At 44.4% G+C, this 115,343-nt stretch carries 104 protein-coding genes, 2 pseudogenes and 1 riboswitch (2 of these 107 cut by a window edge); of the genes and pseudogenes, 88 read left to right on the top strand and 18 right to left on the bottom strand.

The window, feature by feature from the left end:
- The 5 genes from BTO30_RS01335 to BTO30_RS01315 form a co-directional block, all read left to right on the top strand.
- On the top strand, positions 1 to 324 hold the 3' portion of the coding sequence (locus BTO30_RS01335) for a DsrE/DsrF/DrsH-like family protein (RefSeq protein ID WP_075396903.1). The gene continues 72 nt to the left of window position 1, outside the view; the window shows 324 of its 396 coding nt (coding positions 73–396); its start codon lies off the left edge, out of view; it ends in the stop codon at positions 322 to 324.
- Between the two features lie 48 nt (positions 325 to 372).
- Positions 373 to 1,500 (top strand): MBL fold metallo-hydrolase, encoded by a 1,128-nt coding sequence (locus tag BTO30_RS01330; RefSeq protein ID WP_075396902.1) that lies wholly within the window; start codon positions 373 to 375, stop codon positions 1,498 to 1,500.
- Positions 1,501 to 1,543: 43 nt separating this feature from the next.
- Positions 1,544 to 1,771, top strand: coding sequence for a sulfurtransferase TusA family protein (locus BTO30_RS01325; RefSeq protein ID WP_075397057.1), 228 nt, complete (start codon positions 1,544 to 1,546; stop codon positions 1,769 to 1,771).
- 60 nt (positions 1,772 to 1,831) lie between these two features.
- Positions 1,832 to 2,608, top strand: coding sequence for a sulfite exporter TauE/SafE family protein (locus BTO30_RS01320; protein ID WP_075396901.1), 777 nt, complete (start codon positions 1,832 to 1,834; stop codon positions 2,606 to 2,608).
- Positions 2,609 to 2,886: 278 nt separating this feature from the next.
- Positions 2,887 to 4,254, top strand: coding sequence for an aspartate kinase (locus tag BTO30_RS01315; protein WP_075396900.1), 1,368 nt, complete (start codon positions 2,887 to 2,889; stop codon positions 4,252 to 4,254).
- Positions 4,255 to 4,474: 220 nt separating this feature from the next.
- Here BTO30_RS01315 and BTO30_RS17160 read toward each other — a convergent pair whose 3' ends face one another.
- A complete protein-coding gene (locus BTO30_RS17160) occupies positions 4,475 to 4,636 on the bottom strand; it encodes a hypothetical protein (protein ID WP_158023553.1) in 162 nt (53 codons plus the stop codon).
- A gap of 215 nt (positions 4,637 to 4,851) precedes the next feature.
- Positions 4,852 to 5,023: riboswitch (cobalamin riboswitch) on the top strand.
- A 140-nt stretch (positions 5,024 to 5,163) separates the two neighbouring features.
- On the opposite strand from BTO30_RS17160, the pseudogene BTO30_RS01310 reads away from it, so the two are divergent.
- The 6 genes and pseudogenes from BTO30_RS01310 to BTO30_RS01285 form a co-directional block, all read left to right on the top strand.
- Positions 5,164 to 6,477 (top strand): annotated as a pseudogene (locus BTO30_RS01310) (ribonucleotide reductase N-terminal alpha domain-containing protein); the annotation flags it as partial.
- A gap of 124 nt (positions 6,478 to 6,601) precedes the next feature.
- Positions 6,602 to 7,117, top strand: coding sequence for a GIY-YIG nuclease family protein (locus tag BTO30_RS01305; protein WP_075396899.1), 516 nt, complete (start codon positions 6,602 to 6,604; stop codon positions 7,115 to 7,117).
- 190 nt (positions 7,118 to 7,307) lie between these two features.
- Positions 7,308 to 8,219: pseudogene (locus tag BTO30_RS01300) on the top strand (ribonucleoside-diphosphate reductase subunit alpha); the annotation flags it as partial.
- A 12-nt stretch (positions 8,220 to 8,231) separates the two neighbouring features.
- Positions 8,232 to 9,272: a ribonucleotide-diphosphate reductase subunit beta gene (locus BTO30_RS01295; protein ID WP_075396898.1), complete on the top strand. Its 1,041-nt coding sequence runs from the start codon at positions 8,232 to 8,234 to the stop codon at positions 9,270 to 9,272.
- 346 nt (positions 9,273 to 9,618) lie between these two features.
- A complete protein-coding gene (locus BTO30_RS01290) occupies positions 9,619 to 13,464 on the top strand; it encodes a metallophosphoesterase (protein ID WP_083632234.1) in 3,846 nt (1,281 codons plus the stop codon).
- A 371-nt stretch (positions 13,465 to 13,835) separates the two neighbouring features.
- Positions 13,836 to 14,714: a CvfB family protein gene (locus tag BTO30_RS01285; RefSeq protein WP_075396897.1), complete on the top strand. Its 879-nt coding sequence runs from the start codon at positions 13,836 to 13,838 to the stop codon at positions 14,712 to 14,714.
- A 76-nt stretch (positions 14,715 to 14,790) separates the two neighbouring features.
- On the opposite strand, the gene uraA is transcribed toward BTO30_RS01285, so the two are convergent.
- Both uraA and BTO30_RS01275 read right to left on the bottom strand, forming a co-directional pair.
- Positions 14,791 to 16,059: a uracil permease gene (gene uraA, locus BTO30_RS01280; protein WP_075396896.1), complete on the bottom strand. Its 1,269-nt coding sequence runs from the start codon at positions 16,057 to 16,059 to the stop codon at positions 14,791 to 14,793.
- A gap of 226 nt (positions 16,060 to 16,285) precedes the next feature.
- The gene (locus tag BTO30_RS01275; RefSeq protein ID WP_083632233.1) at positions 16,286 to 17,536 is read right to left on the bottom strand and encodes a trypsin-like peptidase domain-containing protein; all 1,251 of its coding nucleotides are present in this window, start codon (positions 17,534 to 17,536) and stop codon (positions 16,286 to 16,288) included.
- Between the two features lie 468 nt (positions 17,537 to 18,004).
- Between BTO30_RS01275 and serC the strand changes: the two genes are divergently transcribed.
- From serC to BTO30_RS01260, 3 genes are all read left to right on the top strand, one after another.
- Complete coding sequence (gene serC, locus BTO30_RS01270; RefSeq protein WP_075396894.1) at positions 18,005 to 19,102, top strand: 3-phosphoserine/phosphohydroxythreonine transaminase; 1,098 nt, start codon at positions 18,005 to 18,007, stop codon at positions 19,100 to 19,102.
- A 22-nt stretch (positions 19,103 to 19,124) separates the two neighbouring features.
- Positions 19,125 to 20,285: a phosphoglycerate dehydrogenase gene (locus BTO30_RS01265; protein ID WP_075397056.1), complete on the top strand. Its 1,161-nt coding sequence runs from the start codon at positions 19,125 to 19,127 to the stop codon at positions 20,283 to 20,285.
- Positions 20,286 to 20,435: 150 nt separating this feature from the next.
- The gene (locus BTO30_RS01260; protein WP_075396893.1) at positions 20,436 to 23,840 is read left to right on the top strand and encodes a S8 family peptidase; all 3,405 of its coding nucleotides are present in this window, start codon (positions 20,436 to 20,438) and stop codon (positions 23,838 to 23,840) included.
- Positions 23,841 to 23,879: 39 nt separating this feature from the next.
- Here the strand turns inward: BTO30_RS01260 and BTO30_RS16795 are convergent, their stop codons facing one another.
- From BTO30_RS16795 to BTO30_RS01245, 3 genes are all read right to left on the bottom strand, one after another.
- Positions 23,880 to 25,571, bottom strand: coding sequence for a M14 family metallopeptidase (locus BTO30_RS16795; RefSeq protein ID WP_083632231.1), 1,692 nt, complete (start codon positions 25,569 to 25,571; stop codon positions 23,880 to 23,882).
- 223 nt (positions 25,572 to 25,794) lie between these two features.
- The gene (locus BTO30_RS01250; RefSeq protein WP_075396892.1) at positions 25,795 to 27,045 is read right to left on the bottom strand and encodes an efflux RND transporter periplasmic adaptor subunit; all 1,251 of its coding nucleotides are present in this window, start codon (positions 27,043 to 27,045) and stop codon (positions 25,795 to 25,797) included.
- An 18-nt stretch (positions 27,046 to 27,063) separates the two neighbouring features.
- Positions 27,064 to 27,726, bottom strand: coding sequence for a hypothetical protein (locus tag BTO30_RS01245; protein ID WP_075396891.1), 663 nt, complete (start codon positions 27,724 to 27,726; stop codon positions 27,064 to 27,066).
- A 228-nt stretch (positions 27,727 to 27,954) separates the two neighbouring features.
- Here BTO30_RS01245 and BTO30_RS01240 point away from each other — a divergent pair, with 228 nt between their 5' ends.
- From BTO30_RS01240 to BTO30_RS01230, 3 genes are all read left to right on the top strand, one after another.
- Positions 27,955 to 28,509 carry a 3D domain-containing protein gene (locus tag BTO30_RS01240; protein ID WP_075396890.1) on the top strand — a complete coding sequence of 185 codons (555 nt, stop codon included), beginning with the start codon at positions 27,955 to 27,957 and terminating at the stop codon, positions 28,507 to 28,509.
- A 326-nt stretch (positions 28,510 to 28,835) separates the two neighbouring features.
- Entirely contained in the window at positions 28,836 to 29,567 is a 732-nt protein-coding gene (locus BTO30_RS01235; RefSeq protein WP_075396889.1) for a LysM peptidoglycan-binding and 3D domain-containing protein, read from the top strand.
- A gap of 108 nt (positions 29,568 to 29,675) precedes the next feature.
- The gene (locus tag BTO30_RS01230) at positions 29,676 to 30,326 is read left to right on the top strand and encodes a serine/threonine protein kinase (protein ID WP_083632230.1); all 651 of its coding nucleotides are present in this window, start codon (positions 29,676 to 29,678) and stop codon (positions 30,324 to 30,326) included.
- Between the two features lie 37 nt (positions 30,327 to 30,363).
- Here the strand turns inward: BTO30_RS01230 and BTO30_RS01225 are convergent, their stop codons facing one another.
- From BTO30_RS01225 to BTO30_RS01215, 3 genes are all read right to left on the bottom strand, one after another.
- Positions 30,364 to 31,491, bottom strand: coding sequence for a M20 peptidase aminoacylase family protein (locus tag BTO30_RS01225; protein WP_075396887.1), 1,128 nt, complete (start codon positions 31,489 to 31,491; stop codon positions 30,364 to 30,366).
- 81 nt (positions 31,492 to 31,572) lie between these two features.
- On the bottom strand, positions 31,573 to 32,715 hold the full coding sequence (locus BTO30_RS01220; RefSeq protein WP_075396886.1) for an MFS transporter: 1,143 nt from the start codon (positions 32,713 to 32,715) through the stop codon (positions 31,573 to 31,575).
- A 109-nt stretch (positions 32,716 to 32,824) separates the two neighbouring features.
- On the bottom strand, positions 32,825 to 33,235 hold the full coding sequence (locus tag BTO30_RS01215; RefSeq protein ID WP_075396885.1) for a helix-turn-helix domain-containing protein: 411 nt from the start codon (positions 33,233 to 33,235) through the stop codon (positions 32,825 to 32,827).
- Between the two features lie 183 nt (positions 33,236 to 33,418).
- On the opposite strand from BTO30_RS01215, the gene BTO30_RS01210 reads away from it, so the two are divergent.
- From BTO30_RS01210 to BTO30_RS01200, 3 genes are all read left to right on the top strand, one after another.
- On the top strand, positions 33,419 to 33,841 hold the full coding sequence (locus BTO30_RS01210; RefSeq protein ID WP_143331887.1) for a hypothetical protein: 423 nt from the start codon (positions 33,419 to 33,421) through the stop codon (positions 33,839 to 33,841).
- A gap of 78 nt (positions 33,842 to 33,919) precedes the next feature.
- Positions 33,920 to 35,911 carry a penicillin-binding transpeptidase domain-containing protein gene (locus BTO30_RS01205; RefSeq protein ID WP_075396883.1) on the top strand — a complete coding sequence of 664 codons (1,992 nt, stop codon included), beginning with the start codon at positions 33,920 to 33,922 and terminating at the stop codon, positions 35,909 to 35,911.
- 168 nt (positions 35,912 to 36,079) lie between these two features.
- A complete protein-coding gene (locus BTO30_RS01200; RefSeq protein ID WP_083632228.1) occupies positions 36,080 to 37,354 on the top strand; it encodes a C40 family peptidase in 1,275 nt (424 codons plus the stop codon).
- Positions 37,355 to 37,678: 324 nt separating this feature from the next.
- On the opposite strand, the gene BTO30_RS01195 is transcribed toward BTO30_RS01200, so the two are convergent.
- Entirely contained in the window at positions 37,679 to 38,581 is a 903-nt protein-coding gene (locus BTO30_RS01195; RefSeq protein WP_075396881.1) for an accessory Sec system S-layer assembly protein, read from the bottom strand.
- Between the two features lie 5 nt (positions 38,582 to 38,586).
- Entirely contained in the window at positions 38,587 to 40,938 is a 2,352-nt protein-coding gene (gene secA2, locus BTO30_RS01190) for an accessory Sec system translocase SecA2 (protein WP_075396880.1), read from the bottom strand.
- Between the two features lie 257 nt (positions 40,939 to 41,195).
- Here secA2 and BTO30_RS01185 point away from each other — a divergent pair, with 257 nt between their 5' ends.
- Entirely contained in the window at positions 41,196 to 42,248 is a 1,053-nt protein-coding gene (locus BTO30_RS01185; RefSeq protein ID WP_075396879.1) for a glycosyltransferase family 4 protein, read from the top strand.
- A 58-nt stretch (positions 42,249 to 42,306) separates the two neighbouring features.
- Here BTO30_RS01185 and BTO30_RS01180 read toward each other — a convergent pair whose 3' ends face one another.
- A complete protein-coding gene (locus BTO30_RS01180) occupies positions 42,307 to 43,362 on the bottom strand; it encodes an LCP family protein (protein WP_075396878.1) in 1,056 nt (351 codons plus the stop codon).
- A gap of 96 nt (positions 43,363 to 43,458) precedes the next feature.
- Positions 43,459 to 44,097, bottom strand: coding sequence for a YigZ family protein (locus tag BTO30_RS01175; RefSeq protein ID WP_075396877.1), 639 nt, complete (start codon positions 44,095 to 44,097; stop codon positions 43,459 to 43,461).
- Positions 44,098 to 44,412: 315 nt separating this feature from the next.
- On the opposite strand from BTO30_RS01175, the gene BTO30_RS01170 reads away from it, so the two are divergent.
- From BTO30_RS01170 to BTO30_RS01145, 7 genes are all read left to right on the top strand, one after another.
- Positions 44,413 to 45,579 (top strand): sensor histidine kinase, encoded by a 1,167-nt coding sequence (locus tag BTO30_RS01170; protein WP_075396876.1) that lies wholly within the window; start codon positions 44,413 to 44,415, stop codon positions 45,577 to 45,579.
- A 14-nt stretch (positions 45,580 to 45,593) separates the two neighbouring features.
- Positions 45,594 to 46,274 carry a response regulator gene (locus BTO30_RS01165; RefSeq protein WP_075396875.1) on the top strand — a complete coding sequence of 227 codons (681 nt, stop codon included), beginning with the start codon at positions 45,594 to 45,596 and terminating at the stop codon, positions 46,272 to 46,274.
- Between the two features lie 126 nt (positions 46,275 to 46,400).
- Positions 46,401 to 46,559 (top strand): hypothetical protein, encoded by a 159-nt coding sequence (locus tag BTO30_RS16970; RefSeq protein ID WP_169829337.1) that lies wholly within the window; start codon positions 46,401 to 46,403, stop codon positions 46,557 to 46,559.
- Between the two features lie 88 nt (positions 46,560 to 46,647).
- Positions 46,648 to 47,253: a YybH family protein gene (locus tag BTO30_RS01160; protein WP_075396874.1), complete on the top strand. Its 606-nt coding sequence runs from the start codon at positions 46,648 to 46,650 to the stop codon at positions 47,251 to 47,253.
- Positions 47,254 to 47,285: 32 nt separating this feature from the next.
- On the top strand, positions 47,286 to 47,750 hold the full coding sequence (locus BTO30_RS01155) for an S-ribosylhomocysteine lyase (protein ID WP_075396873.1): 465 nt from the start codon (positions 47,286 to 47,288) through the stop codon (positions 47,748 to 47,750).
- Between the two features lie 76 nt (positions 47,751 to 47,826).
- Complete coding sequence (locus BTO30_RS01150) at positions 47,827 to 48,024, top strand: hypothetical protein (protein ID WP_075396872.1); 198 nt, start codon at positions 47,827 to 47,829, stop codon at positions 48,022 to 48,024.
- A complete protein-coding gene (locus BTO30_RS01145; RefSeq protein ID WP_075396871.1) occupies positions 48,024 to 48,596 on the top strand; it encodes a 2-oxo acid dehydrogenase subunit E2 in 573 nt (190 codons plus the stop codon). The genes BTO30_RS01150 and BTO30_RS01145 overlap by 1 nt, the downstream gene beginning before the upstream one ends.
- Before the next feature lie 224 nt (positions 48,597 to 48,820).
- Here BTO30_RS01145 and BTO30_RS01140 read toward each other — a convergent pair whose 3' ends face one another.
- Positions 48,821 to 49,723: an EamA family transporter gene (locus BTO30_RS01140; RefSeq protein ID WP_075396870.1), complete on the bottom strand. Its 903-nt coding sequence runs from the start codon at positions 49,721 to 49,723 to the stop codon at positions 48,821 to 48,823.
- A gap of 202 nt (positions 49,724 to 49,925) precedes the next feature.
- On the opposite strand from BTO30_RS01140, the gene BTO30_RS01135 reads away from it, so the two are divergent.
- The 26 genes from BTO30_RS01135 (at position 49,926) to pseI (ending at position 75,495) form a co-directional block, all read left to right on the top strand.
- The gene (locus tag BTO30_RS01135; protein WP_075396869.1) at positions 49,926 to 50,780 is read left to right on the top strand and encodes a DegV family protein; all 855 of its coding nucleotides are present in this window, start codon (positions 49,926 to 49,928) and stop codon (positions 50,778 to 50,780) included.
- A 69-nt stretch (positions 50,781 to 50,849) separates the two neighbouring features.
- Positions 50,850 to 52,169, top strand: coding sequence for an ATP-dependent helicase ComFA (locus tag BTO30_RS01130; protein ID WP_245796275.1), 1,320 nt, complete (start codon positions 50,850 to 50,852; stop codon positions 52,167 to 52,169).
- On the top strand, positions 52,166 to 52,828 hold the full coding sequence (locus BTO30_RS01125) for a ComFC family protein (RefSeq protein ID WP_075396867.1): 663 nt from the start codon (positions 52,166 to 52,168) through the stop codon (positions 52,826 to 52,828). The genes BTO30_RS01130 and BTO30_RS01125 overlap by 4 nt, the downstream gene beginning before the upstream one ends.
- A 58-nt stretch (positions 52,829 to 52,886) precedes the next feature.
- Positions 52,887 to 53,300: a TIGR03826 family flagellar region protein gene (locus BTO30_RS01120; protein WP_075396866.1), complete on the top strand. Its 414-nt coding sequence runs from the start codon at positions 52,887 to 52,889 to the stop codon at positions 53,298 to 53,300.
- Positions 53,301 to 53,444: 144 nt separating this feature from the next.
- A complete protein-coding gene (gene flgM / locus BTO30_RS01115) occupies positions 53,445 to 53,714 on the top strand; it encodes a flagellar biosynthesis anti-sigma factor FlgM (RefSeq protein ID WP_075397054.1) in 270 nt (89 codons plus the stop codon).
- Between the two features lie 69 nt (positions 53,715 to 53,783).
- The gene (locus BTO30_RS01110; protein WP_075396865.1) at positions 53,784 to 55,961 is read left to right on the top strand and encodes a hypothetical protein; all 2,178 of its coding nucleotides are present in this window, start codon (positions 53,784 to 53,786) and stop codon (positions 55,959 to 55,961) included.
- Positions 55,958 to 56,242: an EscU/YscU/HrcU family type III secretion system export apparatus switch protein gene (locus BTO30_RS01105; protein ID WP_075396864.1), complete on the top strand. Its 285-nt coding sequence runs from the start codon at positions 55,958 to 55,960 to the stop codon at positions 56,240 to 56,242. Before BTO30_RS01110 ends, BTO30_RS01105 begins: the two co-directional genes overlap by 4 nt.
- A 44-nt stretch (positions 56,243 to 56,286) precedes the next feature.
- Positions 56,287 to 56,727: a flagellar export chaperone FliS gene (gene fliS / locus BTO30_RS01100; RefSeq protein ID WP_245796274.1), complete on the top strand. Its 441-nt coding sequence runs from the start codon at positions 56,287 to 56,289 to the stop codon at positions 56,725 to 56,727.
- A 3-nt stretch (positions 56,728 to 56,730) separates the two neighbouring features.
- Positions 56,731 to 58,491, top strand: a complete 1,761-nt coding sequence (locus BTO30_RS17800) for a flagellin N-terminal helical domain-containing protein (RefSeq protein ID WP_075396862.1) — start codon at positions 56,731 to 56,733, stop codon at positions 58,489 to 58,491.
- A gap of 19 nt (positions 58,492 to 58,510) precedes the next feature.
- Positions 58,511 to 58,948, top strand: a complete 438-nt coding sequence (locus BTO30_RS01090; protein WP_075396861.1) for a YaaR family protein — start codon at positions 58,511 to 58,513, stop codon at positions 58,946 to 58,948.
- Between the two features lie 14 nt (positions 58,949 to 58,962).
- The gene (locus BTO30_RS01085; protein WP_075396860.1) at positions 58,963 to 59,400 is read left to right on the top strand and encodes a flagellar protein FlgN; all 438 of its coding nucleotides are present in this window, start codon (positions 58,963 to 58,965) and stop codon (positions 59,398 to 59,400) included.
- Positions 59,401 to 59,412: 12 nt separating this feature from the next.
- On the top strand, positions 59,413 to 61,149 hold the full coding sequence (gene flgK / locus BTO30_RS01080; RefSeq protein ID WP_075396859.1) for a flagellar hook-associated protein FlgK: 1,737 nt from the start codon (positions 59,413 to 59,415) through the stop codon (positions 61,147 to 61,149).
- Between the two features lie 16 nt (positions 61,150 to 61,165).
- Entirely contained in the window at positions 61,166 to 62,050 is an 885-nt protein-coding gene (gene flgL, locus BTO30_RS01075; RefSeq protein ID WP_075396858.1) for a flagellar hook-associated protein FlgL, read from the top strand.
- A 15-nt stretch (positions 62,051 to 62,065) separates the two neighbouring features.
- A complete protein-coding gene (locus tag BTO30_RS01070) occupies positions 62,066 to 62,626 on the top strand; it encodes a DUF6470 family protein (protein ID WP_075396857.1) in 561 nt (186 codons plus the stop codon).
- A gap of 13 nt (positions 62,627 to 62,639) precedes the next feature.
- Entirely contained in the window at positions 62,640 to 63,083 is a 444-nt protein-coding gene (gene fliW, locus BTO30_RS01065) for a flagellar assembly protein FliW (RefSeq protein ID WP_075396856.1), read from the top strand.
- 4 nt (positions 63,084 to 63,087) lie between these two features.
- A complete protein-coding gene (gene csrA, locus BTO30_RS01060) occupies positions 63,088 to 63,312 on the top strand; it encodes a carbon storage regulator CsrA (RefSeq protein WP_075396855.1) in 225 nt (74 codons plus the stop codon).
- A gap of 295 nt (positions 63,313 to 63,607) precedes the next feature.
- Positions 63,608 to 65,482 carry a flagellin N-terminal helical domain-containing protein gene (locus BTO30_RS17795; protein ID WP_075396854.1) on the top strand — a complete coding sequence of 625 codons (1,875 nt, stop codon included), beginning with the start codon at positions 63,608 to 63,610 and terminating at the stop codon, positions 65,480 to 65,482.
- 89 nt (positions 65,483 to 65,571) lie between these two features.
- Complete coding sequence (locus tag BTO30_RS01050; RefSeq protein WP_075396853.1) at positions 65,572 to 67,305, top strand: flagellinolysin; 1,734 nt, start codon at positions 65,572 to 65,574, stop codon at positions 67,303 to 67,305.
- A 132-nt stretch (positions 67,306 to 67,437) separates the two neighbouring features.
- A complete protein-coding gene (locus BTO30_RS01045) occupies positions 67,438 to 68,040 on the top strand; it encodes a DUF8042 domain-containing protein (protein ID WP_075396852.1) in 603 nt (200 codons plus the stop codon).
- The gene (locus BTO30_RS01040; RefSeq protein ID WP_075396851.1) at positions 68,027 to 69,901 is read left to right on the top strand and encodes a motility associated factor glycosyltransferase family protein; all 1,875 of its coding nucleotides are present in this window, start codon (positions 68,027 to 68,029) and stop codon (positions 69,899 to 69,901) included. Before BTO30_RS01045 ends, BTO30_RS01040 begins: the two co-directional genes overlap by 14 nt.
- Positions 69,902 to 69,914: 13 nt before the next feature.
- Positions 69,915 to 70,880 carry a UDP-N-acetylglucosamine 4,6-dehydratase (inverting) gene (pseB, locus tag BTO30_RS01035; protein ID WP_075396850.1) on the top strand — a complete coding sequence of 322 codons (966 nt, stop codon included), beginning with the start codon at positions 69,915 to 69,917 and terminating at the stop codon, positions 70,878 to 70,880.
- 35 nt (positions 70,881 to 70,915) lie between these two features.
- The gene (gene pseC, locus BTO30_RS01030; protein ID WP_075396849.1) at positions 70,916 to 72,073 is read left to right on the top strand and encodes a UDP-4-amino-4,6-dideoxy-N-acetyl-beta-L-altrosamine transaminase; all 1,158 of its coding nucleotides are present in this window, start codon (positions 70,916 to 70,918) and stop codon (positions 72,071 to 72,073) included.
- Positions 72,070 to 72,801 (top strand): cytidylyltransferase domain-containing protein, encoded by a 732-nt coding sequence (locus BTO30_RS01025; RefSeq protein ID WP_075396848.1) that lies wholly within the window; start codon positions 72,070 to 72,072, stop codon positions 72,799 to 72,801. Before pseC ends, BTO30_RS01025 begins: the two co-directional genes overlap by 4 nt.
- Positions 72,802 to 72,809: 8 nt before the next feature.
- Positions 72,810 to 73,892: a UDP-2,4-diacetamido-2,4,6-trideoxy-beta-L-altropyranose hydrolase gene (gene pseG / locus BTO30_RS01020; RefSeq protein WP_075396847.1), complete on the top strand. Its 1,083-nt coding sequence runs from the start codon at positions 72,810 to 72,812 to the stop codon at positions 73,890 to 73,892.
- Positions 73,889 to 74,446 carry a UDP-4-amino-4,6-dideoxy-N-acetyl-beta-L-altrosamine N-acetyltransferase gene (gene pseH / locus BTO30_RS01015; protein WP_075396846.1) on the top strand — a complete coding sequence of 186 codons (558 nt, stop codon included), beginning with the start codon at positions 73,889 to 73,891 and terminating at the stop codon, positions 74,444 to 74,446. The genes pseG and pseH overlap by 4 nt, the downstream gene beginning before the upstream one ends.
- Positions 74,443 to 75,495, top strand: coding sequence for a pseudaminic acid synthase (gene pseI, locus BTO30_RS01010; RefSeq protein ID WP_075396845.1), 1,053 nt, complete (start codon positions 74,443 to 74,445; stop codon positions 75,493 to 75,495). The genes pseH and pseI overlap by 4 nt, the downstream gene beginning before the upstream one ends.
- A 58-nt stretch (positions 75,496 to 75,553) precedes the next feature.
- On the opposite strand, the gene BTO30_RS01005 is transcribed toward pseI, so the two are convergent.
- Positions 75,554 to 76,165, bottom strand: a complete 612-nt coding sequence (locus BTO30_RS01005; protein ID WP_075396844.1) for a pseudaminic acid biosynthesis-associated methylase — start codon at positions 76,163 to 76,165, stop codon at positions 75,554 to 75,556.
- A gap of 237 nt (positions 76,166 to 76,402) precedes the next feature.
- Here BTO30_RS01005 and BTO30_RS01000 point away from each other — a divergent pair, with 237 nt between their 5' ends.
- Complete coding sequence (locus BTO30_RS01000; protein WP_075396843.1) at positions 76,403 to 77,293, top strand: methyltransferase domain-containing protein; 891 nt, start codon at positions 76,403 to 76,405, stop codon at positions 77,291 to 77,293.
- Positions 77,294 to 77,740: 447 nt separating this feature from the next.
- Here BTO30_RS01000 and BTO30_RS00995 read toward each other — a convergent pair whose 3' ends face one another.
- On the bottom strand, positions 77,741 to 78,202 hold the full coding sequence (locus BTO30_RS00995; RefSeq protein WP_075396842.1) for a low molecular weight protein-tyrosine-phosphatase: 462 nt from the start codon (positions 78,200 to 78,202) through the stop codon (positions 77,741 to 77,743).
- Positions 78,203 to 78,301: 99 nt separating this feature from the next.
- Positions 78,302 to 79,765 carry a sodium/proline symporter PutP gene (putP, locus tag BTO30_RS00990; protein WP_075397053.1) on the bottom strand — a complete coding sequence of 488 codons (1,464 nt, stop codon included), beginning with the start codon at positions 79,763 to 79,765 and terminating at the stop codon, positions 78,302 to 78,304.
- Positions 79,766 to 79,953: 188 nt separating this feature from the next.
- Here putP and recQ point away from each other — a divergent pair, with 188 nt between their 5' ends.
- From recQ to BTO30_RS00830, 32 genes are all read left to right on the top strand, one after another.
- Positions 79,954 to 82,086, top strand: coding sequence for a DNA helicase RecQ (recQ, locus tag BTO30_RS00985; RefSeq protein WP_075396841.1), 2,133 nt, complete (start codon positions 79,954 to 79,956; stop codon positions 82,084 to 82,086).
- 12 nt (positions 82,087 to 82,098) lie between these two features.
- A complete protein-coding gene (locus BTO30_RS00980; RefSeq protein WP_075396840.1) occupies positions 82,099 to 83,034 on the top strand; it encodes a PD-(D/E)XK nuclease family protein in 936 nt (311 codons plus the stop codon).
- 73 nt (positions 83,035 to 83,107) lie between these two features.
- Complete coding sequence (locus BTO30_RS00975; RefSeq protein WP_075396839.1) at positions 83,108 to 83,545, top strand: MarR family winged helix-turn-helix transcriptional regulator; 438 nt, start codon at positions 83,108 to 83,110, stop codon at positions 83,543 to 83,545.
- A gap of 12 nt (positions 83,546 to 83,557) precedes the next feature.
- The gene (locus BTO30_RS00970) at positions 83,558 to 84,529 is read left to right on the top strand and encodes a ring-cleaving dioxygenase (RefSeq protein WP_075396838.1); all 972 of its coding nucleotides are present in this window, start codon (positions 83,558 to 83,560) and stop codon (positions 84,527 to 84,529) included.
- Between the two features lie 174 nt (positions 84,530 to 84,703).
- Positions 84,704 to 85,057, top strand: coding sequence for a flagellar protein FlaG (gene flaG, locus BTO30_RS00965; RefSeq protein ID WP_075396837.1), 354 nt, complete (start codon positions 84,704 to 84,706; stop codon positions 85,055 to 85,057).
- A gap of 14 nt (positions 85,058 to 85,071) precedes the next feature.
- Entirely contained in the window at positions 85,072 to 86,877 is a 1,806-nt protein-coding gene (gene fliD, locus BTO30_RS00960; RefSeq protein WP_083632226.1) for a flagellar filament capping protein FliD, read from the top strand.
- 21 nt (positions 86,878 to 86,898) lie between these two features.
- The gene (gene fliS, locus BTO30_RS00955; RefSeq protein WP_075396836.1) at positions 86,899 to 87,297 is read left to right on the top strand and encodes a flagellar export chaperone FliS; all 399 of its coding nucleotides are present in this window, start codon (positions 86,899 to 86,901) and stop codon (positions 87,295 to 87,297) included.
- Positions 87,234 to 87,641 (top strand): flagellar protein FliT, encoded by a 408-nt coding sequence (gene fliT / locus BTO30_RS00950; protein WP_158023551.1) that lies wholly within the window; start codon positions 87,234 to 87,236, stop codon positions 87,639 to 87,641. Before fliS (BTO30_RS00955) ends, fliT begins: the two co-directional genes overlap by 64 nt.
- Positions 87,642 to 87,791: 150 nt before the next feature.
- Positions 87,792 to 88,346 carry a ribosome hibernation-promoting factor, HPF/YfiA family gene (gene hpf, locus BTO30_RS00945; protein WP_075396834.1) on the top strand — a complete coding sequence of 185 codons (555 nt, stop codon included), beginning with the start codon at positions 87,792 to 87,794 and terminating at the stop codon, positions 88,344 to 88,346.
- 97 nt (positions 88,347 to 88,443) lie between these two features.
- Positions 88,444 to 89,496 carry an SEC-C metal-binding domain-containing protein gene (locus tag BTO30_RS00940; protein ID WP_075396833.1) on the top strand — a complete coding sequence of 351 codons (1,053 nt, stop codon included), beginning with the start codon at positions 88,444 to 88,446 and terminating at the stop codon, positions 89,494 to 89,496.
- Between the two features lie 95 nt (positions 89,497 to 89,591).
- Complete coding sequence (secA, locus tag BTO30_RS00935; protein WP_075396832.1) at positions 89,592 to 92,102, top strand: preprotein translocase subunit SecA; 2,511 nt, start codon at positions 89,592 to 89,594, stop codon at positions 92,100 to 92,102.
- An 88-nt stretch (positions 92,103 to 92,190) separates the two neighbouring features.
- A protein-coding gene (gene prfB / locus BTO30_RS00930) for a peptide chain release factor 2 (protein ID WP_143331885.1) occupies positions 92,191 to 93,289 on the top strand; the annotation gives its coding sequence in 2 pieces (ribosomal slippage) (positions 92,191 to 92,262 and positions 92,264 to 93,289; 1,098 coding nt in all).
- A 182-nt stretch (positions 93,290 to 93,471) separates the two neighbouring features.
- The gene (gene cccB / locus BTO30_RS00925; RefSeq protein WP_075397050.1) at positions 93,472 to 93,849 is read left to right on the top strand and encodes a cytochrome c551; all 378 of its coding nucleotides are present in this window, start codon (positions 93,472 to 93,474) and stop codon (positions 93,847 to 93,849) included.
- A 94-nt stretch (positions 93,850 to 93,943) separates the two neighbouring features.
- Positions 93,944 to 95,419, top strand: coding sequence for a spore germination protein (locus BTO30_RS00920; protein ID WP_245796272.1), 1,476 nt, complete (start codon positions 93,944 to 93,946; stop codon positions 95,417 to 95,419).
- Positions 95,404 to 96,504, top strand: a complete 1,101-nt coding sequence (locus BTO30_RS00915; protein ID WP_075396831.1) for a GerAB/ArcD/ProY family transporter — start codon at positions 95,404 to 95,406, stop codon at positions 96,502 to 96,504. Before BTO30_RS00920 ends, BTO30_RS00915 begins: the two co-directional genes overlap by 16 nt.
- Positions 96,501 to 97,631 (top strand): Ger(x)C family spore germination protein, encoded by a 1,131-nt coding sequence (locus BTO30_RS00910; protein ID WP_075396830.1) that lies wholly within the window; start codon positions 96,501 to 96,503, stop codon positions 97,629 to 97,631. Before BTO30_RS00915 ends, BTO30_RS00910 begins: the two co-directional genes overlap by 4 nt.
- A 196-nt stretch (positions 97,632 to 97,827) precedes the next feature.
- Positions 97,828 to 98,514 carry a cell division ATP-binding protein FtsE gene (gene ftsE, locus BTO30_RS00905; protein WP_075396829.1) on the top strand — a complete coding sequence of 229 codons (687 nt, stop codon included), beginning with the start codon at positions 97,828 to 97,830 and terminating at the stop codon, positions 98,512 to 98,514.
- Positions 98,504 to 99,388: a permease-like cell division protein FtsX gene (gene ftsX / locus BTO30_RS00900; RefSeq protein ID WP_075396828.1), complete on the top strand. Its 885-nt coding sequence runs from the start codon at positions 98,504 to 98,506 to the stop codon at positions 99,386 to 99,388. The genes ftsE and ftsX overlap by 11 nt, the downstream gene beginning before the upstream one ends.
- A gap of 53 nt (positions 99,389 to 99,441) precedes the next feature.
- On the top strand, positions 99,442 to 100,710 hold the full coding sequence (locus BTO30_RS00895; protein WP_083632224.1) for a murein hydrolase activator EnvC family protein: 1,269 nt from the start codon (positions 99,442 to 99,444) through the stop codon (positions 100,708 to 100,710).
- 333 nt (positions 100,711 to 101,043) lie between these two features.
- Entirely contained in the window at positions 101,044 to 101,157 is a 114-nt protein-coding gene (locus BTO30_RS16965; protein ID WP_143331884.1) for a YjcZ family sporulation protein, read from the top strand.
- Positions 101,158 to 101,263: 106 nt separating this feature from the next.
- Positions 101,264 to 101,833, top strand: coding sequence for a hypothetical protein (locus tag BTO30_RS00885; RefSeq protein WP_143331883.1), 570 nt, complete (start codon positions 101,264 to 101,266; stop codon positions 101,831 to 101,833).
- Positions 101,830 to 102,372: a redoxin domain-containing protein gene (locus BTO30_RS00880; protein ID WP_075396825.1), complete on the top strand. Its 543-nt coding sequence runs from the start codon at positions 101,830 to 101,832 to the stop codon at positions 102,370 to 102,372. Before BTO30_RS00885 ends, BTO30_RS00880 begins: the two co-directional genes overlap by 4 nt.
- Positions 102,373 to 102,447: 75 nt before the next feature.
- Complete coding sequence (locus BTO30_RS00875; RefSeq protein WP_075396824.1) at positions 102,448 to 103,578, top strand: trans-sulfuration enzyme family protein; 1,131 nt, start codon at positions 102,448 to 102,450, stop codon at positions 103,576 to 103,578.
- An 89-nt stretch (positions 103,579 to 103,667) separates the two neighbouring features.
- A complete protein-coding gene (locus BTO30_RS00870) occupies positions 103,668 to 104,861 on the top strand; it encodes a PDZ domain-containing protein (RefSeq protein WP_075396823.1) in 1,194 nt (397 codons plus the stop codon).
- Between the two features lie 139 nt (positions 104,862 to 105,000).
- The gene (yhfH, locus tag BTO30_RS00865; RefSeq protein ID WP_075396822.1) at positions 105,001 to 105,129 is read left to right on the top strand and encodes a protein YhfH; all 129 of its coding nucleotides are present in this window, start codon (positions 105,001 to 105,003) and stop codon (positions 105,127 to 105,129) included.
- A 137-nt stretch (positions 105,130 to 105,266) separates the two neighbouring features.
- Positions 105,267 to 105,905 carry a YfbR-like 5'-deoxynucleotidase gene (locus BTO30_RS00860; RefSeq protein WP_075396821.1) on the top strand — a complete coding sequence of 213 codons (639 nt, stop codon included), beginning with the start codon at positions 105,267 to 105,269 and terminating at the stop codon, positions 105,903 to 105,905.
- A gap of 63 nt (positions 105,906 to 105,968) precedes the next feature.
- Complete coding sequence (locus tag BTO30_RS00855) at positions 105,969 to 106,205, top strand: CsbA family protein (protein ID WP_075396820.1); 237 nt, start codon at positions 105,969 to 105,971, stop codon at positions 106,203 to 106,205.
- A gap of 102 nt (positions 106,206 to 106,307) precedes the next feature.
- Positions 106,308 to 107,696 (top strand): rhodanese-like domain-containing protein, encoded by a 1,389-nt coding sequence (locus tag BTO30_RS00850; protein ID WP_075396819.1) that lies wholly within the window; start codon positions 106,308 to 106,310, stop codon positions 107,694 to 107,696.
- 180 nt (positions 107,697 to 107,876) lie between these two features.
- On the top strand, positions 107,877 to 109,853 hold the full coding sequence (gene uvrB / locus BTO30_RS00845) for an excinuclease ABC subunit UvrB (RefSeq protein ID WP_075396818.1): 1,977 nt from the start codon (positions 107,877 to 107,879) through the stop codon (positions 109,851 to 109,853).
- 11 nt (positions 109,854 to 109,864) lie between these two features.
- Positions 109,865 to 112,717: an excinuclease ABC subunit UvrA gene (uvrA, locus tag BTO30_RS00840; RefSeq protein ID WP_075396817.1), complete on the top strand. Its 2,853-nt coding sequence runs from the start codon at positions 109,865 to 109,867 to the stop codon at positions 112,715 to 112,717.
- Between the two features lie 67 nt (positions 112,718 to 112,784).
- Positions 112,785 to 113,963, top strand: coding sequence for a DUF4097 family beta strand repeat-containing protein (locus tag BTO30_RS00835; RefSeq protein WP_075396816.1), 1,179 nt, complete (start codon positions 112,785 to 112,787; stop codon positions 113,961 to 113,963).
- A 27-nt stretch (positions 113,964 to 113,990) separates the two neighbouring features.
- Entirely contained in the window at positions 113,991 to 114,338 is a 348-nt protein-coding gene (locus BTO30_RS00830) for a phage holin family protein (protein ID WP_075396815.1), read from the top strand.
- Between the two features lie 51 nt (positions 114,339 to 114,389).
- On the opposite strand, the gene BTO30_RS00825 is transcribed toward BTO30_RS00830, so the two are convergent.
- Entirely contained in the window at positions 114,390 to 114,920 is a 531-nt protein-coding gene (locus BTO30_RS00825) for an N-acetylmuramoyl-L-alanine amidase (RefSeq protein WP_075396814.1), read from the bottom strand.
- A 130-nt stretch (positions 114,921 to 115,050) separates the two neighbouring features.
- Here BTO30_RS00825 and hprK point away from each other — a divergent pair, with 130 nt between their 5' ends.
- Positions 115,051 to 115,343, top strand: the 5' portion of a protein-coding gene (gene hprK / locus BTO30_RS00820; protein ID WP_075396813.1) for an HPr(Ser) kinase/phosphatase. The gene runs 646 nt beyond the window's last position; only the first 293 of its 939 coding nucleotides appear in the window; it begins with the start codon at positions 115,051 to 115,053; its stop codon lies off the right edge, out of view.

Genomic DNA, 115,343 nt, shown 5'->3' with positions numbered 1-115,343 from the left:
ACCGCAGCGGCGGCAACTGATCAAGAAGTAGCTATTTTCTTTACATTTGAAGGACTTAACCTCATTCATAAAGAAGCATACCAGCAGCTGCCGATGCCGGCAGGGAAAGAGCATTTTGCTGAAGGATTTAAAAAAGCCAATGTCCCTTCTATTCCGGAACTTGTGGGAATGGCTCAGGAAATGGGCGTTACTTTTATCGGCTGCCAGATGACAATGGATGTTATGGGATTAGAAAAAGATGCTTTTGTTGATGGAATTGAAGTCGGCGGAGCAGTTACTTTTCTGGAATTCGCAAAAGATGCTGATGTGACATTAACATTCTAATAGAAGAAAAATTTTTAAAGTTTAATATACTGTAGGGGGTAAATGAGAATGCCAGTAACTCCAATGACAACGAAAGAAGTCGCGAAAAAGGTCATCAATAAAGAATCGTTCTTTATTTTAGATGTCCGGAATGAAGATGCTTTTCAGGACTGGAAAGTGGAAGGGGAAAATGTTCAATACCTAAACATTCCTTACTTTGATCTATTGGATGGAGTCGAGGAAATTTTACCGCAGCTCCCTCAAGATAAAGAAGTATTAGTTATATGTGCAAAAGAAGGTTCATCCATCATGGTCGCTGAGATGCTATCAGAGGAAGGACTAACTGTATCTTATCTTCAAGGCGGCATGAAAGCATGGAGTGAACATTTAGAGCCGGTTAAAGTCGGCGATTTAAAAGACGGTGGCGAACTGTATCAGTTTGTCCGCATCGGAAAAGGATGCCTTTCTTATATGGTGGTATCAAATGGAGAAGCCGCCCTTATTGACGCTACGCGTATGACAGACGTGTACATGGACTTTGCGAAGGAAATTAGTGCGACGATTACGCATGTATTTGATACGCATCTTCATGCAGATCATATTTCAGGCGGAAGACAGATTGCCGAAGCGGTCAATGCCACGTACTGGCTGCCGCCAAAAGACGCAGCGGAAGTAGTCTTTCAATATGAACCGTTAGAAGAAGGTAATGATGTCATGATCGGCAATACGACGATCCAGATTCAGCCTTTATATTCTCCGGGCCATACGATTGGATCAACTTCTTTTATTATAGATGATACGTATTTACTTTCCGGAGACATCCTCTTTATTGACTCCATCGGAAGACCTGACCTTGCAGGATTGGCAGAGGATTGGGTCGGCGATTTGAGAGAAACACTATACAAACGCTATAAAGCATTATCGGATGAGCTCATTGTACTTCCGGCTCACTTTATGATCATGGAAGAGCTGAATGAAGACGGCAGTGTATCAGAAAAATTAGGCACGCTGTCTGAAAAAAATCATGGCTTGAATATAGAAGATGAAGCCGTGTTCAGAGAAATGGTCACCGGCAATCTGCCGCCGCAGCCAAATGCTTATCAGGAAATCCGTGAGACGAATATGGGGAAAATCACCCCGGACGATGAAAAGCAGCGTGAAATGGAAATCGGTCCAAACCGCTGTGCGGTACGATAAGACGATTGAAAATAGGTTTTAACATAAAAGAGGAGAGATGATGATGAATTCAGATAAAGTATTAGATGCCAAAGGGCTTGCCTGCCCGATGCCGATTGTCAAAACGAAAAAAGCAATGAATGAACTGGAATCCGGGCAGGTGCTGGAAATCCATGCGACGGATAAGGGAGCGAAAGCGGACTTGACTGCCTGGGCAAAATCAGGAGGACATGACCTGGTGAACCATGCAGAAGAAGGCGATGTTCTTAAATTCTGGATCAAAAAAGGATGATAAGGAAATGAAAGGGTATCGACTTGATACCCTTTCTCCTTTTGGAAGGGGGAGGAACGGATGGATTTTGCTTTTATTGTCACCATTTTCTTGATCGGTTTTATTGGCTCGTTTATTTCCGGGATGGTCGGAATCGGCGGGTCCATCATTAAATATCCCATGCTTTTATATATCCCGCCTATGCTCGGATTGGCGGCGTTCAGTGCCCATGAAGTATCCGGAATCAGCGCCATTCAAGTCTTTTTCGCCACAATTGCCGGGGTATGGGCGTACCGAAAAGGCGGCTACTTGAATAAAACCCTCATTATCTATATGGGATCAAGTATTTTAATTGGAAGCTTCATAGGCGGCTATGGGTCTGGCATGATGTCCGAGGGAGGCGTCAACCTTGTTTACGGTATACTTGCGACAATTGCGGCTGTGCTGATGTTTATCCCGAAAAAAGGAATCGATGATATTCCGTTTGACCAGGTCGCATTTAATAAATGGCTGGCGGCCGGATTGGCATTTATTGTCGGTATTGCAGCCGGCATAGTAGGTGCAGCAGGAGCCTTTATTTTGGTTCCAATTATGCTGGTCGTCTTGAAAATCCCGACAAGAATGACGATTGCCACCTCGCTTGCGATTACGTTTATTTCGTCCATTGGCGCCGCCATTGGAAAAATAACGACCGATCAGGTGCTTTACGGCCCGGCAGCGATCATGATCATCGCCAGTTTAATTGCCTCTCCTTTAGGAGCAAAAGCTGGAAAGAAAGTGAATACAAAAATACTGCAGGTTCTGTTGGCGTTATTGATTCTGGGAACAGCCATTAAAATATGGATGGACATTCTCTAAAACGGCCTTAGCCAATAGGAGACCCCAAAATGAATGATTTAAAGAAGCGGGGTAGGTATACGGGAAGGAAGCAGGTGAATGTATTATTCTTTGCTCCATGCGGAAATAGATACAGCTGAAAATACAGGGTTCTTTCCCTTCATTTTCAGCTGTTTTCTATGAAAATTAATTCTGATTATTTCTTCTTTTTTCGGTCGAAGGGTGGTATAATTTTTCAGATAAAGCGGCATTTCCGCAAACATTCAGCTTAGAATGTAAACAAGCAAGGAGTGGCAAATATGATCGTATGTAAATTTGGCGGTACGTCGGTTGCGAGCGCAGAACAAATTAAAAAAGTGGCCGCAATCGTTAAAGATGAACCGAAACGAAAAGCGGTTGTCGTATCGGCACCGGGTAAACGCTTCGGTGATGATATAAAAGTAACGGATTTATTAATCGCGCTTGCTCATGCATCATTACAGGATCAGGATGCGGAGAAAGAACTGAAAGCAGTAGTGGACCGCTATGCGGATATCGCGCAAGGTCTTGGGCTGGACAACACAATCGTCAACGTTATTGAAGAAGATTTACGCGGACGGCTGCAGGAAAACCGCGATAACCCACCGCTGTTTTTGGACCAGTTGAAGGCGAGCGGCGAAGATAATAATGCGAAGTTAATCGCGGCGTATTTTACAAGCATCGGTCTGGATGCGGAATACGTAAATCCGAAAGATGCCGGCTTAATTGTCAGCGACGAGCCGGGCCGCGCCCGCGCGCTTCCGGAAGCGTACGATAATTTGGCGAAATTGCGTGAAAACGGCAAAATCGTTGTCTTCCCGGGCTTTTTTGGCTACACAAAAGAAGGGATCATAATGACATTTGCCCGCGGCGGTTCCGATATTACCGGTTCTATTTTGGCTGCGGCCATGAAAGCGGAGCTGTATGAAAACTTTACGGATGTTGATTCTGTTTTTGCGGCGAATCCGAAAGTCGTTGATAATCCAGCAGAAATTAAGCGGATGACATACCGCGAAATGCGCGAATTGTCGTATGCCGGCTTCTCTGTTTTCCATGACGAAGCATTAATGCCGGCATTCCAGCATTCTGTACCGGTTTGCATTAAAAATACAAACAATCCATCTGCACCGGGGACGATGATCGTGGCAGAGCGTGAATATTCAAAGAGCCCGGTCATTGGCATTGCAGCGGATGACGGTTTTTCGACTCTTTATGTAAGCAAATACTTGATGAACCGCGAGATTGGTTTTGGCCGCCGTCTTCTGCAAATTTTGGAAGAGGAAGAAGTGTCGTACGAGCATACACCATCTGGCATCGATGATTTGTCCGTGATCGTACGCAGCCATCAGCTGACACCGGAAAAAGAGGAACGTATTTTGGAGCGCTTCCGAAAAGAACTGGATGTTGATAACGCGCACGTTGAGCACGGATTTGCGATGGTTGTTCTTGTCGGTGAAGGAATGCATAATACACTTGGCCTTTCCGCGCGTGCAACAGCGGCGATTTCCCGTGTTGGTGCCAACATTGAAATGATCAACCAAGGTTCATCTGAAGTCAGCCTTGTGTTTGGCATTCAAGCAAAAGATACAGACAATGTGCTGCGCGAGCTTTACAAAGAATTTTTCAGCAAAAGCGCTGTTCTGCAATAAAAAGCAGGGGATGGCTCAACAGCTCATTGAGACATCCCCATCTTCATTTCTATAGCCGGATTTTCTGATTATGGGCCGGTTTTTTTGCTCTTTTGCACGGATTTTCCATGAATTCAGCCTGCATGAAGCAGAATCCGGTCTTCCACCCGCACAACCCTATTTTGTCAACTGAGACAGTTCAAAATAAAAAGCCCCTGATTTTCATCAAGGACCTGTTTCGTTAATCTTTTAATTTATCAAGGATACTTTTTCCTGACATGCGTGTTCTGTGTGAATCGCTGTATGATTTACGCAGACTGCGTGTACCTACGCGTTCCTTTACTTTCGGGTAAACGATTGGAGCGATAATAGCACCGTACTTGATCAGCTTTTTCAAATTCATTCCTCGTCATCTCCGTTCTAAGTTCTTCGTAGTCATTTCTATACCCGCTTTTGATTAAATCAAACATTAAGCATAGTATACCACATCTTTTTAAAATTTTTCCAATGCCAGGGCGTTAAAGCGAGAAATGACGGTAAAGAAATCGAATTGCATTTTCTAGCTGTACATCGTGAATACAATATGTTACGATTTGTAAGGATTAAAACACAATATATAGTATGCGATGAAAAACAGGTACCAGAAATGGTTTAAAAGGGAATCCGGTGAGATACCGGAGCTGTCCCCGCAACTGTAAGTGCAGACGAATGCCAGGCCACTGTGGAAAACGGGAAGGCGGCAGGAGGATGACGCACGAGCCAGGAGACCTGCCCGTTTTTCGGAAAGCGGCACTTTCTTCGGGGGTTGAGAGGTGGAAGCGGCGGATTCCGTCTGTTTCCTCATTTTTACCCGTTCAGAGCGATGACTCAACCGAAGAGGCTTGAGTCATCGCTCTTTTTATTGCGCCCACACACAAAGGAGGAATCATCATGACCATCACCACCATTTCAGAAATCGACCAGATCGTACATAACCTCATAAGCGAATTCGGCCAGGAAAAAGTCGGCCCGCTTCTCCGCGTCAGCGAACGCTGGACAGCGAAACGCCCGGATGCTGATATTTCCGCCTGGTCGAAGGCGATGACGCTTGAGGCGCTTAGCTTCATGGAAGAAGAAGAACCGTATTGGACATTCGTCGCTGCCCGTATTTATTTGCAGGATGTGTACCGCGATCAGGCTCAAAAGCGCAATACAACGGCAGAAGGAGTTTACAGCCGTTTCGCGGATCAGATCCAAATGCTGACAGAGAAAGGGTTATACGATCCACGCTTAACCATTGCTTACACAACAAAAGAACTGGAAGAAATCGGCCGATTGATCCAGCCGGAACGCGATCAATACTTTACATATATCGGCTTGAAAATGTTAATGGACCGCTACGTGGCACGTGATTTCGACAAAACACCGGCTGAACTTCCTCAGGAGCGCTGGCTTGTGATCGCGATGACGCTTATGCAAAATGAGTCGGAAAACCGCCTTGAAAAAATTGCCGAATCATACTGGGCGATGAGCAATTTGTATATGACAGTCGCCACACCGACATTGTCGAATGCCGGTAAACCGTACGGACAGCTGTCGAGCTGTTTTATCGACACAGTAGACGATAGTTTGCAGGGCATTTACGACAGCAACACCGATGTTGCGACATTGTCGAAATATGGCGGCGGCATTGGCGTCTACATGGGAAAAGTGCGCAGCCGCGGTTCGTCGATTCGCGGGTTTAAAGGGGCTTCCAGCGGCGTCCTGCCGTGGATTAAACAGCTGAACAACACAGCGGTCAGCGTCGATCAGCTCGGCCAGCGGCAAGGAGCGGTTGCGGTGTATTTAGATGTTTGGCATAAAGATATCTTCGCTTTTTTAGATTTGAAACTAAATAACGGTGATGAGCGTTTGCGTGCGCACGATATTTTCACAGGTGTTTCTCTGCCGGATGTATTTATGGAACAGGTAGATGCGCGCGGCGAGTGGCATTTGTTTGACCCGCATGAAGTGCGTACGGTCATGGGTTTCTCGCTTGAGGATTATTATGATGAAAAACGCGGCGCCGGTTCATTCCGTGAAAAATATGAGCAATGCGTGCAAAATGAACATCTTTCCCGTGAAACGGTGCCGGCGATCGACATTATGAAACGCATTATGAGAAGCCAGCTTGAAACAGGCGTTCCGTTTATGTTTTACCGTGATGAAGTAAACCGCCGCAATCCGAATAAACATGAAGGGATGATTTATTCTAGTAATTTGTGTTAATGGCAGCACCTTCATACAGTGATGTATGTCGAAAACCTTGTTAAACGGGGAAACTCTCACTTTGTGAGACAATCCCGTAGGAAAGAACTGCTTTCAATCAAAGTATATTGTATAAGGACTGATGTACTTTGAGAGGAATTTATGTAATAAAAACAATGTAAACAAAAAAGTTTACATTGGAAAATCAATAAACTTATATGATAGGCTTTGTGTCCATAAATCAACTCTTAGGTCGAACATTCATGACAATTCGCATTTGCAAAGAGCATTTAATAAACACAGAGAAGCTTCTTTCGAATTCTTTGTACTTATTGATGATGATGCTTTGACAGATGAAGAATTAATCGTTTTGGAAAAATTAATGATATTACTTTTTCAATCAAGTGATGAAAACTATGGCTATAACAAAACACAGGGTGGTCAAGGCGGCTGTCTTGGTTACAATCATAGCGATGAAGCTAAAATAATAATAAGCATGAATAATGCTAAAAACAAATCGGTTATGATTGACAATGTTATTTATAGAAGCATATCAGAAGCTATAAGAGTTTTGGATCTAAAAGTCGATCATCGTACAGTTTCTCGAAGATGTCAAAATCCAAGAGAAAAGTGGAATAACTATCATTTTATTGATTGAAGGCAGGGACCGCCTCTAACGACTATCGAAAACACGTTAATAGACGGAAGTGAGTAGAGTAGGGTACAAGCGATTGGTATCCGAAAAGCAAGGGGTCTCTTAAAAAGAGATCATGATATAGTCTCATCTCTATGGTGACATAGAGCAGCGAAAGCGGTGTAAGCGTAGCGAACTTATGCGAAGATAAATGACCGAAATTTTCCAAAACATGAGCGCGACGGAATTTGAGTCCATTCAGCTTGAAGACGATGTGATTGTGACACGCAAGAAGCCGGGTGATTTTGTAGTCTGTAACTTATCATCCATTAATTTAGGTAAAGCGGTGCCGGCGGATGTGCTGGACCGTTTAATCCGCATTCAAGTGCGCATGCTTGATAATGTCATTGATTTAAACATGATTCCGGTTCCCCAGGCAGAACGCACGAACAGCCGTTACCGCGGGATCGGGCTTGGCACGTTCGGATGGCATCATCTTTTAGCTTTGAAAGGCATTCGCTGGGAAGCTGATGAAGCAGTTAAATATGCGGATTCATTATATGAAAACATTGCCCGCTTAACGATTGAAGCATCAATGGAGCTGGCAAAAGAAAAAGGAGCGTATCCGCTGTTTTCCGGTTCGGATTGGGAAACAGGCGCCTATTTTGAGGCGCGCGGCTATGAAGGGCCGGAGTGGAATGAACTGCGCTCGGCTGTTCAAGAAAATGGTATTCGAAATGGCTACTTAATGGCGGTAGCCCCGAATTCGTCCACATCGATTATTGCGGGAAGCACAGCAAGCATCGATCCGATATTCCAGAAAAGCTACTCGGAAGAAAAGAAAGATTACAAAATTCCGGTGACGGTGCCTGATTTGAATTCGGAGACAACTTGGTTCTACAAGTCTGCGTATTTTATCGATCAGCAGTGGACGATTCGCCAGAACGCAGCGCGCCAGCGTCATATTGACCAGGGAGTATCCTTGAATTTGTACGTTCAAAATACAATTAAAGCGAAGGAATTGCTAGATTTGCATTTAGCTGCGTGGGAAAACGGATTGAAGACAACGTATTATGTACGTTCGACGTCGGTTGAACTGCTGGAATGTGAATCTTGCTCAAGCTAAGGAGAGATTAGATTGACGATTATTGAAAAGCGTAAACTAATGGATAAAACAGCCCCGAACCGGTCTACGGCGATTGTAAACGGGAAGTCATCGAATGTACTGAACTGGGACGACGTCAAGTTTGATTGGGCATATCCGAAATATAAACGGATGCTTGGGAATTTCTGGACGCCGTTTGAAATTAATATGAGCAATGATGTGAAGCAATTTCCAAGTTTAACAGAAGCCGAACGGGAAGCGTTTTTGAAAACAATCGGGCTGCTTGCATTGCTCGACAGCATTCAAACGGACTATGCGGGCAAAGTCGCGGATTATTTAACGGATTCCAGCCTGCAGGCGCTGATGATTATTTTGGCGCAGCAGGAGGTGATTCATAATCACAGCTACTCCTATGTTTTGTCGAGTCTGGTGCCGAAAGATGAACAGGACCGTGTATTTGATTACTGGCGCAGTGAGCCGGTTTTGGAGAAGCGGAATGATTTCGTCATGAAAGGCTATGAATCGTTCGCGGAGCAGCCGACTGTGGAAAACATGCTTGAGTCCATTGTATATGATGTCATTTTAGAAGGGCTGTTCTTTTATTCCGGTTTTGCGTTCTTCTATCATCTCGCGCGCCATCAAAAAATGGTCGCATCCAGCACGATGATCAATTATATTAACCGTGATGAACAGCTGCACGTGGATTTGTTTGTGAAAATTTATCAGGAGCTGCTGAATGAACATCCGGAGCTTGATACACCGGAACGCGGTGAAAAAGTGCAGGCGATTTTCAAAGAAGCGGCGGAGCTTGAAGTCGAATGGGCACGCGAGATTATCGGCGACAAGATTGACGGGCTTGATGTAGAAGATTTAGAGGCATACGTTTACTTTTATGCCAATGTGCGCTGCCAGCAGCTTGGTTACGACAGACCATTTCCGGATTACCGAAAAAATCCATTAAAATGGATTAAAGCATATGAAGACGTGGACCTTGGCAAAACCGATTTTTTTGAACAGCGCTCACGCCAATACGTAAAAGTAAATGTTCAGGATAACGGGTTTGACGAATTATAAGAAGTGAAATAAGTATGGGCGATAGGCCGGATTCTGCATTATTTAGGCCGAATTATCGGTGTTACAGCCGAATTTACGGGAATTCGGCCCAAACGCCAAGAAAACCGGCCCAAAATGCAAAAAATCTGGCCATAGAACTGAAAAGAGGCTGTCTCAATGAATGGTTGAGACAGCCTTTTTTTTGTGTCATCGCTCCTTTAAATTGTGAATAAACGAAAAAAAAATCGGGGATAATTTACATGATCTCAAAAGAAGGGTTTTCCTCATTTCGACATTCTTCTATAGCAGGGTGAATGTGAACGCACATACTTGAACAGGAAGCTGATTTAGAGGAGAGGTTATTTTCATGTACAATAAATCCTTTTATGCACTTGTATTAGCCTGCAGTTTATCTTTCTCTTCCATCTCTTCTCTCGTTCCCGCCGTTCTGGCAGAAGACACAGCAGCGCCGATTATTGCCCATACACCGATAGGATCTGTATCAGCAGGAAAGGATGTAACGATTCAAGCAATAGTCACAGATGAAAAGAAGATTGATAGTGTAACCGTCTATTACAAAATGACGGCAGACGGCGGCTGGCTTAAAAAAGAAATGACAGCCGGGCAAAAATCAGGTTCATTTGAAGCCGTTATCGCCGCTTCCGAGTTTTTATCCGGACAAATCACATACAGGATTGAAGCGTTTGACGGAAGGAATACAGCGAAAACAGAGGAATATACAATGGTTATTGAAGGCATGGAATACGATCCGCAGCAAGTGCCTGCCCTGCTCGTCACGGAACTCGTTCCGGATTCAACAAACGTTGGCGGCCTCGACGGCTATGAATTTGTCGAAGTGTATAACAATACCGATCAAGACATTCATTTGAAAGATTATAAAATCCGTTACCGTTATCCAATTGAAGGGCCGGAAGCCGATTTAATCTGGAAACCGGATCAGGAATCTCTTGTTCTTCCGTCCGGTAAAACGATGGTTTACTGGTTGATCCATGCAGCCAATCAGAATAAAACGGCCGCTGATTTTAACAGAGTATATGGCACCCGTTTGAAAGAAAACGTGAATATTGTTAAAGTGCGATCAAACGGAATGGCTAATTCAAGCCATCGCGGTGTCGCGATTGCGACGAATACGGGAATAGATGTTTCAGCTGCCTATTATCATGATCAGCCGAATATGGATGATACGGCGCCGAATAAAGGAATTCTATTCACGTTCCCACGCGAAGCCGGCAATACGGAAATGAAAAAGTACAGCAGTGCAGCCGAAGAGGCGACGCCGGGTACTGTAGCAGGCATTCAAATTCCTGCCTTGAAAAAAACGGCTGTTGTGGATGTACAGGCACCAACTGTGACAGATTTAACGGAAACGGCACCGATTTCAGGACGTCAAAATGTGTCGCTGTCATTTAAAGCGGCAGACGATCAAGTGGTCAAAACTGTTCGTCTCTTTTACAAAACAAATGAGATAGACACGTTTACTTCTGTGGATTTGACGAAAAATGCCGAAACAGATCTTTATTCACATACCGTTTATTCACCGGATTTACTCGGCAAGGAAATTCTGCAGTATTATGTACAGGCTTCAGATGGAACAAATGAAGTGGAAACTAACCAGACAAGCATTCCTATATTAAGCGACAACACAGAGAAGACAGGATTGAATGTGGAAGACGGCTCGCTGCTGAGTAAAACCGCAGTGATTAAATCGTTTGGCCATGAATCACGTCTTTCAATCGATGGGAAAGACGTGACGGACAAAACAATTCCGGCACTTCCGTCTCAGGCGTATTTTGCTTTCGATGTGAGAAAAGTGAACTTGTATTTTAAAAATGGTGTGACCATCGGCGATCAAACACTGCACATATTTGATGATACGATCAATGCTTATACAACGATAACCATACCGGTTGACCCAAGCCGGTTTACAATGGACGAAATGACGAAAATCTCGATTCGGGCAGGCACAAAAGTATCCCCGTTCGATACGAATTCGGAAGAAAACCGTGATGATTTTTACGTAAAGAATGTTCGTCTTGTTCTGGAGGATGGCACGACGATTTATGATCCTGCTTACAACGATAAGGAACAAGAAATAAGCATCGGGGATGGCGGCAGCGCGAAGCCGGCCGCCGATCTCCATTTCGCCATTCCAACTGATGCCTTCACGGCGAAAGCTTTTACGTGGGATACGCGGCAGGCAAAAGAAGGGGAACATCTTATAGAAGCGGAGGGTACTGTTCCGACAAAAGCAAACATTGTTGTTGATAATAGCGCGCCTGTCATTATACCTTCTATAGAAGGAAATGAATATAAAGGGAATTTTACCGTTATGGTAGAAGCGAAGGATCAGTATTCAGATGTACAGCGTTTAACCGCCGTGCTTGACGGGAAAGGTTTGACATTGCCGCTTGAAACGTCTTCTGCCAAAATGACGCCGGGGGACCATACGGTTGAGTTTAAGGCCGTCGACCGCGCAGGCAATGAAAAGAAAGAAAGCGTATCCTTTAAGGTAGTGGCAGAGCAGCCGTACGCGCCGGAAGCCCTATCACCGAAAGATGGCGCAGCAGTTATACATTCAAACAATACGAAGCTTCGGGTCAAAGTGACCGATCCAACGAAAGACAGACTTGACGTTGCTTTTTACCGCGGATATGAATATACGGCCATTGACACCGAAGTGACCGCTTTTGAAAACAGCGCCGCCATGGAACCGCCGCCATCTCTCATTTCAACTGGAGAACAGGCCGTGACAGAGAAGGACAAAATGGCAAAGGCTGACGGAGAGTACATTGAAACGTCATCTATTGAAAAGTTCCCGTATCACCGTTTTGAAGTAAAGGTGGATGAAACAATGGATGTAACGGATGAAGTCGTGCTGCACTGGGCTGGGAAATCGTTGATTGGACGGAAGGTTTCCATGTATATCTGGAATTACACATCATCCAAATGGGAGCTGCAAGAATGGAAAGTGGCGAAAAACAGTGAAAACTTTACGCTGACCGGCCATGTAACAGGACCGGACTTCGTAAAGGACCGCAAAATACAGGTCATGGTGCAGGATGAAATCGCCTCGACACCTGAGTTTGACTATTCTTTCGTTTGGATGTCGGACACGCAATATTATTCTGAAAGCTATCCGCATATTTTTGACCGGATGACAGCATGGATTGCCGGGCAAAAAGAGGCGTTGAACGTAAAATACGTTTTTCATACGGGCGATCTCGTTGACGAAGTGGATCAAGCATATCAATGGAGGCATGCGGATGAATTTATGGGTACACTTGACAAAGCCCGGGTTCCGTATGGGGTGCTGGCCGGCAACCATGACGTTGGCCATAAAACAGGCGATTACAAGGAATACAGCAAATATTTTGGCGAGAATCGTTTTGCAGGTAAAGAATACTACGGTGAATCGTATAAAAACAACCGCGGCCACTATGATTTAATCAGCTCAAACGGCAATGATTTTCTCATGCTCTACATGGGCTGGGGTGTGAATGATGAAGATATCGCCTGGATGAACAAAGTGCTTGCTGAACATCCCGACAGAAAAGCGGTGATCAGCCTTCATGAATATTTGCTCGTTTCAGGAAACCGGAGTCCGGTCGGTGATCAAATTTTTCGTGAAGTCGTCAAAACGAACGAAAATGTAATGGCTGTTTTGTCCGGCCATTACCATGACAGTGAAATGCTTGTCGATGAAATCGATGATGATGGTGACGGCACGGCAGACCGGAAAGTGTATCAAATGCTGGCGGACTATCAAGGCGGCCCGGAAGGCGGACAGGGCTTTCTTCGATTAATGAAAGTAAATCCGATTGAAAACAAAATTTTTATACAGACGTATTCGCCGTATTTGGATCAATACAACTATTACAATCCAGTCGATTATCCCGGCAAAGACGAGTTTGTGGTGGAAACGGATTTAACGCCAAAAGAAAAAGTGGTGGCGACGGATTTTTTTAAAGCGGAAGTCTTCACAAGAGAGAAAATAGGTTCTCGGACAGATGTAAAGGATGGAGATACGGCGGAAATGAACTGGAGAAGCCTTAAGCGTTCTTCAAAGCACGGCTGGTATGTAAAAGTGAAGGATTCGTTTGGCGGTGAAGTGCGTTCAAATGTATGGTCCTTTACAACAGGGTCGGAAGGAAACAACGGAAGGGAAAAAGGAAATCAGAATCCGGCCCGTTGAAGCCGCAGACCCGGTATGGCGAGTTTCAACGGAAAAGTGCTGGAAAAATAGCCTGATTAATGAATGAAATAGACAGTACACATAAAAAAAAAAACGCCGAGTTTCCGGCGTTTTTTTATCGAGGTCGATAGACTTTTGCTGCTTTTCGTTTGTTTAAATATTTTTTAACGAACGGGTAAATGACCGGTCCATATTTCATCCCGAGCTTGATAAGGTTTTTCATTTTTCCGCCTGAACGCGCCATCATGTTTTCTCACCTTTCAATGATATGATGGTGTAAGTTTACCCGGCATGCCGGAATGTTAAACATCTGTGCGGGAAAGCTGATATAATGAGAAGCAATGAGAAATTTGAGAAAGGACGTGCGTTTTATGGCATTGCAGGCAGGAACGATTGTCACGTTGAGAGTGAAAAATGAACAGGAATACGGATGGTTTTTAATGGATGAAGAGGAAAACTCTGTTCTTTTGCATAGAAGTGAAGTGAGAGATGGGTTTGACCCGGATGAACCCGTTGAAGTATTTCTTTACCAGGATCATGGCGGACGTTTGGCGGCCACAATGGATAAACCGCTTATGACGCTTGGAGAGTATGCGTGGACAGAGGTGGTCGGTGAAGAAATCAAGCTGGGCGTTTTTGTCAATATCGGCATTTCCAAAGATGCGCTCGTATCGGAAGATGATTTGCCGTATAAATATGAAGTACGCCCGATTGAAGGGGATAAATTATATTGCACGTTGAAGCTCGATAAAAATGGGCGCCTGTTTGCGAAGCCCGCAACAGAGGAGAAGATCTGGGAGATTGCGAAAAGAGCGAATAAAACGGATTTAAACAAAGATTTCAACGGGATCGTGTATCGGACCGGAAAAGCAGGTTCATGGATTATTACCGAGGACCAGTACCGCGCGTTTCTTCACCCGTCGCAGCGTGAAGAGGAGCCGCGCGTCGGTCAGACGGTGACGGGCCGGATTATCGATGTGCACGATGACGGATCGGTAAACGTGTCTCTGCTCGGCCGCCGCCATGAACGCCAGCTGGAAGATTCGGAACAAATATATGAGTATTTAATGATCCGCGGCGGAAAAATGCCCTATTGGGATAAAAGTTTACCGGAAGAAATTGAAAAGCGGTTCGGTTTGAGTAAAGGCGCGTTCAAACGGGCGCTCGGAAAGCTGATGAAAGAAGGAAAAGCCTACCAGGAAGACGGCTGGACCTATGCCGGTTCAAAATCGAAATCAGAACAAGCGTGACGAAAGCCATCTGAACGTGAGCAAACGAAGATAAACGTAACAAAAAGGACCTTGCCGGCGCAAGGTCCTTTTTTGATTACTCATGGTCATTTGACAATTTGAGCTTGTTAATGAGGGCAAAGAATAAACTTAAGAAAATAGCCAGTACAGTCGCGAGCGCCATTCCTTTAAGCTGAAGGTAGCCCCATGTAAATGTGGCACCGGATAAGCCGATGACAAGCACGACCGTTGTTAAAATCAAGTTGGTGGTTTTTGAATAATCCACTTTCGCTTCAACGAGCATGCGTAATCCGGAAGCGGCGATAATACCAAATAATAATAATGAAATTCCGCCCATGACTGCTGTGGGAATTGTCGAAATGAGAGCGGCTAATTTTCCGAAAAAGGATAAGAATATAGCCATAACAGCAGCTCCGCCGATGACCCAGATAGAGTAGACTTTTGATAATGCGAGTACGCCAATATTTTCACCATATGTTGTATTCGGAGTCGAACCGACAAATCCGGACAGTACAGTAGAGAGTCCGTTACCAAATAATGAAACGGCAAGACCCGGCTTTTTCATCAAATCGCGGTCCACGATGTTTTGTGTAACGACGAGATGACCGATATGTTCCGCAATGACGACAAGGGCGGCAGGGGCAATGATCGCAATGCTTGTCCAGTTAAATTCAGGACGATAAAAGTCAGGTAGGGCAAACCACGCAGCATCACGAACCGGCTGCAAATCCACCATGCCGAATAAAGCGGCAATGATATAACCGGCGACAATGCCGATTAAAATAGGAATAATTTTTAAAAACCCACGAAACATGACGTTGCCGATAATGGTGATCGCAAGCGTCAGCATGGATACAATGATCGTGTTCCGGTCCGGTGTCCATTCGGCCGTTCCATCTGAAATAATGCCCGCCATTTGTGCGGCAACCGGAACGAGCTCCAGACCAATAACGGCCACAATGGCGCCCATGGCAGCAGGCGGGAAAACGACGTCGATCCATCCGGTGCCGGCCACTTTTATAATGCCGGCTACTGCCATAAAGATCACACCGACAACGATAAATCCACCGAGTGCCTGGCTGTAGCTTCCATCTGCAAGAACTAAAAAAACAGGAGATAAAAACGCGAAACTAGAACCGAGATATGCTGGAATCTGTCCTTTACAAAGGAAAATATAAAGGAGCGTACCAATTCCGTTCATCAACAAAATTGTCGCGGGGTTTACGCCAAACAAAATCGGGACCAGTACCGTTGATCCGAACATCGCGAATAAGTGCTGAAGACTGAGCGGAATAAGTGCTGGAATCGGCGGCCGTTCGTCAATTTGATAACTACGCAAAATCATTCCTCCTAAAATAACACACAAATTGTAGTCATTATACTTCAAAAAAAGTCATCTGACTACACAAAAAATCAAGTCAGTCCCATAAGTTGCGGATGACGGATGGACGGCTGAATTTTGTCCCATTTAGACCGATTTAACAAAAGATTAGCCGGATTCATCGAATATCCGGCTATAGAAATGAGGAAGGGGATATCTCAAAAGTTCATTGAGACATCCCCTCCGTCTGTCATTGCATCATCAAGAGCTCTTCAAGATCGAGTTCATTGATAACGCCGTCCTCATTAACATCTTCTGTCACGTCATTTACATCAATCAGCCCGTCATCGTTCACATCTTCAAGATAGGGAATCGGCGCCGTACCAGGCATTGGTTTATCTTCAAGGATCGGAAGCTCTTCAAACGGCTCTTCTTCCATGATTTCCTCTTCAAACATGTCAGGATCAATCTCCTCGCCCGGTCGTTCGTTTTCAACAGGCTCTTCCACATACCACCAGTCTGCCGGAATATTATAAAAGTCATAGTCGGCATCCTCACTGTACTCACCGCCATCAAAATACGCATCGCCAGTCCAATATTCGTCAAAAAAGGAGCGGCCGTCCTCTGAATAAAATAAGCTCGTTACTTCATCTGTTGTCATAGGGGACCGGCTCCACTCCATGATCATATCGTTCACATCCTTATATGGAATACTGAAGACGATTGTATCTTCACCGGCTGTTTTAGCTGAATGAATGGCGATCACGCGGCCGGTGTTTTTAGATACGAGAGGCCCGCCGCTGCTGACGGGTGCGATTGCTGCCGACGTTTGGTAAACGTTGTCGAATGAATGACGTTCAATCATAAAGCTGCGGTCGACACCGGTAATGTAGCCAAAGACAGCTGTGTTTTCAAGGGCAAGCGGACTGCCGAGGGCAATCACTTCCTCCCCGATTTGCGCTTGTTCAACCGTTTCGAGGTTCACCGGAGAATAGCCGGCAAAATCCGGCACGCGTATGAGCGCTACATCCGTTTCGTTTGAATATCCGATAACCGTCCCTTCATGTTCAATGCCATCGATATCTTTCACAATAACGTCCACAGTGCCTTCGACGACGTGGGCGTTTGTTGCTACGTCACCCTGGTCGTTGATCAGAAATCCGGAACCTTGTCCGTAATCGGTGAAAATCGTGTAAACATTTTGTTGTGTAACAGAAATAATATCAGTTAATATTTTCCGTTCAGCTGATGATAATTTTTCAGGAGGAGCGATGGTTTCCAGTGAGGCCGCTGCATGATCGCCCGTTGTTTGTGAACCGTTTTGCGGGGGGGTGTTTTGATTTGAAATATAAAAAGCGATTCCCCCAACGGCAAACAAAGCAATGATGAAAGAAAAAGTAAAAAGACGAATGAATGAAAAAATTTTTTTATGTTTCATACCGCAGCCCGGACAAAAGCGGGAATGGCTGCCTATTTCGGCACCGCATTTTGGACAATGCAAACCGATCACTCCAATGCGTCAAGATTATTTTCATTATATACCATTTATGAGAGACGGGAAGACGGATTAAACAAAAAGAGCTGCCTTCGCAATGGAGACAGCCGTCGATTTTTCAATGGACGCTGTTGATCGTGGAGTCACCATGAGCATATTGAACGCCCAAAGCAGCGTTTTTTGTCGGAATAAACAATGTTAGTATAACAAGTTTGGAAAACGCTGTCATAAAAGCTGTTAAAGTTCCATTCTTATATTCGATTAAAAAACGAATGAATGCAAGAAAATTTAACAAAATGTTCGTAATCAAAAATAGCGGTTAAAGCGGCTGTTTTAAGCGAAAATAACAATAAGTTCATTGTAAAGAATAGATATGCCGCTCTTGATATGTGCGGCATGTTATTTTATAATTCGGGTATCAATAAAGCAAAAATTTTCAGATTATCAAAAATAACACGAATGAAGGAGAAAAAGATGACACGAGTGTATAATTTTTCAGCTGGTCCATCCATGCTGCCTCTTGAAGTGCTTGAAAAAGCGCAATCTGAATTGACAAATTACGCAGGTTCAGGGATGTCGGTTATGGAGCTGAGCCACCGTTCGAAATGGTTTACAGACATCATTGAAACAGCGGAAGCGGTTCTTCGAAAATTGATGAACATTCCGGATAATTATAAAGTGTTATTTATTCAAGGAGGTGCTTCTCAGCAATTCGCCATGATTCCAATGAATTTATTCGCCGGAAGCAAAAAAGCGGATTACGTCAATACTGGATCATGGTCGAAAAAAGCGATTAAAGAAGCGGAAAAGTATGGAGAAGTGCGCGTCATTGCGTCTTCAGAAGACAAAAACTTCAGCTATATTCCGGAAGTGACAGCGGATATGATTGATCCGGAAGCGGATTACGTACATATTACGACAAATAACACAATTGAAGGTACGGTTTTTAACAGCATTCCCGATACAGGCAATGTTCCTTTAGTTGCGGATATGTCATCCAATATTTTGTCAGAAGAAATCGATGTGTCGAAATTTGGTCTTATTTATGCGGGTGCGCAAAAAAATATCGGCCCTGCCGGATTGACGCTTGTCATTATCCGTGAAGACTTAATCGGCAAAGCGGGTGAATCCGTACCGGTTATGCTTGACTACAAAACGCATGCTGACAGCGGATCGCTTTACAACACGCCGCCGACATTCGGCATTTATATCGCGAAGCTTGTATTTGAATGGCTGGAACAGCTTGGCGGTATCGCGGCGATGGAAAAAATCAACCGTGAAAAAGCAGCTATTTTATACGACTATTTGGACCAATCCTCTATGTTCAGCTCGCCTGTCCAAAAAGAAGATCGTTCATTAATGAACATTCCGTTTGTTTCACCGAGCGATGAGCTGGATGCATTGTTTGTAAAAGAAGCAAAAGCAGCCGGTCTTGAGACGTTGAAAGGGCACCGTTCTGTCGGCGGTATGCGGGCTAGTGTGTATAATGCGATGCCGGTTGAAGGCGTAAAAGCGCTTGTTGCGTTTATGAAAGTATTTGAACAGACTCATTCAACAGGAGAAGGGAAGTAAAAACGTGTATACGATTAAAACAATGAACAATATTGCCGATGTCGGCTTAAATGTGTTTAAAAATGCGGAAAACTTTCAAGTAAACGATGAAACGAACAGCCCGGACGGTATTTTACTTCGCAGTGCGAATTTGCATGATACCGTGCTTGACCATAACGTAAAAGCGATCGCCCGTGCGGGAGCCGGCGTGAACAATATTCCTGTACAGGAATGCACCGAACGCGGCATTGTCGTATTCAATACGCCAGGTGCCAATGCGAATGCAGTAAAAGAATTGATTTTAACAACGATTATGGCGGTATCCCGTAACTTGTTTGACGGTGTAAATTGGACGAACGGGTTAAAAGGACAGGGCGATGCGATTCCGAAGCTTGTTGAAGCGGGCAAAAAACAATTTGTCGGCCGCGAAGTAAAAGGAAAAACGCTTGGTGTTATTGGGCTCGGTCATATCGGTGCTTTAGTTGCTAACAATGCGCTTGACCTTGATATGGATGTCATCGGCTTTGACCCTTTCATCTCTGTTGACACGGCATGGAACTTGTCACGCAACGTACAGCGCGCGCTCACCATCGAACAATTATTTGCGGCAAGTGATTACATTACAGTTCACGTTCCGCTTACGGACAACACACGCGGCATGTTCAATAAAGAAGCGTTCTCTGTAATGAAAAACGGTGCGGTTATTTTGAACTTCTCACGCGGCGAACTTGTGAATGAAGAAGACATGCGCGCGGCGCTTGATAACGGCAAAGTCGGCAAATATGTCACAGATTTCCCGAATGAAAATGTGATCGGTATGAAAAATGTTGTTCCGATTCCGCATCTTGGCGCTTCTACAACAGAATCAGAAGAAAACTGCGCGTTGATGGCGGCACGCCAAATGAAAGATTATTTGGAAACGGGCAACATTAAAAATTCGGTAAACTTCGGCAACATCGAAATTCCATTTACAGGAAAACGCCGTGTGACGGTGGCGCATAAAAACGTGCCGAACATGGTCGGCCAAATTACCGGTGCATTGTCTGACTATGATTTAAACATCGCAGACATGGTTAACCGCAGTAAAGGTGACTATGCTTATACATTGATTGACATCGACAATCAAGTAAACGGAGAAGTCATTCCTGGTTTAACAGAAAAGTTAACAAACATCCCGGGTGTTATTTTAGCCCGTATTATTTAATAAGAAAACGGTCCTGAACATATTTTCAGGGCTGTTTTTTATTCATAAAAGATCGAAAGAAAAATATTGAAAATATTTCAAAATAATTGAAACTAATTTTAATATTTTGATGTATGATAAATGGAGGAAGAAGAGAATGGAGGAGTCATTGTGTACAACTGGAAAAAAATAATGGCCGCCGCTGTCAGCGCAGCACTTGTCGTGCCGGCCGCGGCGTCAGCTGAAACACTGGCTGAACAGCAAGAAGCACAGTATAAAGCGGCGCAGCAGGAACAGCGTCAGCTGACAGATTCGCAGACACTTGTCATTAAATACTCGAAAGCGCTGCCGCATAGTGTACATAAAAAAGCAGGTGTTTCTGTCGTCCAGCGGCTCCCTGAACTTGGATATGACGTTGTGAAAATACCTGCTTCTAAAAAAGTAACCGATGTCATCAAGGTATACAAAACACGCACTGAAATTGTCGCGATTACACCAAGCGTTCAATATAAGAAACTGGCTGTAACGGCAGATCCGAAAAAAAGTCAGATGGATCACCTTGCGTTGTTAAATGCGGATAAGGCGTTTGCCGCTGCGGGAAAACACGATGTGACGATTGCTGTTATAGACGGCGGCGTTGACTTTAAGCATCCAGATTTAAAAGCGAACTTAAAAGAAGCGTACAACGTTATCAACCCTGCGCGGAATGTTGTGCGCGATAAGCACGGGACGCATGTTGCGGGCATTATTTCGTCGGTGAAAGGAAACGACATCGGCGGATACGGCGTCTTTCCAAAGGCAAAAATCCTGTCAGTGGATGTATTTAATGACGGAATGGGTGCATATGATTACAATATTGCAAAAGGGATTATTTATGCAGTTGATAAAGGCGCGGATGTTATTAACCTAAGTTTGGGCGGAAATCTTCCATCTTCTGTGACGGAAGAAGCGGTTCAATACGCGATTGATTCAGGCGTGGTGGTGGTAGCTGCAGCGGGCAATGAGGCATCGGATGAATACTTTTATCCGGCGGCATATCCAGGCGTCATTAGTGTCGGTAACGTTAACAGCGGCAAGAAATTATCAGAGAGTTCCAACTACGGTGCGTCTGTCGATGTTGTGGCGCCGGGAGAAGACATATATAGCACGGGATATGACGCGCAAAACGGCTCCAAGTTTGAACGCTTGACCGGAACATCAATGGCGTCGCCGATGGTGGCGGCAGCGGCAGGTTTGTTAAAGTCGAAATATCCGGATTTAACAGCTTATGAGATTGAATATATTTTAGAGCAGACAGCCACAGATCTGGGGGGAAAAGGGTATGATTTAACATACGGAAATGGCTTAATCAACCCGCTCAATGCACTGAAATTTGACCTGAATAAATTACCGGACCGCCCTGAAGACTTGGGGGAAGAACTGTTACAGACGGCAAAAGAAGTGACAGCGGAAAAACAGTCGTTTACAGGAGCGTTTAAATCACCAGGAGAGATGCATTGGTATAAAGCAAACCTGGCAGAAGGCGAGCATGTGCAGACGTCATTAAGCGGCAGCGCCAATTACGATTACGCGATGGAACTGTATTTCGTTCCGGAAGACGGGGAACCGGAATATGTACGTGATGTGAATAAAACAAGGGCCGGCAAACAGGAAGGATATTTATATACAGCTGCCGAAGCAGGGACCCTATTAATTGGCGTGAAAGATGCCAATGGAAATTACAATGCAGCAGGTAAATCTTCTTTCACATTTGAAGCTGAAAAAATGGAATCGATCACACCGGATGAGACATCCCTGGAAACACCGGTTACGATTACCTCTTTTCCATTCATAAAAAATGACTTTACTTTGTACAGTCCGGAAGAAGGAATGATCGATAAAGATTATTACACGGTCTCTGTCACAGAACCGAAATACTTATCTGTATCGGTATCAGGACTGCCGGGCGTTGATACCGTTGTAAACGTGGCCGCTTCAAGTGAAGAAGAAGGCGAATACATGATTGTAAACGGCAATTACCGCGGTGTGAATGATGGAGAAGAAATCTCTTTTCAAGCCGTTCCGGGAATGAACTATCGGATTAATGTCTCGAATGGAGTGGAATTTGAAGAAGATCCTTTCGAAAACATGATTTATGATTACTTGAACATTGACTTGACAGCTATGATGGATCATTCGTTTACTTCCTCGGCGTATCCATATACGCTCAATGTGGAAGAACGCCAAATGCCGGCTGATGAAGATGGCATCGAAGGTGAAATGTCACTTGAAGATTCGTTAATGGATGGGGATATAACTTTTGATGAATACGGTGAAACGAAAGAAGAGCTGCTGATCGAAGGAGAAGAGGAAGCTGTTGAAGAGAATGATGAGGAACTGATGGGAAAAGCCATCCCTTACACAATTGGAGAAAGCAGACAAGGTTATTTCCAGACCGAATTTGATGTGGATTATTATCGCTTTACTCCATCGGAAAATGCAATCTACACTTTCGAAGTAAGCAACAACCTCTCTTCCGCCTATTTATCATTTTCTGAATATGATGAGGAAACAAAACAGCTTATCCCGTTATCAGAAATGGATGAAACCGATTTACTATCTGCACTGGCCGGCGGTGGAATGGCTTCAGCAAATATAAATATTGCATTTGAAAAAGGAAAGACGTATGTCGTGCAGGTGTTGAATAGTGATTATAGCTTATCGACCGATCCGTATACGTTGACATCAAAAAAAGCCGTGAATGTCCCGGCTGAAACAGACAACGACCAGAATACGCCGGAAGAAGCGATGAACATTGCGTTAAATAAGACGTATCAAAATTACTTTATCCGCAAGGGAGACATTGACTACTACTATTACAAAAATAATGGGAAAGTCCGTCTGAATACACTGGATATTGTCTCAGCCAAGTTAACAGCGGCTCAAAAAGCAAGCATCCCGGGCCATCTTCGGAGAGACCATCTTTTTATGGGCGCGATTATTGAAGATACGAATGGAGATAAAGTGATTGATGAAGAGGAGAAAAACCGGACGACATTTATTGGCCTCGATATTTTTATGGGCAGCACTTTAGAAACAGAAGTGCACACGTCTTTTGAAGCAAAACAAGACACGGGCTACTTTATTCGAGTCATCTCACTGGGGGCTCTTGAAAATCCGAACTTGACGCCTTATCAAGTAAGAGTAGGCGCGACATACAATCAAACAGCCGATGGTGACGGTAAAGTGGTGAATCATATACCGGCCAAGCCGATCGCTCTTAAAACATCGAACGGAAAATATGGAGCGCGCGGTTACTTTAACGCTGGTATCCCATTTGGAGATACCGATCATTTTGTCTTGAATATGACGAAAACAGGAAATGTTTCCTTCTCGTTTGACGCAGGTAAAAATCTTGACGGTGTCGTAGAAGTGTATAATGCCAAAGGAGCACTGGTTACCTCATTTGACCGATACGGAAAAAACGATGTTGAAATCGGCACAGTGAAACTCGAAAAAGGCAAATATTATATTGAACTGAGTGAAGCAAACGGCACAGCTTCGACAGAACCGTACGAATTGATTGTAAAAAAATAAACAAGAGCCGCTGATCGATGCGTGATCAGCGGCTCTTTGTTATTTAATCGTTTCGTTTGCGAGCAAAATCCCGATTGTGTTGTTTTGTTTCCATATACTTGAGAAATAGATAATTGGAACAGGGCGGTTTCCAACGTAAGGAGAAATTTCAATCGTAAGGCCCGGCTTTTTTTCGTTCTGAATGAACCAGTCCGTATAGCCGCCGCCGCTTGGATTGGATCGTGGCGCTACAAGGCTGTAGCCTGTTTTATTGCTAATTTTTTTTGCAATCGTATAATCGCGTGTTTTGCGTGCGCCGGATTGATGGAAATGCCAGAAAATAATTTGTCCGGAGCTATGGTAGGCAGCGCTCGCTTTGAAAGAATGCTTAAGTGTGAAATCATACATGGCTTTTGCTTCCGGTTCGCTCAGCGCTTTTGGCCCTTTATAATTTTGGGGTGACGGTTTTCCGGGGTTGCAGCAAATCGTCGACCATGTTGCGGGATATTGACGGTTTAAATCGACGCCGCGCACGTTTGCTTTCCACGCTGAAAAATTTGTTTTACCACCGTTTATTTTAATCACAGCCGCTTTATTTTTAGCGCTTTTGGCCCCGAGCTGGACAAGCGATACACCGTCCGGATTCACCATCGGCACGAAATAAATGGATGTTTTTTTCAAGATCGATTGAACAGAATAACCATTCATCCTGCCGTTTGTTTTATACAAATGTGCGTATTGATCAGCCATTTCCATCACGACGTTTGTTGTCATATGCTCGCGTGCGTGATGGGATGCGTTCACCAGCACTTCTTCTTTTCCAGTACCGAGTTTCAGCGCGTATAATTCACGGCCATCGACGGATTTACCGATGCTTTCAAGGGAAGCGATTTCCGGATGCCATTGAACGAGTTCCTTTAAATCTTTGACCATCTGGCTGTATGTAATCGTCTTAAATGGATCGATGTAATTACCCGTGTAAAGAGTCACATCGGATTTCCGGATATAAGCACTCCGGCCGCCAATGCTGATGATGTAATAGCTTCCATAGGAGGCGCGTGTTTCAAAAGTGAAGCCAGGTACAATCCGGGCCATGGCGGTTAACTGTCCATTTTTAGAATATAGCAATTCAGCTGTTTTCTTTGTTTGTGCTTTGTTTTTATATGCTTTTCCGGCCTGAATTCCTCCGGCCAGATCGGCTGTACGTAAGTAAGAAATCTCGGATTCTTTCACATAACCGGTGCTTGTGCCGAGTATGAAAGAGATATAGCCATTTTCCACGCCTTTTTTCTTCCATACTTCACCGGCCAAAAGACGTCCGATTTTGACCATCTTTCCATCCCGCTTTTCGTACAGTTCAGTATCCGTTTTTAATTGAAAGTAATTGCCGGATGTAAGAGGCGGTTCTTCAGCTTCTTTTTCCGGTATATCAGGCTGCGTTTCAGTTTCTTCTGGTTTTGTTTCTGCTTCCCCTTGAATCACCGCTGTGTCCGTTAAAAAGGACCGGTCAATAAAGCCGTTGATGCCATTCCATTCGACTTTTACTTTTTCTGAATTGTCCTGTATGACAAGGACATTCGTGCCGGCAGGAATGGGGGTGGTTATGATGGACTGTTCATCGGAACCGGCTGATTCTATCACTGTGTCGCTTGTTGTTGTCATAAAGACAGCGGTTTCAGCATTGGACAAAGCGGGTTTGACCGAAGAAACGGTCAACATAACAACAAGCAATACAAATATCCATTTTTTCATTTTCTTCCTCCATTAGTTTATAGTGGTTACTATTTTACCAGATTCATTGTAAAAAGAGAGGAAAGAATTCAAAAAATAGGGGATGTTCCATAAGAGACTGGTGGAAGGCCGAATTCACCAAAATCCGGTCAAAAGTGCAAGAAAACCCGCCCAAAATCAGAAAAACCGGATATAGAAATGAAGAAAGGCTGTCTCGAAGAATTTTTGAGACAGCCCCAATCGATTAAGATAAGACACCTATTAAAATATATTTCACTTTTTCAGTGCGGGATAATTCATTAAATGTTTTTTTCTTGATATGATCCGCATTAATCGGAGTGATAAATGGTCCTCGCTTCATAAGCAGCTCATGCGGATTAATGACGATCGCTTCGCCTGACATCACGCCTCCGGTCACTTCAAATACTCCATCAACCGTTAAGCCTGTTTCAATTGCACGGCGTTCTAAAGACCCGTTCTTATTCATAATAACGGCATATGTTTTATTATTTTTTTTCAAAATGGCGGTTCCCGGAATCGTCACAGCCTCAGGAGCTTCATTTGTCACGACCTTTACATGGGCCTTCAAACCAGGGTATAGATCGGCTGACTGCATGCCATTTAACTGAGCGGAAAAAGGATACAGGCTTTTTCGCTTTACAGACGGCTCTTCTTCAGGAAATTGACTGACGGTGCCGAGTGATCCTTCAAATTGTTCCGCGGTTGTATCTACAGACACTTCCACGCGGTCGCCCGCAGCTGCCTGCTGTACTTGTTTTTCATCAAACACCCCTTCAATCGCCGGGATGGAAGAGTTAATGATGAGAAGCGGATTGTTTAAGCTCGTATCAATCTTTTTCACATAGCCTTCACTCGTACTTTGGACTATGAGGTCATTTTTCCTTGCTTCCTGTGAAGCAATTAAGCGATCATACTTTTTTACTGCTTCCTGCAGTTTTTGTTTTTCTGTTTCCTGCTGTAAAATTTCCTTTTCGATCGTCGTGCTTGCATCGCCCGACGGAATAACCGTAATATCACCATTATCTGCTGATGTGTCAGACAATGCTTGTGAACCGTTTTCTTCGTTCTCTGCCTGTGACAATAAAATACGCAGCTGGCTTATTTGATTATCAATCAATGAAATTTGCTGTTCGGTTTGCTCTTTTTCCGCATTCAAATCATCTATTTCCTCATCAATCTTTGAGGAAGAGTATTCGAATAGAGGAGTGCCGGTCTCAACTGCATCGCCTTCCTCTACAAGGACCTGCTGAAGCGACCCAATGCTAGAATCGAAGTAAACAGGGTATTCAGTAGATGGAACGACAACCCCTTCCGCTGAAAACGATTGAATGACATCTCCTGTTGCGGCGCGGTCCCACTCCGTCAGCCACTCCGTCCGGGCAGCTTTACTGTCTTCTTTAAAGATTAAATACAAGTTCCCGGCAATGACGACAGTACTCGCTGCCAGACATACCCGCTTTTTTATTCTTTTCAATGTGTTCACCTCTTTCAATTAAAACAAGTTCTCAACATGAATCGATGTAAACAGTGTTGATAAAATCCATAATGCAAGGCCGACAAAGAAGACCATCAGAAAAACAAACCGGGCTCCTTTTGCTTCCGACGTACGTAAAAAGCGATATTGAATCACGAGAATCCATACTTGGAAAATCGTTATATAACTAAAAAATCGAATGGCAATGATATGCTCCGTTGCATACTGAGCGACGACACCAAGTGAAAAAGGAGAAGAATCGCGCGGAATGGAGAAAAAGATGTTCCATGCAATTAAAAGCGCATATTCAATTAAATAAATCGTTAAGGCGATACACTGTAAGCCAATTAACTTTTTAAAATCGATTTCAAGAAACGTCCAAAACAGCAACGCCGGGATGAAAATAAAGAACAATGGGAAGAACAGTCCCCACAATGCTGAACCTGCTGTAAAAAGCACTTTCAGCCATTCATATGTAGATGTATCGGATTCGGCCATATAAGTAGAAATGCTTTCGCCCTGTATGCCAAGATAACCGGCGAGCAGAGACAAGAGCACACTGCATAACAGCAGCAGTGAAAATTTTGTCCATAAGCCGCGAATCTTCTCAGCCTGGGACAGCTGATAAAGTTGATCATTTGAACGAAACAGCCCTTTAAAAAGCTGAAGCCGGTAAGCCATCATAAAATCTCCCATCAAATAGAATAAATAAACATCATTCTTCATTATATACAACTATGAACATAGGAACCAATAATAATTTATCAAAAATGGTATATTCAAAAGTTATCAGAATTATTAATCAATTGAAATATGAATGTAACATAACGAACATCCTAGTGTAATAGTCCTGAAATAGAAGCATGTTACAATCAATCTCGTGTTACAAAACTAGGAGGTAATTCAATCGTGAAAAAAATGGCAATGTCTATTCTGGCTGCAATGATGATTTTCACAGCTTCTGCGGCTCAAGCAGCGGCCGCTACTCACACCGTTAAAAAGGGCGAAACATTATACAAAATCTCGCGTCAATACGATACAACAGTTAATCAAGTCAAGAAGTGGAACAACTTATCTTCCAATCTTATTAAAGTAGGTCAAAAGCTAAAAGTAAGCGGCACATCAGCAGCTTCGAGCACGCCGGCTCCTGAAGAAACGGCTTCTTCAAATGTCGTAAAAGAATTGACAGTAAAAGCAACAGCGTATACAGCTTATTGCAAAGGCTGCTCAGGCATCACGGCAACAGGTATTAATTTAAAGAAAAACCCGAACGCAAAAGTAATCGCTGTTGACCCGAATGTCATTCCGCTCGGTACGAAAGTATATGTGGAAGGTTACGGGGAAGCAGTAGCCGGCGATACAGGCGGCGCGATTAAAGGAAATAAAATTGATGTTCACATGTCAACAAACCAAAAAGCAAAAAATTGGGGCGTTCGCACAGTGAATGTACAAATTTTAAAATAAATGATTTGAAAGGAGACTGACAGCCAGCCTCCTTTTTTATTTTATTACCATTCGTTTTATTTCAAATATATTACGAATTCAAGATAAGTGTTTTTTTGTAACAGTTATGTCATATTGACACATACAACCGTAACCTTCTTTTAAAAAAATTACATCCGGGGACGTGTTACAATGAATTTCGTTAGCGGAAAACGCAGGAAAGCGTTGGAGGCTTTTATATAAATTTTGCAATTGTCCCTACAGTCACAGAGAAGTACAGGTTTAAAGAATTCTTGCGTACGCATGCTGATCATGCCGGCGGGAACAATTCAGGAGGTTTTCTTATTATGAAGAAACAGATGATGGCACTTGCAGCAACAACAGTAATCGGTGGAAGCCTATTCGGCACTGCTGCATCAGCTAGCTCATATACAGTACAATCAGGTGACACACTTTGGAGCATTTCTCAAAAAAATGGAACAACCGTTGATCAATTGAAAGCAGCGAACGGCCTTTCATCAAATATGATTTACGCTGGCGAAACGATTCAATTGTCAGGTTCAAACAAGACAGCATCCGCTTCTTCTAACGGTACATATACTGTTAAAGCAGGCGATACATTATATAAAATTGCCACAGCACATGGGATTTCCGTTCAGTCATTAAAATCAATCAATGGTCTTTCATCAAACTTGATTTATCCTGGGGATAAGCTTTCAACTAACGGAAGTGCAAAAGCAGCAGCACCAACAGCAGCGGCTGCAGCACCAGCAGCACCTGCACCTCAAGGAAAAACGTTGACTGTGACAGCAACAGCTTATACAGCTGACTGCGCAGGCTGCTCAGGAATCACAGCGACAGGTATTGACCTTCGTAACGACCGAAACAAAAAAGTGATCGCGGTTGACCCGAATGTTATTCCACTTGGTTCACGCGTATACGTTGAAGGCTACGGTGAAGCGATTGCCGGTGACACAGGCGGCGCCATTAAAGGAAATAAAATTGATTTGCACGTGCCAACAACAGATGCGGCATACAGCTGGGGCGTACGCACGGTAAATGTGACAATCTTTTACTAATTTATGATGAAAAGACGTCTTCCCGCTCTGGGAAGACGTTTTTTGTCATGCAAATTCATCGATTTTATTGTGCCTGCTGTATATAATATAAGAAAGAAGAAAAGAGGAATGACGTTGAAACGATATAAAACATTAGCAGAAAGCGTACGGTTTCGAAGGGAGCATGGTACTTGGAAGCCCATTGCGCATGATGAATGTCTTTCGTTTGGCGGAGAAGGACGTAGTGCAGTTGTTTATCGTATTGAAGGGACAGATAAAGCGCTAAAAGTCTTTTATCCTGATAAAGTTCATATTGCAAAAGAAGAAGCGGATATTTACAAATTGTTATCCGGCATTTCCGCTTTTCCAGCACTTCATGAATCCGGCGGCACCTATATTGTCATTGACTGGATTGACGGCAAAACACTGTTTCAATGCCTGGAAGAGGGCATTGATATCCCGGTTGAACTCATACAGGAAGCGGATAAAGCAATTCTGGCAGCGAGAAAAAGAGGCCTAAATCCATCAGATGTTCACTTGAGAAATATTATGGTGGCAGATAGCGGGCAAATAGTCCTGATTGATGTGGCAAGGTTCCGGCAGACGAAAGACTGTATGAACTGGGAAGACTTAAAAACAGCCTATACGCATTTTTACACAAAGCCGTTTTTTCCGAAGCGTATCCCGAAGCGGCTGCTTAATATAATTGGTGTCATGTATAAAAAAAGGCTGCTTCCTATTTATTGGAGAAAAGCAAAAGGAATCATTCAGCACCCATAAAAAACCGCAGAGACGAATGTGTCACTGCGGTTTTTCATTATGGCCCGTTTTCTTCAGCGAGCGCATATTTCACACTGGCTGTCAGAGTGTCCGCGCCGATTTTAATAATACGGCGGTCAAATGTCATATTCGGATGATGCAGTCCCGGCGCCAGGTCTGAGCCAAGGCCCATCATCGCCGCTTTAATATGAGGCCGTTTAATAGTATAAAAGTGAAAATCATCGCTCCCCGGCGTAATAAGGGGATCAGCGAGTGCGTCGATGCCGGCTGTTTCAATAATTCCCTTGCGGAGAAACGCTTCCGCATCGGCTGATACTTCCGCTGCCGGCGTAAAATCCATCCATTCGTAATCAATTTTCACTTCATAAAGCTGACTAATCTGCTCAATTTTATGTTCAACCGCTTTTTGAAGCTCAAGCAATACTTTATTTCGCTGTGCGCGCACATCGAGGCCGAATTTACCTGATCCTGGAATAATATTTAAGCTTTGCCCGCCCGCTTCAAGGCGTGTCATTTTTGCGGAATACGGTTCAAATGGCGAAAAACAAATGGTATTCAGCTGCCGGCTTAACGATGACATTACTTCAATGGCATTAACGGCCTGATGCGGACGCGCGCCATGCGCATCATCACCGATAACTTTTCCGTTTAAAAAGGCCACGGCGCCATGATGGACAGATGGTGTGATTTTTCCGAATGGTACTTCTTCAATCGGGCGAAGATGAATGCCAAATAAATAATCGACATCATCCACAACGCCTTTACTCACCATTTTTAAAGCGCCGGTGCCTGTCTCTTCTGCCGGCTGAAAAATAAATCGGACTGTTCCGTTTGTCACTTCTTCTTTCAATTTTAAAATAGCACCGATTACAATCGACATGTGGGCATCATGTCCGCACGAATGATTGGCGCGGAATTCGCCGTTTACCTGCTGCCAGAGAGCATCAATATCAGCTCGTACAGCTACAACCGGAGATCCGGTCCCGATTTCAGCAATTAACCCGGTGCAGTCATCAAATGTGTAACATCTGACCCCTTCACTTTGAAGAAGACGTAAAATATACGCAGTTGTTTCTGTTTCTTTCCAGCTTATCTCTGGATGTGCATGCAAATGTTCGAAAATCTCAAGAAGTCTATTTTCAAATGTCGTTTCCGTTTGTGTCATCAGCAAGCCCTCCCACGGTAGTTCTTTCTATATAGTATAAGCGAAAACAACACGTTTGGGTTGGAAAATGACTGAAAATTCTTATCTTTTTCCTTTTAACATAAAAAAACTGATCAAAACAGCAGGCAAAGCGACGAATGACATACCCAAAAAGGCAAGCTGCGGCGACGTTTCATATAAATAACCGGCTCCGAATGTCAGCACAGCGACGCTCAGCCCCATACCGAGTGATGAGTAAACACCTTGTGCAGCAGGAATTTCCGAAGAATCAAACTCCTCATATAAAAGGCGGATAAATGCGTAATGCGCCAGACCGAATGTCAGCGCATGAAACAATTGCGCGAATAGATAAACAGTCACGGCCGGAAATAAAAACATCATGGTCCAACGAATAACAGCCGCAATCGCCGCTCCAAAAAACATGGCTGGAACACTAGTATGGCGCAAAAATCGGTCCGCCACACTGAAAAAGATAATTTCTGCAGCGACCGCAATATTTAATATGACACCGATCCATACACTGCTTACATCAAGATGCTGCAAATACAGCACGCCATAATTGTAATAAGCAGCATGAGCTCCCTGAATCAAGACACAAACCAAAAGAGCTGTAACAAATCGCTTCGAACGAAACAGCTGCCGCAATGGGACACGCCGTAATTCACCGCGCTCACGAAGAACAGGAGGGGTGTAATAAAAGGCCGCCCCAATCATGAAAAGCGTACTCGCAATGAACATATATAAAATCACTGCGTCTGTAAATACTGCGGTTGCCACACCAATGATTAAAACAGAAACGGTATAACCGATGGAACCCCACGACCGGCTTTTTCCGTAATGAATGCGATCGGTTTTCATTAACAGCGCGCCCATGCTGTCACCCATGGGCATCATGATCGGGTAAATAAAATTGAATAAAATCATGACAATGAGCAGCGCGGAATAGCTGGAAGCAGGAATGAACAACATGGCCGTCAATAAAGAAAGAACGGTAAACCATTTTAATAGTGTTCCTGAGGGATACTTTGCACTGAGCGCCGGAAAGGCAAAAAATGTTGAGACAGCCCGTACAAGAAGGCCGGCTGCGATAAGTAAAGAAGCCGCTTCAACGCTCATCTGTTTTTCGGAAATGAGCCATGCATTCCAATACGGCATAAAAATGCCCCAAGAAAAGTAAAAGGCGAAAAACGTGATGGAAAGCCAGAATTGTGCAGTATAAAACATCAAATCGTCCTTTATTTTGGTGTCATCTAACCATTATAGCGAAAAAGGAATCACTCCGCGGAGACAAAATAAAAAAACCAGTTCTGAATGGATTGGACAGAACTGTTTTTTACGTAACCGATAAATGGGCTTTGATCATCGCTGTAATCGCTTTTGCGTGCTTATCGCGGTCTTTTTTATTCATATAGGCTAGATGATACAGTTCCTTTTTTAAATTTGGATAATCGTTAAAAAGCTTCTCGAAAAAAAGGAAATCTTCCTCGAAAATTGATTTTTTATGCTCGCGGACAGACAGTGTTTCGTAGTCGATGCTGTTTTCAAACAGTGCCTGCATGAAAAGAGGCTTTGGAATTTGATAGGCATTCATCATCCGTACAAGCATGCTGCTCTCAATACCGGTGCCATCACGTTCATATTTGGAAATGCTTGACTGCGATATGTTTAATCGTTTTGCCATCTCCTGCTGAGAAATATTCAGCACATTTTTTCGATAATACCTCAATAATTCATTCAGCTGCATTCATGAAACTCCTCAGACTGTTTTTTTTTTTTTTTTACCGGTATTTTTTTGATGGAATACAGTTTTATGATGAAATGGAATTTTTAAAAAAATTCTTAAATGAGATAAAAGAATGAAAGGAAAATGGAGGAAATTGTCGAAAATCAAGTAATAGTTTCAAAAAATGGAAACGGGAGGCTGGAGATGGACCGGTCAAAAAGACGCACGGACGGAGCACTTGTGTTTTTAGTCGAACGAAATGCAGCTTGCTGTATTCGCATGATGACAATGTATCAAAAAGATCTCATTGTGGATACGGAATTTATGAAGCCATCCCCAGTTATGAATGAAGAATGGGTGCTTGGCGAAAGAGGAACAATCAAAATCATAGCTGCAGAGAGCGGCATCTTGAAAGAGTTGATGATCGACTACTGTTTGAAGAAAGGGTATATTCATGTCATTGCTTTGTCGCCGTCTTATTTATCTGCTGATACGATTTCTTCTATCGCCAGTCAATTTTTTATTCGAAAAGGGAATATTTTGCAGTTTTTGTCACCCCGGTCAATTAGCGGTAGTATCCTGCTTGAAAAAGAACGGGTCAGTATGATTACCATTCCAACAAAATAATGACCAGCAGCCTGCATTTTGATGGCTGCTTTTTTGCATCTGATATAATGTTCATGACATGGTAAAGGAGTGAAGAGGATGAAACAAATTGCCGTCTTGTTTTTACTGTTTGCGGTATTGCTGATTAGCGGATGCGGAGGACCAAAAGCGCCGGAAGACCGCTTTTCCTCCTATATTAACGCATGGAAAACAGGAAATTTTGAAGACATGTATACGTATTTTACGGAAGAAACGAAACAACAAATGAATAAACAGGATTTTATCGAACGATATGAAAAGTTGAATAATGACTTGGAATTAAGTGTGAAAGATATCGTCATTCCAGGAGATCAGGATATTCAAAAAGACAATGAGCAGACGGTGCGCTTGCCGTTTGCTGTTGACATGGATTCGGCTGCAGGCAATATTTCTTTTGAAAAAGAAGCGGTCATGAAGCTTGAAGAAACAGAGGATGGAGAAGAGTGGTTTATTGACTGGGATCCATCTTATTTTTTACCGGAGCTTGAAGAAGGAGATAAAGTCCGTATTCAAACACTTGAAGGAGAGCGCGGCCGTATCTTTGACCGGAACGGCAGCTCGCTTGCCGTAAATGGCACGGCCGTTCAAATCGGCGCAACAGCCGGTGAAATGGATGATGCCGGGAAAAAGCAGCTGGCTGGTGTGCTTGGCTTGTCCATCGAAGAGATCAATGAACAGCTGGCGCAAAGCTGGGTGCAGGATGGTTACTTTGTGCCGCTTAAAACGGTGGCTTCCGGGGAAGATGCCCTTGTTCAAAAAGCAACGGCGATTCCAGGCGCAACCACTTCTTCCAAGGCCGTTCGTGTCTATCCATATGGACCGTCAGCCGCTCATTTAACAGGCTATGTCGGTGAGATTAACGCGGAAGAATTGAAGGGAAATAAAGGATACAAAGAAGGAGATCAAATTGGAAAACGAGGTCTCGAACAGTTATTTGAAAAAGAGCTGAAAGAAAAAGACGGAGTACAAATCTTTATTGAAAAAGAAAAAGAAGAACCGGTCATTATTGCGAAAACGGAGCCGAAAAACGGAAAAGATATGCAGGTGACGATCAATGCGGAACTTCAAAAATTAATGTATGCCAAAATGGGCGGGGAAGCGGGTACAGCATCGGCTGTTAATCCGAAAACAGGAGAAGTGCTTGCAGCGCTCTCATCGCCATCATTCGATCCGAATGAATTTTCGCGCGGAATTTCCGGTGAGCGGTATACGCAGCTGCAGGACGACCCGCTTCAGCCGCTGTTGAATCGATTTGCAGCTGCGTATTCACCGGGTTCAACCATTAAGCCGATTACGGCAGCTGCCGCAATAAGAGCAGGAAAGCTTGATCCGGCGTCCGGTAAAGAAATTGCAGGGTTACAGTGGCAAAAAGATTCTTCATGGGGCAATTATTATGTGACCCGTGTCAGTGAATCAACAGCGCCTGTTACACTTGAGTCCGCACTTGTGGCTTCCGATAATATTTATTTTGCAATGGCTGCTCTCGATACAGGAGCTGAGCAGATGAAGAAAGGACTGGAATCGTTCGGCTTCGGTGAAGAATTCCCATTCACCTATCCGCTGCGTGCATCTCAGCTGTCTAACAGCGGTGAGTTTGACAGCGAGATTTTGCTTGCTGATACCGGGTATGGACAGGGTGAGGTGTTAACAAGCATGACCCATCTTGCTGCCGCTTACGGCACATTCTTAAATGAAGGAAATATGATGAAACCGATTCTTTTGCTTCATGAAAAACCATCTGTCTGGAAAAAAGATCTTGTGACAAATGAACAGGCAGCGATTATACGAAAAGGACTGCGCGGTGTTGTCGAAAATGGTACGGCGAAAGCGGCAAATGTAGAAGGAATGGCGATTTCCGGCAAAACAGGCACAGCTGAAATAAAGTCCGAACAGGGAACAACAGGAAAAGAAAACGGTTTGTTTGTCGCATACGATGCAAATGAGCCTGATTTTGTCATCGCATTACTCGTGGAAGATGCCGCAGGGCAAGGCGGCAGTAAAGCAGCAGTCAATAAAGTAAGCGACTTTTTTGTCGAATGGAAGAATTATTAATAAAAGTTAAATATATGGAAATTTGTAAATCGATCATCATAAAAACCATATTATTTTATGAAACTATACTACCATTTTTTTCTGTGAAGAAGGAATTTGATAAAAGGGGGCGAAAATGATGTCGTAATAGAAGAAACAACACGGTAAAAAGAAAGTGGGGAGCGGTTGATGAAGAAAACGGTTGTGTCGCTGACAGCGGCTGCTTTTATTTCAACTGGGGCGGCAGCTGTTGCGGATGCTTCGGAACTTTATAAAGTAAAAGAAGGAGACACGCTATTCAGCATCGCTAATCAATATAAGATAACCGTCGTTCAATTAATGGAAATGAATGATTTGCAGTCGGATCGTCTTTCGATTAATGATAAACTGATGATCCCGGCAGAAGGCAAAACGGAAGAAACGGCTGCCGTGCAAATTTTAGAAACAAATAAACAATTGAAGGAAACGGCCGTCGTTTCCGCGGCATCTGTTTCTTCGTACACGGTGAAAAGCGGCGATTCACTGGGCACGATCGCATCCCGATATAAAACAACGGTCGCTTCATTAAAACAGTTGAATGGTTTAAAATCGGATATTATTTATGTCGGTCAAAAGCTGAAAGTGAACGGAAAAGCACCGGCTGTCACAGGAGCAAAGCCGTCAACTGCGAATAAGCCGGCCACAACCACATCAACCGGTACGTATACAGTAAAAAGCGGTGATTCACTGGGAGCGATTGCATCCCGATATAAAACAACAGTTGCTTCGCTGAAACAATTGAATGGCTTAACATCGGATGTCATCTACGTTGGCCAAAAGCTGAAAGTAAGCGGACAAGCACCAACGCCTCAGCCAACATCAACGAGCAGCAGACCGGCGGCACCAACGACGAACAGCGGCACATATACGGTGAAAAGCGGCGATTCACTCAGCTTAATCGCTTCCCGTCACGGCATGACAATCGCTGCATTGAAACAAATGAACAGCTTAAAGTCTGACATTATTTTTGCCGGACAAAAATTGAAGGTTGCAGGGGTGTCAAAAGAAGGCTCGCCGTCTGTCAATCCGGTAAAAGTGAGTAATCCGTCTTCCGGTTCGTATTCAAGCGCCAGCCTGCTCAGCGTCGCAAATTCACTTCTCGGTATTCCGTATGTCTGGGGCGGTTCGTCACCGTCCGGTTTTGACTGCAGCGGATTCATTTACTATGCGTACAAGCAGGCGGGGAAAAATGTAAGCCGGACAAATACAGAAGGTTTTTACAACCGATCTTACGAAATTTCGAGTCCGAAAGCAGGGGATCTTGTTTTCTTCAGCAATACGTATAAAGAAGGTATTTCCCATATGGGCATATATATAGGCGGAAATCAATTTATCCACGCGAGCTCTTCGCAGGGAATCGTGGTTTCAAGTCTGAGCAATTCCTACTTTGCATCGAAATTCGACAGCTTTAAACGATTTTACTAATGAAAAAAAACGGCTCACTTCGAGGCCGTTTTTTTTCATTCATTTTACTCTTTAGTAAGAATGTGCATGTACTGGAGACAGCTTAAAATAATACTATAGTTCCTTTTTAGATGCAATAAGCCAGTAGTCGTACTCATTTCGTTAAAATAACAGTTGTAAGTCATTAAAGATGTGATAAAATATATATAGTTACCGTTTTGTATGTAAATAACTCGTTTTGCAAGAACGTGGTTGGTAAAAAGCTGTGAGCATCTGTCTGTGTGACAGGTGCTTTTTTCCTGTTTTTATATGCCAAAAACCGGCGAAAATCACTCGCCGGTTTTTTTATTTTTGTGTCACTTTAACACTCCATTTTGAGAGATCAGCGTTTTCTTTTTGAATAAGAGAAGCTGGAAAAACAAATGTCCATGGCTTCGTTGTATTCGCACGGACTTCTAGCTGACCGATATTAAACTGGCCTTCTGCGACTGTATCACCGGCCGCATCGATAAGCTGCAGCGGCAATTTTTCGATATTGATATTCCGTTCATACCCGTTGCGGATTAGCAAGGCAACAGTAAGATTGCCGTTTTCAAGTGCATTCGCGCTTAAGCCGGTAAAATTTAATTCGTCTTTTTGCGGGTCACCGAGCTGCTCGACAATTTTTTTAAGCTTTTCTTTTTCCTCAGCCGGCAGTGATTCTTCCCACTTTGGATCGAGCTCCAGCTTATGCTGGCGGGATGTTAAATCAAAGGCAATTGACCAGTTTTCTTTTCCGAGCTCTACCTTTTCATCGACAGATGAGGCAGGAAAGATAAATGTCCACGGGCGGCTTGAATCAGCCGGAAGTGTGCCGAGTTCACTTAAATGAAACGTGTGGCGTGCCTTTAATTCATTTTTTTCGTTTAGCAGCAGTAATCGCACTTCACCGAGTGAAATTTCACGCTCAACGGTGTTGCGGACAAAAGCGGATACTGCAATTCCTGACGTCTGCTCGTTCCATTCAATCCCGGATAATGACAGCTGATTGCGCTTTAATGGCGGCAGTTCGTTATTTAAAAAGCGGAGCACATACATTTGTTCTTTTGGGACCGTGAGCGATGGATGGAGTGACAGTGCTGTCGTCACGTCTTCATTGCTGGATGCGGCGGCATCACCGGTAATTTCACCGGCGGATACAGCACTTTCCCGGCCATCATTTTTCAAATCTGTATCGGATTTTCCTTTTCGATTAAAAAAAGACAGCATTTAGGTTAATCCTCCTTTTTTGTTAATTCATTGATAAGCACAGCTGTTTTGATCGAGATGTTTCGCAGCAAATCACGGTACGTATTTTGGAACAGCTGCAACCCTTCCCGTGCATAAATGCGCATCGGATCTTCCTGCTGATAATGGCGGAGGCCGATTCCTTCTTTTAAGCGCGTCATTTGTTCCAGATGATCCACCCAGATTTTGTCCAGGTCACTCAGCATAATGCGCTTTACATGATTATCCCATTCGGGCTTGTACTGTTCATTGACCCAGTCAATATAAGGAGCGAGAACCGATTCAACTGCTGAAGCGATTTCTTTCACGCTCGAAGGCTCCTCCGGAAAGGGTACAGGCCGCCCGCCAAACATTGTCTGTAAATGACCGGACAAAAGATCGATTTGCCATTCTTCTGCCGGCTTATCTTCATGACAATAGAAATCAATTTCTTCCCGTGCTGCCCGTTTAATCATATCCACAAGGCGTTCCTGCTGGGAGTCTTCGTCGATAATAGCATTGCGCAGACCAAAAATCACGCCCCGCTGTTCATTAATAACATCGTCGAGCTTTAAGTTATACTCACGCATGGCAAAGTTGGCGCCTTCGACAATACGCTGCACACGGTCAACGAATTCATGCATTTTTTTGTTCAAGACAAGTCCATTTTCTCCTGTCTGCAGTTTCTTCTCGAGCTTTACAAGATCATCTTTTGCAAAGCGGCGGAACATATCGTCTTCAAGTGAAATGATAAATTCGCTTGAACCGGGATCGCCTTGACGGCCGGCACGCCCTTTCAATTGATTGTCAATACGGCGGCTTTCATGGCGCTCTGTTCCGATAACATGCAGCCCGCCCAGTTCAGGAACGCCGTCACCAAGTAAAATATCTGTTCCGCGTCCGGCCATATTGGTGGCGATCGTAATGTGACCCCGCTGTCCGGACCGTGAAATAAGTTCAACTTCCTGTTCGACACTTTTTGCATTTAAGATTTCAAATGAAAGGCCGGCTTTTTCAAAGTAATCTGCAATCTTTTCCGACTGGAGGATTGAAGTTGTTCCAACTAGTACAGGCTGTCCTTTTTGATGACGTGAAACCACTTCTTCTGTTACTGCCTTGTATTTGTCTTCTTTTGTCCGGTAAATGCGTCCCGGCATATCGACACGCTGAACAGGCCGGTTTGTCGGCACTTTATATACATTCATATTGTATACTTCAAGCAATTCTTTTTCCTCTGTTTTGGCCGTCCCGGTCATGCCGGATAAAAACGGATACATACGGAAGTAATTTTGAATAGTGATCGAGGCCTGTGTTTTGTTTTCATCCGTGATTTCAAGATTTTCTTTCGCTTCGATTGCCTGGTGAAGACCGTCACTTAATGTACGTCCCTCCATGGTCCGGCCGGTAAACATGTCAACGAGCAAAATTGCCCCGTCTTTTATGATATAATCCACATCCCGCTCAAACATGACATGGGCACGGACAGCCTGGATCATGTAATGGTACAGCGTCTGATGCTCGATATCATAAAGGTTATCGACACCGAATGCTTTTTCCACTTTTTCAATGCCTTCTTCTGTCAGGCTGACCGCTTTCGTTTCGTCATCGAGCTGGTAATCGACGTCGCGTACGAATCGCTTCGCTACACGCGCGCCGATATAATGAAGATCAGCCGCCGGCGGCATTTTGCCGGCGATGATGAGCGGTGTTTTTGCTTCATCGATCAAGACGCTGTCCACTTCATCAATGATGGCGAAATGATAGGGGCGCTGGACGCGCTGGGATGGATGCCACACCATGTTGTCACGCAAGTAATCAAATCCAAATTCTGTGCCGACACCGTATGTAATATCCGCCAGGTAGGCTTTTTGTTTATCGGCAGGGTCCATCATCGGCAAATTCAATCCAACGGTTAAGCCGAGAAATTCATGAAGCGGCCCGATGGTATCGCGGTCACGCTTGGCCAAATATTCATTGACGGTGATCACATGAACGCCTTTTCCTTCAAGTGCGCGCAAATAACTAGGCAATGAAGCGACAAGTGTTTTTCCTTCACCTGTAGCCATTTCCGAAATGTTTGCATCGGTCAAAATAAGCCCGCCGATGAGCTGTACATCGTAATGACGCATCCCCAGTACTCGCTTTGCGGCTTCGCGGACAACCGCAAATGCTTCAGCTTTAATGTCGTCAATAGACGCGCCGCTTGCTAATTTCTCTTTAAACTCCGCTGTTTTTTCGCGCAAATCCTTATCTGTCAGGGCCTCTATAGCAGGCTCTAATCCATTAATGACATCCACTATTTTTTTGTATGCTTTGATATGCCGGTCACCGGCGTCTTTTTTTCGAAATAAAGAAATCATTTTCTTTTTCACTCCCCGGAAAACTTTCCATCCTCTTATCTTATCAAAAGACAAGGCGAAAGAAAATATAACGTTCTTTTTCTCGGTTTTTGGTGGATATAAAATGACTTTGCCTTTATAATATGTTGGGGAAAGATTAAAGTCTAACATTGTACAGGCTATCGCTGCGACTTTGTGACCCGCGTCATGTGGCTCCAAAAAATATCGATTTGCAACATATATAAAAAATGCTTCTGAATTAACAGAGGGAGGACAACATGGTTTTACTTGCCTTTATTATTTGCGTGCTGGCATCCATTGCGATTACGCCGCTCGTAAAAAAGTTTGCCTTTGCCATTGGTGCTGTTGACAAGCCTAATTACCGGAAAGTGCATCAGCGGATTATGCCGCGTATGGGCGGCCTTGCGATTTTTATCAGCTTTTTAATCGGCATGATTGTGCTGCGTCCCGATTCTCCGTTTAACGGCGCCATTATCATCGGGAGCTTTATTATCATCTTAACCGGTGTGCTGGATGATCGGTTCGAACTGTCGGCAAAAGTAAAGCTTGCCGGTCAGCTGCTTGCGGCATCCATTGTTGTCGTGTACGGCGGCGTTCAGATGGATTTCATCAAACTGCCATTTGGCGGAACGATTGAATTTGGCTACTTTAGCATTCCGCTGACTATTTTATGGATTGTGGCGATTACGAACGCGATTAACTTAATTGACGGCCTCGATGGTCTTGCAGCCGGGGTTTCCACCATTGCGCTGCTAACGATCAGCTTAATGGCCTTTATGAAAGGCGATTTGTATGTAATGAGCGTCGCATTAATTGTGGCAGGAAGCGCCATCGGTTTTTTGAAATATAATTTTCATCCGGCAAAAATTTTTATGGGAGATACAGGAGCGCTTTTTCTCGGCTTCATTATTTCAGTTCTGTCACTGCTCGGATTTAAAAACGTTACCGTCGTGTCATTAATTATCCCGATCATTATTCTTGGTGTGCCGATTTCAGATACGATTTTTGCCATTATCCGCCGGAAGCTGAACAACCAGCCGATTTCAGCACCGGATAAATCTCATTTACATCATTGCCTGCTCCGTACAGGCTATACGCATAAACAAACCGTTTTAATTATTTACGCCATTGCTTTGATGTTCGGCCTTGCTGCCATTATTTTCTCGATGGCGACAGTCTGGGGCGCCATTATTATGATTGCCGTCATTACGCTGGCGATTGAGCTGTTCGTTGAAAGTGTCGGCTTAATCAGCAATGATTATAAACCGCTTTTAAATTTTGTCAGAAGCGGAACAAAAAAGAACCTGTAAGAAAACAACAAAACCCGCTGTCATTCAGCGGGTTTTTGTTGTTTATGAATGTTGAGAATTATTCGGCTGTGCTGTATGTGGCATCTTCTTCATCATCGCTGCTTTCATCCTGATCAAAATCAGAATAAGATGGCTTCATCTCAAGATGGCGCTGTAACTTGCCTTTGACGACTTCAAGTTCTGTTTCATCAAGACGGTAGACGTATGCGCCTGAACTCATTGAATCGTCATATCCCAGCAGTGTTAATGATTCAAAATCTATGTTGCCGCCTTTTCCGTATTCAATAAGTGATTTCATTTCACTGAATGTCATGTTTGTCCGCATATTTGAACCGACTGCTTCTAAAATTTCATCATATTTCGTGATGGAATTCAGCGAAAGAGCTTTTTTCGATATCGTCTGTAAAATTTCCTGCTGACGTTTGCCGCGTTCAATGTCGTTATCATACTTGCGCGTGCGGGCAAGAGCGAGTGCTTCTTCACCGTTTAGCGTTTGAACGCCCGGTTTAAGATCAATCGTTCCGTGTTTATCATCTGAATTCTTTTCTTGTATTTCAAACGGAACATCAAATTCAATACCGTTTAATGCATCAACAACGTCAACGAATGCGTAAAAGTTCATCCGTACATAATAATCAACCGGCACTTCAAGCAATTCTTCAACTGTTTCAATTGTTGAAATCGGCCCACCCGTTGCATGAGCGTGATTGATTTTGTTGTATTGATCCAGTTCCGGAATATACGCATATGTGTCGCGCGGAATGCTGAGCATTTTAATGGTCTTGTCTTCCACGTTTAATGTAGCAAGAACAAGTGCGTCCGTCCGGGTATTATCTCCGTAATTGCGGTGTTCATTATCATCAATACCCATGAATAAAATGGAAATGTTATCTTCAAGCGGGTGAACGTCCGCATCGCGCAATTTTGATTTGTCGCGTCCGTCGTCTTCATAGGAGTCAGTAAAAACATCTGCCGCTTTTTTCTGTAAGTTTGCCGCATATCCTGCAAATGTAAAGGCAACAAGCAGAAAGGGAATAAACAAAGTGAAAAAGACGATCCGGCGTTTTTGTGTCTTTTTGCGCCGCCGTCCCATCCGCTGATTAGTTGAAGCCATATATTTTTCTCCTTTAAATGGTGATTTTTTAGACAAATTTCGAAAGAAAAAGCTACCTTTCATTTTACTATGAAACAGGAGTGTCGTAAATTTTTTTTAATTTGCCGCTGTTTTTTCCATATACAGCAAACCGCCTTCTGTAAATGCTGCCTGACCATTTGTCAGTTCGGTCATCCATTCACAAAAAGCAGCAACATTTTGCTCTTCCACAAACACATCCACTTCGACATTCTCTGCATAACGCAATTCCTTTATTTCATAAACAGAAGAATGAAGCTCATTTTCGATTTTCCCAAGCCACGTATAATCAATCGAAGCGGTGACAACTTTCATAAGCCGGCGTTCGACAATGCCGGCCGCATTCAGCCCTTCCGAAGCAGACTTCCCGTACGCGCGAATCAAGCCGCCGGCGCCGAGTTTAATGCCGCCAAAGTAACGAGTGACCACAATCACCGTATCTTTCAACCCTCGCTTTTTAATGACTTCCAGAATGGGAACGCCGGCTGTTCCGGACGGCTCGCCATCGTCATTTGCTTTTTGTATTTGATCGTGTTCACCGATCATGTAAGCTGAACAGTTGTGTGTGGCATTCCAGTTTTGCTTTTTAATACGCTCAATAAACGCCTGTGCTTCCTCCGCAGATTCCACTCTATCCACATAGGCGATGAATCGTGACTTTTGAATAACGATTTCAATCTCGCCATAACCTTTAACGGTTTTATAGTAAGATAACAATGATTTTTCCTCCAGTTGGTTTAAGAATGAAGAAATAGGGTATTAACTACTGTTAATCATCGTAAAGGAAAAAAGTCAGGATGAAAAGAGACATGCTCCGAAATACTTTTAAACGAAACGTAAATAAACTTTAATGTTCGACATTTAATCTAATGCTATAATAAAATTGTCCTTTCCGTGTGAGGTTTTCACCGGGTCTTTTTTTAGTCAATTAAAAAGAACTGCGTATTTTTTCCGCCTTCAAAAGATACAGCATCCTGTAAAAGAGTCCGTGTCTTTCGGGCAGGTATTTAAAGAACGGGGAAGGGATCGTTTATGTCGATACGAAATGATGAGACGAAACTGCTTGATACGATACTTGATAAAATGGTTGAAACGGTCGATCAAAGTAAAGATCAGATCTTTTCAATCGCCGAGCAAAGCAGAGCCGATTATGAAACGCTGATGACCGAGCTCGAACTCGTCAAAAGCCATATTCATTTTTCGATTATTGAGCAGGAAGAACTGGAACGAAAAGTAAAAATAGCCCGCCGCCGTTTATCTGAAGTCAGTAAGAATTTTTCTGTTTATTCGGAAGAAGTGGTGCGGGAAGCGTATGAAAAAGCGCATGATTTGCAAATGAAGCTGCTTGTTCTGCGTCAAAATGAAAAGCAGCTCATTGACCGGCGTAATGATCTTGACCGTCGTCTCTTGTCAGTGCAAACGACGATTGAGCGCGCGGAACATCTTGTTTCGCAGACTGCCGTTGTGTTGAATTATTTGACTCAAGATATGAAACAATTTGGACAGGCGCTAAAAGACGCCCGCCTTAAACAGGCATTTGGATTACAGGTAATGGAAGCGCAGGAAGAAGAGCGGAAGCGGCTTTCCCGTGAAATTCACGACGGGCCGGCGCAGATGATGGCAAATGTGCTAATGCGTTCGGACTTAATTGAAAAGCTGTACCGTGAACGCGGTGTGGAGGAAGCCTTTAAAGAAATACGTGATTTAAAGAAAATGGTGCGTTCTGCTTTATATGAAGTACGGCGGATTATTTATGATCTTCGTCCGATGGCGCTCGATGATTTAGGACTAATTCCCACACTGAAAAAGTACTTAGCGACTGTCAGTGAATATAACCGATCCAACTCAAGAGCGCCGGATATAGAATTTACGAATATCGGAATGGATAAACGCCTTCCGGCAAAACTTGAAGTAGCGCTGTTCCGTCTTATTCAAGAATCCGTTCAAAATGCATTAAAACATGCGGATGCATCACGCATACAAGTAAAGCTGGAAATAAAGAAGGACCATATATTGGCAGTTGTGAAGGATAACGGAAAAGGGTTTTCTGTAAATGAAACAAAATCCGGCTCATTTGGCATAATGGGAATGAAAGAGCGGGTGGAGCTTCTTGAAGGCGATATTACGCTTCATTCCAAGCCGGGAGAAGGCACAGCTGTCTTAATCAGCGTGCCGGTGCTGAAGCAGACATTGAATTAGAGGGGGAAAAAACGATGACAACGAAAATTATTATTATTGATGACCATCAGCTATTCCGTGAAGGAGTAAAACGAATTCTTGATTTTGAAGAAACATTCGAGGTGGTTGCAGAAGGAGATGACGGTTCGGAAGCACTTGCACTTGTTAAACAGTATGAACCGGACGTTGTGATTATGGATATCAATATGCCGGAAGTAAACGGCGTGGAAGCGACCCGAACTTTAATTGATCAATACCCTGAGACAAAAGTCATTATTTTATCGATTCATGATGATGAAAACTACGTCACACATGCGCTTCAGTCAGGCGCACTTGGCTATTTATTGAAAGAAATGGATGCAGAGGAGCTTGTGGAAGCGGTCAAAGTAGTGGCTGACGGCGGATCGTATTTACACCCGCGCATCACGCACAATTTAATCGCAGACTACCGGCGTCTTTCTAATGATGATGGAAAAGGGAAAGGATTCCAGCAATCGGAAGTTGTTCGTCCGCTTCATTTACTGACGCGGCGCGAATGCGAAGTACTGCAGCTGCTCGCGGACGGCAAAAGCAACCGCGGCATTGGCGAAGCACTGTATATCAGTGAAAAAACGGTCAAAAATCATGTCAGCAACATTTTACAGAAAATGAGTGTAAACGACCGTACGCAGGCCGTTGTAACGGCTATTAAAAAAGGTTGGGTTGAAGTGCGGTAAAAATAAAGGCTCCTTATATGGATCAATGGCGAATCGGCGGTATGCCGCATTGCCTTTGTGTCCCTCACCCTGTTTCTTTCAAGTGCATATGATGGAACGAGGGAACTCAAAAGGGGGGAATATATCGTGAGTCCTTATTATCACCGCCCCGGCCCGCCGTTTTATTATGGCCGTCCTCCGTACCCGCCATTTTATAACCAGGGACCGTTAATCGGCGGTTTCTTTGGCGGATTGACAGGCAGTTTGCTGGGCCCCTTTTTTTATGGCCGTCCGCCATTTTATTGATTGTATCGGAAAAACGGTTCGCGCCGGTTGAGCGCGGACCGTTTTTCTTTTACAATACAAGTAGACCAAGAAAGGACGTGCAACAACGTTGACTAAATGGATAACGGCATTGCTCATCATAGGCGTACTGCTTGCGGGCTGCGGTGACGATGAACAAACAAATTCGGCCAACTCGACGAACGATGGGGAACCGGCAAACACAATGACGCAGGACACACATACAGCATCTGATGATCAATCAGAAGGTGTAACGGCCGATGAAAAATCAACTACTAATAATGAGGCGGGCACACAAACGGGGAAAGCGCCGATTGAAGAAGCGGAAAACGTACCCGCTGATGAAAAGGCCGCTATTTTAGCTGTTTTGGACAAGCAGGTCGAATCATTCAACAATAAAGATGTGGAGGCATACATGTCGACCATTTCTGAAACACCGGAATCATTTAACTATGAGGAAGAAAAGCAATACGTCCAAAAAGTATTTGATACGTTCGACGTTTCCATGAAACCGCTCAATCCGATGATCATTAAATACGAGGATGAAACGAAAACGGCCAACGTGTTTATGAACATGGAATCGACATCAAAAGATTTAAGCACCGGCAAAGAAGTCAGCCAGACAACGCGTCAGATTATGGTTTTCAAAAAAGAAGACGCCGGATGGAAACAGATTTCTCTGTTTGCGATGGAATGATCTTATAATCAAAAGAAAAGAGGAAATCGAACATGACAAAAGAGATGAATGTAGAAAGCTTTAACCTTGACCACACGAAAGTAAAAGCACCGTACGTACGCCTTGCAGGTATAAAAGAAGGGCTGAACGGCGATAAAATTTTGAAATATGACATCCGTTTTTGCCAGCCGAACAAAGAGCATATGGAAATGCCGTCCCTTCATTCACTGGAGCATATGATGGCAGAATTTAGCCGCAATCATTCGGATAAAATCGTGGACATTAGTCCAATGGGCTGCCAGACAGGCTACTACATGGCCGTCATCAACCATGACGACTACGAGGACGTATTGAACATCATTGAAAAAACATTAGAAGATGTGCTGGAAGCCACTGAAGTGCCGGCCTGCAATGAAGTACAGTGCGGCTGGGCGGCGAGCCACAGTCTTGAAGGTGCGAAAGAAATCGCCCGCACTATGCTTGCCAAACGAAATGAATGGACGCAAATATTTGCTTAGTAAAAAATGGACAATATGTCCATTTTTTATATATAATATAAGTAAGCGTTTTCGTAAAGCGGAGGTGGCGTCATTTATGTCGAATATCAAAAATGATAAGTTCATGAGGTACCGCCCTGTCCCTAAAGCTGATGTGGAACCTTTGTTAACACGTTCTTCCGCATCAGGCAAACCGCTCGCCGGCGTGAGAAAGGTAACAGCAGACCGCATGTTTGAAAGCCTGCAGACAACCGCCCAGCTCACATTGACAATGAAAGCAGATGTCACAATTTAATGACGATCCGCAAGAAAATGAATGCATCACTCGTGGAACGCGGCGTGAAACTGACCTTAACGGATTTCGTCGCAAAAACTGTTGTTACCTCTTTGAAAAAACATCCGAAAATGAATGCGACTCTTGAAAATGGACGGCTTGCTTTTCACGAACGTGTTCATCTCGGCATTGCCGTGGCTTTGGACGTCGGATTAATGGTACCGGTTATTAATGACGCGTGCTGTCTGACGATAAAAGGGCTGTCTAAACGAATCCGTGAAAACGCAGACGAAGTTCGCAGTGGGCGCGTTCAGGCAGAATCATTAAAAGGTTCAACGTTTACCATCTCAAACTTAGAAAAATATGATGTGGAATATTTTACACCCGTCCTGAATCCGCCTGAAATCGGCATTCTGGGTGTTGGCCGCGTCATGCCGGAAGCGGTATTTATTGGAGACCATGTAGAAAAGCGGATGATCCAGCCGCTCAGTCTCACATTCGATCACCGCGCCATCGACGGAGCACCGGCAGCCGATTTTTTACAGACAGTTAAAACGATGCTTGAACAGCCCTACCGGACGCTTGCTGAATAAATGTAAAAACGGGCGTGTTTCAAAAAAGTGGATGGAAGGACGAATTATGTACCATTTAGGCCGGTTTGTCGAAATGACAGCCGGATTCTGGTTCATGAAGGCCGGATTCATTGAAAATCCGGCCAAAAGAGGAAGAAAACCGGCCCAAAATCAGAAAATCAGACTTAAGAAAGGAAGAAGGAGCTTTCTCGATTCGTTTTTGTGACAGCTCCTTCTTCCTTTTTTCACTGCTCATCAGACAACGCTTTCCTTTTAACAGCGGATTTTTGTCTTTCAATGGTAAACAGCACGGCTGCCAGAATGCAGACAATTCCGGCGAGCTGCCAGGCCGTCAATATGTCTCCAAACACAAACATTCCGATTAAAATCGCGACGACCGGTTCTGCAGTTGCCGCAATGGCTGCCCGGCCGGATTCCATTTTCGCGAGACCTGCCGTATAAAATCCATAGGCCAGAATCGTGGAAAAAAGGACAAGTCCGGCTCCGTTCAGCCAGACGTCAAATTCAAACATCATCGCGCTTTTTTGTAACAGTCCGGAAAAAGGCACGATAAATAACGAGCCGAATAACATTGAATATGCTGTAATCGTAATTGAGTGATACCGATTTGCCACAAATTTTCCGGAAATCGAATAAAGAGCATAAAAAAATCCCGAAAGCAGTCCGATCAAGATCGTTATGACAGACAAGGCAGCATCACCTGACGGAATGAGTCCGACAACAAGCATGCAGCCGGTGATAGTCAGCAGAAGGGCTATCCCCTTCCCGCGTGTAAGTGGTTCTCCAAAAAATAATCGCGACAGCAGGACGACAAAAATCGGTCCTGTATAAAGGAGAACGACAGCAAGTGAATTGGAGGCCTGCTCCATGACAATGAAAAAACATAAATTAAAAAAGGCAATACTGACAATGCCGCATCCTGCAAAAAAAGGCAAATCCCGTACATCAACGCGCAGCCAGTCCCGCCGAAACAGCGCCATCACCGGAAAAAGAACAAGGGACGAACCGAGCACACGAAATGCTACAACATCAATTGGCGTAAAGGCATATGTGTAAAGCCCTTGTACAAACAACCCGATCGTTCCCCATAAAGAGGCCCCGAGTAAAACAAACAACAAACCCTTCAAAAAATCCCTCCTTGTGCTGTAAGCCGCCAAGTTCTTAGTCTTTGATCCTAGGGCCCACGTGATGTGGGTCACGAAGGCGTTGCGACAGGAAGTCGCGATCTTAGCCTTTGATCCTATAATATTAACTGAAAAGGAGTGCAAAAAGACAGGTATTCAGATAAAATAAGGAAAGTATAAATAAAAATAAGGCAGGTATATGGAGATGAAGACGGCAATTTTGACAGACAGTACGGCTTATCTTCCGAAAGAGCTGCGCGATGAACTGAACATATTTATGATCCCGCTCAGCGTGATTTTTGGCGAGGATGCTTACCGTGAAGAATTCGATATCACGACAAATGAATTTTACGAAAAAGTGAGCGGCGGCGGAAAACTTCCGACTACGTCACAGCCGGTTATAGGCCATTTTGTCGAAATGTACGAGAAGATTGCCCGCGATTACGATGCAGTTGTTGGCATCTATTTATCAAGCGGCATCAGCGGCACGTACCAATCGTCAATGACAGCCGCCGAAATGGTGGAAGGTCTGGATGTGTATTCTTTCGATACCGAATTGAGCTGTGCGCCGCAAGGATTCTACGTGCTGCGTGCGGCTGAAATGGCGAAGCAGGGAAAAACACCGGATGAAATTATAGCAGAACTGACGGAAATGAAACGCTGGACGCGCGCTTATTTTATGGTGGACGACTTGAACCATTTAAAGCGCGGCGGCAGACTGAGCAGTGCCCAGGCGCTCATCGGCGGCTTGCTGCAGGTGAAGCCAATCCTTCACTTTGAAGACAAAGTCATCGTTCCGTTTGAAAAGATCCGGACAAGCAAAAAAGCATTGAAACGAATTGGTGACTTATTTGAAGAAGAATACAAAAAAGGCAGTAAATTGCAGGCTGTCATCATTCACGCCAACCGGGAAGACGCCGCCCGTGATTGGATGATCGAATTGAAAAAACGATTCCCGAACGCCGAATTCGGCATCAGCCACTTTGGTCCGGTCATCGGCACCCATCTAGGTGAAGGGGCGCTCGCCATGGGATGGACGAAAAAGAAATCTGGTGAATAGAGCCGGGTTTCTTTTTGTGTTTTCAGAGAAAACCATTTATAGTAAGTTATGAAAGGAAGTGTTATTTTAATGAATGCTTATTTTGCCGGAAGAGAACTCATTGATGAAGAAATTCCGACTCTCCCGGATGAACACATCGCCACCCGTCCCGCCATACACATGGACAATGGACAGCCCCGCTGCCGCCGATGCAACAACACCACAAATTTCTCCTCCCACCACTGCGCCCGGTGCAGCCAATTATGCCTATATTGCCGACATTGTATCCAAATGGGCAAAATATCTTCCTGCACCATCTTGTACCGCTGGATCGGCCCGCCGCCAAAACATCCCGAAAATGCCGGGACAATGCATTGGACAGGCACTCTTTCAGACGGTCAAAGAATCGCTTCGAGTAACGTCGAACGCGCCATAGTCCATTTAAATGAACATCTTGTTTGGGCCGTAGCAGGCGCCGGCAAAACAGAAGTATTGTTCCATGGCATCTCATCTGCACTTGCGGCCGGGAAACGGGTATGCATTGCCGCGCCGAGAGCCGACGTGGTACGCGAACTCGCACCGCGTCTCGCCGGTGTGTTTCCCGATACACCGCCTGCAGCCTTGTACGGCGGCAGTCCCAACCTCCACACTTACAGTCCGCTCGTCATTACGACCACCCACCAGCTTTACCGCTTTTATCATGCATTCAATGTCATGATCGTCGATGAAGTCGACGCCTTCCCTTATACATTTAATTCATCCCTGCAATTTGCTGTGCAAAAAGCGAGAAAGCCAGATTCTGCCCTCATTTACTTAACGGCCACACCAAATACCGACTGGCAGGCGGAAGTAAAATCCGGCAAGCGGGAGGCCACCATTATTCCTGCCCGCTACCACCGCCATCCGCTTCCAATGCCAAAAACGAAATGGTGCGGTAACTGGAAAAAGTCGCTTTTGCCATCTGCCGTTCATTCATGGGTAAAAACAAAATTAGACGCCGGCAGCCGGCTGCTGCTTTTTTATCCGCATATCGATACGATGGAAAAAGCATTGCCGCTGTTTAAAGAAATAGATCCGCGCATTGAAAGTGTCCATGCGGCCGACCCGCTCCGGAAAGAAAAAGTCGAAGCGATGCGCCGGCGGGAAATACCGGCTTTACTGTCGACAACGATTCTGGAACGGGGCGTCACTTTCCCAGGTATTGATGTTGCCGTGATCGGCGCGGAAGACGCGGTTTTTACGGAAAGCGCACTCGTTCAAATTGCCGGCAGGGCCGGGCGCAGCGCCGGCTGGCCGACAGGGGATATTGTTTTCTTCCATTATGGAAAAACAAATGCCATGATGAAGGCAATCCGGCAAATCAAGGAGATGAACCGGCTCGGAATCGAAAGGGGGCTCATTGACGGATGAAGCAGTGTCTATTGTGCGAAAATGAGACAGAAATGGAATCATGGCTCCCGTTTTTCGGAGCGAAAGCCCCCGTTCTTTGTCCGAGGTGTTTGGGAAAGTTAGAGAAAATAACTGGTCCGTCCTGCCGCTGGTGTTCGCGGCCGATGGAGGAAGACGGACTTTGTTTAGAATGCAGGGAGTGGGGGGAGAGTCTGTTTGCGGGCAATATATCGCTTTATTCGTATAACGATGCGATGAAGGAGCTGATTGCCCGTTTTAAGTACCGAGGAGATTACGCACTCGCCGCCATTTTTGCGGAAGATGTGCGCCGAGCGGCGAAAGAAGCGGCATGTGACCTCATTTGCGCGGTGCCGCTGCCGCCGTCGAGACTTTTTGAACGCCGATTTAATCAGTCGGAAGCTCTGATTGAAGCAGCCGGCCTTTCGTCTATTCCGCTTATTGGGAGAATGGAATCAGAAAAGCAGTCGAAAAAATCGCGGTTGGAACGGATCAATTCGGAGCAGACGTTTTATCCGGTTGGGGATGCAGGAGGAAAATCGGTGCTCGTAATTGATGATATTTATACGACAGGTGCGACGATCCGGCGGGTGGCGGAAGCGCTTGGAGAGGCGGGGGCGTCAACAGTGAAAAGTGTGACCATTGCCCGAAGCGGTGCTTGACATTTCAGCTGTTCCCTATGAAAATAGGACTAACAGAAACAGACACGAGGTGAATGGCATGAATGAAGTGGTTGATTGCCCGCGCTGCGGCGAGCTTTATATGAGTAATGCGTTTCGTGAAGTATGCCCGAAATGTTCCCGTTCTGAAGAAGAAATGTATCAAAAAGCGTATACGTTTTTACGCAAGCGTGAAAACCGTGCAGCTACTCTCGAGCGCATCGTTGAAATAAGCGGGGCGACAGAAGAAATGATTCATAGATGGGTCAAAAAAGGCCGTCTGCAGGCTGCCCAGTTTCCGAACCTCGGCTACCCGTGTGACCGCTGCGGCACGATTATTCAAAAAGGCAAAATGTGCAACAGTTGCGTTGATGAATTTGAAAATGACTTAAAAATTCTTGAGCGCGAACAGGAATTTGACCGCGCCAGAAAAGAGCAGCATCAGCAAACATATCATGGAAGACGAAAAGACTAAAACCTGCCGGCCGGCGGGTTTTTTTATTGTCCATGGGAGAAAATCACTCTTTAAAAACCGCGAAATATTTCATATTAAACATTATCGTCATCCTGCCGATATAAGAAGCACAGTAGATAAATGCAGAAAGCGAGGGATACGGATATGAAGATTAATCATACACCTGGGCTGAACGGTGTGAATCCGTATCAGAAGCAGCTGAAAAAAGCGGACGCTGCAAAAAATGCCAGCGCAGCAGCAGGCGATAAATTGGAAATTTCAAACGCCGCTAAAGAGATGCAGGACTCAACACGACTACTAGCTGAACGCCGCGAAAAAATCGCGCTTCTGAAAGAACAGGTCGCAGAGGGCACATACAAACCGGATGCCAAAGCGACGGCGAAAGCCATGCTCAACTTTTATGGACAGTCATAACCGGATCGCCCACGAGACCACTCCGGGCGATCTTTCTTTATGCATACAAATAGGAAAGGAGTCCAGAGGATGAAAATTCAGTCAGACCGCACTGCTCTGCCATTTCAACCTGGAGCAGCCCCGGTTCAAGGAGAAATCGCCGCACCGGCAGCGGGTCATTCAAATACAGCAGCGGCATCGAACACAGCGAAACAGCCGCCGGAACTCGCCGCATTTTCAGAAAAAGGAATCACGCTCACGAAAGAAGGGGCACAGGCGGTTAAAAGCTTTATGGAAACGGCTCCAGGTACTGAAGCCGAAAAACTCACAACCGTTAAAGCGCTCGCGGATAAAGGAATTATGCCTGATGAATCAAAATTGAAGGCGGTCCATGCGGCTACGACGGGTGTCCCGTTCGGCAAAGAAGCAGCGGCGTGGCTGAAAGAGTCCGGTATTCCTTTCCCTCAAAATACGCGTGCCGCAATCGAAAAAGCGCTGCAGCTCGGGCGCGTGCAGGAAGCCGTAAATATGGTCAAGTCCGCTGAACTTCCGGAGGATATTGTCAAGCAGATTGAAACGTTAGTGAAGCAAAACGGAATGTCGGCGGAAACAGCTGCCGTATTGAAAAAAATGGCTGAAGCAAACAACATTCCAGCCGCGAAACTGCTTGAACGAGCGGCTGCCATGGAAGTGGAAGTGCTCAATAATGCCGCTAAACAAAAAGTCACAGAGGCTGTACAAACGCTGTTAAAGCAGCAGCCTGATAACACGTTGCTGGCCGAACTTTCCCGCAAGCTGGAACAAAACGCGCCGGTTCAGGATATTGTGAAAGCGCTGCGCACCTTATTTGCGGGCGACCGGGCCGCGGCAATGAAGCCGATGGCAGAAGCTCTTCAGCTTGCTGATATGGCGCAAACAAAATTGACATCAGCCCTCCCGGAGTCCGGTATCACTATCCCGGAAACGGAACAAACAGAACCGGGACCCGCTCAAAAAGCGGCGCAGCTGATTCAAAAGGAACCATTGTTTGAACGTGTTCTCGTTCATTTAAAAGAGACGATGCCGGAATTGAATTCCTCGTTTGAAAAAGCAGAAGCCCTTTTCCTTTCAGGAAAAGAAATGGCCGCGCGGGGGGAGCTTATGAAAGCAGTGGAACCGCTTATTCCCCCGCCCGCGACGCAGGCGGCGCCAATTGTTCCGGATGAATTATTCGCGCAGGTGCCGCCAGCTTCAAAAGACGTTCTTGTGACGCGGATTACGGAAAAAATGTCACAGTCCGCTATTGACTTTAAAAGCTTTAAGAGGGATATTACCCGGAACCTGCAGACGACAGAATTATTTTTGAATCAAAAAGCGGTGCTGCAGGCAAAACTGGTCATTGAAACGGCCATTAAAACACTCGACAACGCCATTTTAAAAGGCGATTTTATGCTGTATACCGATATGAAAACAGAAAAGCAGCTTATGCAGGCATCAGGCCAGCTCGCGGAAGCGCGAAAGCTTCTCACAAAAGGCGATACACAGCAGGCTGCCCGAATCGTAGCGGAAGTGAAAGCGCTCATTGAAAAAGTGATATTTAAGCCGACGGATGCCCGAGTCATGCATATGATCATGCAGGAAACAGCCGATACGGCACCGCGCGTTCTCGCCGGCGCCATGGCGGGACTTTATGACACGCCGACGGCCCGCAGCGCTTTTGAACTCGTCCGCGCGGCGGGGCTTAACTACGAACATGAGCAGGCGGCGGCATTATTAAAAGGAAAAGCGGAAATACCGAACGCGGTCAAGCAGGCACTTCTCGCGACAATGGGCCAGCAGTCCGGTGAACAGGCATCCACGAATTTAACCGGCCAGCAGCTTTTAAGTAAACCAGAATCCGGTCTGCAGTCGATGATGATGTCACTGCCATTTTTGCTCGGCGGACAGGCGGAAAATGTGAACGTTTTTATCCGGTCAAAAAGCGGCGGCCAGCAGGTCGACTGGGAAAACTGCTCTATCCACTTTCTATTCGAAACGAAAAAACTTGGTCCGGTCGGCATCACCATCTCATCCGCCGATCGGAATTTATCGGTGAAAGTGCAAAATGACAAAGAAGACTTCCAGCAAAAAATGGAGCCGCTCACCGCGGTATTAAAAGATCGATTGTCCGACGTCGGCTACCGTGTCGGCGCCGTCCAATTCAGCGCTTTTCAGAATGCAGAACAGAAGGCGGAAACGAAAAAAGCCGAATCAACGTCAAGTGCGAAAGGGTTTGATTTTACGATATGAGCTATTATAACCAGATCAACCGTCGCAAGATGAACGGGCCATCTGCCGCGGTCATCCGTTATGAGGAAGGAAGCGCTCCGACCGTTGTCGCACAAGGAAAGGGTGCGCTTGCCGCTAAAATCCTTGAGCTGGCGGATCAGCACGGCATCCCGATGGAACAGGATTCGTCGCTTTTATCCGAACTGTTAGACATCGATCTCGGCGACTCAATTCCGCCGCAGCTATATTCGGTCATCGCCGAAATGTTGATTTTAATTGAAGAAATGGAATCCACGTATTAAAGTCCGGCAAAATTTGCCGATACATGATAATGAGGTGGAAACACGTGATAACAAAAGAAATGATCTACCAAAAAACGCCGCAGCAAATTACGGCGCTCCTATATGAAGCAGGACTTAATCAATTCGAAAGCGCCCAAGCCTTTTTAAAAGAAGGCAGACTTGTCGAAGCGAATCGTTCCATGCAAAAAATTAACGATATTCTTGAGCGGCTCGGAGCCGGCATCAATTACGAAGCCGGCATCATTGCCGACCAGCTTGACGCTGTTTACAACTATATCGCTGACGCTGTCATACAGGCCAATCTGCAGAAGGATGCGGCCAAACTGCGTGAAGCGGAGAACCTGTTTCAAATGCTGTCCGACGCCTGGAATGAAGCACTGAAAACCGCGACGGCAAAAGCGCCCGTGAAACGAAAACAAAATGTCTACGAACAACACGTCATCGTCGAAGATCAGCCGACAAATACACTCGAAACGGGGAAGTAATCGATGAGAATTAACCACAATATACAGGCGTTAAATGCCTACCGCAACTTGAATAGCACACATAACGCCACATCCAAAAGCTTAGAAAAACTATCTTCAGGTCTTCGCATCAACCGCGCGGCGGACGACGCGGCGGGGCTCGCCATCTCTGAAAAGATGCGCTCGCAAATCCGCGGTCTTGAAATGGCGGAACGAAATGCATTGGATGCCATTTCACTTATTCAAACAGCAGAAGGCGCCCTTTCGTCTACGCATGCGATTTTACAGCGGATGCGTGAATTGGCGGTCCAGGCTTCAAATGGAACACTAGAAGATACAGATCGTCAAGTCATTCAAGATGAAATCGATCAGCTCACATATGAAATCGACCGGATTGCAAAAACGACACAATTTAACCAAAAAGTATTATTCAGCAGCCAAAAGCAGGCATTTGCCGAAATTAATTCAAATGAAGTCGCTTATGCTGGATCAGGAGGAATATGGTCCGGAACGATTACATCCAGACCAACTAAACCGGCAAAAGTAAATATTGAATTTTCTAGCGGGGCAGGCGCATTGTCCGGCGGAGCAATCGACGGACAAACATTTATCATTAATGGTAAAACATACGAAGTTAATACAAATGGTTCTGGTAATGTGACATTTGGAAGAATAGCTGTCGACATTGCATCGTGGTCCAATTCCGGAACGCAGGCAAGCAAAGCAGCTAATATTAATAAATTGATCACCGCGCTTGGAGCGGCTATAGACAAGGAGGACCCGCTGTTTAATTTTTCGACAGCAATGGCCTCTTCCGGAGCAGTCAACAGTGGAGTCTTAAAGCTTGAAACAACTCAGCCCATGTCCCCTGCAGATGTACAAAATATGATAGGGGATAATGAAGCTGTTTCAACTTCATTATCCGGCAGTGTTAGTTTTAAGAACCCGTACACAACGAGTGGTACAACTACATTAGGTGCAAGTATGACATCAGACACCCCTAAGAATGCTACTCTTTCTTTTAACGACCTTCCATCGGCTGGAGATGAATTAAAGATGGATGGATTGACGATTTATTTTGGCACATTAGGTGTGGCTTATTCATCTGGGAAACTGACAATTGATGTCACGGAATCGGGCTTAACCATCTCATCATTATTAACGAAAATAAAAAGTGGCTTTACTACAGCTCAAAGCAGTGGGGCTATTGCATCCGGTCATTTAATGACGATTTCTAAAAATGCTATAACGTTAAGTACTATTCGGACTGACGATGGCGGTTCAAACGGTCTTGAGTTCAGATTAAAGGACAACGACTACGAAACAGCGATTGAGCATGAATTAACTTTAGGATTTCAAATCGGAGCAAATGAAAAAGAGCGGCTGTCTTTGAGATTTAATGTAATGGATGCATCATCGTTAGGAATCGGCAGAAAAGAAAATCGTATAGATACTACGGCGGTAGGCGTAGAAGCTGTCAAAGGTGTGAATGTGAGCACAACTTCCGGTGCTGAACAGGCGATTACTATTTTCGATAATGCCATTCGTCTTGTTTCCACGGAACGAAGCAAGCTTGGGGCCATTCAAAACCGTCTGGAGCATACGACAACTAACCTTCAAACAGCTGCTGAAAACTTAACCGCATCCGAATCGCGTATCCGCGACCTTGATATGGCAAAAGAGATGACACAATTTACGCGGAATAACATTCTGAATCAGGCCGGACAGGCGATGCTGGCGCAGGCAAATCAGCTTCCGCAGGGTGTGCTGCAGCTTCTTCAATAATCAAACGGGGTGAATGACAATGGAAATACAGCGCATAAATAAAGTATCCCCATCCCGCACTGAGCGAAAAGAGGAACTGGCTAAAGCATCTGTGACTTTTACCGATGTAATCGCTAATAAGCGTCAAAATGCCGCACTTGAAAAAATGAACGGTATGATGAAGGACATCGAAGCGCAAGGAGAAAAGCTGGCCGAGCACCGGACGATTGACGACCTGCGCAAATATAAAAAAATGGTTAAGGAATTTATGGAAGAAGCAGTAAATAGCGGACTTCAATTAGAGGAGCAGCGGGGCTTTAACCGGCGCGGACGGACAAAAATATATAAAATTGTCAAAGAAGTCGACAGCCGGCTGACACAGCTGGCGAATGATGTCATTAATAAAGAAAAGTCACAGCTTGATCTTTTACAGCAGGTCGGAGAAATTCAAGGATTGCTTATCAATATTTACACGTAAAAGGAGGAGCGCTCATGCTTTTGGAGACGCTTGAGAAACAGCTGTCGCTTCATAAAAGCCTGCTGCAGCTCGCTCACTTAAAAACGGACGCGATCAAACAAAACAATATGGACAATTTGAACAAAATTGTCCGGGAAGAGCAAAAGCATGTCGGAGCCATCACCATTCTGGAAAAAAGACGAATGGGTGAATCGGATGAGACAGTCAGTGATATATTGCCGTCACTGCCGCCGGACGAACAAAAGCATGTCGAATGCATCCGCGATGAGTTAATTGGGGTGCTGTTGCAGCTAAAAGAAGTGAATGCTTTGAATTTTGAACTGGTTGAACAGTCATTTCAATTCGTTCAGCTGCAGCTGGATTTGCTTGCTCCGCCTGATGCTGGCACATATGCGCCGGACGGAGATGATGTAAGACCTGCTTCCGGACCGCTTTTCGACTCGAAAGTATAGGAGAGAAAAACTATGAGATCAACCTTTATGGGATTGGAAGTCGCAAAACGCGGCATGTATACGCAGCAAAGCGCCTTGTATGTGACCGGCCATAATATATCCAATGCGAATACTCCAGGGTATTCACGCCAGCGTGTGAATTTTCAAACGACTGAACCGTATCCTGCTGTTGGATTAAATAGACCAAATATTCCTGGCCAAATGGGTACAGGTGTAGAAGCAGCTTCCGTACAGCGTATTAGGGATTCTTTTATTGATCAGCAATACCGTGGAGAAAATACGAAGCTTGGCTACTGGAGTGCGCGTTCAGACGCGTTAACAAAAGTGGAGGACATAGTGAATGAACCGACGGAAGATGGTCTTGCGGCGGTTATGTCTGAAATGTGGCAGTCGCTGCAGGATCTAGCCGGTGCTCCGGAAAATGAAGGAGCGCGCGGTGTCGTTATCGAACGAATACAGTCGGTGACAGATACGTTCAATTACATGTCTGATTCCTTAAAATCCGTTCAATTAGACTTTGGAAATCAAGTAAATGTAACAATAAAGGCAGCCAATGCCGCCATCGCAAAATTGCACGACATTAACCAGCAAATTAAAAAAATCGAGCCAAATGGCTACTTGCCAAATGATCTTTATGATCAGCGGGATCTTCTTGTTGATGAACTCTCTCAATACTTCGCTCTCGAGGTAACACAAGTTAAAAGCGGCGGAAACGCCATGGAAATAGCGGAAGGTGTATATGAAGTCAGCATGATGAATGCGGATGGATCGAAAGTGAAAATTATTGAAGACGATAAATACTTCCAGATTGGATTTAAAAATACAGCGGATAATAAAATGATGAATGGAGTGCCGGACGTGAATACCGGTATTTCAGGAGTCGAAGTATTTATGAAAAATGGTTCAGGAGAATGGGTAGCAGCAACACTTGGTGATACAACAGCAGGCTCTCCTCCGGCAGATGTTTCCTATACTAATGCTGATGGGTCAGCAAAAAGTACAGTAAATTCAATTGATTTTGCCGACGATACGACGGGCCTTCCTACATTCGCGCAAGGAGAACTGCGCGGATTGGTTGAAGGATATGGATATAAAAAAACCTCGGCTGCAACAGAGATAAAGGGCATTTATCCGGATATGCTGGATGAACTGGACCAGCTTGCGGTTACGCTGGCTGCGGTTTTCAATGCTGTTCATGCACATGGAAAAGATTTAGATCAAACAACCGCGGCCAAAGAACTTTTTTCGTTTGATGGTCCTCCGGCTATCACAACGACGAGCTATAAAGGAGCGGCAAGCGCGATTCAATTAACAGCAGGTGTGACGGGAGCAGATATTGCTGCTTCTGTTTCAGGGGATGCTGGTGATGGGAGAAACGCGCTGAACCTTGCAAATGTCTCTTCGATGCTGTTAAATCAGACGACTGTTGAATTGATAGGCGGCGGTTCAGTCAATATAGCCGGGATGAATCTGCCGATTACTAGCGGATCTGTCAATTCTTTTTATGAAGGCGTAATAGGGCGGCTTGGTGTTGATTCCGGGCAGGCGCTTCGAATGGAGCAGAACACGGGAATTTTGCGTGAATCAGTTGAAACGAACCGCCAGTCCATGTCATCTGTTTCACTTGATGAAGAAATGACGAATTTAATTAAATTCCAGCACGCCTATAACGCGGCGGCGCGGAATATTACCATTGTGGATGAAATGCTTGATAAAATTATTAATGGCATGGGCGTTGCCGGCCGTTAAAAAGAGGTGAAGTGAAATGCGCGTAACACAATCAATGCTGTCATCCAATATGCTGAAAAACTTAACATCCAGTCTGGAGCGTCTTGATACATTAAATACACAAGTAGCTACGCAAAAAAAAATTAATCGTCCTTCTGATGATCCGGTGATTGCCATGAAAGGTATTGCATATCGCCGCAGCCTTGTGGAAGTGGAGCAATTCCGCCGCAACTTTGGTGAAGCGTATAACTGGGTTGAAAACTCCGATTCATCACTCGACAAAGCAAGTCTTGCGCTTCAGCGTGTCCGCGAACTCGTCGTCCAAACATCGAATGACACGTATAATGCGGAACAGCGCCAGTCCGCTAAAGCGGAAATCGAACAATTAAAAGAACATCTTGTTGAGCTGGCCAATACAAAATTTGGCGATAAATACTTATTCAATGGTACCGAAACATTGAATAAGCCAGTGGATCTTGAAGCGAATACATTCTCTGAAAATAACAATGCTGTCGAGCTTGAACTTTCCAAAGGCGTGTATATTCAAGTAAACGTCAGTGGAGCAGATGTATTTTCAAGAGATTTGTTTAATACAGTAGACGATGTGATTGCAGAGCTGTCAAAAAATAAGGAAAGTACATCAGGTGAAAACTTGAGTAACTTGCTTAATAATCTCGACGGAAAAATGACAAACATCACCAATGCGCGTGCGGCTATTGGAGCCAGATACAACCGAATTGAACTCATGGATTCGCGGTTGGCGGAGCAGGAAGTCGTCGCATCACGCATCTTGTCGGAAAATGAAGATATTGATTTTGAGAAAGTGGTAACAGAACTGACCGTACAGGAAACAGTTCATAAAGCAGCGCTGTCTGTTTCGTCGCGTATTATCCAGCCGACATTGATGGATTATCTCCGTTAAAGGGAGGCATCATAAATGAATATCTCCACAATTCAAATTCATACGACAAAAGCACAAATTGGCATGACGACAACAGCCGGCCGTCAGTCGATTCAGCAGCCGCCGGCATCGGTTGACATCTGGCAGCCGAAAGCCGACATGACGATTCAAACAAAGGCCGGCTTGATGACGATTGACCAGTCTCAGGCATGGGCGGATATGGACCGGAAACACATTTTTCAGCGTACCCGGGAAATGGCTGCGGAAGGCATGAGAAAAGCATTGGAAGGAACCGGACGGCGCGCCGCGGAAGGACGTGAACTTGCCGACCCGTATAAAGGACGCAATGCAATTGTGGCCCAGGCTGCACGCCACTCGACACGTAACTATGAAACAGAGCCCGGTTTGATTCCATCACATGGCAGTGTGAAACTGAATTACGAGCCGGCTGTCCTCACTATTGACGTACAGGTCCGGCCGGTTGAAAACAACACACGCGCCAACAAGCCGATTATTCATTATCAGCCGGGGGACGTAAATATTCAATTGAAACAGTATGCATCAATTGAATTTCAAGTAGTAAACAAAACGATTTAAAAGGGTGATGATAGTGAAGATTAAAACAAAATATCACGGTGAAAAAGAACTGAAGGAAGCGGATATTTTGACTTTTGCGAATGGACTGCCGGGCTTTAAAGAAGAAAAACAATTCGTTTTGCTCGCTTTTCCGGAAAACAGCGTCTTTTATGCTCTTCAGTCTGTCTCCACACCGGAACTTTGCTTCGTTGTCACAGACCCTTTCTCATTTTTCCTTGATTACAGCATCAAAATCGACGATGCGTCTATCGAAGCGCTCGCAATTGAAAAAGAGGAAGACATCACCCTTTTAAGTATTCTGACCGTGCAGGACCCGTTTGAAAACACAACTGCAAACCTGCAGGCGCCTGTCATCATTAACAAAAAAAATCAAACCGGCCGCCAGCTCATTTTGACCGGCACATCCTATGAAACGCGCCATTCCCTTTTTCCAACCGGCGCCGTAAAGGGGGAATAAGCCGATGCTCGTTCTCACACGCAAACCGGGTGAAGCGCTTATGATTGGGGATGACATTGAAATCACCGTCGTTGCCGTTTCCGGTGACCAAGTCAAGCTAGGCATCAACGCGCCAAAGCATGTTGACATCCACAGGAAAGAAATCTACGTCCAGATTGGCGACGAAAACAAATCCGCTTCAGCTGGTGTAGAAAATTTAGCCGGACTGTTCAAACTCCCGCCGAAATAGCTGCCGAAGGGAGTTTTTTTAGACTTTTTGACAAAGCATCATTTACACGCTTCAACCGCCCCCTGCTGCCTAAAAATATCGGGATATGAAAATGGTAAATATCAAACAATGAAGCTTTCTTCGTGTTCATTCATCCATTTGCTACAAAAATTTTTCAAAAACCATTAAACATTTCCCGTTTTAACCGATATTAACCATGTAAGCAATGTAACAGGGCGGCCGACCTGTTTTTTTGCTGTCAATTTTAAACTGTTCACAAGGATGTGGGCAGTCACACTCAAGGAGGAAACAAAGCATGATTATCAATCATAATATTCAAGCCTTGAACACATACCGCCAATTTGGTGCGGCAAATGCGGCTCAAGGTAAATCAATGGAAAAACTATCTTCAGGTCTTCGCATTAACCGTGCGGGCGACGATGCGGCAGGTCTTGCGATCTCTGAAAAAATGCGCGGACAAATTCGCGGTTTAGACCAAGCGACACGTAATGCTCAAGACAGTATCTCTTTGATTCAAACGGCTGAAGGTGCATTGAACGAAACGCACAGCATTCTACAGCGTATGCGTGAACTATCTGTTCAATCATCCAATGATACAGCGACAGATGCAGACCGTAAAGAGCTTCAAAAAGAAATCTCTCAGTTAAAAGAAGAAATCGACCGTATTTCCAACACAACGGAATTCAATACAAAAAAATTGTTGAACGGTGATCTTTCTGCTGCTAAAACGGCTCAAGGAGACATTTTAAAATCGGCTGCACTTGGCGGTACACAAGTCCTGGGATCTGTTGCTGGTGATCCTTCGGAAAATGCAATTTATATTAGCGGCAGCCAAACATTCACAGTGAATGATTCAGGTGGTGCCACAGCTGCTACAGTCACAATTGCCAGCGGTGTATATACTGCAGCTGAATTGGCGGCTGCTCTAACAAGCGGTCTTAATTCAAAAGCAGCTTATTCAGGTCTTGATGTAACAGTTAGTGGCGGGAAGTTTGTATTTAAAGACAATGGAGCAACAGGTTCTGGAACTGTAACAATTTCGGGTACTATTTTGGGCCGTTTAGGTGTTCCGACAGCTTCAACTACTGTAGCATCAGGTGGTACAACAGCAGCAGCAAATGCCTATGTTAATGATGCTTATAACGTAAACAGTGGAAACAATGAATTTGTCATCAGTGTGAATGGAACGAATCAAACTGTTAAACTTCCATCCGGTACTGATTATAAAGATGAAGCTGCATTAGTAGCAGCGCTAAATACGCAATTGGATGCGAATGGGCAATTAAGTGGAATTACGGCTGCTGTAAGCGGTACTTCTATTAAATTTACGATCGCAGCCACAGATAAAAATGTTTATGAATTTAAATCAGCAGCAGGTGATACTGGCTTAACGCTTATTGGAGTAGCATCCGGAGCAGATCTAGCTAATACGACGGTATTGACTAACTTAGCTGACAAGGATGGAGATTCTCTGGGAGTTAAAGCTGGTGATACAATTTCCATTTCTTTTGAAATTAATGGAACTGCAGGCAGTGCGACATTTAAAGTATCCGGTGCTTCAACAGATGTTCAATTACTAGGCGCCATTAGCGGTGCGTTAAAACTTGCTTCTGGTTCGGTAAGCAGAGATGCAGCTGGTAATATTGTCATTACTGGTGATGCAGGCGAATCAAAAGATTTGCAAAACGTAAAATTATCCATTGCAGGTAATAACAAGTTTAATAACTACATGAGCAACTTCTCAGAAACACAGGATGCGCAGGATAAGACAACAAACAATTCATTGTCATTCCATATCGGTGCTAACCAGGATCAGACAATGAAAGTGGACATTTCTGAAATGTCAGTTGGCTCATTATCGTTGTCTTCTGTAGACATTTCCACACAGCAAGGCGGGGAAAACTCGATCACGGTCATTAATAATGCCCTTGAAAAAGTTTCAGCTGAGCGTTCTAAACTTGGTGCGTTCCAAAACCGTTTGGAGCATTCAATCAACAACCTCGGCACATCTGCTGAAAACTTAACAGCTGCGGAATCACGCATCCGTGACGTGGATATGGCGAAAGAAATGATGAATCAAACGAAGAACTCGATCTTGTCTCAAGCTGCTCAAGCAATGCTTGCGCAAGCGAATCAGGCACCTCAAGGAGTTCTTCAATTGCTTGGTTAATATTAGCTTCGTGAAAAAGGTCTTAGGTATATACCTAAGGCCTTTTTCTAAATGAATGCGGCGATTTTTTACATGAAGGAGGTGCCTGTGTGAGAATCAATCATAATATGATGGCTTTAAATACATATCGGCAATTTTCAAATGCTGTTTTTTCACAATCAAAAGCGATGGAAAAGTTATCGTCCGGTCTTCGCATTAACCGCGCTGGCGACGATGCGGCAGGTCTGGCCATATCTGAAAAAATGAGAGGTCAAATCCGGGGTTTAGAACAAGCGGCCCGCAACGCCCAGGATAGTATATCAATGATACAGACTGCGGAAGGGGCGGCTTCTGTTGTGCACGAGATGCTGCAAAGAGCGAGGGAATTGGCTGTTCAGTCCGCAAATGGCACGTTAACAGACAGTGACCGAAAAGCGCTGAATGATGAGGTAGCACAGCTTAAAGAACAAATCAATAATACCGCCCAAAATACCGAATTTAACACGATCAAATTATTAAACAAGGGAACACCTTTAGGTTCGAATGGCCCGGTGATAACTGGTGTCAGCTCTGAAGTGATTGATGATCTTATGTTCAGGGTGCCGAGGTGGATTGACGACGCCGTGACGACCATTAAAAATAGTTTGGGGATTGATTTTCCAGCAAACAAAGAGTTAACGGTGAAGCTATATTCGAATGCATCCGAGACAAGAGCCGCCTATATGTCGACAGCAGATGGAGGCGCCACTCTTGAGCTTGGTTTAAACTTAGATAAACTATTAGACGCCAACGGACAAATTCCCGCCGGAGAATCTGGCGGTCAATTTGATACGGTCATTGCCCATGAAATTGTCCATGCTGTTCAATATACGGAAATGCCTTCGATTTTAAACGGTGGCATCAGCAATGATGAAAACTGGTTTGTGGAAGGTTTAGCGACGGCGATCCAAGGCGGAAACGGCTTTACTGGTGTGCAAGCCGACAATGGAGCGTTAACGGTCAATACGGCTGCTCCATTTAATGGGGAGTATGATGCAGCATATGCCGCGGTGAAGACGCTGCATGAAATTACCGCAGGCGGCATTAACGCATTTATTGATCGGCTAGAAGCAGGGGATACGTTAGACCAAGCTTTTGCCAATACTACACAGCAAGCACAAGGGGAGTTAGCGGTAATTGCAGATGCTGTTCACCCGCTGAATAATTTTACAACTTCCGCAGACTTTATTAACTGGTTTAATAACAGTGCGGATGTAGATGCGTACTTGACGACAAGCTCAGATTTTGATCCAGCGACTTCGGGGGCTATTTTAAATGGTTCCATCGCAGGCAGTTCTTTTGCCGGCAGCCAGGAGGATACGATTGACAATAATGCAACAATTGATAACGCCGGCGTATTTAACATCAAATTTGATGGAGTGACAGAACAAACGGAAAAGGATACGACAGCGGCTAAAATCGCTTTCCATATTGGTGCGAATTCCGATCAGACAATGAAAATGACGTCTGTTAACTTAACTGCAAGCGGACTTCGTTTAACCGACTGGGATATTTCGAATCAAATCAACAGTGAAATGGCGATTGAAAAGCTGGATCGGGCGATACAAAACGTTTCGAGTGTGAGAAGCTTTTATGGAGCTCTGCAAAACCGGCTGGAGCATGCTATATCCAATCTGCAAAACTCTGCTGAAAACTTAACGGCTGCGGAATCCCGTATCCGTGACGTGGATATGGCAAAAGAGATGATGAACCAAACGAAGAGCTCGATCCTCTCTCAAGCTGCTCAAGCGATGCTTGCGCAGGCGAATCAGGCTCCGCAGGGTGTACTTCAGTTACTTCGTTAATTAAGCAAGAACATAGCACGGTCAAGAAAATCGGCCGTGTTTTTTTGCGCTCAAAAATTCCTGAAACGCGCCGATATAACAGATAGACTATGATAAAATTTAAAACAAAAGCACTTTTGGAGGAATCGTCCTGTGGAGTTTATATTTCAAGAGCAAGTAATCCAGTTTGACCAAGATCCGACTGTTGAACAAATTATTGAACAAATCAATACATGGCTGAATAACTCTTATTATTTCAGCCATCTCATTGTAGATGGAGTGAATGTATATGAGGAGCCTGAACAATATTTGACTGAAAATCTCGGAAGTATTGATAAACTTGAAATCGTCGCCCGGACAGCGAAAGAATTCACGAATGAGATTTTATTGTCGGCAGAAAATTACCTGCAAGGAGCTATACCGGAATTAACAAAGCTTTCAGATGGTTTTTATAACAACCCTGCTTCCGATACCTGGGATGATTTTGGCGATATGCTGGAAGGGATGCAATGGCTGAATCAGATTATCGTTTCGATCGATCAACTGCCGAAACAGCCGCAAAACTGGGATGAGTATTTGAAACTGGCTGCAACACTTGAAGTTGAGCTGAAAAATCTGGAAGAAGCAATGGAAAACAGTGATAACGTTTTAATCGGCGACATTATTCAGTATGAGATGGCGCCGCTTTACGAAGCGTTCGAAAAAGAAATACAAACAACGATTGATACAGAGGGATCACGCCATGATGTTAATTGATAACCGCAATTATTTACGCGTTCACCAGCGCCCGCTGCTTGAACAATTGGCAAAATGGGAGTCGGAAGAAAAGGAAATGGTGGAAATTGAGCCATCCCGCAAAGGTGTGCCAACGGCTAAAATGATCATCGACGGCAAACCGCAGTACATTCACAGTAAGTATGATCCGGAAGCGGAAGCGGAAAAGTTAATCGGACAGCTTGAAAATATCGGCAGCTATAATCATATTTTATTTATCGGTGCCGGCCTCGGCTACCATATTCAGGCGCTGTTATCTCAGCACCCAGAGATGAGCTATTCCATTTATGAGCCTAATATGGAAATGCTGTATCATTTTTTGTCTCACCAAAACATCGGCCATTTTCCGAAAGCAACGCTGAGAACTATCATCACAACAGCAAATGAAAGCGAGTTAAAGCAGGAAGTCGAACAGCTTCATCAAACACTCGATACGAAAACCTTTGTCTTTACATTACCGGCATGCGCCAAGCAATATGAAAAAGAGCAAAAGATCATGATGGAATCGGTCAAAGAACTGCTGAAAGGAAAGCGGAGCAACCTGGCTACCAGTTTCTCATTTCAAAAGCGCTGGACCATCAATTCAATCAAAAACTTTCCGGAAGTGCTGCAAACCCCTAATATTTTGCACGATATCGATAAAGAAGCATTTAAAGGTAAACCGGCCATTATTGCGGCGGCGGGTCCATCACTTTCGGAAGAGTTTGAGAACCTGCGCTATATAAAAGAAAATGGACTGGCATATATCTTTTCAGTAGGTTCAGCTATTAATGCGCTCATTGCACATGATATTTACCCGGATGCCATTTGTACATATGACCCGCAAAGTCATAATGTAAAGGTCATTGAAGTAATTCAAAAGTTAAATATAAAAGAAATCCCGCTTGTTTTTGGGAGCAGTGTAGGATACGAAACGCTAGAAGGGTATCCAGGGTCCAAACTTCATATGATTACAAATCAAGATACAGTGTCACCCTACTATTTAAAGGGAACAGGGGAAATTAATATTGTTCTTGATGCGCCGACGATTGCTGTAATCACATTCCAGCTGTTAAAAATGCTTGGCTGCGGCCCGATCATACTGGCTGGTCAAAACCTTTCATATAAAAGCAACGAAAGGTATGCGAAAGGGATTCAATATGAAAACTTGTCTAATCAATTGACCGCTAATGAGATAAATAATTTAGTATCGATTCCTGGAGTAGATGGACAACATGTTCAAGCGAACGAAGGATTCATCAATATGAGAAGGCAATTGGAGATGTATATTAGCCTGTTTTCAGATCTGGAAGTAATTAACACAACAAGTGGAGGCGCTCATATCGAAGGAACCTCATTTATGCCGATGAGTGAATTGATTGAAAAAAGATTGCAGGAACCGCATATTGTGCAGCCAAATTGGTATATTGGCGAAAACAGCTATAACCTGAAAGGTGTTGACCATCAGAAAAAGCAAATGCGTCTTCATAAGAAACGGCTGAATGAAGCAATAGATGATGCAGTAAAAGAGCTTCGTAAAATTGATACAGCGGTTAAAACAAACCGGACCGCTCATTTGGAGAAAAACTTTACCCGATTTGACAAAGAATTTAATACAGTGAGCAATAATCCATTTTTCAAGGTGTTTATTGAGCCGATGGTCCGAGTCCATATTGAACGGTTAAAAGAGGAATCACAGGCGATCCGCTTTGAAAAGAACCTCCATAAAAAAGGAGAGAAAATTGCCCATTTATTTGCGGGATTCTTAATGGATTGTAAGGGTCATATCCAAGCAGTATCGCCCATTGTAAGTGAACTGGATAAGGAAATAGAAGCGTTAGCTGAACAACAAATTAATGGATAGTGGTGACGTGACGATGTTAAGCGGAAAAACAATTTTAGTAACGGGCGGAACAGGCTCATTTGGTCAAAAATTTATTAAAAAGGTCCTGAAACAAGACGTAAATAAGGTTATCGTCTTTAGCCGCGATGAATTAAAACAATACGAGATGGCACAGGAGTTTACGGATCCGCGCATGCGCTTTTTCATTGGGGATGTCCGTGACAAAGAAAGACTGTACCGGGCATTTGACGGCGTTGATATTGTAATCCATGCAGCTGCATTAAAGCATGTCGGCGCATGTGAATACAACCCGTTTGAAGCGATTAAAACGAATATTCATGGCGCGCAAAATATCGTCGAGGCGGCTATTGACCGTAATGTGGAAAAAGTGATTGCGCTCAGCACGGACAAAGCGGCAAGTCCCGTTAACCTTTACGGGGCTACTAAGCTTGCATCCGACAAATTATTTGTCGCTGCCAATTCTTATGTTGGTGAAAAAAAGACGATGTTTTCAGTCGTACGCTATGGAAACGTAGTCGGCAGCAGGGGCAGTGTTGTGCCGTTTTTTAAGAAAGTCAAGGAAACGGGAAGGCTGCCGATTACAGATGAGCGAATGACCCGTTTTTGGATCACACTCGATCAAGGGGTTCAGTTTGTGCTGGATAACTTAGAGAGAATGCATGGCGGCGAAATCTTTGTGCCGAAAATTCCAAGTATGAAAGTGACTGATCTTGCCAAAGCAATAGGACCGGAATGCGAGATTGATATTATTGGGATTCGTCCGGGAGAGAAACTTCATGAAGCGATGATTATGGAAGATGATGCGCGACATACGAAAGAGTTCGATTCTTATTATGTCATTCAGCCGGAATTTCCTTGGTGGTCGGATGAATTTACTGCTGAAGGAAAAGAACTAGAGGACGGATTTAAATATACGAGTGATACGAATGAGTATTGGCTGACGGTTGAACAATTACGGGAATTGGTTGAAGAAATGTAGTATTTTGCTGCATTTCTTTTTTAGGAGGAACAATCATGCGCGATACATATTTGCCTTACGGGCGGCAGTGGATTGAAGAGCAGGATATTGAAGCGGTCATTCAAGTATTAAAAAGCGATTACTTAACAACAGGTCCTGCAATCATAAATTTTGAACGAAAAGTAGCAGAATATGTTGGCACTGAATATGCGGTTGCCTTTGCGAATGGTACAGCTGCTCTTCACGGCGCCTGCTATGCTGCTGGAATTGGTGCAGGAGATGAAGTGATCACCACACCGATGACATTTGCGGCCAGTGCGAACTGTGTACTGTATCAGGAGGGTACTGTGGTTTTTGCCGACATTGATCCGAAAACATACAATATTGATCCGTCGGAGATCGAAAAGAACATTACTGATAAGACAAAAGCTATTATTCCTGTTGATTTTACTGGGCAGCCTGCAGAAATTGACCGTATTCATGACATTGCCGGAAAGTATAACCTAATCGTGATTGAAGATGCAGCTCATGCAATTGGGGCAGTGTATAAAGGAAAAAAAGTCGGTTCCCTCAGCGATATGACGATGTTCAGCTTCCATCCGGTGAAGCATATCACATCCGGTGAAGGTGGTATGATAGTCACAAACAACAAAGAATATTACCAAAAACTGATTCAATTCCGTTCACACGGCATTACACGTGACTCTGCGCTTCTAAAAGACAACCATGGCCCTTGGTATTATGAGATGCAATTTCTTGGATATAATTACCGTATGACAGATATTCAGGCAGCTTTGGGGGTAAGCCAAATGAATCGGCTTAATCAGTTTGTATCCAGACGAAAAGAAATTGTCGCAGCTTATAACGAGGCATTTAAAGACATGTCGCAGCTTATAACACCTTATCAACATCCAAGCAGCGACTCAAGCTGGCATTTATACGTGATTCGTTTAAAACTGGATCAATTAACAGTAGATCGGAAAGCCATATTTGAAGAAATCCAAAAACGAAAAATTGGCGTGAATGTTCATTATATTCCGGTTCATACACTCCCGTATTATCAGAAAATTGGCTATCAGAAAGGCTCGCTGCCGAATGCAGAAAAGTTATATGAAGAAATCATATCGCTGCCGCTTTTCCCGGCGATGACTGAAAAAGATATAACCGATGTAATATCGGCAGTGAAAGAAACTTTGGAGAAATATACAAAATGAACACAACTGCTATTATTCAGGCACGCATGGGGTCAACACGTCTTCCAGGGAAAATTTTAAAACAGGTTAATGGAAAAACCTTGTTAGAGTATCAAACGGAACGTGTTAAACAATCAAATGAAATTGATCAAATCATTATTGCAACAACGGTAAAAGAAAGTGACGAGCCGATTGTTGATTTTTGTGATGCGCATGGCATCGCCTGTTACAGAGGTTCTGAAGAAGATGTCTTATCCCGCTATTACGAAGCGGCTCAGCAATTTGAAGCGGATATCATTGTACGGTTAACATCGGACTGTCCGATTATTGACCCTGCTGTTATGGACCGTGTTGTTCGTTATTATAAAGATCATCAACCGCAATACGATTATGTATCCAATACCATTGAGCGAACTTATCCGCGGGGAATGGATACGGAAGTGTTTTCCTATGAGGTATTAAAAACGGCTTATGAACAAGCTGTTTTTCCTCGTGATCGTGAACACGTCACGGCCTATCTTTACACTAATCCTGAACAATTTCGAATTGGCCGCGTGAAGCAGAATCAGGATTATTCTAATTACCGCTGGACGGTTGATACGGTGGAAGATTTTGAACTGATTAAGCTTATTTTAAATGAACTGTATCAGCCAGATAGATTATTCTCTTTGACAGATGTGATCGCATTACTCGAAAAATATCCGCAATGGAATCAAATAAATGAACACATAGAACAAAAAAAATTGTAGGTGAAGATATGAACGTCATCATTCGTACAGATGCTTCAGTTGAAATCGGAACAGGACATGTTATGAGATGCTTAACACTTGCCAATCAATTTAAAAAAAATAACGTTAATGTTTCATTTGTTTGCAGAGCCTTCACCGGCAACCTTATTTCTCTTATTAAAGACCAAGGTTTTGCTATCCATGTTCTTCCCGCTATGACCGATCAATATCATTGGCAGTGGATCAAGGAAAATTGGGCAAAAGACGCACAAGAAACACAACGCTTCATCCATCAGATGGACAGTGAAGTGGATCTATTGATTGTTGATCATTATGAATTGAATATAAAATGGGAAGAAGCCATTCGATCATCAGTGAAATACATTATGGTGATGGACGATCTTGCAAATCGCCCTCATAACTGCCACATCCTTTTGGATCAAAATTATTACCTGGATAGTGAAAAAAGGTATGAAAAGTTAGTGCCGCATTCATGTATGCAGCTGATCGGTCCAAATTATGCTCTGCTGCGTGAAGAATTTTTAATACTTGATCCGTTAAAGACAGATCGGGATGGAACAATTAAAAACATTCTTGTCTTTTTCGGGGGCACAGATCCAACCGGGGAAACTATTAAAGCGCTAAAAGCATTACATTATTTAAATAAAAAAGATATTACTGTCAATGTGGTTTTAGGAAGCAGCAACCCGAGAAAAGAATGTATAAAAGAATTTTGTGCTAAAATGACAAACGTGCATTATCACAGTCAAATCAACTATATGGCGAAATTAATGGTGCAAGCTGATCTGGCCATTGGAGCGGGAGGATCTACATCATGGGAGCGGTGCTATCTTGGACTTCCTGCCATTACGATTATATTAGCGGACAATCAAAAAGAATTGACGGAAGCAGTGACCAGTTTTGGAGCGATGTATTGTCTTGGCGAGAGCCAGAATGTCACACCGGCTCATATTATGGATAAGATTCGCGAATTATGCGATCATCCAAGAGAAGTGATGAATATGACTCGAAAATGCCGTGAATTGATGAATCCCGATGTTTTGAAAGAGCAGTTAGCTGTGAAAAAAATAATGGAGCTGTGCGCTAAATGAGCTTTATTTCAAAAGCAGTATTAAAGGATATTGAAGAGAAAGATTTAAAACGAATTTTAGAATGGCGAAACCAAGAATGGATTCGAAGAGTTATGTATCATAGTGAAGAGATCTCAATGGAACAGCATCTAAGTTGGTTTAAGAATCTTCAAAGCAGTGAAACGGCCGTCACAAAACTATTTTATTATGATGGAATTCCATATGGTGTTCTGAACGTAAACAACATACATTCTCAGCATAGCCGCTGTGAGTGGGGCTTCTACATCGGGGAGCAAAACACGCCTAAAGGAATGGGAACCATATTAGGATTTACAGCATTGCATTACATCTTTAACGAACTTAATATACGTAAACTTTGTGCAGAGGTTATTGGTTCAAATCAAAAAAGCAGAGCATTTCATGAAAAAATGGGTTTTTCCGGGGAAGGAATTTTAAGAAAACACATAATCAAAGATGAAAAAGAAGAAGATGTCTTTTTATATGGAATGTTCCAATATGAATGGAACGAATGGTCATTACGTATTCTAAGATTAATTGAAGGAAGGTATATATGAATACAATTACAGTGGACGGTGTTCAAATCGGGATAGAACATAAACCGTTTATCATCGCCGAGATGTCCGGCAACCACAATCAGTCATTGGACCGTGCACTTGAGATTGTGGAAGCTGCAGCGAAGTCAGGTGTGCATGCGCTGAAGATTCAGACATATACAGCGGATACGATGACATTAAATATTGAAAATCCGGATTTTAAAATAAATGATCAAGACAGTCTATGGGACGGACAAAATTTGTACCAGCTGTATCAGCAGGCCTATACACCATGGGAATGGCATGAACCAATTTTTGACCGTGCCCGTGAGCTGGGAATGATTCCATTCAGCACCCCGTTTGATGAAACAGCTGTAGATTTCTTAGAAGAACTCGATGTGCCAATGTACAAAATCGCGTCGTTTGAAAATACGGATATCCCGCTCATCAAAAAAGTCGCCGCAACCGGCAAGCCGATGATTGTGTCGACCGGCATGGCCACAGTGGCAGAACTTGATGAGCTTGTCCGCGCTGCACGGGAAGCAGGCTGTCAAGATCTCATTCTGTTAAAATGCACCAGCACGTATCCGGCTACCCCTGAAAATACAAACATTTCAACCATTCCGCATATGAGAGAGTTGTTCAACGTGCAAGTTGGCCTTTCTGATCATACGATGGGAACGGGTGTCGCGGTTGCGAGCGTCGCATTAGGGGCAACGGTCATCGAAAAGCACTTTACACTATCCCGTATGGATGGCGGCGTTGATTCCGCTTTTTCTATGGAACCGGATGAAATGAAAGCACTGGTTGTGGAAGCAGAACGCGCATGGCAGGCAATGGGTCAGATTAAATATGGACCGACTGAAAAAGAAAAAGCTTCATTGAAATTTAGACGATCGATTTATGTGGCTAAAGATATTAAAGCTGGTGAGAAACTCACAAAAGAAAATATTAAAATTGTGCGTCCTGGTTATGGACTTGAACCTCGATATTTACATATTGTGCTTGGGAAGACAGTTAAGAGGGATCTTTCTAGGGGTATACCTCTAAGCTTAGAGGTATTGCTTTGAATAGGAGAAAATTTTAAGAAAGAGGGTGTTACTATCCTCTTTCTTAAAGTATGTATCGTTATCTCTTTTTCAGTAAAAACCATGTTGTATCATCTTGTGGAAAATTATAATCTCTATGATAGACAAAGCCATAATCGACTAACTCAAGGTCAGGATATTTATCCAGCATTTCGCCGGCAAAGTCACGTTTAAATAATTTACCTTCGTGCCCTCGATAGTCTATTTCAACCGGAGTTGGGTTGTAGTATTCAGCAATACAAATGTATTTGCTGCTTGATTTGTAGAGTCGCTCGTAAACATCTTTTAAAAAATCAGGGTTGATATGAATGAGAACACCTTTAATTAACACAAAGTCATATTGATCATTTGCGGTATAATCTAAAATAGATTGATTGTAAATTTCAATATTGCCAAGCTGTTCTAAATATTTAACAGCATCAGGATTAATCTCAATCGCAGATAAATTTGCAGAAGGAAGAAGTTCTCTGATGGCTTTTAAATTTAAACCAATGTTTGATCCGAATTCAATAACGGAGTTCACGCTGTGCGTTCGGGATAAAATTGTTGAAAACAGCGGGATATTTACGGAGTGGTTTTGATTTCGTTGAATATATTCTTTGCCGAAATCCTCCGCCCAAAACTTTTCTTGCTCTGTTTTAAATTCAGACATTTAAAAATCCTCCTAATAATAGTGAAATTCTCTCATTTTCACTATTATACTATAGAGCCGATGAGCAAAACTATTCTTTGTATAATAAAAGGATATTTTATATGCAAACAGTAAAATATAGAGAAAATTTATAAAAGTAATATTATATTGAAAGAGAGCAATACATAGAAGCGTATCATAAATCAATGTCTTCAGAACAAAAAGGTGTTTTACAATTAAAATTGTAGAGGTGTAGAGATGAATAAATTAGCACTATTGAATAAAGTGAAAGAAATTTATTCTAATAACCAAAACGTAATAGCTTACCTTAAGAATTTGAACAACGAAGATAAAAATAGCTTAGAAGATATACTGATCAGTTATGATTTTCAGGCGGGTTCTTACATCAAAGGATACGAAAATAATCCAACAATAAAAGATGCATATTGTGACTATTTATCCAACATTATTAATAATATAGGAGAGTATGATTCGATTCTTGAAGGGGGTGTTGGGGAAGCAACTACTTTAGGAGTTACGCTTTCTAAATTGGATAAAAAGCCGAAGAATTCGTATGGTTTTGATATTTCCTGGTCAAGAATTAAGTATGCGGAAAAATTTATCAAAACAAGAAAATTGGACAATGTTCATTTATTTACAGGTGATCTGTTTAATATGCCTTTAAAAGACAATTCGATCGATATTGTTTATACATCCCATTCGATTGAACCAAATGGCGGCAGGGAAGAAGAAGCGTTAAAAGAATTGTACCGTGTCACAAATAAATATTTGATTTTACTTGAACCGTCATACGAATTTGCCGATGAAACAGCCAGGGCACGAATGAAAAAGCATGGCTATGTAACAAATTTGTATGAAACGGCAAAAAATCTCGGTTACAAAATTTTAGAGCATCGCTTATTTGAAGTGAGCTCAAATCCTTTGAACCCAACTGGCTTAATAATCATTGAAAAAGAAGCAGGAGAAACCATTGCCAATCCGATATGCTGCCCGGTTACGAAGACAGAGATTATCAAAAAGAACAATGCTTATTTTTCTCAAGACAGTCTGCTAGCCTATCCCATTATAGACAATATTCCTTGTTTATTAACGCAGAATGCGATTATTGCGACGAAGTTTTTAGATTGAAATCAGGCTGGTAAAAGTGTCAGCTCTCTGCTGCTGTAACACGGTGAGGCACTGGCGCCAATTCCACAAAACGGCACTTCCATCCAGTTGTGGAGGAGTGCCGTTTTTCGCATTCATGCCGAGAAGTTCAGTATCTGTCCGAGCCTATTATCTTCATTTTCTGCGTCGCGAAGTAAGTTTACAGTAGAAGGCTTGTCTGGTTTAATTCCATGATTTGTTTCGCCAGATCGGCATCATTAATTCTGGAATCGGCCACAGCCATGTTCGTTTCTTTTGTTTCGCTCAAGTTTATGATGTAATCTGAGCACGGAAGAGATATCGTTGACGGGATCAATTCTTCGAATGAAAATTTGGTTGTTTACTCAACCTAATGAAAGCATATCAGCTTTTTCATCAAGCCTCGAAAATTCGTGACAATCCTCTAATGCTTTAACGAAGCGGGAACTGTCACGAATTTTCGGAACGGATTTTTTCAAGCAATGCCTGGCAGCCGGCTGTGACCAGGTAATAGGTTTCCTGAAAATCACCGGTATAGTATGGATCGGGGACATCTTTTTTGTGTTCGGTTAAGTCGAGCAGCCGGATAATTTTCGGATGATCGGGCTGGCCGGTGATGTCATAAATATTGGTGATATTGCTTTCATCCATACCGACGATGTAATCGAATTTTTCGAAGTCTTCTTTTGTTAACTGGCGCCCTAAAAGGCCTTCTGATGAGATATCGTATTGTTTTAAAATGGCAAGCGTGCCTTTATGGGGCGGCGAGCCGATATGCCACGAACTTGTCGCTGCAGAATCGACCGTGATTTGATCGCTCAATCCTTCTTTTTCCACCAAATTGCGAAACAGGGCTTCTGCCATTGGCGACCGGCAAATGTTGCCGAGGCAGACAAATAATACGTTGATCATACAATCTACTCCTTTTTGTCATTCATTATACTATAATTTGTTTACTCCGTTTTTAGCTGAATGATCAGCAAAAGAAAAAACCTGCACAGCGGCAGGTTTCTATTTCATTTTTTCTTTTAAGGTATGCTGAAATTCTTCAAACTGCTGTGCGGATTCTTTTGATGGCTGTGCCGTCAGCAAACTGACGACGATCACGGCGATTAAGCTGGCCGCAAAGCCGGGAATCATTTCATAGACAGCAGCTGCATATTCGGTGTTTTTCCAGAGAATAACCGTTACCGCACCGACGATCATGCCGGCCAGTGCGCCCCAGTTCGTCATGCGTTTCCAATACAGGCTCAGTAAAATCACCGGACCGAATGCGGCACCGAATCCTGCCCAGGCGTAGCCGACGAGGTCAAGAATCGTTTCGTTCTTTTCCCACGACAGGATTAATGCGACAATCGCAACGAGCAGGACGGACAAACGGCCGAGGAAAACAAGTTCTTTATCGGTTGCGGACCGTTTCACAAAAGTTTTGTATAAATCCTCTGTCAGTGAACTCGATGTCACAAGCAGCTGTGAAGAAATCGTGCTCATGATGGCAGCTAAAATGGCTGATATTAAAAAGCCTGTAATGATCGGATGAAATAATATATTGCCAAGTTCAATAAAGACCGTTTCCGGATCGGCCAATTCAAGGTTGTTGTTGGCAAAATAAGCGATGCCGACAAAGCCGGTTACCATGGCACCGACGCTTGAGAAAATCATCCAGCTCATGCCGATACGGCGCGCTTTTTTGATCTCTTTCACCGAGCTGATCGCCATAAAGCGGACAATGATGTGCGGCTGTCCGAAGTAGCCAAGCCCCCATGCGAAAAGGGAAACGATGCCCAGAAAGCTCGTGCCGGTGAAAATGTTTAAGTAGTCTGCATTAATCGAGCGGACCGTATCAACGGACACACCAATCCCGCCAACGTGCATCACTGTCACAACGGGAACAAGAATGAGCGCTGTTACCATAATGATGCCCTGTACGAAATCTGTCCAGCTTACTGCAAGAAAGCCTCCGAATAACGTATAGGCCACAACGACGGCTGTAACGATCCAAAGACCTGTATGATACTCGAGTCCGAATGTGCTTTGGAATAGGACTCCTCCTGATACCATGCCGGATGAAACATAAAACGTAAAGAACACTAAAATAACGAGACCGGAGACGAGACGGAGCACTTTTGAACGGTCGTTAAACCGGTTTTCCAGATACCCGGGAATCGTGATGGCGTCACCGGCCGTTTCCGTATACGTTCTGAGCCGCGGCGCGACATATTTCCAGTTTGCCCATGCGCCGATTGTTAAACCGATAACGATCCACGAAGAACTGATGCCGTCTGCGAACATGGCACCAGGCAGTCCCATTAAGAGCCAGCCGCTCATATCGGAAGCTCCGGCACTCAGAGCGGTAACGGCGGGGCCGAGTGTGCGTCCGCCAAGCATGTAGTCTGATAAGTTCGATGTTTTTTTATACGCGAAGTAGCCGATCAAAAGCATGCCAAGCATGTAGACTGCTACGGATACCGCCAAAGAAAAATCGCCCAAATAAATCCCTCATTTCTATACAATTCACTTGCCATAATATCGCTCCAATTTTATCACACTTTATTTTATTGTCATATGCCCTTTGCTATTCGTATATGGAGCTGATTTATTTAGCGGCCGGACGCTCATACTCATATATGCTACAATAGTAGAAAAACAGAAGGGGTGTTTGGATGCTGGAACAGGCGCGTGATCTTTTGCAGTCGCACTTCGGGTATGATTCGTTCCGAAGTGGTCAGGAGCAGGCAATCACTCAAGTTTTGGACGGCCGGAATACGATTTGTGTTATGCCGACAGGCGGCGGAAAATCGATCTGTTATCAAATTCCGGCGCTCGTACTGCCGGGAACAACGATTGTCGTGTCACCGCTCATTTCGTTAATGAAAGATCAAGTGGATACATTGCTGGAAGCGGGTATTCCGGCAGCATATATAAACAGCTCACTCAGCAATGCGGAGATGTACGAGACGATGAATGCGGCTCGAAATGGCCAATATAAGCTATTGTACATTGCGCCGGAGCGGCTCGAGTCGTATTCGTTTGTCGAGCAGTTGAAACAGCTTCCGATACCATTGATTGCTGTCGATGAGGCGCATTGTATTTCCCAGTGGGGGCATGATTTCCGCCCAAGCTACCGCCACATTCACCGGATGGCGGAGATGATGCCGCAGAAACCTGTTGTACTGGCACTGACAGCCACGGCGACGCCAAATGTCCGACAAGACATTTGCCGGCTCCTTTCTATAGAAGAAAAAAGTACGGTCATGACCGGATTTGAACGGAAAAATTTATCGTTTTCGGTCATTCAAGGCCAGGATCGGAACGGTTTTTTGAAAGAGTATTTGAAGAAAAATGAAAAAGAAGCAGGCATCATTTATGCGGCAACCCGTAAAACAGTGGATCAACTTTACGAGCGGCTTTACAGAGATGGTATTGACGTGGCGCGTTACCACGCGGGGATGAGCGATGCGGAGCGGAATGCTGAGCAGGAGCGGTTTTTAACCGACGAAGCGGCGGTGATGGTGGCGACAAACGCGTTCGGCATGGGGATTGATAAATCAAACATCCGCTACGTTATTCATTATCAGCTGCCGAAAAATATGGAAAGCTATTATCAGGAAGCGGGCCGTGCCGGTCGTGACGGGCTCGACAGTGAGTGTATCGTTTTGTATTCATCGCAGGATGTGCAGACACAGCGTTTTTTAATCGACCAGGCTCTTGAACGGGAGCGCATTCCACAAGAGCTTGAAAAACTCCAGCTGATGATCGATTACTGCCATACGGAGAAATGTTTACAGCAGTTTATCGTTTCCTATTTCGGTGAAATAAATCCGGAGCCGTGCGGACGCTGCGGCAATTGCACAGATTCACGAAACAGTATTGATGTAACGAAAGAAGCACAAATGGTGTTATCCTGTGTGATTCGTATGGGACAGCGATTTGGCAAAGCGATGACCGCACAGGTGCTGACCGGATCAAAAAATAAAAAATTACAGAATTTTGGCTTTGAACAGCTTTCTACATATGGTATTTTGAAGCATCAAAGCGTGAAGGACGTAACGAATTTTATTGAATTCCTTATTTCGCAAGAACTGATCGGTGTGGAACAAAAGCAGTATCCGACGATTTTTGTGACCGAAAACGGGAAAGAGGTACTGCTTGGAAAAGAAACGGTGATGCGGAAAGAAGCGGTTAAAACGAAGAAAATTGCGAAAGACGATCCGCTATTCGAAGTGCTGCGTGCACTCCGGAAAGACATCGCCGAAGAAGCAGGTGTGCCGCCGTTCGTTATTTTCTCCGACAATACATTGCAGGACATGTGCGCGAAATTGCCGCAGTCAGAAGAAGCGTTTTTAACGATCAGCGGCGTCGGTCAAAGCAAGATGGATAAATATGGGGATTTATTTTTGCGTGCGATTCAAGCATTTTGTGCGGATCACCCGGAGCGGGAAAAAGACCCGGACGCAAAACTTGCAGCACCCGTTCCGAAGAAAAAAGCAGTGAACGGCTCTCATCTGGAGACATTGGAATTGCATAAAAGCGGATTGGCAGCCTCTGAGATTGCGTTGAAGCGCGATCTGACCGTGAATACGGTCGAAAATCATTTCATTCAGTGCATTGATGAAGGACTTGATGTCGATTTGAGTTTACTTGTGCCGGAACACTACAGAGAACAGCTTGAAAAAGCAGTGGAGGAAGCAGGAGCAGACCGCCTGAAGCCGATTAAAGAGCTGCTGCCGGACGAGGTGACGTATGGAATGATTAAAGTGTTTTTGGAAATGCGGAAAGTGAAAATGGAACGGTAAGGAGGACGATGTATGCCGTTTGAAGTGCGGGAATTCCCGGAATTTTCATGGTCGTTTTCGCGGCATAAAACGCTTTTAACGTGTGCGCGAAAATATGGTTATGAATATTATGCAAGTCATAATGGCTGGCTGTATGAAGCTGATGAGACGGCAAAACATGCTTATAGGCTGAAGAAGCTGACGAATGTACCGCTGGCGTTCGGGCAGATTGTGCATGAACTGGCGGAAAAAGCGGTACGGTTGTTTTTGAAGCATGGTTATGTCATGACGGAAGCGGAACTGATTGAAGAGGGGCGTTCGATGCTGAATAGAGCCTATCTTGATTCAAGAGACCGGAAACAACTTTGGATGCAAAAGCCCGCCCGCTATAAAATGCTGTATGACATGTACTATAAAGGGGAATTGAACCGGCTGGAGGCAGAGGATTATCGCGGCCGTCTTCATGTTGTCTTTGCGAATTTGCTTAATAGCCGCTCATTTCAGGATATCACCACACGTCCGCTTTCGATGCAGTTCCAGCAGGCAGAGGAATTCCGGTTTATGACAGTGGACGGCGTAAAAATTTTCGTCGTGATGGATTTATTGTACCGGGATCTCGATGCGGGCAAATGGGTTATTGTGGACTGGAAGACAGGAAAGGAGGCGGAGAACGACCGGAGTCAGCTTGCCTTGTATGCGTATTACATCATGCAGAAATACAAAGCGCGGGTGGAAGAGATTGAAATCCGCAATGAGTACGTGCTTTCCGGTGTGAACCGAACCTATCAATTGATGGAAGAAGACATTGGACTGATGCTTGAGAAAATGAAACAAAGTATCCATATAATGCTCCGCTATCAGCTTGATATGATTTCAAACGAGCCGGTTGAGATGGACGAATTTCCTCGTACAGAATACAGGCAGCGATGTGAAACATGCAATCATAAAGAAATATGTCTGGCACAGTGAAACGCTGTGTCTTTTTTGTTGTGGTTTTATCAGTTTAGTATTAAACTGAAAGTGTCGAAAGGAAGTGAGCCGGATGTATGCGGAGGAATCATTTAAGAAAAAACGGGAGCGGATGCTCAGTATTTTGGCATGGTTCCGCCTTTCCCGGTTTTATAATCAAAGCATCCGGAAGTCGAACCAGCATTTGAAACTATGGAATATCACCGTGGCGCAGTTTGATGTGCTTGCACAGGTCGGTTCAACTGAACGGCTCAGCCAGCAGGAGCTGGCGGATAAACTGCTTGTGACAAAAGGGAATATGACACAGCTGCTGGGCAAACTGGAGCAGCTCGGCTGGATACAGCGTGAGCGTGAGTGGAAGACGAAATATATTACACTGACGGATGAGGGACGTGCGCTTCTCGATGAAATATTGCCGGTGCAGGAGCAGTTTCAAGCGGATCAGTTCGGAAAGCTAACCATGGAAGAGAAGAAACAGCTATTAAATTTATTGAAAAAAATACAATCTTGAGGGGTGTTTTTAATGGAATTTAAAGGTATTCATCACGTGTCGGCGATTACAGCAAATGCGGCGAAAAATGTGAAATTTTATACAGAAGTGTTAGGAATGAGATTGATAAAAAAGACCGTCAATCAGGATGACACATCCGTTTATCATTTGTTTTACGGGGATGAAAAAGGGAATCCGGGGACGGAATTGACGTTTTTTGAAATCCCGATGGCAGCACCGAACCGTAACGGAAATAACAGTATTTCCGGTTTGTCATTGCGCATACCTAAAGATGCGGCATTTAATTATTGGAAAAAGCGGTTCGATGAGTTTGGCGTTGAGTATCAGAATGTAGTCGATCAAGGCGGCCGTCATGTACTGCCGTTTCAGGATTTTGAAGGACAGCGGTTTTTCCTTGTTTCCGATGAAAATGACAACGGTGTAAAAGGCGGGACACCATGGGAGAAGAGTCCCGTGCCGGCTGAAGTGGGGATTGCCGGTCTTGGTCCGGTTCATTTGACGGTGCCGTCCGCGAATCCGACAGCCGTTATTTTAACCCAGCTCATGGGCTTCCGTGAAGTAAATCGTTATCCATCACCGGTGGCCGGACAGCCGGATGTCATCGTCTTTGAAACGGGTGAAGGCGGTACAGGTGCAGAGGTGCATGTGGAGGAACGGAATGATTTAGCGCCTGAACGTCCAGGCCGCGGCGGTGTGCATCACGTGGCGTTCCGTGTGGAGGATGAAGAAGAGCTCCGCAAATGGATTGCCCGCCTTCGTGAAGCGCGCATCGGCAGCTCCGGCTTCGTCGATCGTTTTTACTTCAAATCCCTGTATTTCCGCGAAGCGAATGGCATTTTATTTGAAGTAGCAACAGATGGACCTGGCTTTGACACGGATGAAGAATTGGAACATCTCGGCGAATCCCTTGCTTTGCCGCCGTTTTTAGAGCCGAAGCGTGAACAAATTGAAGCGCGTTTGAAGCCGCTGCCAACGAATTTTTAAGTTGGACAGAAAGAATGAAAGCAGCACAAAAAGTTAAAAAATAATAAACCGCCTCTTTTCACGGACTCGTGAGAAGGGGCGGTTTGCGTTTTATTTCGCCTTTTTTTATAAAGAACGGCATCATCCTGCCGATATAAAAAATAGAATAATGTGCTCGCAGAAGGAGGAAAAACGATGATTGAACGGGTTGGGGAAAGTGTGTCGCCAGCGGTTTTAAAAGCAGGCCAGATGAAAAAAGTAATAAAAAGTGATGTGCCAAAGCAGGAACAAGCTGTGGAACAACAGGAGCAGATGACTCCTTTAAAGGAAGAAGCTATGGCAAAGTTTACAGAACAGATCAACGCGTTTTTGCTGCCGACGCGGACGCACGTTCAGTTTGAATACCATGATGAGTTAAAAGAATATTATGTATTGGTTGTCGATGATACATCAAAAGAAGTGCTGCGGGAAATCCCGTCAAAAAAACTATTGGACATATATGCGGCGATGAATGAGTTTATCGGCTTGTTTTTTGATAAGAAAGCATAAGGAGGTACGGGGCAATGGTGACACGTATTGGCGGTCTTGCCAGCGGGATGGATATTGATTCCATCGTTAAAGATTTAATGAGGGCGGAGCGTATGCCGCTTGATAAATTGAAACAAAAGAAACAGGTACTTGAATGGCAGCGTGATGATTACCGAGCCATGAACACGCGTCTGCTTGATTTTCGGACCGAGCTGACACAGATGAAATTGACAACAAAGTACCGAGTGCGCTCTGTGACATCGTCAGACGAAGCAAAAGTAACAGCAACCGCATCTACCTCAGCTTCGTTAGCTTCCTATTCCATTTCAAAAGTGGATAAATTGGCTGAAGCGGAAAATTGGGTGACAAACAAGATTGGAATTGATGCTGCAAAATCGCTTGAAAGTCAATTTGGTGCCACGCCCGCGGATTTCACGTGGTCAACAGGAACCGTGAGAAATACATCATTGGCTGGTGAAGGTGATACTACCTTAAGTTTAGGGGTGAAAGCGGGAACCGTTAAAGAAGCTGATGCGGCAAAAATGACAGTGAAAGTAAATGGTGTTTCGTATGGCGTGATTAAAAGTACGGATGACTGGGACACGGATCCAGATACAAAGCAAGTGAAAATTGATGCCGACGGGAATTTGACATTCCAAGAAAATGTCGCTTCAGGTGCAACTGTACAAGTGGATTACATTTTGGATTCGACTGATAAATATGCGGATTTTTCATTTACAACGCATACCTCGAAAGGTACGGTGACAGAAAAATTTCTTGTTCAATCAACGGAAACATTAAATCAGCTTGTCAGCAAAGTAAACAACTCTAATGCCGGCTTGTCAATGTTCTATGATGAAGTAGAACAGAAAATGTCATTAACACAAAAAGAAACCGGGGACCATAACACTGGCACCGGAGGAAACATTTCAGTATCAGGCGGTTTGGCTAGCAAGGGGTTGAAATTAGATGCTTCTACAGCAACAATTACAAATGGTTCAGATGCTTCATTTATAATAAATGGACTTGCGACAACGCGTAAAACAAATATTTTTGATATGAACGGAGTATCTATCACATTAAAACAGGCATTTACAACAGGGGCAGCGGTCAATCTCTCGATAAATAATGATAGCAATGCCGTATTTGATAATATTAAAAGCTTTATTGAAAAATACAATACGCTTATTGATAAGATCAGTTCAAAAATGTCGGAGGAGAAGTATCGTTCCTATACACCGCTGACGGATGAGCAGCGTGAGCAGTTGAGCGATAAACAGCAGGAGCAGTGGGAAGAAAAAGCGAAAAGCGGGTTGCTTCGCCGGGATTCAATTTTGACTGGGGTGCTTTCAAGCATGCGCTCAAATTTCTCTCAGCCTGTATCCAATAGTGAAACGAATGCACTTTATAATCAGCTCGCGGCAATCGGTATTACAACAACTTCCAATTACATGGAAGGCGGGAAGTTGGAAATTAATGAAGTGAAATTAAAAGCAGCGATTAATAATAATCCTGAGGCTGTTGAAGCATTGTTTCGCGGCGGCAGTGATGATTCGCCTATAAGTGCACAAGGAATTGCCCGTCGTTTGTATGATTCTATCAATACAACCATGGACAAGCTGAACGAGCGTGGCGGGAATTCGTTTTCGACCAATCAGCAGTTTTTTCTGGGACGTCAGCTGACGAATATCGACAGCAGTATTAACCGTTTTGAAGATCGTCTCATTCAGGTTGAAGATCGGTATTGGAAACAATTCACTGCGATGGAAAAAGCGATTCAAAATGCCAATTCACAGTCGATGTATTTGTCACAACAGTTCAGCAATGTCTATTCTCGATAAAAGGAGTGTCATTCTTTAGAAATGAATAACCCACAGCAGGCGTATGCAAACAACTCGGTCAATACCGCTTCACCAGGCGAACTGACACTGATGCTTTATAACGGGTGCATTAAATTTATCCGATATGCAGAACGTGCAATGGCAGACAATAATATTGAGCAAAAAAATCTTAACATTCAAAAGGCGCAGGCGATTGTTCGTGAATTAAGCGTGACATTGAAAACGGACACGGATGTGGCAAAAAATATGCTGTTACTTTATGAATATCTTCACGAACGCCTTGTTGAAGCAAACGTTAAAAATGATCCGGCGATTCTAAAAGAAGTAGAAGAATTTGTGACAGAATTCCGGGATACATGGAAGCAGGTTATCCAGGAGAACCGCCGCATGCAGCAAATTGGTGCCGGCGGACGCGTATAATGTCGCCTGTCCGCGATTGTTACAAAATGACGAAGCGGCTGCTTGATCTGTTAGAAGTGGTTGAACAGGACCGCGACAGTCAAATTGAAGAGGCACAACAGCTGCTCGATCAGCGGGGAAAGCTGCTTCCTGAACTGAAACCGCCCTTTACAGCGGAAGAGCAAAAGCTTGGCCGTGAAATTAATTTGATGAATCAGGAGATTGAAGCGCGTCTTCATCAATTGAGCAATGCGGTGAAAGAAGATTTAAAAGAGGTCAGTGTAAAAAAGCATTCATTGAATAAATATACCAATCCATATGAGGCGCTGCAAACGGACGGAGTTTTTTACGATAAGCGCAACTAAATCCGGGGTGTGGACTACCCGGATTTTTCAATAGGAAAAATTATTTGAAAATTCGACAAATTTTTTTGGAGATTAAGAAGGATTATGGAGGGTATATAAAGAATATTAAGAATATAGCAAGACAGCAATTAGTTGAAGGAGGAGTTCCGCATGATGAATTACAACATTCGTGGTGAAAATATTGAAGTGACTCCGGCAATCCGTGAGTACGTAGAAAAGAAAATCAGCAAGCTGGAGCGTTATTTCACCGAAACTCCTAATGCGAATGTGCATGTGAATTTGAAAGTGTACAACGATAAAAACGCTAAAGTGGAAGTGACCATTCCGATGAAAAACCTCGTTCTTCGCGCTGAGGAACGTAATCAGGATTTATATGCAGCCGTTGATTTAATCACGGACAAATTGGAGCGTCAAATCCGCAAACATAAAACGAAAGTAAACCGCAAGTTCCGTGAAAAAGGGGAGCCGCAAGATTATTTCGCGGTTCAATCTGACAATATAGCAGTGGAAGAAGAGCAGGAAGATGATCTTCAAGTTGTCCGTACGAAACAATTTGACTTAAAACCGATGGATGCGGAAGAAGCTGTCTTGCAGATGAACCTGCTTGGTCATAGCTTCTTTATTTTCACAGATGCTGAAACAGATGGAACGAACATTGTCTACAAACGCAGCGATGGCAAATATGGATTAATTGAAACAAACTAATAGAAACATCAGAAGCCCGGCAGATTGCGGGCTTCTTTTTTGTGCGTGCAATTCATGGTATGATAGAGAACGTGATTTTGCACGAGGAGGAACTTGAATGTCAATTGGACGAAATGATCCGTGCCTGTGCGGCAGCGGAAAAAAATATAAAAAATGCTGCGGGAAAGCAGAAGGAGCAGCCATCCTGCCGGTTCTTATAGAAGAATGCAGCAGTGTGCAGCGTGAATTAATTGATTATGCGATGGAAAATCATTCGGGGATGCTGAAAAAGCAGTTCCAGCCGCTGCTTCAAAAATGTGAAACACTGCGTAAAAATGAGCAGGTATTTCTTGTAACGTTTGAAATTTGGGCTATTTTGACACGGACGCTCAAAGGAAACGAAACGATATTTACAGAATTTGTAAAGCGTCGCACGCCATCTATTTCACGAAAACGGACGGCGGAAATTGTGGCCTCTTGGACGGATTACCGTTTTATGGCCGGTGTCATTGAGGAAAGTGAAGGAAACATATATCGCATCCGCGATGTGCTGACAAATGATATGTATAACATTCGCGCTCTTAGAAGCGTATCACTGGATGGCGCATTTGTAACGGGGGCTCTATTACCGCATGAGTCTGAATATACATTTTTTATGACCGATTTTCACTTTGAAGCGGCGCATGTCGGGGCAATGACAAAAGCTGTTCAGGAATTATACGCGGCATCGCCGTTTAATGATACACAATCCTTTTTTGCGGATATGTTTCCATCTGTAATGGATACACTTTTTACTGTATTTGAAGAACAGCATCATATGATTGATTTAACGACATTAACGTGGCTGAAAGACGCTCATCGTGAGACAGCCGGGCATATAGTCCAATCATTTGAGCAGGAGAAAGTCGATAAACAAGTTGTACAGATGGCTGTGCTGCTCTGGAATTATTACTGCGGCAAAGAAGATCCGGCTGTCCGCAAAAAAGAAGTCTTTACAGCGGCCCTTCTTTCTTTATTGCAGGCGTACAATATTGTAGATGGAAATGAATCAAAAGCGGCTATAGCCGCCCGCTATTCCATTTCAGCATCAACCCTTTCAAAGCGGATGAAAGAAATGGAAGCCGTTTTGAAGGAGAAGCTGAATCCGGCTGTTGAAGCGGGGCAAAAATAGACCATATGAGTATACGCTCACCTTTAGAAGTGGTACTATTAAATAGGAAAATTGTAAAGGTTTTACCCTGTTGAACCTGAAAAGGAGCGTTTTAAATGGGTTTATTAGATAAAGTATTTGATGCAAATAAAAAAGAAGTAAAAAAACTTGAAAAAATGGCGGACAAAATAGAAGCGCTTGCGGCTGAAACAGCTGCGCTATCGGATGCGGAGCTAAAAGCGAAAACATCTGAATTTAAAGAGCGGTTTCAAAAAGGCGAGTCCCTTGATCAGATGCTGACAGAAGCGTTCGCTGTTGTACGCGAAGCGGCGGAGCGTGTACTCGGGCTATATCCATATCGTGTACAGCTGATGGGGGGGATTGCCCTTCATGAAGGCAATATTTCTGAAATGAAAACGGGGGAAGGGAAAACATTGACGGCCACGATGCCTGTGTATTTAAACGCGCTTTCCGGCAAAGGGGTTCACGTTATTACCGTTAATGAATACCTCGCATCCCGTGATGCCGAAGAAATGGGGCGCTTGTATGAGTTTCTCGGCTTATCAGTCGGATTAAACTTGAACAGCCTGTCAAAAGAACAAAAAAAAGAAGCGTATGCGGCGGATATTACGTACGGAACAAACAATGAATTCGGTTTCGATTACCTGCGTGACAATATGGTGCTGTATAAAGAGCATAAAGTACAGCGGCCGCTTCACTTTGCTGTCATCGATGAAGTGGACTCTATTCTGATCGATGAAGCGCGTACTCCGCTGATCATTTCCGGCCAGGCGGCAAAATCAACGCAGCTGTACATTCATGCGTTTTCATTTGTACGCACATTGAAAGAAGAAGACGATTTTACCGTTGATATTAAAACGAAAAGTGTTCTTTTGACGGAAGAAGGAATGACGAAAGCAGAAAAAGCATTCGGCATCGAAAACTTGTTTGATTTGAAGCATGTCGGTTTGAATCATCACATTACGCAGGCGTTAAAAGCGCGTGTGACAATGCATCGCGATGTTGATTATGTTGTGCAGGACGGCGAGGTTGTCATTGTTGACCAGTTCACCGGCCGTTTAATGAAAGGACGCCGATATTCTGACGGGCTGCATCAGGCGATTGAAGCGAAAGAAGGCGTCGAGATTCAAAACGAAAGCATGACGATGGCGACGATCACCTTCCAGAACTATTTCCGTATGTACGAAAAACTGTCTGGTATGACCGGTACGGCCAAAACGGAGGAAGAAGAGTTCCGCAACATTTACAACATGCGTGTGGTGGTGATTCCGACAAACCGTCCGATTGCCCGTGATGACCGCGCAGATTTAATTTACGCATCCATGAACGGCAAATTTATGGCCGTTGTGGAAGATATTTATGAACGTTATCAGGCGAGACAGCCGGTGCTCGTCGGGACAGTTGCGATTGAAACCTCTGAATTAATTTCTGCTCATCTGAAGAAAAAAGGCGTTCCGCATAATGTGTTAAATGCGAAAAACCATGAACGTGAAGCGGAAATTATTTTAAATGCCGGCCAGCCCGGTTCCGTAACGATCGCGACAAACATGGCCGGGCGCGGTACCGATATTAAACTTGGTGAAGGCGTGAAAGAACTGGGCGGCCTTGCTGTAATTGGGACGGAACGTCATGAATCACGCCGGATTGACAACCAGCTCCGCGGACGTTCAGGACGTCAGGGAGACCCGGGTGTGACGCAATTTTATTTATCGATGGAAGATGAATTAATGCGCCGCTTCGGCTCGGACAATATGAAATCGATGATGGAAAAACTCGGTATGGATGATACACAGCCGATTCAAAGCAAAATGGTTTCACGTGCGGTTGAATCTGCGCAAAAACGCGTGGAAGGAAACAACTTTGATGCCCGTAAGCGGCTTCTCGAATACGATGATGTGCTTCGCCAGCAGCGTGAAATTATTTACAAGCAGCGTGATGAAGTGCTGGAATCCGAAAACCTGCGCGCCATCTTAGAAGACATGGTCACAAAAACAATCGGTTCAACGATTGCGGCGCATGCGAATGATGAGGATGCGGCGGAACCGTTTGACGCTGAAGGCATTGCGGATACAGTGAACGCGAATTTACTTGAGGAAGGTGCGCTTACTGCAGATGAACTGCGTGGTAAGGACTTAAATGAAATAACTGGTATTATCTGGGATAAAGTGGCTGCCCGATATGATGAGCGTGAAGAACAGCTCGGCTCTGAAAAAATGCGGGAGTTTGAAAAAGTGGTTCTTCTGCGGGCGGTGGATTCAAAATGGATTAACCATATTGATGCGATGGACCAGCTTCGTCAAGGGATTCATTTGCGCGCATACGGACAAATTGATCCGCTCCGCGAGTACCAGAATGAAGGGTTCGCGATGTTTGAGAAAATGATCGCAGCCATTAATGAAGAGGCGTCGAGATACGTGATGAAAGCGGAAATCCGAAGCAACCTGGAGCGTCAGGAAGTCGCCAAAGGCCAAGCGGTGAATCCAAAAGAAGACGAAGCGCCGAAAAAGAAAAAACCGCTCCGTAAAGCGCCGGAAATTGGCCGTAATGAGCCATGTCCGTGCGGAAGCGGAAAAAAATATAAAAACTGCCACGGGCTCCAAGAATAGCGGAGCTGACCGCTTTGATGCGGCAAGCATAATAGCGCGGTGCGCAAAAGCTTTGCTTAAAAATTAAAAATTATTAGAGGTGTACAATATGGAACTATTTGAAATTCGTAATGAGCTGGACAATTCAGCCGGGAAACTGGCGGACTTCAGGGGGTCTCTTTGACTTAGAAAACAAAGAGGCACGTATGGCGGAACTGGAAGAGCGCATGCTTGAACCGGACTTTTGGGACGACCAGCAAAGTGCACAAGCTGTCATTAATGAATCAAACGCATTAAAAGAGCTTGTTAACGAATATAAGGATCTTGTGGAGACGCAGGAAAACCTTGAAATGACGCACGAGCTTTTAAAAGAAGAAAGTGATGCGGATTTGCAGGAAGAACTTTCGAACGAAACGAAAGAATTTATTAAGCGTCTTGAAAACTATGAATTACAGCTTCTTCTCAGCGAGCCGCACGATAAAAATAATGCGATTTTGGAGCTGCATCCGGGCGCCGGCGGTACCGAGTCACAGGATTGGGCGTCGCTTCTTCTGCGCATGTACACGCGCTGGGCGGAAAAACGCGGTTTTAAAGTCGAAACACTCGATTACCTGCCAGGTGATGAAGCGGGTGTGAAAAGTGTCACCCTGCTCATTAAAGGTCATAACGCCTATGGCTACTTGAAAGCGGAGAAAGGCGTGCATCGTCTCGTTCGTATTTCGCCGTTTGATTCATCAGGACGCCGCCATACGTCATTTGTATCGTGTGAAGTCATGCCGGAATTTAACGATGAAATTGAAATCGAAATTCGCACAGAAGATTTGAAAGTCGATACGTACCGTGCGAGCGGCGCCGGCGGTCAGCACATTAATACGACGGACTCCGCTGTCCGGATCACGCATATTCCGACAGGTGTTGTCGTCACGTGTCAGACGGAACGATCACAAATTAAAAACCGCGACCGCGCCATGAATATGCTGAAAGCAAAATTGTATCAGCGTAAACTCGAGGAACAGGAAGCGGAACTTGCGGAAATTCGCGGCGAACAGAAAGAAATCGGCTGGGGAAGCCAGATTCGTTCTTATGTTTTCCATCCTTATTCCATGGTTAAAGACCACCGGACAAGTGAAGAAACAGGCAACATTCAAGCTGTGATGGATGGTGATCTTGACGCGTTTATCAACGCCTATCTTCGTTCACGTTTATAAATAATCCGGCGCTGTCCGTTGTGGCAACGCCTATTTTTATGGGGTTTTTCTTTTGAAAAAAGGGAAAACTAAAGTGAAATCGTACCAGATTTGTCATAGAGCAAATGTTTTGAATCGGGCAGAATTGGTATACTAAATCATGGCACGACCATCCATTTTCAAAAGGGGGTTTTCAAATGGAAATGAAAAAAACATTGCTTGCGCTTTTGCTCGGCTCCTCAGTCGCACTGGCGGCATGCGGCGGTGATGATGCGGCAGAGGACACAGAAAATGCTGTGGAAGAAACAGAAGAAGCGGTGGATGAAACAACAGAAGAAGGAACAAATGACGCCACAACAACAGCCGCTGCTGGTGAAGAAGTATACCAGCAAAGCTGTCTAAGCTGCCATGGAGGCAATCTTGAAGGCGGATTTGGACCGGCACTTGACAAAGCAGGTGCGAAATACAGCAAAGATGAAATCTTAGCGATCATTGAAAACGGCCAGGGCCAAATGCCGCCAAACGTTGTGGAAGGCGAAGAGGCAGAAGCCGTCGCAGCATGGCTGGCAGAGAAAAAATAATAAGTTGAAAAGAGCGGGCTCACCAGAGTCCGCTCTTTTCATGTATAAATAACTCAGTTCTTCCCATGCTATAGAAAAAGGGAGTGAGATGCGCATGTCTTTTTGGCGAGGCAATAAATTAGCGGCTTTTTCTCCATCTGCAGATGAAAATGCCAAGCGTCTCACAGAAATGCTTGGTGATGCAGATGATGTAAAACAACGGAAATTTTCATTCGGTAAAACAGCGGGGATCGCATTATACTTAGTGACTCTTGTTGATTCATTACGGGTGGAGGAGCATATCTTGCGGCCCCTTGCGGAAAATAAATCGAAAAACCCGGAAGATGCACTGACGGCAATTGAACGTGATGATGCCGCTGATTATGAAGCAGCCATGAATGCTCTATTGATTGGAAAGACACTCGTATTTTTTGAAGGGCGTACGGCTTGTCTTATATGCGGCACAGAAAGAACGGCGCTTCGGACCATTACAGAGCCACTGAATGAAAAAATTGTGCGCGGAGCACACGATGGATTTGTTGAAAATTTAAATACGAATCTTTTTCTTCTGCGTAAACGTGTCCAAAGCAAGGAGCTTGTTATTGAATTTGCAGAAAAAGGGGAAAGAGCAAAGAAACAAATTGCGATTGTGTATGAAAAGGAAATTGCAAACCCGGAGCTCGTCAAAGAAATAAAAAGGCGAGTCGATTCGATTAATGCGGAAATGATCTACAGTGCAGGACATATTGAACAAATGATAGAGGATTCAACATTATCACCATTTCCGCAATTTCTAAGCACAGAGCGTCCCGATCGCGTAGCAGCAAATATCATGGAAGGGAGAATTGCGATATTAAATGATGGAACCCCAACATGTATTATTGCGCCCGTAAATTTCATCACATTTTACCAGTCTCCGGATGATTATACGAGCCGGCCGTTATCAGGGTCGTTTTACCGGCTGCTCCGTCTTTTTGCTTTTTTTATAGCGGTCCTTTTGCCGGCCTTTTACATTGCGGTGACGAGCTTTCATCTTGAAGTTGTGCCGGGGGATTTAATTGTGCAAATGAAAGGATCTGTTGCGGATATACCGTATCCGACAATTGTAGAAGCGTTGTTTATGGAAATGACGATTGAATTAATCCGGGAAGCAGGTATCCGGCTTCCGAGTCCAATTGGGCAGACAATTGGGATTGTCGGCGGTCTCGTTATCGGCGATGCTGTCGTCAGTGCCGGCCTAGTTTCCAACTTTACGCTCATTGTCGTTGCGCTTACCGCAATTGCATCCTATGTTGTGCCATCAACGGAAATGAATATGACGATTCGTCTTCTCCGTTTCCCATTTATGGTGTCGGCTTCGCTGTTTGGGTTTTATGGTCTTATTTTCATCATGATGGTCATTGTTATTCACCTGTGTAAATTGGAATCGCTGAAGACGCCTTATTTTGCCCCATTTGCACCGCTCCGGTGGAAGGACTTAAAGGATACATTTATTCGCCGTGCGATTTGGAAGCAAAAAACGCGTCCAACTGACAGCATGCCGCTTGATGAAACGAAGGAAGAGGGGTCACGGGAATGGATGAAGGAGTGAAAACAAAAAAAACGATCAGCGCACAGCAGCTATTTTTTCTTATTTTGCAGACACAGATTGGTGTAGGCGTATTGTCGCTTCCATACAGTGTACATACAGAATCTGGAAAAGATGGCTGGATATCGATTTTAATAGCGGGTCTGTTTGTACAAATTGGAATAGGGGTTATTTGGCTTTTATCTTCCCGTTTTCCGGATAAAACGCTGTATGAATTTGCTCCTCTTCTTCTGGGACGGCTGCTTGGCACTATCGTAAATGCTCTTTATATAGTGTTCTTTTTTATCGTCGCTGCTCAGATGCTCATTGTCTTTCTCTATTTGACGTCTAATTGGGCCTTCCCCCATACACCGCACATCGTTTTTGCTGTCATTGTGGTCGGGATTACAGTTTATCTCATTCAGGAAAACATACGCATTATTGCACGGTTTCACGTCTTAATGTCGTTTCTTTTTATCATAGTGCTTATCCTTTTTGTGTTCATCATTAAGCATCTTAACGTATATTATCTTCTGCCTATTGGGTCTGAAGGAGCCCCGGCCATTCTATCAGGTACAAAACAAGCCCTTTTTTCGTTTGCCGGCTTTGAATTTTTACTCTGGCTTTATCCAGTTACCAAGGCTTCATCAAAAGCAAAGTGGAAAGCGGCAGCTGGAGCGAGTGCTATAGCAGCGGTCTTTTATACATTGCTTTCAGCCTTTGTGTATATGTTTTTCAGCTTAAAAAAACTCAATCATGTACCGGAGCCGGTACTATATATGGTCAAGGCAGTTGAATTAAAAATGATAGAAAGGATTGATCTCCTTTTTTTATCGATATGGGCCATTTTTGCAATTACTTCTTTTATGAGCTATATGTATTTAGCGGCATCGGGTGTTGCGAAACTTGCGAAGGCGAAGCACCACCGGAAAGCCGTTTATGTGCTTGCAGTACTTATTCTGCCAATCACATTTTATACTGCGAATCCCGAGCAATCGGTAAATATCTATGAAAAAATCAGCACGCTTTCAACCATCTTTTTATTTGCAGTACCGGCATTTTTGCTTGCAGTCGCAATCATCCGAAACAAGCGGGAGGAATCAACGTGAAGAAATGGTGGATTATGTTTCCGATATGTATACTGCTTTCAGGATGCTGGGACGAACGGCCGCTTAGAACGATGAAGCTGATTTTTGGAGCCGGTATGGATATGCAGGAAGATGATCGGTATTCATTGACGATTGAAATGCCAATAGAAGGTGCAGGCGGCGGAAGCAGCGGCCAAGGGGGTCAAGGAGGGGGTCAAGGCGGTCAGGCCCAAACGAGTCAGGTCATGTCGGAGGATGGAATTACGGTTAGGGACAGTGCGTATAAACTGGACCGTAAAGTTGGCGGTGTTCTTGATGTTTCAAAATTACGCGTGTTAGTTATCGGGGAAGATGGTGCTGAAAAAGGGCTATATTCGTTTTTAGATGCACTGTATCGAAATGCATCCAGTCCCCTTAATGCAAAAATAGCGATTGTGGAGGGAAAAGCAGGAACGCTTTTCCAGAGTGAAATTAGCGGGGAACAGCTGCACAGTGAATATTTATATAAATTGATTATGAGTGCAGAAAAAGAATCCATGGCTCCAGTCACTAATCTGCAATTCATCTGTATCAGTCTTTTGGATAATGGAAGTGACCCGGTTTTGCCATTCATGAAGTACAACGAAAAGAATAAGGCTGTCGAAATAAGTGGCGGAGCGCTGTTTAACGGGACCAAAATGACAGGCACGATCACACCGGATGAGATGTCCGCTTTTTTGCTGCTTGCGGACCAGATGGGAAAGGAGCTTTCCTTTACAATTCCTGCAGATGAAGGAAGAAAACTAACGATTTTAATTGAAAAATCAAAACGAAAGATGAAGGTTGACACAACAAATAAAGATCATGTAACGGCAGATATTTCTTTAGACTTGAGCGTCCGTGTTTTAGAATATCCGCCTGATCACCTGGATGATGAAAAAAAGCTGAACGAGCTGAATAAGCTCGTGTCTGATGAGCTGGAGAAAATATTCACTCAGACGATGGATAAGATGAAAATGGCCGACTCAGACACGCTAGGCTTCGGGCGCCAAATAATGGCCAAAGATCCAAAGAAATTTGAAAAAATGAACTGGAAGAAATCTTATCGGAGCGCTGATGTGAAGATTCGTGTCAAGACTAAAATTATTAGCGGCGGTGTTATCTTATAGGCCTGTATATAACGTAAACAAAAGAAAAACGTCCATCCGGGCGTTTTTTTTGTTTGAAGAATAGAGGTGTATATTACGTTATGAAATGAATCTGTAACACATTTTTTGCAATGTGACAAAAGAAAGAATGCTATAATGTTTTGTGGGTCGAAAACAGGGTAAACATGTCGGCTAAATAAAGAAACAAGGTGATTGAATGATAGAGATGCAAGGCGTGACGAAAAAATACCCGAATGGGGTCACGGCCCTCTCAGGCGTTGATGTCACGATCAAACAAGGAGATTTTGTTTATGTCGTCGGTCCAAGCGGTGCCGGAAAATCGACGTTTATTAAATTAATTTATCGTGAAGAAAAACCGACAGAAGGAAAAGTGATTGTCGGAGGGATTAATACAGCGGCACTTAAACAGCGTTCCATTCCAACATTGCGGCGCCAGATCGGTGTTGTCTTTCAGGACTTCAAATTGCTGCCGCTTTTAAATGTGTATGAAAATGTGGCGTTTGCGCTGGAAGTCATTGAAGAAGAACCCGCTGTTATCAGGAAACGGGTGATGGAAGTGCTTGATCTTGTCGGTTTGAAGCATAAAGCGCGCATGCTGCCGACCGAATTATCCGGTGGGGAGCAGCAGCGTGTGGCGATTGCCCGTTCTATTGTGAATAGTCCGAAAGTGGTCATTGCCGATGAGCCGACAGGGAATCTCGATCCGGATACCTCATGGGATATTATGCGTTTATTTGAAAAGATTAATGAACGCGGGACCACGATTGTGATGGCCACGCACAATAAAGATATCGTCAACACCATCCGCCGCCGCGTCATCGCGATTGAAGGCGGACGGATTGCACGGGATGAACAAGGCGGTGATTATGGCTATGAAGCCTAGAACATTACGCCGACATTTTAGAGAAAGCTTTAAAAGCCTGCGCAGAAATGGATGGATGACCTTTGCCTCTGTGTCGGCTGTGACCGTCACGTTACTATTGACGGGTGTCTTTTTGGTTATTATGCTTAATTTAAATAAAATCGCGACCGACATTGAAAATGATGTCGAAGTGCGCGTTCATGTGAAGCTGGAAGCAACGGAAGCAGATAAAGAACAATTAAGAACGATGATCGAAGCGCTTCCGGAAGTCGAGAGTATTGAGTATTCATCGAAAGAAGAAGAACTGCAAAAGATCATTCAGGATATGGGCCGGGATTTTTCTTTATTTGAACAAAGTAATCCGCTCTACGACGTATTTATTGTGAAAACAGCGAAGCCGCAGGATACACCGGATACGGCCCGGAAAATAGAGCAGTTTGAACAGACAGAAACAGCTGTGTACGGAGAAGAAAAAGTGGAAAATATGTTCAGTTTTATGAAAACAGCCCGTAACGTAGGAGTTGTGCTGGTTGCCGGCTTGCTGTTTACCGCGATGTTTTTAATTTCCAATACGATTAAGATTACGATTTTTGCCCGCCGGAAAGAAATTGAAATTATGAAACTCGTCGGGGCGACGAACTGGTTTATCCGCTGGCCATTTATATTGGAGGGTCTATGGATCGGCCTGCTTGGCTCCATTATTCCAATTGCGTCCGTTTTGGTTGGCTACTATTATGCGGAACAGGCTATCTCGGTCCGGCTGTCGGCCCATTTTATTGACTTTATCAGCTACTGGCCGCTTGTTTTGCCGGTAACGGGTCTGCTTTTAATCATTGCGATTTTCATCGGTATTTGGGGAAGTTTTATTTCGGTTAGACGCTTTTTAAACGTATAAATTTTTAAAACGTATAAAGAAATATTTTTACAGGGACGAGAGGGGAAGAGCAGTTGAAAAAACGTTCATACATGACGCTGGTGATTGCGGCATCACTCGTATTAAGCCTTACAGGGGAGGCGCTGGCTGCAAACTTATCCGACCTTGAACGGCGTCAGCAGGAGATCCAATCGCAAAAATCAGGGTTAGAAGGCAGCATTACAGAAAAAGAAGAGCAAATTTCAAAACTTCAGCAGAAGCAGGATCAAGTAACAGCGGAAATCCGCAAACTGGATCAAACGATTTCTGAAACGGAATCAAAAATCCGCGCAAAAGAAACTGAGATTGCAGAAACGAAAGCAGAAATTGCAAGGCTTCAGGCTGAAATAAAAGAGTTGAAAATCCGTATTGCAGAACGGACTGTTGTGCTCGAAAAGCGGGCCCGTTCGATTCAGCAAAGCGGCGGTTCGGCCAGCTACATAGATGTCCTGCTTGGTGCGGAAAGCTTCAGTGATTTTATCAACCGCGCAACGGCCGTGACAACACTTGTGAATGCGGATAAAAATATTTTGAATGAGCAGGAACAGGATAAAAACCAACTCGAAGATAACGAACGAATAGTGAAAGAACAGCTTGCGAGTTTAGAAGATATGCTTCAGGATCTTGAAACGATGAAGGCGGAGCTTGCTGAAAAACGCACAGCGAAAAATAAGGTCATGAAAGGGCTCGTAGCAGATGAACATGAAGCACATGAACAGAAGCTGAGCCTTGAAGAAGAACAGTCGATCCTTGATTCACAGGAAGCATCCATTCAAGCGGCGATTCGTGCAGAAAAAGCGCGTATTGCCGAAGCGAAACGCCAGGCGGCTTCTCAATCGGCCGCAAAAGCAAATGCGGCTGAATCCGGCCGGGAAACCGCCCGTTCAACAGCGGTGCCGGCTAATACAGGCGGTATGTTTATGCGGCCGGCACAGGGAACGTTCACGTCTGGATTTGGCATGCGTGACCTCGGAAATCATAAAGGAGTCGACATTGCCAACAGCGTAAGCGTGCCGATTGTGGCCGCGGCAGACGGCGTCGTCAGCCGTTCGTATTATTCAGATACGTATGGAAATGCGATTTTTATTTCACATTCCATTAATGGCCAGGTGTACACAACGGTTTATGCGCATTTATCAGAGCGTGTTGTAAACAGCGGCAGTGTTGCCAAAGGCCAGACAATTGGTTATATGGGGAACACCGGCCGTTCATACGGACAGCATCTTCATTTCGAGATTCATAAAGGTCCATGGACAGTCGGCAAAGAAAATGCGGTTGACCCGGCACAATATATTAATTTTTAAGCAAAGCCCGGCTGTTTGCTGATAACGGATAGACGGCCGGGATTCTGCACATTAAGCCGGATTCACCGGAATTCCGGCCATCGAATGAAAGGGGATGTCTTAAAAGCTTTATAAGACACCCTTTTTTTATTTCTATGGCCGAATTCTCATAAATGCGGTCTTCAAAAGGCGGAATCCGGCTTTCCTATCAATAAATCGGCCTAAATGGCTCAGAATCCGTCCTTTCCTCTATACCTCTTTATTGTGAAAACGCCGCAAAACGGAACGGCCTGCTTATTTTATATTAGATGGGCGCCGCCCATGTATCTCCTGAATATTCTGGAGGTGGATGAAATGGGTGAATATAAAGAAGGATATGTCGGGGGTTATGGCAGTGGCTTCACGTTAGTCGTTGTATCGTTCATCTTGCTCATTACCGCCAGCGGAGCATATATCGGCTGGAGATAATGATATGAAAGGGCCGCCTGCTGAAGCGGCTTTTTTTACTTTATACCCATATGTGTATAAAATAATCATAAATACCTCATGTGCTAATATAGTGAAAGGAGACAAGATGGAGTTTATACAAATTGCGAATGTCACATTGCCTATCCAGCAGCCGGCAGTCATCGCTGCTTTGTTTGGCGCATGGCTTTACACACGCATTCAATATGGAAAATCTTTTTCTGAACAGATCAGTAATGCCGCTTTTTTATTCGTTATTGTCTGGAAAGGAAGCATCCTTCTTTTTCAATTTCCGCTCGTGATCAAAGCACCAATGTCACTGCTTTATTTTAACGGCGGTATATACGGTTTTTGGCTCGGACTGGCCGCGGCATTTTTTTATGCGTACGTCAAAAAAATGCCTTCTTCTAAAACGGCTGGAGCATGGGCTGCCATTGTGGTCTTATATCCGCTTTCTCTGTCTTTTCTATCTGCATCTTTTACTATTTGGGACGCCGTACAGGCAGCCGGCAGTATTCTCTTTTTCTTTGTTGCGAAAGAAGGACTGGAACGGGCGCTCACGCTTTTGTTATTTTGGCAGCTGCTCTTTTTATCAGCAGATGGGCGTCTATTTTCAATGGAATCACTCGTATACATTGTTGTCACAGTTTATTTCATTTTCTGGAGGAAAAAAACATGAACAAAAAATGGTTTGGTGTGCTGCTGCTGGCGCTCTTAATCGGTATTGCCGCATTTAATTTATATAATGACCGGAAAGAAGTGACCGACATCGGAAATGCAGGTGTAGCCGTTAATGATGACAAAACGGGTATTGCCGTCGGTGAAAAAGCGCCTGACTTTACAGTGAAAACGATGGGTGGACAAGAAGTCAATTTGTCTGATTATGAAGGGAAAAAAATATTTTTAAATTTTTGGGCGACGTGGTGTCCGCCCTGTAAAGCAGAAATGCCGCATATGCAGTCCTTTTATGACGATGAGCCGGAAAACGTTGAAATCTTGGCGGTTAATTTAGAAGAAAGCCGGGCCAAAGTAAGTGAATTCGTCGATCAGTATGCGCTGACCTTTCCAATTCTAATGGATGAAGACGGTACGGTCGCCGAAACGTATGAAGTATATACGATTCCGACGACTTACGTATTAAACGAAAAAGGGGTCGTTGAGCAGAAAATTATCGGCCCGATGGATGAGCCGATGATGAAAAATTTATTAAAAGACTAATCCGCCTGCTGCAGGCGGATTTGTTTTTGTCTAATTTTCGGAATATAATGAACAAATGAAAAGGAGTGAAGATAGTTGGATTCATTTAATACAAAAGCGGTACACGGTGAAAAATTGCTGAAATCGTTTCAAAGTAAAGTAACCCCGATTTACCAAACGTCGGTGTTCTCATTTAATAGTTTAGAAGAAATGGAAGGCTATTACAGCGGGAATTCTCCTTATTTATATACACGTGTCGGCAACCCGAACGCGGATGAACTGGCAGCCGTCACGGCACGCCTTGAAGGAGCACCTGCCGGCGTTGCTGCCTCATCAGGGCTCGGTGCGATTATGGCAGCGGTACTTGCTGTTGCAAAAAGCGGCGATCACCTTGTCGCTGCCCGGGACGTATACGGCGGTACATTTTATATGTTAAAAGAAGAACTGGCGCGAATGGGTATTAAAACATCGTTTGTCGATTTTGAGGATGAACGCGCGATAGAAGCAGCCATTCGTCCGGAAACCGTTATTTTATATACAGAATCCGTGACCAATCCGTTTTTGCGGGTTGAGAATCTGGAACAGATGGCCTCCTTTGCAAAAAAACATGATCTTGTTTTGATTGTGGATAATACATTTGCGACGCCGTATCTCGTCCAGCCGTATGCATTCGGTGCGGACATTGTCGTGCATTCGGCGACGAAATACATTGGCGGACACAGCGATGTATCCGCGGGTGTTTTATGCGGGAAAGAAAAATACGTGGAAGCAGCGCGAAGCAGGATTGTCAATATCGGCTTAAATTTAAGTCCGTTTGAATCATGGCTGGCGTGCCGCGGGGCGAAAACGCTCGGCCTTAGGATGGAACGCCAGTCGGCGAATGCGAAAAAAACGGCGGAATGGCTGAAAACACAGCCGAAAGTAAAGGACGTTTTTTATCCATTGTCTCTGTCTGAAAAAGGAAACGGCGCTATTGTTACGATTCATCTTGCTGATGATGCAGATGAGTCCGGTTTTTTCCGCTCACTCGGCTGGATTCAAATTGTACCATCTCTTGCCGGTGTTGAAACGACGGTCTCATGGCCATTCGGCACCTCTCACCGCTCTCTGTCACCGGAAGAAAAAGAAGCAGTCGGTGTATCGAAAAAAACGGTTCGCCTTTCAATCGGAATTGAAGAAGCAGAAGACATTATCGGTCAGCTGAAACAGGCGCTTGAGAATGCTTGACGAAAAAGCGCCTTTTGTCGGTTAACGCTTGCATGAGCTTTCTGCTACAATAAAAAAAGACTTATGTGCAACGTTCTGGAGGGAATTGTATGGCTTTGGACTGGCTCGTGCAGCTGGGTGACGCTGCGGTAAAATTATTGATTCATCCTGTCTTTTATTTTTCATTCGTCCTTGCATTTGTGGTTGGAATGTTTCGCGTTACGCGGGAACGAAAGGATTTTGGTACGCGCGTCTATGATATTTATCAAGAGATCCGGTTTATTTTGCCGTCGAGTCTGGCGGTCGGGGCGGTTCTGTCCGTGATTACAATTGGGGCCGGATTGGCGCTGCCATCCGGGCTGCTCAGTTTTATCGCCGCGGTTTTGATCATTTTTAGTGCGGGGGGCTTTTTTCTCCTGTCACCGGCATGGACAATGGCTGCCGCTTACGGCATTTTTGTTTTATCCGAGTGGCTGGGCTACCCGTTTATTCCATATGTAAACCTTGATTTGAACGGAATTTTGTCCGTCATGTCCATGATCACGGCGCTTCTTGTGATAGCGGAAGGGGTGCTGATCCGTAAACGGGGCCATCAAGGAACGTCTCCGCGTATTGAAACGAGTCCGCGTGGATTAAAAACAGCGGTGCACCTGGCGCGCCGCCTCTGGCTTGTACCGGTTTTTTTGCCGGTCCCATCAGGAGGGCCGCTCACTTCATTTGCGGACTGGTGGCCGGTTATTGATACAGGAGGCGTGACTTACAGCTTTATTCTGTTTCCATTTTTAATCGGCTTTTCAATGACAGTGAGAAGCACTTTGCCTGCCCTTGCTGTAAAATCGACCGGGAAAAGCATCATTTGGGCCGGCGTGCTCACGCTGTTCATTGCCGCCGGCTCTTATTGGATCTGGCAGTTATCGGCCGCTGCCGTCATATTTGCGGCTCTTGTCCGTATTGCTATTACGCGCCGTCACTTCACATATGAAAAGCACCGCCAATACTTTTTTACAAAGCAGCCAAAAGGAATGATTATTGCCGGTGTTCTGCCCGCTTCACCTGCGCGGAAAATGGGGCTTGATATCGGCGAGATTATAACAAAAGTAAACGGTGTAAACATTAACAGTGAGCAGGAATTTTATGAAGCGCTGCAAAAAAACGGAGCGTACTGCAAACTGGAAGTAATTGGGACAAACGACCAGCTCCGGTTTGTGCAGGGCTCTATTTATGAAAATGAACATCATGAACTCGGCCTTATTTTTGCGCCGGAAGAAAAAGAATATCTGGATGACTCCGTGTTTTCCGATTAAACGCCTTCAAACAGAGGGCGTTTTTTCTTTTGAAAAAAATAAAAAATATTATATAACAGTTGTTGACTTTTTTTATCTGTTATAATACAATAAATTCAACAGCAACACATCAATTAAAAAATTTGAGGAGGTCATCAATATGATGCCATTAGAATTTTACCGTAACATTCCAGGAAAAGAGTGCTGCCAGTGCGGTGCACAAATTATTGAACAGCACGAGTCATATCATTCAGAGTGTGAGCATTGCCTGAGCAAAGTAGAGGAGTAATAGACATTGATTTTTGTAACCGAATCCATTTTGTAAAATCCGCCTGTTTTCATTCAAACAGAGCGGATTTTTCTTTTTTTCCATCACATTTGCCGTTACAATAGGCATAATATGCAAAGAAGGAGGAAGTGGAGATCATGGGTGTTCATACATATTTCAAAAGTTTATCCGACCTCGAACATTTATACCGCCTGCCGGGAAAATTTAAATTTCAATCGCACACAGTAGCCGCTCATTCGTTTAAAGTGACGAAAATTGCGCAGTTTTTAGGGACCGTGGAAGAAATGAACGGTGAAACGGTTAACTGGCGCTCGCTTTATGAAAAATCGCTGAATCACGATTACGCGGAACTGTTTACCGGTGACATTAAAACGCCGGTCAAATATGCGACGGTTGAATTGAAAGAATTATTTTCGCAAGTGGAAGAACAGATGGCGCGGAAATTTATTGAAGCGGAATTTCCGGAAGAATTTCATGAAGCGTATTTCAACCGTTTTAAAGAAGGAAAAGACAGCTCGCTGGAAGGCCGTCTTTTATCCGTTGCTGATAAAGTGGATTTGCTTTATGAAGCGTACGGAGAAATTTTGAAACGAAACCCAGACCCGCTCTTTTTTGAAATTTACGAGGAAGCGCTGACGACGATTTTAAAATTCCAGGAGCTTCATTCCGTCAAGTATTTTATCGATCAGGTTATGCCCGATATGCTGGCGGAAAAGTTTATGCCGCACAGTGAGCTGCGTGATTTAACGGAGCGTATTATCAACCGCTGTGAATAAATAGCCTCTTTTCGATTGAAGAAAAATCAGCTATGATGAAAGAAAAACATTTAGGAGGACGAGATGGTCGATAAGATGATATTGGCGCTGTTTATGCCCGCTTTGCTTGTCGTTTTGTTTACGCGCGTGACATACAACCAGTTTATCGGTCTTTTGCTGACAGTCGCGCTTATTGCCGCATCCGCCTATAAAGGATATACCCATACTTGGGAACTCATTATTATTGACGCTGCATCGCTAACAGCCGGTCTCTGGCTTTCCAGCAGGATGATGAAACAGCTGAAATGGAAATTAAACTGACACCGAAAATATCTTTTCGGTGTTTTTTCTTGTCTTTTTATAGGGTGTGGGGTATTATAAAAGCAAGATAAATATACCCATTAGGGTAAAGGGGGATTATTCATGTATTTTCGTACTTTTTTTGATGAAAAATTAGCTCAATATTCGTATATGGTTGGATGCCAGCGTACCGGAGAAGCGATTGTCATTGACCCCGCTCGTCATATTGCGCCGTATGAAGAAACGGCAAAAAAAGAAGGGTTCCGTTTAACGGCAGCCGCGGAAACGCATATTCATGCTGATTTCGTGTCCGGAGCCCATCAGATGGCAAAAGATCACGGATCGAAAGTGTTCCTGTCCGACGAAGGGGATGAAGACTGGAAATACAAGTATATCGATGGCATTGATGCACAGCTTGTCAAGGACGGCGATGCGTTTAAAGTAGGGAATATTGAATTTAAAGTCATGCATACACCGGGGCACACGCCGGAACATATTTCGTTCGTGCTGACAGATAAAGGCGGCGGTTCCCATATTCCAATGGGGATTTTTACAGGCGATTTCGTATTCGTCGGTGACGTTGGCCGTCCGGATTTGCTTGAAAAAGCGGCCGGTGTGAAAGATACAGCCAATACCGGTGCGATTCAAATGTTTCATTCATTGAAGAAATTTAAAGAGCTGCCCGACCATCTTGTTGTTTGGCCAGGCCACGGTGCAGGAAGTGCCTGCGGAAAAGCGCTTGGCGCGGTGCCGATGTCCACTGCCGGCTATGAAAAACAAACTAACTGGGCGCTTCAGCATACAGAAGAAGACGCATTTGTAAAGGAATTACTTGCAGATCAGCCGGAACCGCCAAAATACTTTGCGATGATGAAAAAAGTGAATAAAGAGGGTCCCTCTATTTTAACGCGTGAAACGGTTCCGGTTATTGCTTCAGTACATGAACTCGAAAAGCTTGCGGCAGATGAAAATACGTTTGTCATCGACACCCGTCCTGCAGTCGAATTTGCGAACGGCCACATCGAAGGCACAATCAACATGCCTTATACAAAAATTTTCACAAACTGGGCGGGCTGGCTCACAGATTACGATCAATCGATTGTCATTATTGCGCCGGAATACAACCGTAAAGAGATTCAGCAATCACTGGAATCCATCGGCCTGGATCGCATTGTAGCATTTGCTGATACGGAGGTCATCGCGCAGTCAACTGTTCTTGAAACGTATAAAAATATTGATGTGAATGGCTTGAAAGAGCAGCTGGATAGCGACGATGTTTATGTGATTGATATCCGCCAGGACAAGGAATGGAACGAAGGACACATTCCAGGGGCGCATCACCATATGCTTGGCTATTTAAAAGAAGAACTGCACAACATTCCGAAAGATAAAAAAATTATCGTTCATTGCCAATCCGGGGCCCGTTCCGCTATTGGAACAAGCTACTTGCAGGCGGCCGGATTTAAACAGATTGAAAACATGGCGCCGGGTTTTGCCGGCTGGCAGCAATAAAAAAGGTCAAGCGGCCGTTTTTACAAGGTAAGAGCGGCCTCCATTTAAAATAAACAGAAGCAAAAACACACACTGCGAACAGGTGTGTGCTTTTTGTTGGCTTTTTTTGTTTCGTTCGTGATAAAATGGGAACTATAATGAATACGAGAACGGATACGTGAAAAAAGGAGGCTGCCACTGTTGGAGCGTGAATTTAAATTAGTCTCGAAATATAAGCCGGGGGGCGACCAGCCGGCAGCGATTGCGGAGCTCGTCTCCGGTATTGAAAGCGGCAAAAAACATCAGACGCTGCTCGGTGCAACAGGAACAGGGAAAACCTTTACCATTTCCAACGTTATTAAAGAAGTGAAAAAACCCACGCTGGTGATCGCTCATAATAAAACACTCGCCGGTCAGCTGTACAGCGAGTTTAAAGAATTTTTTCCTGACAATGCTGTTGAATATTTCGTCAGCTATTACGATTACTATCAGCCGGAAGCCTATGTGCCGCAGACGGATACATTTATTGAAAAAGATGCGAGCATCAATGATGAAATTGATAAATTGCGCCACTCGGCGACATCTTCTTTATTTGAACGCGATGATGTGATTATTATCGCGTCTGTGTCATGCATTTACGGCCTCGGTTCGCCGGAAGAATATAAAGAGATGGTGATTTCACTCCGGACGGGTATGGATATTGCCCGCAATGACCTGCTGCGCCGCTTAGTGGATATTCAATATGAACGGAACGATATTGATTTTAAGCGCGGTACATTCCGTGTCCGCGGAGATGTCGTGGAAATTTTCCCGGCTTCGCGTGATGAACACTGCATCCGCGTGGAGTTTTTCGGGGACGACATTGACCGCATTCGTGAAGTCGATGCGCTTACCGGTGAAATTCTCGGCGACCGCGAACATGTGGCGATTTTCCCGGCAAGCCACTTCGTTACAAGGGAAGAAAAAATGAATATCGCGATCGGAAATATTGAAAAAGAGCTGGAAGAACGGCTGGCTGAGCTTCGTGCTGAAGACAAGCTGCTTGAAGCGCAGCGTCTTGAACAGCGCACACGCTATGACCTCGAAATGATGCGTGAAATGGGATTCTGTTCAGGGATCGAAAACTATTCCCGTCATTTAACGCTCCGTCCGCCGGGTTCAACACCGTATACACTTCTTGATTATTTTCCGGACGACTTTTTAATCGTGATTGATGAATCACATGTAACATTGCCGCAGGTGCGCGGCATGTATAATGGAGACCAGGCGCGGAAACAGGTGCTTGTTGATCATGGTTTCCGTCTTCCTTCCGCGAAAGACAACCGCCCGCTTATGTTTCACGAATTTGAAGAGCATATTCATCAAATTGTGTACGTATCGGCAACGCCTGGTCCGTACGAACTTGAACATACTCCTCATATGACCGAGCAGATTATCCGCCCGACCGGCCTGCTTGATCCCACGATTGATATTCGGCCGATTGAAGGGCAGATTGATGACCTGCTCGGTGAAATTAACGACCGTGTGGCGAAGAATGAACGCGTTCTTGTAACGACATTAACGAAAAAAATGTCTGAGGACTTAACGGATTATTTAAAAGACGTCGGCGTGAAAGTGCAGTATTTGCATTCCGAAATTAAAACATTGGAGCGGATTGAAATTATCCGCGATCTGCGTCTCGGAAAATATGATGTACTTGTCGGCATTAACTTGCTGAGAGAAGGGCTTGATATTCCGGAAGTGTCGCTTGTGGCGATTTTGGATGCGGATAAGGAAGGGTTCCTTCGTTCGGAACGGTCGCTTATTCAAACAATCGGCCGCGCTGCCCGTAATGCGGGAGGACATGTCATTATGTATGCGGACAAAATGACGGAATCCATGAAGAAGGCAATTGACGAAACGAAACGGCGCCGCGCAATACAGAAAGAATATAACGAAAAGCATGGCATTACACCGATGACGATACAAAAAGATATTCGCGATGTCATCCGTGCCACACAGGCAGCGGAAGAAACGGAAACGAATACATCGAAAACAACAGGCAAGAAGATGACAGCCAAGGAACGGAACAAGCTCATCATAAGTCTCGAATCAGAAATGAAAGAAGCGGCGAAAGCACTCGACTTCGAACGGGCAGCCGAGCTTCGCGATGCATTGTTTGAGCTGAAATCAGAATAGAGGTGTTTTGTATGGCCATTGATCATATATCAGTAAAAGGGGCGCGTGCCCACAATTTAAAAAACGTGGATTTAACGATACCGCGCGATCAGCTTGTCGTTTTAACAGGGCTGTCCGGATCGGGCAAGTCGTCGCTCGCATTCGACACCATTTATGCGGAAGGACAGAGGCGGTATGTTGAGTCTTTGTCAGCTTACGCCCGCCAATTTTTAGGACAGATGGATAAACCGGATGTCGACTCGATTGAAGGGTTGTCTCCGGCCATTTCCATTGACCAGAAAACGACGAGCCGCAATCCGCGTTCCACTGTCGGAACGGTCACGGAAATTTATGATTATTTGCGCTTGTTATATGCGCGGATCGGACGTCCGGTTTGTCCGATTCACGGCATAGAAATTTCGTCCCAAACGATCGGGCAAATGGTGGACCGGGTGATGGAACTTGACGAGCGGACAAAGCTGCAAGTGCTCGCTCCCATTGTTTCCGGACGTAAAGGCACGCATGCCAAAGTATTTGAAGATGTGAAACGGCAAGGATACGTGCGCGTGCGTGTTGACGGAGAAATGCGCGACCTTGAAGAAGAAATTGAGCTTGAGAAAAATAAAAAGCATTCGATTGAAGTGATCATTGACCGGATTGTTGTAAAAGAAGGCGTGGAAGCGCGGCTGGCTGATTCTCTTGAAACCGCTCTTCGTCTTGGTGAAGGCAATGTCGTTATTGATGTTATTGGTCAGGAGGAACTGTTATTCAGCGAGCACCATGCATGCCCTCACTGCGGCTTTTCGGTCGGTGAGCTTGAGCCGCGCATGTTTTCGTTTAACAGCCCATTTGGCGCATGCCATACGTGTGATGGTCTCGGCATGAAGAAAAAAGTCGACGTCGATCTCGTCATCCCGAATAAAGACCTTTCGCTAAATGAAAATGCAATTGCCCCATGGGAGCCGATCAGCTCACAATACTACCCGCAATTGTTAAAAGCGGTGTGCACACATTACGGCATTGATATGGATACACCGTGGAAAGAATTGCCCGCGGACCAGATTGATAAGCTCTTAAATGGTTCAGGAAGGGAAAAAATCCGCTTCCGCTATGAAAATGATTTTGGACAGGTGCGGGATAATAAAATTGAATTTGAAGGCGTGCTGAATAACGTTGATCGCCGTTATAAAGAAACAAGTTCTGATTATGTCCGTGATCAAATGGAAAAATACATGGGCGAATCGAAATGTCCGACTTGTAAAGGACAGCGTTTGAAAAAAGAAACGCTTGCCGTAAAGCTTTCCGGTTTAAACGTTTCGGAAGTAACTGATTTTTCGATTCAGGAAGCGGCTGATTTTTTCAAAGAGATGGAACTGACGGATAAAGAAATGCAAATTGCGAGACTAGTTTTGCGGGAAATTTGTGAACGTCTCGGGTTTTTAATTGATGTCGGTCTTGATTATTTAACGTTAAGCCGGGCGGCCGGCACGCTTTCCGGCGGGGAAGCACAGCGTATTCGGCTGGCAACACAAATCGGCTCGCGTTTAACGGGTGTACTGTACATTTTGGATGAACCTTCCATTGGTCTGCATCAGCGCGACAATGACCGGCTGATTCGCACGATGCAAAACATGCGCGATATCGGCAATACACTGATCGTTGTCGAACATGATGAAGATACGATGCTCGCAGCCGATTATTTAATTGATATCGGACCGGGTGCAGGCGTCCACGGCGGTGAAGTCATCGCAGCCGGTACACCGGAAGAAGTCATGAGAAACGAGAAATCTTTGACAGGCAAATATTTATCCGGTGACAAATTTATCCCGCTTCCGGAAGAGCGGCGCAGACCGGACGACCGCTGGATTGAAGTGACCGGCGCAAAAGAAAATAATTTAAAAAACGTGAAAGCGAAGTTCCCGCTGGGCTTGTTTATTGCCGTCACCGGCGTATCCGGTTCCGGAAAAAGTACGTTAATTAACGAAATTTTGTACAAATCGCTTGCGCAGAAATTGCATAAAGCGAAAAGCCGTCCGGGTGCGCATAAAGAAGTGAAAGGCATTGAACAGCTGGAGAAAGTCATCGATATTGATCAGTCCCCGATCGGACGGACGCCGCGTTCCAACCCGGCGACGTATACAGGGGTCTTCGACGACATTCGCGACGTGTTTGCGCAGACAAACGAAGCAAAAGTACGTGGTTATAAAAAAGGCCGGTTTAGTTTTAATGTCAAAGGCGGCCGCTGTGAAGCGTGCCGCGGCGATGGAATTATCAAGATTGAAATGCACTTTCTGCCGGATGTGTACGTGCCGTGTGAAGTGTGCCACGGCAAACGATATAACCGGGAAACGCTTGAAGTAAAATATAAAGGGAAGAATATTTCCGATGTGCTTGAAATGACAGTGGATGATGCCCTTGTTTTCTTTGAAAACATTCCGAAAATCAGCCGGAAGCTGCAGACGATTGCGGACGTTGGACTCGGATACATTACGCTTGGACAGCCGGCGACGACACTTTCTGGCGGGGAAGCGCAGCGTGTGAAACTTGCTTCTGAATTGCACCGCCGTTCCAATGGCCGTTCTTTTTACATTTTGGATGAACCGACGACCGGTCTCCATACTGACGACATTGCCCGGCTTCTCGACGTGTTGCAGCGGCTTGTGGAAAATGGCGATACGGTTCTGGTCATCGAGCATAATCTTGACGTCATTAAAACAGCCGATTATCTTGTCGACCTCGGTCCTGAAGGCGGGGATAAAGGCGGCACGATCGTTGCGTCAGGTACGCCGGAAGTAATAGCCGATACGAAAGAATCGCATACCGGCCGCTATTTAAAGAAAATTTTAGAGAGGGACAGGGAACGGATGACCCAGCAGACAAAATAAAATGAAACTTTTTTATGGATGGTTACGTAAATGGACTTATTAGACGAAACTGGAGGGTTCACAACGTATGAGTGAAGAAAAGCTTCGTATTTTGAAAATGGTGGAGTCAGGAGTTATTTCAGCGGATGAAGCGGTCAAATTGATTGAGGCACTGGAAAAAAATAACGCGTCAGCCGGTGCATCAACAAAATCGACAGACAGCTCTAAAGGAATCGGCGGCTTTTTTGAAGAATTGGAGAAAATCGGACAGAAAATTGCCGGTCAGCGTCCAAAGTCAGAAACGATGCATCAGTCAAAAGATAAATTATTCGAATTTATGCAGACAGCTATGCAGCGGCTTAAAGATGTTGAAGTGCCGTTTGTCGGAAAGGGTGCTGAATTTACACATGTCTTTCTTGAAGAAGCAGTGACACCCCGCCGCATGAAAATCGAGACAGCGAATGGTGCGGTCACGATTCGTCCGTGGGAAGGGCCGGGCGTGAAAGCAGAGTGTCATGTGAAAGTATACGGAGCGAATTCAGAGGAAGAAGCGCGTGAATCATTTTTAAAAAATAGCATATTCTATGCGCGTGAAGACAAATTATCTTTTTCAGTCGGGTTAAAGCTGATGAAAACGGATGTGACGGTGTATGTGCCGTCAAAAGAGCTGGAAGACATTGCAGTTAAGCTCTTCAACGGCTCATTTGATATGCGTGATATTGACACGGAAAAGCTGGAAGTTCGTGCGGGGAACGGAAAGATTGAGCTGAAAAGCGGGCGTATCACGGCACTTGAAGCGGAAACAGGTAATGGACCGATTCGCATTATTGACTGCGAAGGGGAACGCGCGGAGTTAAACTCATTTAACGGGGCGATTCATGCTGTGGGTACATTCCGTTATGCCGACTTGAAATCATTTAATGGCAATGTTTTATATGATGCTAAATCGGATCAGGCGGAAGCAGTCAAAGCGGAATCGATGACAGGTAACATTGAACTGTACGTTCCGCAGGAGTCAGCGGTTAAAGGGGAAATCCGCACGACAGCCGGGCGTCTGCAGCTGCCTGAATCAGGGATGGCGAATGTGACTGAAAAAGATGAACGTATTCAAAAGTCATTGAAGTTTGAAAGTGATCATGTGCTGGAAGGACGGCAGCTTATTGTTGATGCGGAAACCAAAACGGGCTCCGTTATGCTGCGGATGTCGTCGCTTCGCCAGTCGCCGCCGCCGGCTGAACCGGATGATACATTTGGTGCGGGTGGATAACTTTTCTAGTTAAGGGAGTTTATAAATATGGGCTGGCTGATTGGCGTGCTCATTAATGCAGTACTGTTTATTGCGTTGTCTGGTTATTTTTCAGGGTTGTATGTGGACAGTTTTTTATCCGCGGTGATTGCGAGCATGGTTTTGTCGATACTTAATTTGCTCGTTCGGCCATTTCTTATCATTTTGACGCTGCCGATTACAATGATGACATTCGGATTTTTCTTGTTCATTATAAACGCCGTGACCCTGCTGATGACAGACGCCATTATGGGGCACACTTTTGAAATCGAAAGCTTCGGCCTCGCACTTGTCATCGCCATTGCCATTGCAATTGTCAATATCGTACTGCAGATGACCGTTTTTCGAAAAAAATAAAAGCAGGGAGCCAGGTGCTTCCTGCTTTTATTCATGATAATCAAATCTGCATTAAAAAGAGACTCGTTTTATACCGGCTGCAATTGCCCGGGCACATGTTTTACGGTACTCAATGGATTGTAAGAGTGCTGCTTCTTCTCGATTCGTCATAAATCCGGCTTCAACTAAAATCGCGGGCATCCTTGTTTGACGAAGGACGTAAAAGTCAGCCGCCTTTACACCGCGATCCCGCCGGCCGGTGGCGGAAACCAGTTCTTTTTGAACGGATTGCGCGATCTTCAATGCTTTAGCTGGTCTTGACGTGTACACATACGTCTCAATGCCATGTGCGCTTGTCCATTCTTCGCCAAATGCATTCGCATGAATGGAAACGTAAAGATCGGCGCCGGCTGCATTAGCCTGCTTTACCCGTTCGGACAACGGGACATCGCGGCTGTCATGATGGACAAACAACACGTCGTCTGTCAGTTCTTTCCGCAAAAACAAAGCTGTTTCCCGATTGAATTCGTATTCACGCATGCCGTCCGGTGACCGCTTGCCAGGCGTATGCCATCCGTGTCCTGCATCGATCGCTATTTTCATTGTACATTCCTCCTTTCACCGCTTATGTAAAGGGAAATCCCGAAAATCGAAACGTAAATAATGGATTTTCTTAAAAACATGATACAATAATAGCAATTCGTTTTGTGTGAAGAAGGAGGGGAACCACCCAATGGCAAAAGTGCGTGCAGTGGATATTTTAGAGAAGTTTGATCTTGAGTTAGTGAGCGGAGAAGATGGTCTTCATCGTCCGATAAAATTGAGTGACCTGTCACGTCCGGGGCTGGAAATTGCCGGGTTTTTCGATTATTATCCGGCGGAACGTATTCAGCTGATTGGCATGACCGAGCTGTCTTTTTTTCAGCGGCTCAGTCCGGAAGAAAAGAAAGAGAGAATGGACCAGCTTTGTGATTATGAAACACCCGCCATTATCATTTCGCGCAATTTAAGCGTGCCGGTTGAGTT

This window comes from Domibacillus antri (assembly GCF_001936625.1).
Lineage (GTDB): Bacteria > Bacillota > Bacilli > Bacillales > Domibacillaceae > Domibacillus > Domibacillus antri.
This window is presented reverse-complemented; position numbering and strand designations above follow the sequence as displayed.

Coding starts and splice junctions, on each gene's coding strand:
- cccB (WP_075397050.1), top strand. CDS start 93,472: ATGAAAAAAACATTGCTTGCGCTTTTGCTCGGCTCCTCAGTCGCACTG.
- BTO30_RS01225 (WP_075396887.1), bottom strand. CDS start 31,491: ATGACACAAACGGAAACGACATTTGAAAATAGACTTCTTGAGATTTTC.
- BTO30_RS01165 (WP_075396875.1), top strand. CDS start 45,594: ATGACAACGAAAATTATTATTATTGATGACCATCAGCTATTCCGTGAA.
- BTO30_RS01180 (WP_075396878.1), bottom strand. CDS start 43,362: ATGGCTTCAACTAATCAGCGGATGGGACGGCGGCGCAAAAAGACACAA.
- BTO30_RS00885 (WP_143331883.1), top strand. CDS start 101,264: ATGGAGTTTATACAAATTGCGAATGTCACATTGCCTATCCAGCAGCCG.
- BTO30_RS01195 (WP_075396881.1), bottom strand. CDS start 38,581: ATGCTGTCTTTTTTTAATCGAAAAGGAAAATCCGATACAGATTTGAAA.
- pseH (WP_075396846.1), top strand. CDS start 73,889: ATGAGCTTTATTTCAAAAGCAGTATTAAAGGATATTGAAGAGAAAGAT.
- BTO30_RS01125 (WP_075396867.1), top strand. CDS start 52,166: ATGAAGCAGTGTCTATTGTGCGAAAATGAGACAGAAATGGAATCATGG.
- BTO30_RS01040 (WP_075396851.1), top strand. CDS start 68,027: ATGATGTTAATTGATAACCGCAATTATTTACGCGTTCACCAGCGCCCG.
- BTO30_RS01000 (WP_075396843.1), top strand. CDS start 76,403: ATGAATAAATTAGCACTATTGAATAAAGTGAAAGAAATTTATTCTAAT.
- csrA (WP_075396855.1), top strand. CDS start 63,088: ATGCTCGTTCTCACACGCAAACCGGGTGAAGCGCTTATGATTGGGGAT.
- BTO30_RS00860 (WP_075396821.1), top strand. CDS start 105,267: ATGGGTGTTCATACATATTTCAAAAGTTTATCCGACCTCGAACATTTA.
- BTO30_RS01145 (WP_075396871.1), top strand. CDS start 48,024: ATGACGATCCGCAAGAAAATGAATGCATCACTCGTGGAACGCGGCGTG.
- BTO30_RS01155 (WP_075396873.1), top strand. CDS start 47,286: ATGACAAAAGAGATGAATGTAGAAAGCTTTAACCTTGACCACACGAAA.
- BTO30_RS16795 (WP_083632231.1), bottom strand. CDS start 25,571: ATGAAAAAATGGATATTTGTATTGCTTGTTGTTATGTTGACCGTTTCT.
- BTO30_RS01215 (WP_075396885.1), bottom strand. CDS start 33,235: ATGCAGCTGAATGAATTATTGAGGTATTATCGAAAAAATGTGCTGAAT.
- BTO30_RS01315 (WP_075396900.1), top strand. CDS start 2,887: ATGATCGTATGTAAATTTGGCGGTACGTCGGTTGCGAGCGCAGAACAA.
- fliS (WP_075396836.1), top strand. CDS start 86,899: ATGAATAACCCACAGCAGGCGTATGCAAACAACTCGGTCAATACCGCT.
- uraA (WP_075396896.1), bottom strand. CDS start 16,059: ATGATTTTGCGTAGTTATCAAATTGACGAACGGCCGCCGATTCCAGCA.
- BTO30_RS00850 (WP_075396819.1), top strand. CDS start 106,308: ATGTATTTTCGTACTTTTTTTGATGAAAAATTAGCTCAATATTCGTAT.
- BTO30_RS01290 (WP_083632234.1), top strand. CDS start 9,619: ATGTACAATAAATCCTTTTATGCACTTGTATTAGCCTGCAGTTTATCT.
- serC (WP_075396894.1), top strand. CDS start 18,005: ATGACACGAGTGTATAATTTTTCAGCTGGTCCATCCATGCTGCCTCTT.
- BTO30_RS01245 (WP_075396891.1), bottom strand. CDS start 27,726: ATGGCTTACCGGCTTCAGCTTTTTAAAGGGCTGTTTCGTTCAAATGAT.
- uvrA (WP_075396817.1), top strand. CDS start 109,865: ATGGCCATTGATCATATATCAGTAAAAGGGGCGCGTGCCCACAATTTA.
- BTO30_RS17800 (WP_075396862.1), top strand. CDS start 56,731: ATGAGAATTAACCACAATATACAGGCGTTAAATGCCTACCGCAACTTG.
- BTO30_RS01265 (WP_075397056.1), top strand. CDS start 19,125: ATGAACAATATTGCCGATGTCGGCTTAAATGTGTTTAAAAATGCGGAA.
- BTO30_RS00920 (WP_245796272.1), top strand. CDS start 93,944: ATGTCTTTTTGGCGAGGCAATAAATTAGCGGCTTTTTCTCCATCTGCA.
- BTO30_RS01205 (WP_075396883.1), top strand. CDS start 33,920: ATGAAACAAATTGCCGTCTTGTTTTTACTGTTTGCGGTATTGCTGATT.
- pseB (WP_075396850.1), top strand. CDS start 69,915: ATGTTAAGCGGAAAAACAATTTTAGTAACGGGCGGAACAGGCTCATTT.
- BTO30_RS16965 (WP_143331884.1), top strand. CDS start 101,044: ATGGGTGAATATAAAGAAGGATATGTCGGGGGTTATGGCAGTGGCTTC.
- BTO30_RS01005 (WP_075396844.1), bottom strand. CDS start 76,165: ATGTCTGAATTTAAAACAGAGCAAGAAAAGTTTTGGGCGGAGGATTTC.
- fliT (WP_158023551.1), top strand. CDS start 87,234: ATGGAAGCAGGTTATCCAGGAGAACCGCCGCATGCAGCAAATTGGTGC.
- BTO30_RS01320 (WP_075396901.1), top strand. CDS start 1,832: ATGGATTTTGCTTTTATTGTCACCATTTTCTTGATCGGTTTTATTGGC.
- BTO30_RS00940 (WP_075396833.1), top strand. CDS start 88,444: ATGTCAATTGGACGAAATGATCCGTGCCTGTGCGGCAGCGGAAAAAAA.
- yhfH (WP_075396822.1), top strand. CDS start 105,001: ATGATGCCATTAGAATTTTACCGTAACATTCCAGGAAAAGAGTGCTGC.
- BTO30_RS17160 (WP_158023553.1), bottom strand. CDS start 4,636: ATGAATTTGAAAAAGCTGATCAAGTACGGTGCTATTATCGCTCCAATC.
- flgL (WP_075396858.1), top strand. CDS start 61,166: ATGCGCGTAACACAATCAATGCTGTCATCCAATATGCTGAAAAACTTA.
- BTO30_RS01285 (WP_075396897.1), top strand. CDS start 13,836: ATGGCATTGCAGGCAGGAACGATTGTCACGTTGAGAGTGAAAAATGAA.
- recQ (WP_075396841.1), top strand. CDS start 79,954: ATGCTGGAACAGGCGCGTGATCTTTTGCAGTCGCACTTCGGGTATGAT.
- BTO30_RS01185 (WP_075396879.1), top strand. CDS start 41,196: ATGGTTTTACTTGCCTTTATTATTTGCGTGCTGGCATCCATTGCGATT.
- BTO30_RS01110 (WP_075396865.1), top strand. CDS start 53,784: ATGAAAATTCAGTCAGACCGCACTGCTCTGCCATTTCAACCTGGAGCA.
- BTO30_RS01135 (WP_075396869.1), top strand. CDS start 49,926: ATGAAGACGGCAATTTTGACAGACAGTACGGCTTATCTTCCGAAAGAG.
- BTO30_RS00995 (WP_075396842.1), bottom strand. CDS start 78,202: ATGATCAACGTATTATTTGTCTGCCTCGGCAACATTTGCCGGTCGCCA.
- BTO30_RS00835 (WP_075396816.1), top strand. CDS start 112,785: ATGAGTGAAGAAAAGCTTCGTATTTTGAAAATGGTGGAGTCAGGAGTT.
- secA2 (WP_075396880.1), bottom strand. CDS start 40,938: ATGATTTCTTTATTTCGAAAAAAAGACGCCGGTGACCGGCATATCAAA.
- BTO30_RS00970 (WP_075396838.1), top strand. CDS start 83,558: ATGGAATTTAAAGGTATTCATCACGTGTCGGCGATTACAGCAAATGCG.
- BTO30_RS00880 (WP_075396825.1), top strand. CDS start 101,830: ATGAACAAAAAATGGTTTGGTGTGCTGCTGCTGGCGCTCTTAATCGGT.
- BTO30_RS00870 (WP_075396823.1), top strand. CDS start 103,668: ATGGCTTTGGACTGGCTCGTGCAGCTGGGTGACGCTGCGGTAAAATTA.
- BTO30_RS00855 (WP_075396820.1), top strand. CDS start 105,969: ATGGTCGATAAGATGATATTGGCGCTGTTTATGCCCGCTTTGCTTGTC.
- flaG (WP_075396837.1), top strand. CDS start 84,704: ATGATTGAACGGGTTGGGGAAAGTGTGTCGCCAGCGGTTTTAAAAGCA.
- BTO30_RS17795 (WP_075396854.1), top strand. CDS start 63,608: ATGATTATCAATCATAATATTCAAGCCTTGAACACATACCGCCAATTT.
- BTO30_RS01210 (WP_143331887.1), top strand. CDS start 33,419: ATGGACCGGTCAAAAAGACGCACGGACGGAGCACTTGTGTTTTTAGTC.
- BTO30_RS01305 (WP_075396899.1), top strand. CDS start 6,602: ATGTACTTTGAGAGGAATTTATGTAATAAAAACAATGTAAACAAAAAA.
- secA (WP_075396832.1), top strand. CDS start 89,592: ATGGGTTTATTAGATAAAGTATTTGATGCAAATAAAAAAGAAGTAAAA.
- BTO30_RS01120 (WP_075396866.1), top strand. CDS start 52,887: ATGAATGAAGTGGTTGATTGCCCGCGCTGCGGCGAGCTTTATATGAGT.
- hpf (WP_075396834.1), top strand. CDS start 87,792: ATGATGAATTACAACATTCGTGGTGAAAATATTGAAGTGACTCCGGCA.
- BTO30_RS01090 (WP_075396861.1), top strand. CDS start 58,511: ATGGAAATACAGCGCATAAATAAAGTATCCCCATCCCGCACTGAGCGA.
- pseG (WP_075396847.1), top strand. CDS start 72,810: ATGAACGTCATCATTCGTACAGATGCTTCAGTTGAAATCGGAACAGGA.
- BTO30_RS01235 (WP_075396889.1), top strand. CDS start 28,836: ATGAAGAAACAGATGATGGCACTTGCAGCAACAACAGTAATCGGTGGA.
- BTO30_RS00830 (WP_075396815.1), top strand. CDS start 113,991: ATGGGCTGGCTGATTGGCGTGCTCATTAATGCAGTACTGTTTATTGCG.
- BTO30_RS01085 (WP_075396860.1), top strand. CDS start 58,963: ATGCTTTTGGAGACGCTTGAGAAACAGCTGTCGCTTCATAAAAGCCTG.
- flgM (WP_075397054.1), top strand. CDS start 53,445: ATGAAGATTAATCATACACCTGGGCTGAACGGTGTGAATCCGTATCAG.
- BTO30_RS00980 (WP_075396840.1), top strand. CDS start 82,099: ATGCCGTTTGAAGTGCGGGAATTCCCGGAATTTTCATGGTCGTTTTCG.
- flgK (WP_075396859.1), top strand. CDS start 59,413: ATGAGATCAACCTTTATGGGATTGGAAGTCGCAAAACGCGGCATGTAT.
- BTO30_RS00975 (WP_075396839.1), top strand. CDS start 83,108: ATGTATGCGGAGGAATCATTTAAGAAAAAACGGGAGCGGATGCTCAGT.
- ftsX (WP_075396828.1), top strand. CDS start 98,504: ATGAAGCCTAGAACATTACGCCGACATTTTAGAGAAAGCTTTAAAAGC.
- BTO30_RS01025 (WP_075396848.1), top strand. CDS start 72,070: ATGAACACAACTGCTATTATTCAGGCACGCATGGGGTCAACACGTCTT.
- pseC (WP_075396849.1), top strand. CDS start 70,916: ATGCGCGATACATATTTGCCTTACGGGCGGCAGTGGATTGAAGAGCAG.
- BTO30_RS00825 (WP_075396814.1), bottom strand. CDS start 114,920: ATGAAAATAGCGATCGATGCAGGACACGGATGGCATACGCCTGGCAAG.
- BTO30_RS00915 (WP_075396831.1), top strand. CDS start 95,404: ATGGATGAAGGAGTGAAAACAAAAAAAACGATCAGCGCACAGCAGCTA.
- BTO30_RS01170 (WP_075396876.1), top strand. CDS start 44,413: ATGTCGATACGAAATGATGAGACGAAACTGCTTGATACGATACTTGAT.
- BTO30_RS01200 (WP_083632228.1), top strand. CDS start 36,080: ATGAAGAAAACGGTTGTGTCGCTGACAGCGGCTGCTTTTATTTCAACT.
- BTO30_RS01330 (WP_075396902.1), top strand. CDS start 373: ATGCCAGTAACTCCAATGACAACGAAAGAAGTCGCGAAAAAGGTCATC.
- BTO30_RS01220 (WP_075396886.1), bottom strand. CDS start 32,715: ATGTTTTATACTGCACAATTCTGGCTTTCCATCACGTTTTTCGCCTTT.
- BTO30_RS01070 (WP_075396857.1), top strand. CDS start 62,066: ATGAATATCTCCACAATTCAAATTCATACGACAAAAGCACAAATTGGC.
- BTO30_RS01230 (WP_083632230.1), top strand. CDS start 29,676: ATGACGTTGAAACGATATAAAACATTAGCAGAAAGCGTACGGTTTCGA.
- pseI (WP_075396845.1), top strand. CDS start 74,443: ATGAATACAATTACAGTGGACGGTGTTCAAATCGGGATAGAACATAAA.
- ftsE (WP_075396829.1), top strand. CDS start 97,828: ATGATAGAGATGCAAGGCGTGACGAAAAAATACCCGAATGGGGTCACG.
- BTO30_RS01105 (WP_075396864.1), top strand. CDS start 55,958: ATGAGCTATTATAACCAGATCAACCGTCGCAAGATGAACGGGCCATCT.
- BTO30_RS01325 (WP_075397057.1), top strand. CDS start 1,544: ATGAATTCAGATAAAGTATTAGATGCCAAAGGGCTTGCCTGCCCGATG.
- BTO30_RS01130 (WP_245796275.1), top strand. CDS start 50,850: ATGAATGCTTATTTTGCCGGAAGAGAACTCATTGATGAAGAAATTCCG.
- fliD (WP_083632226.1), top strand. CDS start 85,072: ATGGTGACACGTATTGGCGGTCTTGCCAGCGGGATGGATATTGATTCC.
- BTO30_RS01150 (WP_075396872.1), top strand. CDS start 47,827: ATGTCGAATATCAAAAATGATAAGTTCATGAGGTACCGCCCTGTCCCT.